This window comes from Rhodococcus koreensis, from assembly GCF_900105905.1.
Taxonomy (GTDB): Bacteria; Actinomycetota; Actinomycetes; order Mycobacteriales; family Mycobacteriaceae; genus Rhodococcus_F; species Rhodococcus_F koreensis.
Genome location: NZ_FNSV01000005.1, coordinates 8064420 through 8178227, shown reverse-complemented (window position 1 = coordinate 8178227; position 113808 = coordinate 8064420). Strand labels below are relative to the sequence as shown.

The following is a 113808-nucleotide window of genomic DNA, read 5'->3' as shown; positions in this document are numbered from 1 at the left end:
AGTCGCGCCACTCGTCCGTGTAGCGCAGCACCGACGATTTGCAGTACTCGTTGAACTTCTCGAGACCCATGACGTCGATCTCGGACTTGTCCTTGATGCCGAGTTGCTTCTCCGCCTCGAGTTCGGCGGGCAGCCCGTGACAGTCCCAGCCGAATCGGCGCTCGACCTTCTTGCCGCGCATGGTCTGGAACCGCGGCACCAGGTCCTTGACGTACCCCGTCAGGAGGTGGCCGTAGTGCGGGAGACCGTTCGCGAACGGCGGGCCGTCGTAGAACACGAACTCGGGGGCGTCCTCGCGCTGGGCGACCGAGGCCCGGAAGGTGTCGTCCTCGTCCCAGCCGGCCAGCACCCGCTGCTCGATCTGGGGGAACCGGACGCCGGCGTCCTGGGAGACGCCGTAGTCGACCTTGGGGTACGACTCGTTGCTGCTGGTCACGTTGCTGGTGTCGGTCACCGCGATCTCCTCGTGCCTGACGTACTCGGCACGGGGACGACGGGGACGCCTCCTGCGTCACCACCGCGGTACCACCCCGCTTGCACCCCGGAGGGCGCCTCTCGGTGCAGGGCTGTGACGGGCCCACCCGTTCGGTTCTACTGAGCCGGCGTGCCGGCCGTTCTTCCGAAGGCTCCCCGGTGATGGCCGGATCGTCGCCACGAATCGGTTACTGAATTGTTCGCTGTATGCAGTCTAGCCGCCACCGCCGGACGGCAACTCAGTCGGGCTCGTCGGATCCGGGTGTCGTGCCCGTATCCGCTGCGGGACCGCGCTCACCGGGAACGCCGCTCGCGGGTTGCCGGGGCACGACCGCGGCCTTCTTACCCGCGAGGGCGCTGACGAGCAGCAGGACCGCTCCGGCGACACATACCACGATGCATCCCCAGGCCCACACGACCGAACCGGTCATGAGAGCCACCACAAGGAGAGCGAACCCCACCGCTGCAAAAGCGAGTGTCACGACCAGCACGGCTCAACCTCTATCCGGGCCGCTGGCTGGGCAACTACCGCGCGCTCAGTCAGCTATTGCCCTTGGCGTAGGACTGGCTGTAATTGGACTGCGATCCACCCTGCGCGAACGAATCCTGACCGCCGTCCACCGGAACCGCGGATCCTCGCTGCTCCAGTTCCTCGAGCTGCGACTCCAGGTACGACTTCAGGCGCACACGGTATTCGCGCTCGAACGTCTTGAGCTGCTCGATTCGACCCTCCAGCACGGAACGCTGCTGGTTGATCGTCGCCATGATCTCGGTGTGCTTCTTCTCCGCGTCCGCCTGCAGCGCGTCGGCCTTCTCCTTGGCCTGGCGCAGCTGGGTCTCGGAACGGGTCTGAGCGTCGGTGATCAGTGCTTCCGACTTCTGGCGGGCGTCCGAGATCATCGTCTCGGAGCGGGTCCGCGCGTCGCCGACCAGCTGCTCCGAGTTGGTGCGCGCGTTGCCGAGCAGCTGCTCGGACTCGGTCTTTGCGTCGCTCGTCAGCCGGTCTGCCATTTCCTGGGCGAGACCCAGGACCTTGGCGGCCTGCATGTGAGCGTCGGCGCCCTGGGCGGGGGCGGCGGCAGCCGCGGCGGCCGGAGCCGGAGCGGGCGCCGGAGCCTTGGGCTGCTCGACGACGCGCGCCGGCTCCGCCTTGGGGGCGGGAGTCGGTGCTGCGGACGTGGAGCGGGGAGCCTTCTTCGCATCGGCGAGCTCCTTGTCGAGCTCCCCTACTCGCTGCCGAAGGTCGGCGTTCTCCTCGATCAGGCGCGACAACTCTTGCTCGACGAGGTCGAGAAACGCATCGACTTCGTCTTCGTTGTAGCCCCGCTTACCGATCGGTGGCTTGCTGAACGCGACATTGTGCACATCAGCGGGAGTCAGCGGCATGGAAGGATCCCTTCACGCGTCATTTGGCGGTCTAGCAAGCATTCAGTTACAGCGCAGTCTACGTAACGGTGAAACAAGACTGGATCAATGGGGTCCATTCTGTCACACCACTCCCGCGGCACGCGCTTGTCCCTGAACGATCGACATCAGGATGAAGACGATGAACAGCAAGACCATGATGGATAGATCCAACCGCACCCCACCGAGATTGATCGGGGGGATCAACCGCCGAAGCAGTTTGACCGGTGGATCGGTGACCGTAAAAATCGCTTCGAGAATGACGACCACGACGCCGGTTGGCCGCCAGTCTCGTGCGAAGGTCCGTACGAACTCGACAATGATTCTGCCGATGAGTAGCAGCCAAAAGACAAACAGTATCAAGTAGATCACCGAGAACAAGGCCACACCTTCACTCTGCCTGAGAATGTCCGGCCGATCAAAACGAGCCGCGTGGCCAGGGCGTTCTGCGCCACAGCCGTCGCGGCTCGCGTCGTGTCGGACGTTCGGATCCCGATGGTCGTTTCCCCCGCTCCCCGGCTTACTTCTGGCTGTAGAAGCCGGTTTCCGCGATGCGGCGGCGCTCCTCGGCGGACACGTCGATGTCTGCAGGTGAGAGCAAGAACACCTTCGTGGCCACCTTGTCGAACGAACCACGCAGTGCGAACGCCAGGCCGGCGGCGAAATCCACGAGGCGCTTGGCGTCGGCGTTGCTCATCTCGACCAGGTCCATGATGACGGGGGTGCCGTCACGGAACCGCTCGCCGATCGTGCGGGCCTCCCCGTAGTCGCGGGGACGGAGCGTGGTGATCTTGGACAGAGGGCCACCTTCGTCGAAGAGGGGTCCGCGACGGCTCTCGACCCGGTCGGAGCGCGTGTCGACGGCGAGCGCGCCGCGGGTGCTGCCGCGCACAGCACCGCTCGCGCTCGGACGGGCCGACCGGACGGCCACGGGTTCGACCCGGGACGAGTGCCGGGGGCTCTCGTACCGGTCGAAGTCGTCGTCGAGGTCGTCCCGGCGACCGGGCGCGTAGGCGGCCTTGCTGAAGGCCGGTTCGGCGAAGTCACGGTCGTCACGGTCGAGGTACGGATCGCGTCCACTGTCGCGCGCCGGTCGAGCGGGCCTGCGCGCAGGTTCCGGCTCGTCCAGGTACTCGTCCTCGTAATCGTCGAGGGGAACCATGCCGAAGTAAGCCTTGAACTTGTGCAGACTGCTCATTGATCGACCTTCCTTGGCGCGGCGGACAGGATCCAACTGCGACCGGTCGCAGCGGTGTGGACGGGTTGGCGATCACCTGAGCGATCTATTTCGAGGTTATAGGCCTCGAACCCAACAGCGCGGTTCCGACACGCACGCAGGTGGACCCGTGTCGGACAGCGTGCTCGAGATCATTCGTCATGCCCGCCGAGAGTTCCGTCGCATCCGGATGGTCGCGCTGCAACCTCGCGTGTATGTTGTGCAGTTCCTCGAACGCCGCGTCCGGGTCGGCGTCGATCGGCGGAACCGCCATCAGTCCGCGGTACTCGAGCCCCGGCGACGACTGCACCTGCGCGGCAAGGCGATCGAGATCGGCGATCGCGGCGCCGCCACGCTGCGGGTCACCGTCCAGGCTGACCTGCAGCAGCACCCGCAGGGGCGCGGGCCGCTCCCCCGCCTCCAATGCGGTGGCCGCCGCGCGGCCGAGGGCGCCGACGAGTCGTTCGCTGTCCACCGAGTGGATCGCATACGCCCAGTGCGCGACCGCCTTCGCCTTGTTGCGCTGGAGATGCCCGATCATGTGCCACCGCACCGATGGGTCCGTCACCGCGGTGCGGAACTCCGCGATCTTGGCGGTGGCCTCCTGCTCTCGCGACTCCCCGAACTCACGGCAGCCGAGGTCGTACAGGATCCGCGCGTCCGATTCGGGGAAGAACTTCGTGACGGGCAGGAGCGAGACCTCCGACGGTTCGCGACCGGCGTCCCGGCATGCCGCGTCGAGCCGTGCGCGCACGGCGCCGAGCGCAGCCTCGATGTCCCCGACCCTGCTCATCGTTTCCACTCCCACACCGAATCTCTCGCCGGCATCGCCGGCAGTCGTCACACGCTGTCCTGCCCAGTATCCATCCAGATCACCGCCGCGAGCCGACCGGTCGGGGCCTGGCGGCGATGACTGAACAGCGTCTGGTCCTCGATGGTGCAGCGCGGATCCTCCGCCACTCCGGCGACACCCGCGTCGAGCAGTTGCTTCCGCAGACCCGCCCGCAGGTCCAGGCCGGGGGTCCCCTTGGCAGTGCGGACGGCGCTGCCGGGAAGGAACTTCTCGACGTCCGCCTGCATCGCCGCGGGAACCTCGTACTGGCGGCCGCTCGCCGCCGGACCCAGGAACGCTCCGATCCGGTCGATCCGCGCCCCCTGCTCCACCATGACGTCGAGCACCCGCGGAACGATGCCGATGCGGGCGCCGATCCGGCCGGCGTGGACGGCGGCGATCACCCCGGCCTCGTCGTCGGACAGCAGCACCGGGACGCAGTCGGCGCTGAGGGTCGCGAGCGCGAGCCCCCGCACCGTCGTCACCAGCGCGTCCGTCGCGGGCACCGGCGTATCGGTGGGCCCGTCGACGACGGTCACGTTGCGGCTGTGGATCTGCTCCATCCACACCAGGTGGTCGAACGGCACGCCGATCTCGCCCGCGAGCCGGCGCCGGTTCGCCTCCACCGCGGCCGGATCGTCGCCGACGTGATCACCGAGGTTGAACGTGTCATACGGTGCGACGGAGTGTCCTCCGGCGCGGGTGGTGACGACCCGGCGAACCCTGAACTCGGGGGCGGTCGGCGAACTCAACGACGCATGAAGGAGGGCACGTCGACTTCGTCTTCACCCTCCTCGTCGGACACCGGCACCGCGCGGGACTGCCCGTTTCCGGGAAGCGGCGGCAGACTGCTCGGGCTCTGGTGCGAGCTGATCGTCTCGCGGGTCACCGACATCGGCTCGCTGTTCTGCTGCTCGACGGACTGTCCGACCTCGCCCGCCCGTCCGGCGCCGATGGCGCTGCGACCGGCGGCACCCGACTCGACCGGCCTGCGGGCGGGGGTGCCGCCGTCGAACCCGGCGGCGATGACGGTGACCCGCACTTCGTCGCCGAGGGAATCGTCGATGACGGTGCCGAAGATGATGTTGGCGTCGATGTGGGCGGCTTCCTGCACCAGCGACGCAGCCTCGTTGATCTCGAACAGACCGAGGTCGCTGCCACCGGCGATCGAGAGCAGCACGCCGCGCGCACCCTCCATCGACGCCTCAAGCAGCGGGGAGTTGATCGCCGATTCCGCGGCCTTGATGGCCCGGCCCTCGCCGCGCGAGGATCCGATGCCCATCAGCGCGCTACCCGCGCCGGACATGACTCCCTTGACGTCGGCGAAGTCGACGTTGATCAGTCCGGGGGTGGTGATGAGGTCGGTGATGCCCTGGACACCGTTGAGCAGGACCTCGTCGGCGCTGCGGAACGCGTCCATGAGGCTGACCGCGGCGTCGCCGAGCTGCAGGAGGCGGTCGTTGGGGATCACGATGAGGGTGTCGCACGATTCGCGCAGCGACTGGATGCCGGTGTCGGCCTGGCCGCCGCGGCGCTTGCCCTCGAAGGAGAAGGGGCGCGTGACGACGCCGACGGTGAGGGCGCCGAGCTTGCGCGCGATACTCGCCACGACCGGTGCGCCACCGGTGCCGGTGCCGCCGCCCTCGCCTGCGGTCACGAACACCATGTCGGCGCCCTTGAGGACTTCCTCGATCTCGTCCTTGTGGTCTTCTGCGGCCTTGCGGCCGACTTCGGGATCCGCGCCGGCGCCGAGCCCGCGGGTGAGTTCCCGGCCGACGTCGAGCTTGACGTCGGCGTCACTCATCAGCAGTGCTTGCGCGTCGGTGTTGACGGCAATGAACTCGACTCCCTTGAGTCCCTGCTCGATCATCCGGTTGACTGCGTTCACGCCGCCGCCGCCGATGCCGACGACCTTTATTACGGCGAGGTAGTTGTGCGGGGGCGTCATCGGCTCTCGCCTTCCATGAGTGTGTATCACGCTTTCGTACAGATCAGCCCAGTCTGAAGCCTCAACCTCAACCATAGGGTTACGGTTATGTCAAGTGCTGCTCGACTAGAGCGAAACGCTATGCACCGTCATACGGATACGCCATTAGGCGCGCCGAGACGCGCCGAGTTATTTGACGAACTCGCCCGCAACTCTTTCGCATCCGGGTCACGGCCCCTCACCGCACCGTCGGCAGGTCGGGACTCGACACGTCGTACGTCTGCCCGGGCTGGGTGAGCAGCGGCAGGGTGACCGCGGCCTTGCGCTCGGACTTCTCCGTGCCGCCCCACACCACGATCCGGCCGTCGAGCAGTGTCACCGCGATATCCGAAATCGACTTCGCCGCAACCTGTCCCACCTGACCGCGCAGCTGGGGCGGCATCGACTCCAGCACCTCGATCGCCGCCTCCGTCGACGGGTCGCCCCACCCCGGCTTCTCCGTCACCAGTCGCGGCACCCCGGGCGGCGGCGGTGCGATCTCGTAATCCACGGCCTCCGCGTCGAGGAGATGGGTGCCGCCGGGGCTGTCGACGAACACGACGGGCACCCGCTCGGTTACCGTGACGCGGATGGTGGACGGGTACACCCGTTGCACGCGGGCGGACGCCACCTTCGGGATCGCGGCGACGCGCAGGGCCGCGCCCTCGGTGTCGACCCGGAGCAGCGGCTGCCCCTGCGGCACCGCCAGCGCCTGGCGAATCTGCTCCTCGGAAATCGACGTCGCCCCCGCGACGTCCGTCTGCCGCACCGACAGCAGCGGCGTGAACCACGCGACGAGACCGAGCGCCACGACCACGACGACGCCGACCACACCCATCACCGCAGGCCGCCGGTACCACGGACGCCGCGGCGTCTCCACCGCCGTGGACTTCCGTGCCGCCGAAGCCGATTCGCGGGTGCGCCGCGTGCCGGGGTCGGTGGCGATCGCGCTGCGCCGACGCGAGGACGTCCGGTCGCCCGCCGCGGCGCGTGCGCCGGACGTGCCCGGTTGCGGACTGCGCGCGGCGTCGCGGCGGACAGGGCGGTCCGGCCGCTCGGACCGGCCGCGGCGCTCCCGCGTCATCGCGACGGGTGGTGGTGCGGAGCCGCACGCAGAGCGTCGAGGATCTGGTTCCCGAGCATCGTCACGTCGCCGGCGCCCATGGTGATCACCACGTCACCGGGGGACGCGAGTCCCGCGACCTGACGCGGCGCCTGCGACAGGTCCGGCTGGTAGTGCACCGGCTTCGACACCGACAGCGCGACCAGGGCGCCGCTGACGCCCGGGAGCGGTTCTTCCCGCGCCCCGTACACGTCGAGGACCACGACCTCGTCGGCGAGGTCCAGTGCGTGCCCGAATTCCTCGGCGAATGTTGCTGTGCGGGAATACAGGTGCGGCTGGAAGACCACGATGACCTTGCCGCTGCGCACCGAGTCCTCGGATTCGCGGCGATCGGCCTCGTGGGGCTGGCGCACCAGATCGGCGGCGGCGCCGAGCACGGCACGCACCTCGGTCGGGTGGTGCGCGTAGTCGTCGAACACACGCACCCCGTGCTCGCGGCCGGTGAACTGGAACCGGCGGTGCACTCCCCCGAAACCGGCGATGCCCTCGAGGATTTCGTCCACGTCGGCGCCCGCCTCCATGGCGGCGAGGAGCGCGGCCAGCGCATTGAGCGCCATGTGCCTGCCGGGCACATTCATCCGGATCGTTCTCGGCGCCTGCTCCCCGGCCAGCTGGAACTGCAGTACCCCGCCGACGTCCCTGGCCTCGAAACTCAGCAGGCGCGCGCCGACCTCGACGCCGTCGATCGGAGCGAAGGCCCCGTCCGCATCCTCGGCGCTGCCGTAGCCGAGCACCCGCACCCCGGGCAGTCCCCGTGCCGCCACCCGCTGCGCGAGCGCCGCGGACCCCGGATCGTCGAGGCAGGCGACGAGCAGCCCGCCGTGCGAGAGCCGGGCCGCGAAATCGTCGAATACCTGGATGTAGGCCTCGGGGCTTCCGAAGTAGTCGAGGTGATCGGCCTCGACGTTGGTGACGACGACGACGTTCGGGTCGTACTGGAGCAGTGAACCGTCGCTCTCGTCGGCCTCGGCGACGAACACGTCGCCGCTGCCGTGGTGGGCGTTGGTTCCGGCCTCGTTGAGTTCGCCGCCGACCGCGAACGACGGATCGTACCCGCAGTGTTGCAGCGCCACCACCAGCATCGACGTGGTCGACGTCTTGCCGTGGGTGCCCGACACCAGCAGGGTGCGGTGCCCCTGCATCAGCGAGGCCAGCACCGCGGGCCGCAGGATCACGGGAATCCCGCGCCGGGCCGCCTCCACGAGTTCCGGGTTGTCCTTGGGGATGGCGGCGTGGGTGGTGACCACGACGGTCGGGCCGCCGGGCAGCAGGTCGAGTGCGGAGGCGTCGTGGCCGATGCGGACCTGCGCGCCGCGGGCACGCAACGCGAGGACGCCGCGGCTCTCCTTGGCGTCCGAACCGGACACCTGTCCACCCCTGGCCAGCAGGATCCTCGCGATTCCGGACATTCCGGCGCCGCCGATCCCGACCATGTGGACACGTTCCAACTGCGCGGGCAGGTCGGTCATCGGGTTCCCCTCGTCTGCGCGGCCACGTCGATCACGATGCGCGCAACCTCGGCGGCTGCGCTGCGGTGACCCGCGCCGGCCGCGCGTCGTCCCATGTCCTCGAGCTGTGCGGGGTCGCGCAGCAGGGGGATCACGGTCTCCGCGACGAATCCGGCGGACAGGTCTCCGTCGGCCACAATCATTCCACCTCCGGCGGCCACGACCGGCCGCGCGTTCAGTTCCTGCTCACCGTTGCCGTGTGGCAGCGGCACGTACACCGCGGGAAGGCCGACCGCCGACACCTCGGCAACCGTCATCGCACCCGACCGGCAGATCACGGCGTCCGCCGCCGAATAGGCGAGGTCCATCCGCGACAGGTAGGGAACGGCCACGTACGGCGGGCCGCCCGGGGTCGCGGGAACGTCGAGGGTGTTCTTCGGTCCGTGCGCGTGGAGGACGGCCACCCCGGCCGCCGCGAGCGACTCGGCCGCACCTGACACGGCCTCGTTCAGCGACCGCGCGCCCTGCGAACCGCCGAACACCAGCAGCACCGGGCCGTCGGCGGGGAGGCCGAAGTGTGCACGCGCCTCCGCGCGCAACGCGGCCCGGTCGAGACCGGTGATCGACGCCCGCACCGGGATACCGAGGATCTCGGCGTCCGAGCGCCCCCGTGCCGACACGCCCGAACCGGCGACCGCGGCCAGGACGCGGGCGGCGCGGCGGGCGCCGATCTTGTTCGCGATCCCGGCGCTGGCGTTCGCCTCGTGCACGACGATCGGGATGCGGCGCCGGCGGCGGAGCAGGCCGGGGCCTGCCGCGAGGTACGCGGGCAGCGCGACGTACCCGCCGAAACCGACGACGACGTCGGCATTGGTCGCGTCGAGCACCTCGCGGGTACGGCGCACCGACGCGCGCACGCGCCCGGGCAGCCGCAGCAGGTCGAGGGTGGGTTTACGGGGCAGCGGCACCGGCGGAACGAGTTCGAGCGGGTAGCCCCGCTCGGGAACCAGCGTGGTTTCGAGGCCACGCGCCGTGCCGAGAGCGGTCACCACCGCGGTGTCGTCGATCGCCTTGATCGCGTCGGCCACGGCCAGGGCCGGTTCGATGTGCCCGGCGGTACCACCGCCGGCCACGATCACCGACAGGGTGGGCTTGTCGCCGTTCACCTACGAAATCCTCGCTCTCCTGCTCGGCCACCCGAGCTTCGCTGTTGACGTGCACCGCGTTCGGGGGTGCGGCCCTTGCCGCGTTCGGGGCGGCCCTTCTCGTATGTGATGCTGCGGGTCCGCGGGGCCATCTCGCGACCGGCCCGGCGACGGGCCTCGGCCCGGCGCACCGCCTCTGCGCGCGCCGCGTCCGCCCGCACCGGTGAATACGCCTCCGGTTTGCGGAGCCGCAGCAGACGACCGAACGGGCCGTCCTGCCCGGAGTGCAGCGCCGCGACCGCCTCCGGTTCGTGCCGCGCCGCGTTGGCGACGAGACCGAACATGAACAGTGTGGTGGCCGTCGACGTTCCGCCCGCCGACACCAGCGGCAACTGCAGCCCGGTGACGGGGAGCAGCCCGATCACGTATCCCACGTTGATGAACGCCTGCCCGGTGATCCACACGGTCGCCGTTCCGGTGAGCAACCGGAGGAACGGGTCGGCGGATCGGGCCGCGATGCGCAGGCCCGTGTACACGAACAGCCCGAACAGGCCGAGGACCGCGGCGCCGCCGAGGTATCCGAGTTCCTCGCCGATGATCGCGAAGATGAAGTCGTTGTGCGCGTTCGGCAGGTAGCTCCACTTCGCGCGGCTCTGCCCGAGCCCGCGGCCGAGGATCCCGCCGTCCGCGAGCGAGTACATCGCCTGCCGCGACTGGTATCCGATGCCCTGCGGGTCGGAGCCGGGGTTGAGGAACTCGCGCACGCGAGCGGACCGGTAGCCGGCGGTGAGCGCGAGGATCACGATTCCGGCGACGCCGGTGCCGACGATGGCGACGAACAGCTTCAGCGGCAGTCCCGCGAACCACAGCAGCGCCATCAGGATGATGGCCAGCGAGACCGTCGTGCCGAGATCGGGCTGCAGGATGATCAGGACGAACGCGATGAGAGCGGCCGGAACCAGCGGCACCAGCATGTCGCGGACGCTGGAGATGTCGCTGCGGCGCGACGCCAGGATGTGCGCACCCCATACCGCCAGCGCGATCTTGGTGAGCTCGGCGGGCTGCAACGAGAATCCGGCGACCACGAACCAGCCACGCGTGCCCTGGGACACGGTGCCGATCCCGGGGATGAGGACCAGGACCAGCAGGATGATCGTGACCGCGAACGCCGGGAACGACAGGGCACGCATCACCCGGACGGGGATCTGCAGCGCCGCGTAGAACAGGCCGAGTCCGAGAGCCGCGAACAGCGCCTGCCGGGTGAAGAGGGTGTAGGCCGAGCCGTCGGAGGCGTAGGCCTCGACACTCGACGACGACAGCACCATCACCAGGCCGAGGACCGTCAGCAGAAACGCGATGGTCACGACGAGGTGGAACGACGCCAGCGGCCGCGACAGCCACGCCCCGATCCGGGTGCGCGGGCTGCGGGGAGGGGCCGCCCGCGTGCGCGGACTCGACGGTGCGCGCTTGGCCACCCCGGGTGCGGCGGCGGTGCGGGCCGGGGACCGCTGTCCTTCGGGGACGCGGCGGGTGCGGGCTCCGGCGGAGGTCATCGCGGTGTCCTGGAGATGTCCGACTCGTCGAGCCTGCCGACGGCGTCCGCGAAGCTGCGCCCCCGGTGACCGTAACTGTCGAACATGTCGAGCGACGCCGCCGCGGGCGCCAGGACGACGGCATCGCCTGCCGTTGCCAGCGCAGCCGCCTCGCGCACGACGACGCCCATCACAGCGTCGCTGTCGGTGTCCGCCGGCAGCACCACCCGGTGCATCGCGGTCTGCGGGACTGCACTCACACCTGCATCGTCTCCCGTTTCCACGGTGACCACGGGAACCTCGGGGGCGTGTCGCGCAAGCGACTCTGCGATCTGCCTCGCATCGCGGCCCAGCAGGACGGCGCCCGCGAGGCGGCCGGCCACCTCCCGGACGAGGTCGTCGACCCGCGCACCCTTCAGCAGACCGCCGGCGATCCACACCACCCGGTCGTGGGCGAGGATCGACGGGCGGGCGGCGTGCGGGTTGGTCGCCTTGGAGTCGTCGACGAACGTCACTCCCCCGACGTCGGCGACGTGCGCCGCCCGGTGCGGGCCCACCACGTGGGCGGCCAGGCCTGCTGCGACGGCGGCAGGCGGAACCCCGATCGCCCGGGCGAGAGCCGCCGCTGCCAGCGCATCCATCAGTCCGGCGGGCCCGGGTGGGGTGATCCCGTCGGCCGGGGCCAGCCGCTCGCCCTCCGCGAACGCGCGATCGACGAGATAGCCGTCCTCGACGCCCAGTTCGCCCGGCGCGGGCACCCCCAGCCGGAAACCCAGGGTGCGCGCTGCGAGGGACGAGGAGAAGAGAGAGGACGCGACTTCGTCGTCGAGACCGAGCACCGCGACCTCACCGGTCAAGGCGCGGGCCTTCGCGTCGATGTACGGCTGCATGCCGCCGTGCCAGTCCAGGTGATCCTCGGCGATGTTGAGGATCGCGCCCGCAGTCGGCCGGACCGACGGCGCCCAGTGCAGCTGGAACGACGACAGTTCGACGGCCAGCACGTCCGCCCGCGGTTCGGTCTGCCGCAGTGCGTTGAGCACCGGGAGCCCGATGTTGCCGCAGGCCAGGCTCGGCAACCCGGCCGCCTCGAGAACGGAGTGCAGCATGGAGGTCGTCGTGGTCTTGCCGTTGGTGCCGGTGACCACCAGCCACCGCCGCGGCGGGCCGTAGAGCCCGGCCCGGTCCACGTGCCACGAGAATTCGATGTCGCCCCAGATCGGCACCCCGTCCCCGGCGGCGACCGAGAGCAGCGGCGCGTCCGGGCGGAAACCCGGACTCGTCACGACCAGCGCGAACTCGGCGACCCGCTCCCGCTCGGCGAGCAGATCGTCGATCGGGACGGTCGCCGCCCCCAGCCGTGCGCATTCGGCGAGGGCGTCGACGTTCGAGTCGGTGACGGTGACGTGGGCCCCGAGGTCACGAAGAGGTTCGATGGTGGCGCGGCCGGACACACCCGCACCGGCGACGAGGACACTGCGGCCCCGCAACCAGTCGAGCCCGCCGTGTTCCTCTGTCACGGCGTCAGCCCCCGATCGCTGCCAGGTACTCGCTGTAGAACAGCGCGAGCCCGATCGCGGAGGCGATGGCGGCCAGCAACCAGAAACGGATGATCACCGTGGTTTCCGCCCACCCGGCGAGTTCGAAGTGGTGGTGGAACGGGGCCATCCGGAACACGCGTCTTCGGCTCGACCGGAACACCGCGACCTGGATCACCACCGACGCCGCCTCGGCGACGAACAGCGCGCCGATCACGACCATCAGCAGTTCGGTGCGCGTCGTGATCGACAGTCCGGCGAGCATGCCGCCGAGTGCCAGCGAACCGGTGTCGCCCATGAAGATCTTGGCGGGCGCGGCGTTCCACCAGAGGAATCCGATGCACGCACCGGCGCCGGCCGCGCAGATCAGGGCAAGGTCGAGCGGGTCGCGGACGTCGTAGCAGCCCTTGCCGGGGCTCGTCTCGCACGCGTTGCGGTACTGCCAGAACGTAATGATCACATATGCGCCGAGCACCAGGCTCATGGAACCGGCGGCGAGCCCGTCGAGGCCGTCGGTGAGGTTGACCGCGTTCGACCACGCGCTCACCAGCAGGTAGCAGAACGCCACGAATACGACGGAGCCCATCGTGACCGTCGCGATGTCGCGCACATAGGACAGGTGCTCGCTGCCGGGGGTGAGGTCGTTCGCACCGCGGAACTGCAGCGCGAGAATGCCGAACGCCACCGCCGCGATGAGCTGTCCGACGAGTTTCGCCGTCTTGTTCAGCCCCAGGTTGCGCTGCTTGCGGATCTTGATGAAGTCGTCGAGGAACCCGACGCCGCCGAGCGCCGTCGTGAGACCGAGCACGAGGAGTCCCGACGCCGACGGTCCGTCCGCGTCGTACCCGATGCCGATCATGTGCGAACCCCAGTAGCCCGCCCACAGTCCGGCGAGGATGGCGACGCCACCCATCGTCGGCGTGCCGCGCTTCGACTGGTGACTCGCCGGACCTTCGACGCGGATCTCCTGGCCGAACCCCTGACGGGAGAAGGCCTTGATGAGAACGGGGGTCAGCAGAATCGAGACAGCGAGCGCGATGCCCGCCGCGAAGAGGATCTGTCTCACCGCGTAGCCTCCGAACCCTTCTGTCCCGTGCTTCCCGCCAACACCGTGTCCGCGACCTCCCACAATCCGATGGACTGCGACGCCTTGACCAGCACCAGATCTCCCGGCGCCAGTTCCTTCTCGAGCAGTGCGACCGCACCGGCGATGTCGGGGACGAGGATCGACTCCTCACCCCACGAACCTTCCATGACCGCACCCTGGTGCATGGCACGGGAGGGCCTTCCGGTTCCGACGACGATCAGCCTGCTGACATCGAGCCGGACCGCGAATCTGCCGATGGCGTCGTGTTCGACCACTGATTCTGGACCCAGCTCGGCCATTTCTCCGAGCACCGCCCAACTCCGGCGCGCCGCTCCCCGGCCCGACCTGGCCATCGACACCAGCGCTTTGAGGGCGGCCCGCATCGAGTCGGGGTTCGCGTTGTACGAATCGTTGACGACGGTCACACCGTCCGGCCGGTCGCGGACGTCCATCCGGCGCCCCGAGACGGCGGCGGCGCCGGAGAGCGCCTGCGCGATCTGGTCGAGGTGCGCACCGCATTCGAGCGCCACCGCGGCTGCTGCGAGTGCGTTTCCGACCTGGTGCTCACCATGCACGGCGAGTTCGACGGGAACGCTGCCCGCCGTCGTCGTGAGAGTGAAACGCGCCCTTGCCCTCTCGTCGAGCACGATGTCGGTGGCCCGCACGTGCGCGGATTCCGAGCGGCCGACGAGCACCACCCGCGCCGACGTGCGCGGGGCCATGGCCACCACCAGCGGATCGTCCGCGTTGAGGATCGCGACTCCACCGTCCTCCGCCGAGGGCAGCGACTCCGGGAGTTCGCCCTTGGCCGCGGCGATCGCGTCCCGCGAACCGAATTCGCCGAGGTGCGCCGTTCCCACGTTGAGGACCACCCCGATTTTCGGGGGCGCGATCGCTGCGAGAGAGGCGATGTGGCCGCGGTCCCGGGCCGACATCTCCAGAACCAGGAATCCCGTTTCGGCGTCCGCGCGCAGCGCGGTCCACGGGTGGCCGAGTTCGTTGTTGAACGATCCGGGCGGCGCGACGACGGGACCGAGGGGCCGCAGGACGGCGGCGAGCAGATCCTTCGTCGACGTCTTGCCTGCCGAGCCGGTGACGCCGACGACGGTGAGCCCCTTCGCGGCGAGGTCGTCGACGGATGCGCGCGCGAGCTTTGCGAGGGCCGCGAGTACGGCGGCGCCCGATCCGTCGGTGTCGTGTTCGAGCGCCATCGCCTTGCTCGGGCCTGCCCCGGGCGTCGGGGTGACCACCACGGCGGGGACCCCGACCGGGCGCGCGGCCAGGACCGCGACCGCACCGGCCTCGATCGCCGCTGCCGCGTGATCGTGTCCGTCGACGCGGGCGCCGGGCAGGGCGAGGAACAATCCGCCGCCGGCGACCTTGCGCGAGTCGAATTCGACCGTTCCCGTCACCTCGGCCGACGGGTCGGCGACATCGTGCAGTTCGCCTCCCACGATCTCGGCGATCCGAGCGAGTGTCATCGGGATCATCGCGTTCCTCCGACCTGTCGCTCGATCGCGTCGCCCAGTACGTCGCGGTCGTCAAATGGGTACTTCACCCCGTGTATCTCCTGACCGATCTCGTGTCCCTTGCCTGCGACCAGAACCACGTCGCCTGCCTGCGCCCAGCCGACGGCGTCGGCGATCGCCTTCGCTCGGTCCGCTACTTCCCACACCTGTCCCCGCTCGGACTCGGGCACCCCGAGGGCGCCCTCGCGGATCGCGGCCCTGATCTTCGCCGGATCCTCGGTACGCGGGTTGTCGTCCGTGATGATCAGCAGGTCGGCTCCCCGCGCGGCCGCGGCGCCCATCAGGGGCCGCTTACCCGCGTCGCGATCGCCCCCGGCACCCACGACGACGGCGACGCGGCCGCGGACCTGCTCGCGCAGCGTCGCGATCACGGCCTCCACCGCGGCGGGCTTGTGCGCGTAGTCGACGACGGCGAGAAAATCCTGCCCCCGGTCGATCCGCTGCACCCGGCCCGGCACGTCGACCCCGGCGATACCGGCGACGGCGTCGCGCGGATCGACGCCCAGCGCGGCGCACAACGCGACGGCGAGCGAAGCGTTCGCGACGTTGTACTGCCCCGGCAGCCGGAGTTCCACGTCGAGCGCCGTGCCCTCGGCGGTGGTGAGCGCGAACGTCTGCGAGCCGGATGCCGACACCGTCGCCGGGCCCGCCGTCCACACCGCGCCGTCGGTCACCGGCGTCGTCGCGACCGTCGTCACGATCGAGTGGGCGCCGCGCGCGACCTCGGCCATCCGCCGGCCCCACACGTCGTCGACGCAGATGACGGCGTACTGCGCGTGCACGGACGAGTCGGCCGCGAAGAGCCGCGCCTTGGCGGCGAAGTAGTCCTCGAAGTCGCGGTGGAAGTCCAGGTGGTCCTGGGAGAGGTTGGTGAACGCGCCCACGTCGAAGCGGACTCCGTCGACGCGGCCGAGGGACAGCGCGTGGCTGGACACCTCCATGACGACGGTGTCGATCCCCTGCTCGAGCATCACGGCGAACAGCGCGTGGAGTTGCGGCGCCTCGGGGGTCGTCAGGGCGCTCGGCACCCGGCGGCCGCTCATCCGGGTCTCGATCGTGCCCACGAGACCCGTCGTCCGGCCTGCCGCGTTGAGGGCGCCTTCGACGAGATACGAGGTGGTGGTCTTCCCCGACGTCCCCGTGATGCCGATGACCTGCATCTTCTCCGAGGGGCGACCGTAGATGGTGGCCGATAGCTCACCGAGCACGCCGCGCGGGTCGTCGTGGACGAGCACCGGAGCATCGGTGCCCAGTGCGGACACCAGCGCGAATCCGGCCTCGTCGGTGAGGATCGCGGTGGCTCCGCGTTCGAGAGCGTCGGCGGCGAACTCCGCGCCGTGCGCGCGGGCCCCTGGAAGGGCTGCGAACAGATCGCCCTCCATGATCCCCTGGGCGCGCAGATCCACCCCGGTGACGATCACGTGCTCGGCGGTTCCGGTGGGTGCCTCGACCCTCGCTCCGGCGAGCGCGGCCAGAGCGCTCACCGTGGTACGGACCGGCTGGGCGGGGCGAAGACCGTCTGTGACCTTCGCCTCCACTGACGCCGACTGCGGGCGGGACGGAACAGGCACCGGGCTCCTCTCGGATGTCGACTCTCACGGACAACGGCGTAGTGCACGGATCGATACAGCGTGCTACCTCGGCAGTTCCCTGCGTTCACGGCAAATGCGCGTGTCCACTGAACGGCCGACGTGTCAGATTACCGCGAGCGCTCCCGGAACCCGATTCGGCCGACCTTCGCTCAATCGGCCTGCAGCACCAGCCTGCGTCCGGGGTCCGGGGACATCGGCACGCTGTCGCGCTGCAACATCCAGGACGCGATGTTGTGGAACAGCGGGGCAGCAGACTGCCCACCGGAGCCGTCCGCACTGCGTGTCGGCGCGTTGAGCATGATTCCGACGACGTACCGCGGATTGTCGGCCGGAGCGATCCCGGCGAACGTGATCCAGTAGTTCGAGTTCGAGTAGCACTTGCACGCGGGATCGACCTGCTGGGCGGTGCCCGTCTTGCCGCTGATCTGGTACCCGTCGACGGCGGCCTGCACCCCGGTGCCGCGCTGGTTGCCCGTGTCGTTCTGGGTGACGGACCGGAACATGTCGCGGACGGTGGCCGCGGTCTGCGGGCTGACGACCGTCACCTCCTCCGGCGCCTCCGTCTCGGTCCGGTTGCCGGACGCGTCGACCGTCGCCTTGACGATGCGCGGCGGGATGCGGACACCGTCGTTGGCGATCGCCTGGTACATGCCGGTCATCTGCAGCAGGGTCATCGACAGGCCCTGTCCGATCGGAAGGTTCGCGAACGTGCCCCCCGACCACTGGTCCCGGCTGGGGACGCTGCCCGCGCTCTCACCGGGAAGCCCGACGTCGGTGCGCTGGCCGAGACCGAACCTGGACAGCATGTCCGCGTAACGGTCCTCCCCCACGCGCTGGGCGAGCATCAGGGTGCCCACGTTCGAGGACTTACCGAACACGCCCGTGGCCGTGTACGGCGCGACCCCGTGGTCCCACGCGTCCTTCACCGACACACCTGACATCTGAATGCTGCCGGGAACCTCGAGAACCTCGTCGGGTGAGGTCAGCCCGTACTCGATCGCGGCCGCCGCGGTGACGATCTTGTTGACGGATCCCGGCTCGAACGGCGTGCTCACCGGCAGGTTGCCCATCTCCACCGTTCGCGGGTTGTTGCCGACCCCGATCGCGGGATTGAACGTGCTGTCGTTCGACATCGCGAGCACCTCACCGGTGTGGGAGTCGAGCACGACCGCCGACGCGTCCTTCGCGCCGGACTTGTCCTTGGCCATCTGAACCTGCTGCTGTACGTAGTACTGCAGGTCGGAGTCGATGGTGAGCTCGACGCTCGATCCGTCCACCGCCGGTTGCTTGTCACGCCAGCTGCCGGGAATCACCGCGCCGTCGGAGCCCCTGTCGTACGTCTGGGAGCCGTCGGTGCCGGCGAGGGTGGAGTCGAGCGAATCCTCGAGGCCGAGCAGTCCGTGACCGTCCCAGCCGGTGGCGCCGACGAGGTTGGCGGCAAGGGACCCGCCCGGGTACTCGCGGATGTCCTGGCGTTCGAGGCCGACCTCCGGGAACTTGTCGCTGATCTGCGCGGCGATGTTCGGGTCGACGCTGCGCGCCAGATAGACGAACGTCTCGTCGCCGTGCAGTTTCTCCTTCAGATCCTTCTCCGGTGCGGCGTCGCCGAGCCGGTCGTGGATCTCATTCGCGATCGCGTCGAGTCGCGAATCGACGTCGGGGGCGGTATCGCTCTTGGCCTTCGCCTCCTCGAGTTCCTTGCGCACCCGCGTGGGCTGAAACGTCAGCGCCTTCGCTTCCATCGTGAAGGCGATGGGATTGGTGTTGCGGTCGGTGATCGACCCGCGCAGCGCCGGATCCACCTCGGTGGTCGTGCGCTGGTTCGCCGCCTCCGCGGACAGTTGCGGTGCGTCGATGACCTGGATCCACAGAAGCTGCACGGCGGCGAGGCCGAGCGCCAAGAACATCAGTCCGCGCCCGATCCGTTGCCTGAACGGAAATGACGCGCTCCCGGCGCCCGCAGGGCGCCGGGGACGATTTCTCGGTGCGCTTCGACTCACCGGCGACCACCGGAGGGTGGAGCAGTCGTCGGTGCGGCGGCCGAAGGGATCACGGGAACCAATTGTTCACCTTGCGCCTGGATCTCCGTGCCATTGCCGGGCTGCGGCGTGGCGCGCGGAGACTGCGTGGTGCTCCCTCGATTCGGGGCGGTAGCCACGGAGTTGCCACGCTGGGTGTTCGGGGCGGCCGCGTCGAGTGGAGGCACGGGCGCACCCGACGCCGGGGCCGGTTTTCCGACGACCTCGACGCTGCCGTCGGGGTGGACGACGAGCCGAGCCGGGTCGTTCGCGGGGACCATGCCGAGCTTGGCCGCTTCCTCCGCCAGTTTCGGGGCGGAGTTGGCGGTCTCGACGTCACGCTGGAGCGCCGCCTTCTCCTCCGCGAGCGACTGGTTGTGCGCGCGGGCGGCGCTCAGCTGGTACGAGTCCTCCGCGGACCGGGTCGTGAGCAGCAGTGTGACGGCCAGGCCCGTCGCGAGCAGAACGAGGATCGTCGCCACGAACGGAATGCGGGCGGTGAGCGTGCCGGTGCGGTTCTTGCCGGAGACGGCGATCGCGGATCCGTTGTGCACGGCCGCGCGCTGGGTGCGCTTCTTGTACGCCCGCTCAGCCGCGCCCGACCGGTTGTCCGCCCGCGCGGGCCGAATCTCGGTGGAACTCACCTGAACCGTCATGCCGCCGACCTCCTGGCAATTCTTTCTGCAGCGCGCAACCGCACCGGGGCTGATCGTGGGTTCTCTTCGATTTCCTGCTCGGACGCGCGCTCCGCCCCTCGTGTGAGGATCCGGAACTCCGGTCCCATCCCCGGTAATTCGACGGGAAGCCCCTCCGGGCTCTTCGACTTGGACCTGGGGGTGATTTCCTGCTTGACGACCCGGTCTTCCAGGGATTGGTACGACATGAACACGACGCGTCCCCCGACGGTCAACGCGTCGAGTGCAGCCGGTACCGCGGCGCGCAGTGAATCGAGCTCGCCGTTGACCTCCACTCGAAGGGCCTGGAACGTCCGCTTCGCCGGATGTCCCCCGGTACGGCGGGTCGCCGCAGGAATGGTGCGGTACAGCAGTTCGACCAGCGGTGCGCTGGTCGTGAACGGCTCCTTCGCGCGTTGCCGGACCACCTCGGACGCGATCTTGCCCGCGAAGCGCTCCTCGCCGTACGTGCTGAGGATGCGAGCGAGATCTCCGTGGCTGTACGTGTTGAGGACCTCGGCCGCGGTGATGCCGGTGGTCGGGTCCATCCGCATGTCCAGGGGCGCGTCGATCGAATACGCGAACCCGCGATCCGATTCGTCGAGCTGCATCGAGGAGACGCCGAGGTCGAAGAGGATGCCGTGCACCGACTCCCGCGCGGAGAGACCCGCCTGGGTGAGCGCATCCTCGATGCCGTCGTAGCGGGTGTGCACGAACGTGATCCGGTCCGCGAACGGGGCGAGCCGGCCGCCGGCGATCTCCAGTGCGTGCGGATCACGGTCGAGGGCGACGAGCCTCAGCTGGGGGTAGGTCCGCAGGAAGTGCTCGGAATGCCCGCCGAGGCCGAGGGTCGCGTCGATCATCACGGCGCCCCCGCCTTGCGGGTCGTTCGCGGTGAGAGCGGGGCCCAGCAGTTCGTCTGCGCGGTGAAGCAGTACCGGGATGTGACCGAAACCATCGGCGGGCGAGGAATCTTCCCCCTCGTGATCCACCATGATCCCTCCGGCTCCTGCTCTGCGGTGCGGGTGAACAAGCCCGGTGCCGGGGTTCACTGCTCGAACTTCTCGTGTCGGCCAGTTGCCGTGGCGAATGCTTCGAGGTCCCTGCCCGAAATGAAAACCTGGCGCTGGGGAAGTGCGTCAGGGTTCCGTCGGACAGAGGCCTCGCGGCATTCGCCGGGACGTGTTCACGCTCAGACGATTTCGCCGAGCGCGACTCCTGTTGCCTGCGAGTAGTTCTCCTCGTTCGCCTCGACATAGGTCTGCCAGGCTTGCGCATCCCAGATTTCGAGGAAATCGACCGAACCGATCACTACGCAGTCCTTGGAGAGACCCGCGTAACGACGGTGATCTGCCGAGAGGGTGATGCGCCCCTGGGCATCTGCGTGCTGCTCGTCGGTACCTGCCGCCAGTCCGCGAACGAAGGCTCGCGCCTCCGGATCGCTTCTCGACGCGGCCGCGGCCTTGCGTGCGAGAGCGGTGAATTCTTCCCGGGGATACACCGCGAGGCTGTGATCCTGACCCTTGGTGACCATCAACCCTCCCGCCAGCGCATCCCGGAACTTTGCGGGCAACGTGAGCCGCCCCTTGTCGTCGAGCTTCGGCGTGTAGGTACCGAGAAACACTCGACACCTCCCACCGCGTTCGAAATCGAACGCCGTATGCCCGGGCGGTTCACCTTCGCTCCCCGCTGCGCACCACAGTACCCCACTTTCCCCCACCCACAAGGCAGATAACGGCGTGTTGTCCCCCTATTTGCCCAATACTTGCTGGTCAACGCAGATTGGAGTGGGTGGGGGAAGATTCCCGACGTGATCATCGCCACGGGCACCATCGATCGCGCCCCGGCACACAGCGGCGCGGAACACCGGAAAAGCCCAGGTGAGAGCTCACCGGACTGGTGCGTTACCCCTGCCCCACGGCTTGTCGCAGACCCGAGGGGGGAAAGTGGGGAAACGGGGTGGGTGAGGGTGGGGATTCGTGGGCTGGAGCATTCACTGGCCCCACCTGCCGGGCACGACCGGGCCGAATGGGCGCCGGGCGACCGGGTGCCGGCCCCGGAGACAGCAGTGGCGGCGTGGCATCACATGCCACGCCGCCACTGAACTGCCGAGCGGGTCGTACTACTCCTGCTCGAATCTCTTCTTGAAGCGGTCTTCCATTCGCGACGAAAATCCGCCACTCTTGCGCCCGCTTCGGGGCTTACCGCGTTCGGCACGGCCGGTCTCACCCTGCGTGGTCGAGCCACCACGCGAGGACTGTCCGGACTTGCTCTTTCCTCCACCCCACAGGAGGAGGACTCCGGCACCGAACATGACGATGAAGCCGATCAGGCTGATGACGGGGAAACCGCCCGGCTTGATCGGAAGGGCGACGCCGGCGATGAGCAGAACAAGGCCCAGAACGAACAGGGCCACCGCCTGCAATCGACGACGACTCGATGCCGCACGCATGCGACCGCCTCGCACAGTGGAGGCGAACTTGGGATCCTCGGCGTAGAGAGCGCTCTCGATCTGGTCGAGCATGCGCTGCTCGTGCTCGGAGAGTGGCACGGTACCTCCCCCGGCACTGGAGTGTTGGCCACCGCCTCACGGTGCGAGACGGTGGGTAACCGACTTTGGCGGCTACCTAGATTTAATAATACGAGCAGTTCGATCCCCGTACCACCTACTCCACGTACGAGTTCCCCACCAACCTTACGGACTCCCGCACCGAACGACGTTCGGGGCACCGCAATGTCGCGGACGCCTCACCGTTTTCCCGCCGTTTCCGGGCGCCCGCCGCTCAGGAGGCCCGCAAATCGAGACCTGCGCCACGTCCGATGTGCTCTTCGACGGCCTGGAGAAAGCGCCCGACCTCGACGAAGAACTCGTCGGCCTCGAGATCGGTGAGGGTTCGCGACATTCCCGCCTCGATGGCGGCGCGGGTGCCCGAGTGTCCGGCGAAGTAGTCGGCCCAATTCCCGAACTCCGGCGCCGCGCGCGCCATGAGCACCCAGGCGTTACGTGTTCGTGTCCTCTTGCTCCCCGCCGCAGGCCCCTCCGCGGCGGCCAGCACCGCGCCCGCGCCGCGCAACGCGGCCAGGTACGCGCTGTGGAATCGATCCGCCGGGCCACCTGCCCCCACCGATTGGGCGAGGAGCGCGTCGGCGCGATCGAGCAGCACCGAACCGCGCCTCGTGGCCGGGTTGCGTACGTCACCCCGCCGGTGCGAGTTCCCAGAGGTCGGTCCCGTGACCGGGTTCGTCATCACTTCGAACACCTCCAAAACCCCGGTGCAACCACCCCGCCGGGCGTAGTCAGGTCGTAAGTCCGGGGGCCGGCGATGCTCGCTTCCCTCGAGCATCGCCGGATCCCCGCCATCGAACATCTGTTCGACCTATTCAATATAGCTGGACCCACCGACACGTCGTCAAGAGAAAGGTGAGACCGGTCGAACCGAACGCTGACCAGACTCCGCGCGTGGTCGAACTCTCGGCCGCCCAGTTCCGCGACCGCCTGCACGAGGCGCTGTCGATCTACGTCGCCGCCATGGGCTATCCCCACGGCACCGAATACCACCGGGCGCCGATGTGGAACGAGCACCTCCAGCGGTCGGGGTGGCGCGGCGTCGGCGCACTCGTCCCGGCCGGTGACGGATCCACCGATGACGCGGCCGCCCGCCTCGTCGCCATCGCCTACGGCTACCGCGGGGCCCCCGAGCAGTGGTGGCACCAGCAGGTCCGTTCCGGTCTGCGCCACACCGGGTGGACCCGCGACCAGATCGACGTGATCCTCGGCAACTACTTCGAACTCACCGAACTCCACGTCCACCCGGACGCCCAGGGACACCGGCTCGGCGAGACCCTGCTCCTGCGCCTCCTCGAACGCAGACCCGAACGCGGAGTGCTGCTCTCCACCCCGGAAGTGGCGGACGAGGACAACCGCGCGTGGCGGCTGTACCGCCGCCTCGGCTTCCGGGATGTCCTGCGCCACTTCCGATTCGCCGGGGACAACCGGCCGTTCGCGGTGCTGGGACGCGGGCTTCCCCTGTGATCGACGCGGTGGTCGTCGGGTCGGGACACAACGCGCTGGTGTCGGCGTGCTACCTCGCGCGGTCCGGGTGGTCGGTCGAGGTGATCGAACGCGACACCGTGCTCGGCGGAGCGGTGTCCACGGTGGAACGCTTCCCCGGATACAAGGTCGACCGTGGGTCGTCCGCGCACATCATGGTCCGGCACACGGGAATCGTCGAGGAACTCGACCTCGGCGCGCACGGCCTGCGGTACCTCGACTGCGATCCGTGGGCGTTCGCCCCCGCCCCCGCGGGGACGGACCGGCCCGGGATCGTGTTCCGCCGCAGCCTCGAGGGGACGTGCCGGTCCATCGAGGAGTCCTGTGGGGCCGCGGACGCCGACGCGTACCGCCGGTTCGTGGACGTGTGGGGTCCGCGCAGCGCCCGCGTCATGCGCGCGTTCTCGAATCCGCCGACCGCGCCCGCGCTGCTCTCGTCGTTCTGGGGGCTCGACACGGGCGGCGGCGGCAGCGACCTCTCCCGGCAGTTCCTCGGTTCCGGCGACGCACTGCTCGACGAGTATTTCGACGACGAACGACTCAAGGCGGCACTCGCATGGTTCGGCGCCCAGTCCGGTCCGCCGATGTCGGAGCCGGGGACGGCGCCGATGGTCGGGTTCGCGGCCTTGATGCACACCGTTCCGCCCGGCCGGGCCGTCGGCGGCAGCGGAGCCCTGACCGCGGCGCTCGCCTCTCGGCTGCGGTCGGACGCCGGGACGGTCACGCTCGGCGAGTCGGTGGTCTCGCTGAGCCGCGACGGCGGCACCTGGACGACCCGGACGTCGTCGGGCCGCGAGATCCGCTCCCGCGCGGTGGTCGCGGGCTGCCACGTGCTGACCACCCTCGGCCTGCTCGAACGCGGCGGGTACGACGCGCAGACGCTCGCCCGGTGGCGTCGCCGGATCCGCGTCGGCCCGGGGATCGGGATGGTGGTGCGGCTGGCGACCGACGCGCTCCCCGCCTATCCGAGTGCGCCCGACGACACCGTCACCCACGGGCTCCAGCTGCTGGTCTCGGATCGCGCCCAGCTGCGGCTCGCGCACGGGGCGGCGCTCGCCGGGGAGCTCCCGCCGCGGCCCGCGGTGCTGGGGATGAGCTTCAGCGGGCTCGATCCCACCATCGCGCCCGAAGGCAGGCACCAGGTGACCCTGTGGTCGCAGTGGCAGCCGTACCGGCTGACCGGCGGCAGGCGGTGGACGGACCTCGCCGCGCCGGAGGCCGATCGGATCGTGGCGGAGATGGACGCGCTGGCACCCGGTTTCGGCGAGTCCGTCCTCGACCGGCACGTGCAGTCTCCGCAGGACCTCGAAGACGAGATGGGTTTGCTCGGCGGCAACGTCATGCACGTGGAGATGTCACTGGACCAGATGATGATGTGGCGTCCCCTTCCCGAGTTGTCGGGGCACCGGGTTCCGGGAGCGGACCGCCTGTACCTGACGGGGGCCTCGACCCATCCGGGTGGCGGGGTGTCCGGCGCGAGCGGCCGCAGCGCCGCCCGGATCGCGCTCCGCGACGACCGAAAGGGTCTGGCCCGCGTGTGGCGCCGGCGATGACCGCCCGCGTTCCCGCCGTTCTCGCGGGGGCGGCGATCGCGGCGCAGATCCTCTACCCGCTGGTGCACGGCGGGGTCCGCGACGTCGTCACCGTGTTCGTCGTCGTCCTGCTCGCCGCCGCCTCGATCACCCATGCGGCCGTGACCCGGGGCGGACGCTGGGCGGTGGGACTCGTGGTCGTGACGGCCGGGCTGGGTCTGGTCTCCGAGGTCGCCGGGACGGCGACCGGCTTTCCCTACGGCTGCTACGACTACAGCGTCGACCGGCTCGGTCCCGCGCTCGCCGGGGTGCCCCTGGTGGTGCCGTTCGCCTGGACCGCCGGCTTCTACCCGGTGTGGTGTGTGGCGTCGGCGCTCGCCCGCGGCCCGCACCGGCGGGCCGTCCGGGTCGCGCTGACGACCGTCGGCGTCGTCGGCTGGGACCTGTATCTGGACCCGCAGATGGTCGCGGACGGCCAGTGGCGCTGGTGCGTTACCGACGCCGGCCTGCCCGGGGTCGAGCACATTCCGCTGACGAACTACGCGGGGTGGTTCGTCGTCGCGACGGTGATGGCGGTCGCGGTCGACCGGATCGACCGCCGCTTCGGCAGGGGAACCCGGCACCGCGACGGCGTCCCGATCGGGTTGTTCCTGTGGACGTGGCTGGGTTCGGCGCTGGCCCACTCCGTCTTCCTGGACGCCCCCGAGTTGCGGTATTCGGCGGTCTACGGGTGGTGCGCGATGGGAATCCTGGGAGTTCCCCTGCTGGTCTCGCTGCTGCGGCCGGGCGTCCGGCGCCCCGGGGCCCGCGACACGCACCCTCACGCCTGACACCGAACCGGTCCCCTGGCACGATACGACTGTGCAGCTGCCTTCGGTTCCGACCTCGACCCGCTCGCGGAGGGCCGCGTCCCTCGCCGTCCTCGGACTTCTCCTCGTACCGTTCCTCGCGGGATGCCTGCGGGTTCAGGTGTCGATGGGCGTGTCCGCCGACGACCGGGTCTCCGGCCAGATCGTGGCCGCCGCCGTGCCGGCGAACGATCAGGACAAGGGCCCCCAGCTCACTCCCCCCGGCTCGCTGTCGGACAAGGTGCGTGTCCAGGAGTACAAGAAGGACGGCTACGTGGGCAGCCAGGCGTTCTTCAGCGACCTCACGTTCGGCGACGTGCAGCAGCTCGGCACCATGTCGGAGCAGGCCACGGGAAGTTTCCAGATCTCGCTCCAGCGGACCGGCGACCTCGTGACCCTCGACGGGAAGGCCGATCTCAGTTCGGTCCCCGCTCAGGGCACCGACGTGCAGTTCACGATCGCGTTCCCGGCCCGCGTCGCCACCACCAACGGCACCCGCGAGGGCGATTCGATCGTGTCGTGGAAGTTGCCCGCCGGCGACACGTCGACGATCCGGGCCGAGGTGCGCTATTCGGATCCCAGCACCCGCAGTTTCGCGGGCTGGGCGGGCATCATGGCCGGTGTGACGCTGGGTGTCGCCGTCATCGTCGGTGCGCTGGCGTGGATGGCCCGCAACAAGGAACCGGTGCTCGGCAGCCGTCGCGGACGGGACCACTCGGAGGTGTGACCGCTGCGCCGATCGAGCGGGTGGTCCGGTTCGGCTCCCTGGTCTCGGTGTTCGGTCTCGCCGTCGCCGCCGCCAACCTGCGCTCCGCACCGCGCCTGCCTACTCCGGCCCGCCCGGTCACCGAACCCGTCACGGTCTGCGTCCCGGCCCGGGACGAGCGCGACCGGTTGCCGGGCCTGATCCGCGACCTGCGGGAACAGCGCGGGGTCGACGATCTCCGGGTGTTCGTCTACGACGACGCCTCCACGGACGGGACGGCCGGGGCCGCGGAAGCGGCGGCCGGCGGCGACCCCCGGTTCTCGGTGGTGCGGGGAACCGCGGAACCGCCGCCGGGGTGGGTGGGTAAACCCGCGGCCTGCCACCGGGTGAGCGAGCACGCCTTCGCGCAGGGCCGGGCAGGCACCGGGATCCTCGTGTTCCTCGACGCCGACGTGCGGTTGCGCCCGGACGCGCTGACCGCCGCCTGCGCCGCCCTGCGCGCGTCCGACACGGCCCTGGTCTGCGCGTGGCCGTTCCAGCAGGCGGGGTCGGCAGGCGAGGCCCTGGTGCAGCCGCTGCTCGGCTGGTCGTGGGCGGCGACGCTGCCCGTCCGACTCGCCAACCGCTCGCGGCGCCCGTCCACCGCCGTCGCCTGCGGGCAGTTCATGGTCTTCGACGCCGCCGCGTACCGCGACGTCGGGGGTCACCGGGCCGTCGCCGACAGCGTGACCGAGGATCTCGACATCGCACGCCTGCTTCGCCGGTGCGGGCGGGCGACCACGCTGGTCGTGGCCGGCCGGTCGGCGTCGTGCCGGATGTACGAGGACGCCGGAGCGCTGCGCCGCGGCTACGACCGCTGGCTGTGGACGGCCTTCGGCTCCCGCCCCGGCGCCGCCGCGGTCCTCGGTGTGGCGACCGTGGCGTACCTGGTGCCGCCGGTGGCTCTCGCGGCAGGACGGGGACGGGTCCGCCAGTGGGGCGCGGTGGGGTATCTCGCGGCCACGACGTCCCGGCTGTGTGCCCGGGCACTCGAACGCGGCGACCGCCTCACCACCGCGGACATGGCCGGCGCGCTCGCACACCCGCTGTCGGTGGCCGCGGTGACGGCGCTGACCGTGTCGTCACACCGCAGTCATCGGCGTGGGCGCACCCGGTGGAAGGGCCGGACGCTCAGCTGACCGGCGCCGGGGTGACCGGGGCCGGATCCGCCACACCCGAACCGACCTTGTCGCCGAGCCGGGCGAGCACCTCGCTGGTGGCGCGCGCGAAGTTGAGGGTGATGAAGTGCAGGCCGGGCGCACCCTCCGCGATGAGACGTTCACTCATCTCGGTGGCGAGGTCGATGCCGATCTCGCGCACAGCGGCGCGGTTCTCCTCCGGACCGTCGCCCGCGGCCGTGGCCAGCCGCTTCTCGAGGTGCGCCGGTAGACGCGACCCCGACAGTTCGAGCATGCGGCGGACCGACCCCAGCGACGTGATCGGCATGATCTCGGGGATGATCGGCTTCGCGCCCTGCTCGGGGTCGTACGCCGTCACCCGGTCGCGCAGACGCAGGTAGTCGTCGACGTCGAAGAACATCTGGGTGATCGAGTACTCGGCGCCGGCCCGCAGCTTCGACACCAGGTACCGGGTGTCGTGCGCGAGATCGGGCGCTCGGTAGTGGCCTTCCGGGAACGACGCCACACCGACGTGGAAGTCACCGAGGTCGCGGACGAGCCGGACGAGTTCCTCGGCGTACTCGACGCCCTGGGGGTGCTTCTCCCATTCGCCCAGCGGGTCACCGGGCGGGTCGCCGCGCAGGACCAGGATGTTGCTGATTCCGCGGTCGGCGTAGGCGCCGACCATCGACCGCAGCTCGTCGACGCTGTGGGACACGGCGGTGAGGTGCGCGACCGGCAGGAGTGTGGTCTCCTCGGCGAGCTGTCCGGTGACGCGGACCGTGCGGTCGCGCGTCGACCCGCCGGCACCGTAGGTCATGGAGACGAAGGCCGGACCCATCCGCTCGAACTCGCGGACGGCGCGCCACAGACGGGCCTCGGCGGCCTCGTCCCGCGGCGGCGAGAACTCGACGGAAAAGGGCACCCGACCGTCGCCGGACGACCGGATCCGGTCGACGATGGACGGGGTGCGGGTCACCCAGCCTTCGCTGGCCCGCCCCCTGACGGAATCGAATGTCACCCGTCCAGCATAGGTAGTGTCCGGCGCAATGCACCCACTGCGTCTCCGCAGGCACCCGGGATCCGGGCAACCGGCCGCCCGGACGAGCGCCCACTATGGTGGTGTCGACGCCTGCCGCCGGTCTCGGCGCGCACGCGAAATTTCGATCCTGGAGGCAACACTGTCCGTTGGAACGCGCCCCTCCGCCCTCGCGGCCGAGGTCGAAAATGCGCTGCGCGACTTCTTCACCAGCCGGCAGGACCTGGTCGACGCCGTGGGCGGCGGCTACCGCGAGGCCGTGACGACGCTCGAGGACTTCGTTCTGCGCGGAGGCAAGCGGGTCCGTCCTGCCTTTGCGTGGACCGGCTGGCTCGGGGCGGGCGGCGACGCCCGGGGCCCCGAGGCCGGGCCCGTGCTCCGCGCCTGCTCCGCGCTGGAACTGGTGCAGGCCTGCGCCCTCGTCCACGACGACATCATCGACGCCTCCACGACGCGCCGCGGGTTCCCCACCGTCCACGTCGAGTTCGCGGAACAGCACCGCGCCGGGGGGTGGAGCGGTGATTCCGCTCACTTCGGCGAGGGCGTCGCGATCCTCCTCGGCGATCTGGCCCTGGCCTGGGCCGACGACATGATCCGCGAATCGGGCATCACCCCGGACGCGTCGGCTCGCATCTCCCCCGTGTGGTCGGCGATGCGCACCGAGGTGCTCGGCGGGCAGTTCCTCGACATCAGCAACGAGGCCCGGGCGGACGAGTCGATCGATGCCGCCATGAAGGTCAACCGGTACAAGACCGCGGCGTACACCATCGAGCGGCCGCTCCACCTCGGCGCGGCACTCGCCGGCGCCGACGACACCCTGGTCTCGGCGTACCGCCGATTCGGCACCGACATCGGTATCGCCTTCCAGCTCCGCGACGACCTGCTGGGCGTGTTCGGGGATCCGGCCGTGACCGGCAAGCCGTCGGGCGACGACCTGCGGGCCGGCAAGCGCACCGTCCTGTTCGCGATGTCGCTGCAGCGCGCCGATGCGGGCGACCCCGCGGCGGCCACCCTGCTCCGCGAGGGCATCGGCACCGATCTGTCCGATTCGGACGTCGACACCCTCCGGAACACGATCACCTCGCTCGGCGCGGTCGCGGACGTGGAGAAGCAGATCGAGGATCTCGTCGCGAACGCGTTGTCCACGCTGGAGACGAGCACCGCCACCGCCGCGGCGAAGCAGCAGCTCACCGAGATGGCCGTCGCCGCGACGCGCCGCGACTACTGAGGCCCGCGGTGGCTCGCGCGCTCCGGACGGTTCCCGGCCGCACCGATCACGTCGTGGTCGTCGGCGCGGGCCTCGCCGGTCTCTCCGCCGCCCTGCACCTCACCGGATCGGGCCGCCGCGTCACCGTCCTCGAACGGGAGTCGTCACCGGGCGGCCGGGTCGGCACCTACCGCGGTCCCGGTTACGACATCGACAACGGCGCGACCGTCCTCACGATGCCCGAACTGGTCGGTGAAGCCCTCGCCGCCGTCGGCGCGAATTTCACGTCGACCCGCCCGCCGCTGGTCCTCGAACGGCTGGCCCCGGCGTATCACGCGCGGTTCGCGGACGGTTCCTCGCTCGACGTCCACTCCGATCCCGACGCGATGGCCGCCGAGGTCGGCCGGGTGTGCGGGCCGGACGAATCGGCCCGGTACCTGCGGCTGCGGCGCTGGCTCGGCCGGATCTTCGACGCCGAGTACCACCGCTTCATGGACGCGAACTTCGACTCGCCGCTGGATCTCGTCTCGTCCCGTGAGGCCGCGAAGGATCTGCTGACGCTCACCGCGCTGGGCGGATTCGGCCGGCTCGGCGCCCGGGTCGACCGGACCGTCACGGATCCGCGACTGCGCCGGATCTTCACGTTCCAGGCGCTCTACGCCGGCGTCGCCCCCGCCGACGCCCTCGCGGTGTACGGCGCGATCGCCCACATGGACACCTCGCTCGGCGTCTACTTCCCCCGGGGCGGGATGCGTTCGATCGCGCTCGCCCTCGCCGACGCCCTCACCACCGCGGGTGGGGAGATCCGGTTCGGCACCGAGGTCGCGGCACTCGAGCGAACCGGTGATCGCGTCGGCGCCGTCGTCACGTCTACGGGTGACCGCATCGACTGCGACGCGCTGGTGCTCACCGCCGACACGGCCGTCGTCGACGCGCTGCTGCGCCCGGTGACCCGCCGGACCCCCCGCCGGGTGCGGGTGTCGCCGTCCGCCGTGGTCCTGCACGGGACCGTCCCCACCGCGGTCGCATCAGGGTGGGCCGCCCAGCGGCACCACACCATCGACTTCGGTCACGCGTGGAAGCGGACGTTCGCGGAGATCACCGCACGCCGGGGACGCGGACGGCTGATGACCGACCCGTCGCTGCTGATCACCCGGCCCGCCGTGTCGGACCCGGGCCTCGCCGTGGACCGCGCGGGCACCGCCTCGGAACCGCTGTCGGTGCTCGCTCCCTGCCCCAACCTGCACAGCGCACCACTGGAGTGGTCCTCGCTGACCGGCCCGTACGTGACCGAACTGCTGCGCGAACTCGAGAAGCGCGGCTACAGCGGGATCGCGGAGCATTTCACCATCGACCACGTCGACACTCCGCTGACCTGGCTCGGGAAGGGCATGGCGGCGGGCAGCCCCTTCGCGGCGGCGCACGTGTTCCGGCAGACGGGCCCGTTCCGGCGCCCCAACCTGGTCGGGGGCCTCGACAACGTCGTCCTCGCCGGTTCCGGGACCGTGCCCGGTGTCGGGGTTCCGACCGTCCTGCTGTCGGGGAAACTCGCGGCCGCACGCATCACCGGGCCCGTCACGGCACGAAGTGCGCAATTGCACTCGAAAGCACGAAGTGCGGGAGGATAGGGCGAGGCGTGGCGAGAACTGGTGCCGGCAGCAATTAAACTGGTTCCTCGACCATGCGATGCGCGCGACGACGAGCGCACCGACCGCAACCGAACTCACCTCGGGGGAGGAATCTGCACTCATGACGTCCTCTGCCCGGCAGGCGACCGTCGCCGCTGCGACGACCACGCCGCAGCGGTCGTGGCCCCAGTCCACGGCCGACTTCCTCCGCAGCCCGGAGGGGCATGCCGCGCTCCTCGGTTTCGTGGGCGCCGTGATGATCACGTTCGGTGGTTTCGGTGCGGGCAGCGTCCGCCGCGAGGACCCGTTGCTCGAGGCGATGCACCTGTCGTGGCTCCGGTTCGGTCACGGTCAGATCCTGTCGACCGTCATCGTCTGGATCGGTGTCGTCGCGATGATCGCGGCGTGGGTGCGGCTGGGCCGCGCCACGCTCGGCGGCGACGTCACGCTCCGGCAGTTACGGATGGTCGTGCCGGTGTGGACGGCGCCGCTGCTGCTGGCCGTGCCGATGTTCAGCCGGGACGCGTACTCCTACCTGGCGCAGGGCGCGCTGCTGCGTGACGGGTTCGACCCCTACGCCGTCGGGCCGGTGGTCAACCCCGGGATCCTCCTCGACAACGTCAGCAACGTGTGGACCACCACCACCGCGCCGTACGGTCCGCTGTTCCTGCTGCTCAGTCAGGGCATCACCGCGATCACCGGCGACAACGTGATCGCCGGGACGATGCTGCTGCGCGTGACGATGCTGCCCGGGCTCGCGCTGATGGTCTGGGGCGTTCCGCACCTCGCGCGGCACCTCGGCGGTAATCCGGCCATCGCGCTGTGGCTCGCCGTGCTCAATCCGCTGGTCCTCGTCCATCTCATCGGCGGTGTCCACAACGAACTGCTGATGGTCGGCCTGATGATCGCCGGCATCGCGCTCGTCCTCGAGCGCCGCCATCTGGCCGGCATCGCGCTCGTCGCGGTGGCGGTCGCGATCAAGGCGACCGCAGGCGCCGCGCTGCCCTTCATGGTGTGGATCTGGATGCTCCACGAGAAGGAGAAGGCCGAGGCGGAAGGACGCACACCCGCGTCGCCGCTCGCGTCGTTCGCGAAGACCGCCGGCGCGGGATTCGCCGTGTTCGCGGTCGTCTTCGCCGCCGCATCGGCCGTCGCCGGTGTCGGGCTCGGCTGGATGACGGCGCTGTCCGGTTCGAACAAGATCATCAACTGGTTGTCGCTGCCGACGATCCTCGCCCACTTCGTGACCGTCGGAACGTCGTGGTTCGCGGACCTGCGGCTGGGCGAGGTCCTGGCCGTCACCCGCCCGATCTGTGCGGTGGCCCTCGTCGCGATCGTGCTCGCCGCCTGGTGGCGGTACCGGAAGACCGAGCGGGATGCGATCCTCGGAATCCTCATCGTCCTGGTCGCGATCGTGATTCTGTCGCCCGCGGCGCTGCCGTGGTACTACTCGTGGCCGATCGCCATCGCGGCCGGCTTCGCGTTGTCGACGCGGACCCTGATGATCCTCGTCGGGTTGTCCACCTGGTTGATGCTGGTCTTCCAGCCTGACGGGTCGATCGGGCTCTACACGTTGGCGCACGTGATGCTCGCGACGTTCGCCGCGGTCGTGGCGGCGGTGTCGCTGCGCACGGTCGACCCGCTGCGGCTGCGCGCACCCCGGCCCGTCGAGGAAGAGCGCACCTCCGACCTCGCAGGTGCTGCGTCGTCGCCCGGCCTCGAATGACCGGTCGATGACCGCGCTGTCCGACAGTTACCGGTACTGCGGCGCGGTGACGGCAGAGCACGGACGCACGTACCACCTGGCCACCCGGTTGCTTCCCGAGCGCCGCCAGGCCGCCGTGCACGCCCTCTACGGGTTCGCCCGCACGGTCGACGACCTCGTGGACGTCGATCCCGGCCGGACCGCCGGGGAGTGCGCCGCCGAACTCGACCGGATCGACGCGGTGCTACGGCGCGGCTTCACCGACAAGAACGCCGTCGGTGACACCGCCTGCTCACCGGAGATGCGGCGGGTCCTTCCCGCGTTCCTCGACACCGTGGCGGACTTCGCCATCCCCCACGACTACTTCTTCGCGTTCCTGAACTCGATGCGGATGGACGTTCCGGGGACTCCGGAGCACCGGGCCGACTACGGCACTCTGACCGAACTCCGCACGTACATGTACGGGTCGGCCGTCGTGATCGGATTGCAGATGCTGCCCGTCCTCGGCACCACCGGGCCCGGCGCCGAACCGCACGCCGCGGCCCTCGGGGAGGCGTTCCAGCTGACCAATTTCCTTCGCGACGTCGGCGAGGACCTGGATCGGGGCCGGGTCTATCTCCCGGCCGAGGAGCTGGCCGCGTTCGGAGTCGACACCGAACTCCTCGCGCAAAGCCGCCGCCGCGGCACGACGGACCAGCGCATCGTGCGGGCGCTCGCCCACCTGATCGCGGTCACCCGGTCGGTGTACCGGGACGCGGAACCGGGCATCGCGATGCTGGATCGACGCGTCCAACCCGGCATCCGTACGGCGTTCGTGCTGTACTCGCGCATCCTCGACGAGATCGAACGTGGCGGGTACCGGGTCCTCGACCGGCGCGCCACCGTTCCGCGGAGAAACCGGTGGGCGACGGCGGTGCCTCAGTTCGCCCGGCTCGCGGTGCCTGCCCGCGGCAGGTTGTGGTGACCGGCGGTCAGAATCCCATCGCCTGAGCGCGGCGGATCACTTCGCGGGCAAGGTCGCCGTGCAGGGCCTGGACGGGCGTGCCGGGGAGGCTGTCGTCCTCACGGAACAGCCACAGCAGGATTTCCTCGTCCTTGAATCCACCGTCGTGCAGCACCGCAATGAGACCGGGCAGCCATTTGAGGGTCTCACCGGTCTCGTCGAAGAAGAGTTCGGGGACGCCGAGGACGCCGTCGCGGCGCACAGCGATCAACTGCTGATCCCGCAGAAGCTGCTGCACGCGGGTGACGGCCACACCGAGGTTCTTCGCGACGTCCACCAGCTGGAGGAGCGAGACGGAAGGGTCCAGGACATCGTCACAGTAAGGGATGGCACTCACTCCCCTAACGTTATCTGGTCGCCTCCGGCGTGGCGCTACCGGTCGGTGTCGCTGGCTACGATTGAGGGGCGTGTGGCCGGGCTGCGCGCACTGACGGGGGAACGGACACTGTGCACGATGGAGGTCAACGTTTGATCGGCGAGCTGCTCGACCGGCGCTATCGGGTGGATGCCACGATCGCGCGTGGCGGCATGTCCACCGTGTACAGGGGGCTCGACACGCGTCTCGACCGTCCGGTGGCCATCAAGGTGATGGATCCGCAGTTCGCGGCCGATCCGGCGTTCGTGACCCGGTTCGAGTTCGAGGCCCGCTCGGTCGCGCGACTCAAGCACCCTTCCCTGGTCGCGGTGTACGACCAGGGACACGACCGCGATCACGCGTTCCTGGTGATGGAACTGGTCGACGGCGGAACGCTGCGCGAACTCCTGCGGGAACGCGGGCCGATGCCGCCGCACGCGGTGGCCGCGGTCGTGGGGCCGGTTCTCGACGCGCTCGCCGTCGCCCACCGGGCGGGTCTCGTGCACCGCGACGTCAAACCCGAGAACATCCTGATCTCCGACGGCGGTGAGGTGAAGATCGCGGATTTCGGTCTGGTGCGGGCGGCTGCGGCGTCGAACACCACGTCGCACAGTGTGATTCTGGGCACGGCGGCGTATCTGTCGCCGGAGCAGGTGACGTCGGGGATCGCCGACACCCGCAGTGACGTCTACTCCACCGGTGTCCTGCTGTTCGAACTCCTCACCGGACGGACCCCGTTCACCGGAGACACGTCGTTGTCCGTGGCGTATCAGCGAATCAACCAGGACGTTCCGCGGCCGGGTTCGTACATCGCGGGTGTGCCGCCCGAGTTCGACGAACTCGTCGCGGAGGCCACGCACCGGGAGCCGTCGCACCGCTTCGCCGACGCCGAGCAGATGGGTTCGGCGTTGCGCGGCATCGCGGCGGCGCTCGACCTGCCCGCGTACCGGGTGCCCGCCCCGCGACGCTCGGCGCAGCACCTGAGCGCCGCGGCCGCCGCGAGCGCTCCTCCCCTGACCGCGCCGCCGGGCCCCGTCGCACCGCCGACGGTGCACCTTCCGCCCGCCGCGCCGCTGTCGCCGCCCAGCCCGCTGCCTGCGCAGCCCGGAATCCAGCACACGAGGGTCGTCACCACCCAGACTCCGCGGCCGCCGATGGACGAACCGCCGTTCGCGGTGGACGACGAAACCGACGACGGCTACCACTACCCCGACTTCGCCGCCGAACGGCAGCGGTCCCGCCGGACCACGATCGTGTGGCTGCTCGTGATCCTGATGCTCGCCCTGGCGGTGGGTTTCGGTGGCTGGTGGATGGGTTCGGGCCGGTTCACCGCGGTCCCGACCACCGACGGTCTGTCGCGGGGTGCCGCGGTGACGGCGATCGAAGCGGCCGGTCTGTCGACGGAGATCCGCGGGCAGTATTCGGACACGGCGGCGCTCGACACGGTGCTGGGTACCGATCCGACGGGTGGGTCGCGGATCTCCCGGGACGGCACGGTGGCCCTGCTCGTCTCGCTGGGCAGGCCGACCGTCCCGCCGCTGCCCGCGGGCGGCGAACGCGCGGGGATCGAGCAGGAACTGCGGAACCGCACGTTCACCCCGGTCGACGGCGGTCAGGCGTTCAGCGCGAAGGTCCCGATCGGTGCGGTGGCCGCACTCGACCCGGCACCGGGCACGGAACTCGCGACCGGTTCCACGGTCAAACTGATCGTCAGCAAAGGTGCACCGCCGGTGGACGTTCCCGACGTGAAGGGCATGTCGGAGGCCGAGGCACGCGCGTCGCTCGAGGCGGTGGGCATCGTCGTGCAGGACACCACGACCGACTTCGACCGGAACGTCGCCGCCGGGGACGCGATCGCCACCAGCCCGAAGGCGGGCACCACTGTCAATGCGGGCACCAGCGTGACGTTGAGTGTGTCGAACGCGGTGCGGTTGCCGTCCATGCTGGGGCGGACCGTCGGATCCGCCCGCGACGAACTGGGCCGTCTCGGTCTCGACGTGAAGGTGCGTCAGGTGACCGACACCGACAGGTCACTGGTCATCGGCCAGAACCCGGGCAGCGGCGATCTGGTGAAACCGGGGAGCACGGTCACCCTGGTCTCACTGCCCTGACCCCGCGGGAGCAGGGCAGTGAGGGTCTCCGATGCGGGCGGTCAGCCGCGCAGCATCTCCGCGACGAGGAACGCCAGTTCCAGCGACTGCTGGGTGTTGAGGCGGGGGTCGCACGCCGTCTCGTAGCGACCGGACAGGTCGAGGTCGGAGATGTCCTGCGCGCCGCCGAGGCATTCGGTGACGTTCTCACCGGTGAGTTCGACGTGGATTCCGCCGGGGTAGGTGCCGAGACCGTTGTGGACCTCGAAGAATCCCTGGACCTCGTCGACGATGCGGTCGAAGTGGCGGGTCTTGTAGCCGGTGGACGCCTCGTGCGTGTTGCCGTGCATCGGGTCGCACTGCCAGATCACCTGGTGACCGGTGGCCTGCACCTTCTCGATGATGGGCGGCAGCAGGTCGCGGACCTTGTTGTTGCCCATGCGCGAGATGAGGGTGAGCCGGCCCGGCTTGTTGGTGGGGTCGAGGCGTTCGACGTATTCGACCGCCATCTCCGGGGTGGTGCTCGGACCGATCTTCAGGCCGATCGGGTTCGACACGAGTTCGGCGAACGCGATGTGCGCTCCGTCGAGCTGACGGGTGCGGTCGCCGATCCACAGGAAGTGGGCGGACAGGTCGTACAGCTTGGCGTGGTCGTCGTCGTTGTCGAGGCGCAGCATCGCGCGCTCGTAGTCGAGGACGAGCGCCTCGTGGCTGGCGAAGATCTGCGCGTGGTGCAGGCTGGGATCGGTGACACCGCAGGCGTTCATGAACTGCAGCCCGCGGTCGATCTCCGCGGCGAGTGCCTCGTAGCGGGCCCCGGCCGGCGACGAGGACACGAATTCGCGGTTCCAGTCGTGCACCTTGTGCAGGTCGGCCATGCCCGCGCCGGTGAGCGCGCGGACCAGGTTCATCGCGGCGCTGGCGTTCGCGTACGCCCGCACGAGCCGCGACGGGTCGTGGGCGCGCACGGCCTCGTCCGCGACGAGGGAGTTGATCATGTCGCCGCGGTACGACTGCAGACCCAGGGCGTCGACGTTCGACGACCGCGGCTTCGCGTACTGACCGGCGATGCGCGCGACCTTGACGACGGGCAGGCTCGCTCCGTACGTCAGGACGACGGCCATCTGCAGCAGGGTGCGGATGTTGCCCTTGATGTGCGGCTCGGTGTTGTCCGCGAACGTCTCGGCGCAGTCACCGCCCTGAAGGAGGAACGCCTCGCCGCGCGCGACCTGGGCCAGCTTCTCCTGCAGGGCCACGACCTCGCTGGCCACCGTGATCGGGGGCACGCTCTCGAGGACGGTCCGCATCGCGGCGGCCTGACCTTCGGGCCATTGCGGCTGCTGGGCAGCGGGCTTGGCCAGCGCTGCGTCGAGGCGCTCACGCATCTCGGTGGGCAGCGGCGGGAGTTCGGGCAAGCGGTCGATCGGCACGTCGACAGTCCAGTTCACCCATACAGGATATTCGCTCGACCGGAGCGATGGCGAGTCAGGTCACCGGAGTGACCGTGCCGCCTGAACTGCCTCGAACTTCGCCAGGTTGTGCCGGGCGTCGGCGAGTGCGTCGTGAGCGTCGCCCGGTGCAGGTGGGAGCGCCGGGCTGCCGTGCTCCTCCCAGTACTGCCGGAGTTCGCGGGTGTACCGGGGCAGCGTCTGGGGCAGCTCCGTCATGTCACCCCACAGCTGGCAGAGCGCGACGTGGTCGTAGGCGGCCACCCACGCCCACAGTTCGGGGACGATGCCGGGCCGGGGAATCAGGAACGCGTAGAGGTCGTCGCGAATGCGGGCGCGGCTCTTCCAGAGGGGCGACGACGGCTGCGGCAGCTTGGGCAGCACGTTCCTGCGCACCCACTTGCCCGCACGGTCGGGATCGAACTCGGTGGACACCGCGTAGAATTCACGTCCGTCCTCTGCGACCACCCCGATCGACACCAGGTCGATCGTGCGACCATCCTCGATGAACTCGCAGTCGTAGAAGTAACGCACGCCCGCAAACTATGCCTCACCCGTCGGCGTCATCCGGATCCACCCCTACCTCGTGAAGGAGGCCTCGGTGAGAGCACGCTCCGACGGTCGACAGTCCGCCGCCCCTGTCGCGGACCCGCTCGACCGGCCGCGGGTGCCCGTGCACCTCCGGGCCGGCGGTCTCGTGATCCGCGTCCTCGTGCTCGCCGGGCTCGCCGTCGGATTCGCCTACAACCTGCTCGGACTGCCCGGTCTGCGGGACTTCGGCTTCTACTACCGGCTCGATCTCGACGTCTACCGCCTGGGCGGTTCGGTGTTCCTGCACGGCCCGACGCTGTACGGGTCGATGCCTGCCACCCAGATGGGCAACTTCCTGCCGTTCACGTACCCGCCGCTGGCCGCGGTCGTGTTCAGTCCGTTGTCGACGGTGTCGCTGGCGACGGCCGGGACCGTGGTGACGGTGTTGTCGCTGATCGCCCTGTTCGGCGTCCTCGTCGTCACACTCGACTCGCTGGGCATCGCACCTCGCCGCACTCTGGTGTGGACGGCGCTCGGCGCGCTCGCGGTGGCGATGGCCCTCGAACCCGTCTCGTCGACCCTGGACTACGGGCAGATCAACATTCTGCTGATGCTGCTGGTCGCGGCGGACTGCCTGCCGAAGAAGACGCCGTGGCCCCGCGGACTGCTGATCGGCCTCGCCGCGGCGGTGAAGCTGACACCGGCCGTGTTCATCCTGTATTTCCTGGTGCGCAAAGACTTTCGCTCCGCGGTCGTCACCGCGGTCAGTTTCCTTGCGTTCAGCGCGGTGGGCGCGATCGCGACGTGGAACGATTCCGTCACCTATTGGACGCAGACGCTCTTCGATTCCGATCGGATCGGCACACCGGCGTATCCCGCGAACCAGAGCATCACCGGCGTGCTGGCCCGGCTCGGTCTGAGCGACGGGATGCGCACCCCGATCTGGCTGCTGCTGAGCGTCGCGGTTCTCGCGCTGGTGATCGTCGCGATGGTGCGGGCGCTGCGGGCCGGTGAGACGGCGCTCGCGCTGGGACTCAACGCCGTCCTCGGGTTGCTCGTCTCCCCCGTGTCCTGGTCGCATCACTGGGTGTGGTCGGTGCCGGTCGTCCTCGTGCTCGGCGTCCTCGCCTACCGACGAAAGAGTGTCGCCCTGGCGGTCACGGCCGTGGTCGGCATCGTCGTCGTCAAGCTCGCCGCGCACTGGAAGCTCGGAGTGGGACGCTGGAGCGGAACCCACTGGAATCTGTGGGATCAGTTCCTGGCGTCGTCGTACGTGTGGTGGGGGCTCGCCGTGGTGCTGGTCGCGAGCGTCGCGTTCCGCACCCGGCCCACGCAGCCCGACGAGGACGATCGGTCGGAGAACTCCGACGATCTGACCGTCCCCGTCGGCTGAGAGGTCGCGGCGGTCAGCTCGCCCGGGTGTCCGGCAGTCGCGTGACGGTGCTCGCATCGTTCGCCGGTGCCACGCCGGCCACCGGAGCCGGTGCGGAACCGTCCGCGGCGGGGGCCTTCTTCTTCAGCGTGGCCGCGTAGATGTCGACGTATTCCTGACCCGACAGCTTCATCAGCTTGTACATGACTTCGTCGGTGACGGCCCGCTCGACGAACCGGTTGCCACCCATCCCCTCGAAACGCGAGAAGTCGATGGGCTCGCCGACGCGGATGGTGACCTTTGCGGGACGCCACACGCGGGAGCCGATCGGGTTGACCTTCTCCGTTCCGATCATCGCGACCGGGATGACCTTCACACCGGACTCGAGCGCCATGCGCGCCAGACCCGTCTTGCCCTTGTACAGCCGGCCGTCGGGCGACCGGGTGCCCTCGGGGTAGATGCCGAGCAGCTTGCCCTGCGAGAGGACGCGCAAGCCGGCGTTCAAAGCGTCCTGCGCGGCGTCGGCGCCCGTCCGGTCGATCGGCACCTGGCCGACCACCGAGAAGAACCAGCGCTGGAACGCGCCCTTGAGTCCCGTCCCGGTGAAATACTCGCTCTTGGCGAGAAAAGTGATCCTCCGCGGCACTCGCAGCGGCAGGAAGAACGAATCCAGCACGGCCTGATGGTTACTCGCCAGAATGGCACCGCCCTCCGCCGGAATGTTCTCCGTACCCTCCACGGTCGGTCTGCCCAACCCCCAGAGAACCGGCCCCAAAAACACGTACTTGAAGAGCCAGTACCACATGGCGTCCCTCCCGTTCACAACCCAAGCTTCGTTCGGCTCGACTCTACTTCGGGTGGGTGAGGGTCGCTACACACGGCCGGGAGGCCCGCACAACATCACACTCTGCGGGTTTACAGCGATCGGCCGGGCGTCAACCCACCCGATCGGGCAGGACCGCCCGCGCGAGTTCCGCCGCCCCGATCATGCCCGCCGCCTCCCCCAGCTGGGTCGGCCGGATCCGGGCCAGCGGCCGGTGCCCGGAGCCCGTCGTCAGCGCCGCATAGTGCTCGCGGGCCTCGTCGATGAACAACGCCGACGAACTCGCGACTCCGCCGGCGATCACGACGAGATCCGGGTCGTACACGTCACCGATGAGAGCCAGGCCGACCCCGAGCCACCGGGCGAAGTCCCGCATCGTCTCCAGCGCGAGCGGATCGCCGTCCTGTGCGGCGCCGGCGATCCTCCTGCCCGTGAGCACCCCGGGATCGACCGCCACCTCCCGCGCGAGGACGGTCGACGTCGCCGGATCCGCGGCAAGAAGTTCGATCGCGGTGTCGACGAGGGCCGTCCCGCTGCAGTACCGCTCCCAGCAGCCGTGTTTGCCGCACGCACACGGGCGACCGCCGGGAACGACCTGGATGTGCCCGAGTTCGGGTGCGACGCCGTGGCTGCCGCGGTACAGCCGGCCATCGGCGAGGAGCGCCGCGCCGATACCCGTGCCGATCGCGAGCATCACCACGTTCCGGCCGCCCGCCGCCGCACCGAACCGGTGCTCGGCCCACGCCGCCGCGTTCACGTCGTGCTCGAGGATCACCGGCAGACCGAGGCGCTGCCCCAGGTCCCGGCCGACGGGCGCCCCGACCCACGGCAGATGCGGCGCGAACCGCACCGTGGTGTGGTCGGGGGTGATGAACCCGGCGACCGCCAGCCCCACCGCGGCGACGTCGTGCCGCGCGGACAGTTCCCGCACCGCCCGGTCCAGGCCGTTCTCCAGGGCCTTCGCCGACGCCGGGGTCGGCGACTGGAGCGAGTCGAGCACCTCGCCGGCCGAGTCGACCACCGACGCACGGATGCTCGTTCCACCCACGTCGATGCCGATGGTCAGCGCCGAGCCGGGGGTGCGATCGCTGCCCGTGCCTGTGCTCATGAAGATGATTGTGCCCATGCCGGATCGCCGACGTGCACGAGTCCGCCGATCCGGCCGGTGGCGGGCACCGTCAGCGCTTGACGGTGACGGTGATCGGTTCGAACGCGGGGCCGCCGTCCGGTTCGGGCGTTCCGCCGCCGTCGCCCGGACCCGGTTCCGGCGCGCCGGGGCCCGAGGGATCGTGATCGGTGTGCTCGTCGAGGATCTGCCGCAGCACGGCGATCAGCACGGACGCCTGACCGGCGAGCAGGGTCACGAGGTCGTGCTGCTCGCCGCGGATCAGGGCCGCGAGCGCGCACACCGGGCACCACGTGCATCCCGACCACTGACCGGTGCCGGCGGCCGTTCCCGCAGCGTCCGCCGCGGCGTGCGGCGCCGCCGCGCGCTGGAGGATCGGCTCGAGACGGTCCAGGGCGGTCTCGGCCAGCGCCCGCAGCTCCGCCAGCAGCTGCGCGTGGTCGTCGTTCATACCGGCCACACCTGTGGGTCGGGCGTGAAGCGCACGACCAGATCGCTTCCGTCGAGTTCTGCGCCCGCGACGACGCACCGGCGCAGGACCGAGGCGAGGCGCACCCGGCGGCGCACCCCTTCCGCTCCCACGACCAAGTCGTCCTCCACTCGACCCAACGTCAGGGTCGACGGGTTCACGAGCGGCAGATACATCCGCATCGTGTACACAGAATCCACACCGGCCCCCGATTCCAGCCCCACCCGCACCGCAGGCGGGTTCTTCCCCAACACCGCAACCGCGTCCGTGTCGTCGGCATACAACTCCCTGGCGATACCGCCGAGATCGGCCCACCCTACCGGCTCCGTCACCGACCGGGTGACCGAGAGGATCACCGTGGTGCCCGCGGAGGCGGTGAGCTCGTCGAGCACCCGCTGCTGCAGGGCACGCCGCCTGATCAACCATGCCACACCGGGATCGTCATGTCCTGCCGGCGAATCGAAGTGCGGCAGAAGATTGTTCACGAGGATCGCGTCGATGCGCAGACCGGACAGCGCGGCCACCGCGACGGTGCGCCGGGTCTCCGTCAGCACCACCCGCTCCGGTGTCGTCACCAGTCGCACAGTGGTTTTCGCGCGGTTCGCGAGCAACTCCCGGACCTCGCCGACCGCGGACACGACCTGTTCGATCAGCGACACCAGCATGACGAGGCGGGGGTCCGAACCCAGCAGCGCGGCGATCCGGCGGTGCTGCGGCCACACCCGTTCGAGGTAGTCCAGAGTCATCGCGGGCGCGGCGAGCGTCCGGAGGCAATCCGCGGTGGGCGGGCAGTCGACCACGACGGCGTCGTAGTCACCCTCGGTGGCGAACCGGACGATCTCGCCCAGCCCGAGCACGTCCTGCACGCCGGGAAGCCCGGTCAGCTCCTCCGGTTCGAGCGCGGACAACTGAGCGCCGTGGTCGTGCGTCCCTGCGGCCGCGAGAACCGCTGCCAGGCTGCGGAATCTGTTCTCGAGCAACGTGAGGGTGTCGAGTTCGAGGACGTCGAGGGTGTCGGTCACGGACACGACGTCGCGGGCGGTGGCGATCCCGACCACGTCGGCGAGGGAATGCGCCTGGTCGAGCGAGACGAGGAGCGTCCGGTTCCCGGACTCGGCCGCCGCCTGTGCCGTCGCGGCCGCGAGCGTCGTCTTACCGACGCCCCCCTTCCCCACGAAGAACTGGACCCGCGCAGGTCCGGCACGGCCCTCGCTGCTCAGCCTTCCACCCGCTTCTTGAGTTCCTTGAGCGCGGTGTCGGTGATCGCCTTCTCCGCCTTGCGCTTGAACAGGCCGATCATCGGAATGGTGAGGTCGACGGTGAGCTCGTACGTGACGGTGGTGCCGCCGTCCGGCTCGTCCTCGAGGACGTACGAACCGAACTGCGACTTCTGGATCTCACCGGACTCGAGTTCCCAGCTGACCGACTTGCCGTCGGGCGCCCAGTCGTAACGGAGGACGTACGTGTCCTTGACCATGCCCGCGTCGAGCACGAACCGCACCCGGTCGGCGCGGCCGTTCTTTCCGGGTTCCATGACCTCGACGGACTTCGCGGCTGCCACCCACGCGGGGTACGCGTCGAAGTCGGCGATCACATCCATCACCCGGGCGGGCGGCGCCTCGATACTGATCGACCTCTTGGTCCTCTCGGGCATGGAGTGAACGCTTCCTTTCGCCTGGCCGACCCGTCGTCGATCCGGGGCCACGCCGTTACCGGTTCCGTATGTCTGTGTGGTGCCCGACTATCACACACGATTCCGGCGCCCGGACACAATGCCGACCCCGCCGCGACAGCCGGAACGGGCTCAGGACGGCGGTTCTCCCGCTGCGCGACCGGCCTCGAGTTCCTTCTTCACCTCGAAAGACATCACCTTGCCCTCGACCCGCCTGCGACGGTTCAGGGCGGCCAGATCCGGGGCGGGCTCGCTGCGCGCCGGTTCGGCGTGGAGGAAGTAGTGCACGATCGCTCCGTCCAGCACCGGCTCGAGCCACACTTCCATCGTCCCGGTGAGAGGTCCGGCCACGGTCCAGCGGATGCCCTTCTCGGCGCGGTCCTCGCGGACGGCGAGGGTGAGGTCGGGCCACCACCGGCGCCAGCGGGCAGGCGGGGCGATCGCCGCCGCGACCTGCTGCGGTGGGGCCGCGATGAACGTCTGGTCTGCGACCTGAATGCTGCTCACGGCGACAAGCTTCACATATTGCCCTCGGCGCGGTTCCGCGGTGCCCCGCGAGCAGGCCTCTGACCACCCGTGTTCGGCCAGGAGGCGGAGCCTGCGGGGGAAGGTCTAAAGTTGGCGAAGACAATCCTACTCGCCAGTATTTTCAGTGTCGGAGGTTTTCGTGCCCGAGTTCAGCGCGCCACAGTCGTTCACGATCGCGGAGGACGCGTCCGCGGTCGACTCGGTGTTCGCCCATGCCGCGGCCGCCCCGACGCTGGTCGTGTACAAGCGCAAGATCGACGGACGGTGGACCGACGTCACGGCCGCCGAGTTCGCCGCGCAGGTCACCGCGGTCGCCAAGGGACTCATCGCCATCGGCGTCCAGCAGGGCGACCGGGTGGCCCTGATGTCGGCCACCCGGTACGAGTGGCCGCTGGTCGACTTCGCGATCTGGGCGGCAGGCGGTGTCACCGTCCCGATCTACGAGACGTCCTCCGCCGAGCAGGTCCGCTGGATTCTCGAGGACTCCGCCGCGATCGACCTCGTCGTCGAGAACGAGGCACACGCCGCCACGGTCAAGGCCGTGGCCGCCGAGGCCACCGCGCTCCGCGGCGTCTACCGGATCGAGGCGTCGGAAAGCGACCGCGGCGTCGTCGAGGAACTGACCGAACGCGGCGCCGACGTTCCCGACTCCGAGGTCCGGGCCCGCGTCGCCGCACTGAAGTCCAGTGATCCGGCCACCCTCATCTACACGTCCGGCACCACGGGCAGGCCCAAGGGCTGCCAGCTCACCCACGCCAACCTCATCGCCGAGTCGAAGGGCATCCTCGATTCCAGCCTCGGCACCCTGCTGAAGACGCCCGGTGTCAGCACCCTCATGTTCCTGCCGATGGCGCACGTCCTGGCGCGCGCGGTCAGCATCGCGTCGTTCGACGCCGGGGCCGCACTCGGGCACACCAGCGACATCCCGAACCTCGTCCCGACGTTCGGCGAGTTCCGTCCCGACTTCATCCTGTCCGTGCCGCGGGTGTTCGAGAAGGTGTACAACAGCGCCCGCGCCAAGGCCCACGGCGAGGGCAAGGGCAAGATCTTCGACGCCGCCGCCGAGACGGCCATCGCGTGGAGCGAGGCCCAGGACAACGGCGGCCCGGGACAGGTCCTCAAGGTCAAGCACACGCTGTTCGACAAGCTGGTGTTCTCGAAGCTGCGGGCCGCGCTCGGCGGCAGGTGCCAGCTGGCGATCTCCGGCGGCGCCCCGCTCGGTGCCCGCCTCGGCCACTTCTTCCGCGGCATCGGCATCACCATCTACGAGGGCTACGGCCTCACCGAGACGTCCGCGGCATTCGCCGTGAACACGATCGGCGAGCAGAAGGTCGGGTCGGTCGGCAAGCCCCTCGCAGGCAATTCCGTTCGCATCGCCGACGACGGCGAGATCCTGCTGTCGGGGCCGGTCGTCTTCGGCGGCTACTGGCGCAACGAGAGCGCAACCGCCGACGCGATCGAGAACGGCTGGTTCCACACCGGCGACCTCGGATCGGTCGACGCGGACGGCTACATCACCATCACCGGACGCAAGAAGGAGATCATCGTCACAGCGGGCGGCAAGAACGTCTCCCCCGCCCAGCTCGAGGATCACCTGCGTGCCCACCCGCTGATCAGCCAGGCCATCATCGTCGGCGACCAGCAGCCGTTCATCGGCGCGCTCATCACCATCGACGCCGATGCACTGCCGGCGTGGAACGAGCGCAACGGCAAGCCCGCGGGCACGACGGTCGCCGATCTGCTCGCCGACGCCGACCTCACGGCCGAGATCGACGAGGCCGTCGCGGAAGCGAACAAGCTCGTGTCGCACGCGGAGGCCATCAAGAAGTTCCGGGTCCTGCCCGTGGACTTCACGGAGGAGACCGGCGAGCTCACGCCGACGATGAAGCTCAAGCGCAACGTGGTGCACGACAGCTTCGCCGACGACATCGCCGCCCTCTACGCCAAATAGTGCCTGCGGCCCGTGAGTACTTGTTAACCGCCCGCGGTTAACAAGTACTCACGGGGCGGTCACGCCAGAAGGGACTGCAGCTTCGCGGCGAGCACGTCCCATCGCCACTGCGCCTTGACCCAGCCCCGGCCGGCGGCGCCCATCGCCGCCGCCCGGTCGCGATCCGACAGCACCGCGATCACCGATCGCGCCACCTCGGCCACCGACGTGCCGTCCACGACCATCCCGGTTTCGTTCTGCCGCACCGTTTCCGGGGCGCCGCCGGACTGTCCGGCGATGACCGGGACACCGGAGGCCGACGCCTCCAGGAACACGATACCGAGGCCCTCGACGTCGAGTCCCGCACCCCGCGTGCGGCAGGGCATCGCGAACACGTCGGCGATCGTGTGGTGCGCCGCCAACTCCGCGGACGGCACCGTTCCCGTGAACACGACGTGGTCCTCGACGCCCGCCGAGCGGGCGAGGGAGCGCAGGCGGTCCTCGTAGGGTCCGCCGCCGACGATCACGAGGACGGCGCCGTCGATGTGTTCGCGGACGGTCGGGAGCGCCCTGATGAGGATGTCCTGGCCCTTGCGCGGCACGAGCCGGGACAGGCACAGGATCGTCGGCCGGTCGCCCAGCCCGTATCGGGCCCGCAGTTCGGACCGCGCCCCGCTGTCCGGGGTGAACAGGTCGGTGTCGACTCCGGGCGGCAGGTGCTCGAGTGCCGCACCGGCGCCGAATGCGGACGCGAATCGGCCACGGGTATAGCGGCTGACGTACGTGACGACGTCGGTGCCGTCGCCGATCCGGCCGAGGGCCTGGCGGGCGGCGGGGAGCATCGACCAGCCGACCTCGTGTCCGTGGGTACTCGCGACCACCCGTTCCGCTCCGGCGCGGCGCAGCGTCGAACTCAGCAGTGCGAGCGGGGCCGCTGCGCCGAACCAGACGCCGGTGCAGTCGTGTTCGGCGAGCAACCTGGTGGCGCGGCGCGCGACGAACGGTGTCGGCACCATCAGGGTGGTGGGGTGACGGACGACCTGAAACGGTTGCCGCGCATCGAACTTGATGTGCGAGTCACCGCGCCAGCGCGGGGCGTAGACGACAAGGTCGTCGGCGGGCAGGTGCTTGGCGAAGGTGTGCAGGTACGACTGAATTCCACCGGGTCGCGGCGGAAAATCGTTCGTCACCAACAGGGTTCGGCGCATGTGATCACCGTAGGCGGTCGACCGCGCGGACACCGACGCAGGGTCACCCCAGGTGAGCGCCCACCCAGTCGGTCCAGCGGTCCCGGAACTGCTCGGCGTCGACGCCGAGGACGTCGGACAGTCGTGCGTCGACCGTGTCCGGATCGGCCTCCCCCACGGCCAGTGTCCGGTACAGCTCCGTCAGCTTCGTTTCGCCGTATTGCTCCGCGACGAAGGCGTTGATCGACCACGCGGTCTCGTAGGCGACCGAGCCGCGTTCGCCGGATTCGGAGAAGTCGGTGTTCTCGGGGAATCCGGTCGGCGGGCCCTCGGCGCCCACCTGCGCGGTCAGGGCCGGCGCGATCTGCCGTGCGGCCTCACCGGTGCCCCGGTAGGCGGCGTACTCGGCGTAGCCCTCCAGCACCCACATCGGTGAGCGGTCCACCGTCTCGGCGCGCGCCGCCACGTGGGTGAGTTCGTGTCGCAGGATCGCCCGCCGGGTGACCTCGGTGAGCCGTTCCGCCGACGAGGGGCTGAACACGATCCGCTGCCCGGTGACCGCGTCGGCGTCGGAGTCGACGGCGTCCGAGATGGCGACCGCGGCGATGCCACGGCCGTCGTGATCGGAACCGACGAGGGCGGTGAACTCGTCCTGCGATCCGGCGACCCACACGAGTGCGCGGCCCGCCCAGTCCGAACCCCACAGCTGGGTGGCGTTGACGACGGCGGCGGGGAGTTCCTCCGCCAGCCGGTCCACCATCGCGGCGTTCTCGGGATGTCCGAGCACCACCGACGTCCGGCCGTCGCCGGTGTCGACGCGGCGCGATACGACCGTTCCGAAGTCCCACGGGCCGCGCCACGTCCGCCGCTCGCCGTTCACGGTGGCACTGTCGCTCACGAGGGCCCAGCTGTCACCACGCCGGGCCACGACGAGCGCGATCGGTTTGCGGGTGGGGCTCTCGTCCGCCCCCGCGATCGCGTAGCGGAGTTGCACGGCCGGCGCCCACACCTCGTCGGCCCCGAGCGCGTCGACGAGACTCGACGGCACCGCCGCCTCGGGACTCTCGGTGATCTCGTAACCCCAGTCCGAGAATTCCACCCCGGCAACGTTGCTCGCGCGGCGCGTCTCGGCGGCCAGGAAGCCCGGCGACGCCGCCCGATCCATCAGACCCGACAGCCGGGCCGTGTCGTTCGTCCGCACGGCCGACGCCCACGTGTCGAGGAGCAACTGGACGGCCGCTGCCCGCGACTCCGTGTCGGCCTGCGCGGTGCCGACCGCCCCGTCGGCGCCCCGCTCGTCGTGAGAGAACCCGGTCAGCGCGAGTACGACGACGACGGCGAGGACCAGTCCGGCCAGCGCGGCGAGCTCCCACGGGCGCGCCTGACGGCGTGAGGTCGGATCCGTTGCGGAAGACGGGTCTGATGCGGGCACGCCGGTGAGTGTATGAGCACGCCTGCGCGCCGTCGCCGGACGGTCGCCGTCAGTAGCGGCGCGCCCCGTAGAAGGGGAACTTCGCCATCGACTCGATCTTCACCGGCACACCGAACGTCGAGGCGTGGAGAATGTTGCCGTTTCCTGCGTACAGGCCGACGTGGGACGCGTCGTTGTAGAAGAGGACGACGTCGCCGGGCTGGAGTTCGTCGCGGGACACCGGGGTGCCACCGCTGGCCTGAGCCTGACTGGACCGCGGGAGCGTCTTGCCGATCTGCTTGTACGCCCAGACGACGAGCCCGGAGCAGTCGAACTGGTCGGGCCCGGTGGCGCCCCACACGTACGGGTCGCCGATGCGGGTCATGCCTGCCTGCAGTGCGCTCGTGCCCGAGCCGGGGGTGAGGTGCGCGAGGATCGTGTCGGGGTCGAAGCCGGGCGGGAAGGGCGTCCCCGCCAGCTGGTCGCGTTCGGCGCCGGTGAGATCTCCGAACGCCTTGATCACGTCGGCGATCTGCGCCTGCAGGTCGCTCTGCTTGCGCTGCAGGTCGTCGCTGACCACCTTGGCCTGCTCGGTGGCCGCCCGCGCGGAATCCGCGGACTGCTTCGACGCCTCGGCCGCCTTGGTGGCGTCCGACGTGGCCGATTGGAATTGCGCGACCTGATTGCGGGTGTCGTTGGAGATGGCGTCCAGAGCGGACATCTGGTCGAGGAGTTGCTGCGGTGAGTCGCTCACCATCACGGCGAACAGGCGATTGGTCCGGGCGCCCTGGTAGTTGGCAGTGGCGAGTTTGTTCACCACGGGCTGGAAGACGGCGACGCGGGCGTTGGCCTCGTCGAGCACACCTTGGTCGGCCGCGAGCCGGGCGTCCGCATCGCGTTGGGCCGACTGCTTGGCCTCGAGATCGATCTGCGCGTTGTGGAGGGCCTCCGACGTCTGCTCGGACTGCCGGGACAGGTCACCGAGCTTCGTCAGCGTCTCGGTCGGGTTGGTGGTGACCGGGTCCGCACCCGCCGGGATCGAGGGCAGCGACACGAGTGCCACCGACAGCGCTCCGGCTGCCAGCACGCTGCCCAGGGAGCGCTTCATCTTGTGTGAGGCCACGGAAATGCGGTTCTCCGATCGTCGATCTCCACCCGCCGGGTCGGTTGTCCGATGCGCGGCTCAGGAATTTCCCCGGCCGATGCGACCGCGGAATGCCGAAGAGGTGGTGACCCCGCGTTGCCGCCCGGTTGGCGCGGCAAGACTTCGCAAGGTCTCGGTTAGGTTACGGAATGACATACGTGTGTGTCCACCCATGTCACGACGGGGGTGGCGGGGACCACCGGGCGGGTGAACGACACGCTGTCTGCCTGGGGCGCAACGACATCGAGGGTGGGTTCGAATCGTGATTCGAACCCACCCTCGGTGGTCGTGCGAGATCCTACGAAGCTACCCCGTGCATCCCCGCCCTCGACTCGGTGGATGCCTCGCCTCGCGCGTGGATCAGTAGCGGCGTGCCCCGTCGAAAGGCATGGACGCGATGGGCGCCAACTTGACGGGCTGCCCCTCGGTGGAGGCGTGGATCACGTTGCCGTTGCCGGCGTAGATGCCCGAGTGCGAGCCGCCGTAGAAGGAGATCACGTCGCCGGGGCGGAGATCGGACTGCGACACCGGGGTACCGGCGGCCGCCTGCGCGTAGCTGGTGCGCGGCAGGTTCAGTCCGGCCTGCCTGAACGCCCACTGCACCAGGCCGGAGCAGTCGAACGAGTTGGGACCTGCGGCGCCGTAGACGTACGGCGAGCCGAGCTTCGTCTGAGCGGCCTGAACGGCCTTGTCACCTGCGGTGCTGCCCGGCGCGGGGGGCGCGGGCAGGTTCGGGACACCGGGGATCTGCGGGATGACGACACCCGGGATCTCGAAGGTTCCGACACCGGGAATGGTGATGGGGTCTGCGGCCGCGGGGGCCGCGGTAGCGGTGAGCGCTCCGACTGCGAGCGCGCCGGCGACGACTGCCCGTCGCACATTCCGCTTGGAAACTTGTGACGCCACGAAAGGGGTACTCCGTTTCTTCCATTCATCCGCCGACCGAGTTAGCTGACGGGTTCGGGCTGGGAAGATCAGCCCTACCCACCGGTGCGTGAGGACGTCCCGGCGGGATTCACCCCAGTAGAAACTTGGGTTCCCGGTACGACCGCTCTCGCGAGTGGCCGATTAGGCGGTGACTAGCGATGCTGCCCCGGTGTTGAGGCTGCGAGACTCCGCTAGGTCTCAGGAAGGTTACGAAATGGAATACCCCGGTGTCGACCGGAACACGCGGAAAGTGTCCGTTTGCACCGTTTCGAGGCATGCGGGCGCGCGATACCCACATTCGGTAACGACTCGATAACAAGCGGTATGTTTCCGTTCGCTTTTCGACAGCGGGAGTGGACATTTCACGTAGCCCCTCGACCCTCCGGGCGTGTCGGGCTCCGCGTTCCCGCTGTTCAACGGGGGTGGCGCGGACGCTGCCCGACAACCGCACCGGACCCGCCGCCCTCGGCCCCCGCACCCCCGGAACCCCCGTTCTGGGTCGCGCGCCCGACCGTCGCTCCACCCGCCGCCGCAGCCCGCACACGGGCAGTGTGATCCTCGTCTCTCCAGGCCTCCCGGGCGGGTCTGTCGGTGCCCGTCCATACGCTCTCAGCCGTGAGTGTCCCCGGCGTACCCGAACAGTTGAGATTCGACGAGCTCGACACCCCGCTGCGGGACACCACGTTCGTGGTGGTCGACCTCGAGACCACCGGAGCGCGGCCGGGCGAGGACGCCATCACCGAGATCGGCGCCGTGAAGATCCGCGGCGGCGAGGTGATCGCCGAGATGGCCACCCTCGTCGACCCGGGACGGTCCATCCCGCCGCACATCGTCGAGATCACGGGCATCACGACCGCGATGGTGATCGACGCACCCCGCATCGAGCGCGTGCTGCCCGCGTTCCTCGAGTTCGCACGCGGAGCGGTGCTCGTCGCCCACAACGCCCCCTTCGACACCGGGTTCCTCAAGGCCGCCGCCGCGGCCACCGACACCCCCTGGCCCAAGTTCACCGTGCTCTGCACGGTCAAACTGGCCCGGCGGGTCCTCACCCGCGACGAGGCGCCGTCCGTGAAGCTGTCGTCGCTGGCCCGGCTGTTCGACGTCGGGACCACCCCGACCCACCGGGCCCTCGACGACGCCCGCGCCACCGTCGACGTCCTGCACGCCCTCATCGCCCGGGTCGGCAACCAGGGAGTGCACAGTCTCACCGAGCTCGTCGACTACCTTCCCGACGTCTCTTCGCACCAGCGGGCCAAACGCACGCTCGCCAGTCATCTCCCCCGTTCGCCCGGCGTCTACCTGTTCCGGGGGCCGTCCGACGAGGTCCTCTACGTCGGCACGGCGACGGATCTGCGCCGCCGGGTGCGCAATTACTTCACCGGCTCGGAGACGCGCGGCCGGATGAAGGAGATGGTCGCGCTGACCACCCGGATCGACCACGTCGAATGCGCGCACGCTCTCGAGGCGGGTGTGCGCGAGCTCCGGCTGCTCGCCGCCCACACGCCGCCGTACAACCGGCGATCCAAGTACCCGAAACGCGGCTGGTGGATCACGCTCACCGCGGAGGCCTTCCCCCGGCTGTCGGTCGTGCGGACCCCGGCAGCCGATTCGCTAGGTCCGTTCCGGTCCCGCTCGACCGCCGCCGACGTCGCCGACGTCCTCGCCGAGTACTGCATTCTCCGCACCTGCACGAGCCGGATCCCGAAGGGACGGGCGCACGGTGCGCAGTGCCCGCCCCGCGAACTCGGGCGCTGCCCCGCGTCCGTCCACGACCGCGACACGGAGGACGCCTACCGTCCCGGTCCGGAGCTCTTCCGGCTCTTCCTGCGCGGCGCCGACGACACGCCGCTGCACCGGATGCGCGCACGGGTGGAGGAACTGGCCGCGGGCGAGTTGTTCGAGAACGCCGCACGGCTGCGGGATCGCACCGCGGAGGTCGTCCTCGCGCTGCGCCGAATGCAGCGCCTGGCGTCGCTCACCGCCCTCGATCAGCTCGTGGCCGCTCGCCCCGCCGCGACCGGCGGCTGGGAGTTCGCGGTGATCCGTTCCGGGCGCCTCGCGTCCGCGGGCTGCGCCCGGCGGGGAATCCACCCGATGCCGGTGGTCGACGCGCTCGTCCTCACCGCAGAAACCGTCGTTCCCGACACGACTCCGCTTCGCGGCGCGTCCCCCGAGGAGGCCGGACTGCTCGCGCGCTGGCTCGACCAGGACGACACCCGCATCGTCAGCGCGTCCTCGGGGTGGTGTGAGCCCGCACGGGGCGCCGGATCCTGGTCCGACTGGTGCGCGCTCGCCCGCGCCGGCAGCGCGTCGACACGGGACGCCGAGACCCGACCACCCGCACCGGGTTCCGCCGGCCACCGCTTAGGCTGGCGATCATGATCAACGCCATCGTCCTGATCCACGCCGAAGCCCACCGCATCCCGGAGACCGCTCAGGCCGTCGCCGACATCGAGGGCGTCGACAAGGTCTACTCCTGCGCGGGCGACGTCGACCTCATCGCGATCGTGCGGGTCCGGGACCACGCGAAGATCGCGGAGGTCGTCACCGAGGGAATCAACAAGGTGGACGGCGTCTCGCGGACGGCGACGCACATCGCGTTCCAGTCCTACTCCAGCGCAGACGTGGAAGCGGGCTTCTCGATCGGCGAATAGGTCCGCCGGCTATTTGCTGGTGGCCAGGCCCGACGTGAGATCGGCCCACCGCCCGAGCAGCGTCGCGGCCGCTCCACTGTCGATGGACTGCGCCGCCGTCGAGAGCCCGTCCGACAGTCCCTCCTCGAGGGTGCGGCCGCCGAGACCCCGGAACGCCGCGATCGCCGCCGCGGCGTTGAGCAGAACTGCGTCGCGGACGGGTCCGGTCTCACCCGCGAGGAGTCGCCGCGCCACCGCGGCGTTCACGTCGGCGTCGCCGCCGCGCAGTTCGTCGAGCGACACCCGTGCGATGCCGATGTCGCGGGGGTCGAACTGACGGGTGGTCACCGACCCGTCGGCGACGATGTGCACGGCCGACGTCGTCGACGTCGTCAATTCGTCCAGACCGTCGTCGCCGCGCACCACCAGCGCCGAATTGCCGCGCTGCGCGAGCACACCGGCCACCACCGAGATCAGGCCCGGGAAGGCGCAGCCGATGAGGCCGGCCCGTGGACGGGCCGGGTTGGTGAGCGGTCCGAGCACGTTGAAGACGGTCGGGATGCCGATCTCCTTGCGGGGCGCGCCCGCGAACCGCAGCGCGGGGTGGAACACCGGCGCGAAGCAGAAGCCGATGCCGACCTCCCGCACGCAGCGGGCCACCTCGTCGGGACCGAGATTGATCTTGACGCCGAGCGCCTCGAGAACGTCCGCCCCGCCACTCTTGGAGGACGCCGCCCGGTTTCCGTGCTTGACGACGCGGATGCCGGACGCCGCGACCACCAGTGACGCCATCGTGGAGATGTTCACGGTGTTGGATCGGTCACCACCGGTTCCGACGATGTCGACGACGTCGTCGTCGACGGGAACCTTACGTGCGTGCCCGAGCATCGAGTCGGCCAGGCCGCGCAACTCCTCCGGCGTCTCGCCCTTCATCTTCAGGGCGACGCCGAATGCCGCGATCTGCGCGGACGTGGCGTTGTCGGACATGATCTCGTCCATCGCCCATTTCGCGTCGTCCACCGCGAGGTCACGTCCGTCGGTGAGCGCACCGAGGACCGACGGCCAGGTGCGTGCAGGCAGCACACCGTCGTTGGTCCCCTGAGCAGTCGGGCTCTGCATCGTCGTGTCCCCTTGTACTAGTGGCGGATCCGATCCCTGGCAGCCTAGTCACCGGGCAGATCGGACTCGCGCGCCGGTTGCGTCGCGTCCCATCCGTCGACCGAGCCCCCGAGCCGCTGGGCCAGCCCGGCCATCCTCGACCGTTCCTGGGAACAGTGCAGCGCATCGAGGACCTGGACCCGCTGCAGCACGAGTTCGACCGTCGCGCCGTCCTCGGCCGGGGACGCCTGCCTGTCCGGATCCAGCGGCCGGTAGCCGTCCTGGGCGGCGATCGACACGGCGTCGGCCACCGACGCCGCAGGCAACCGCAAGTGGTGCCGCAGTACCGCTTCCGCGTCGGCGTCCCACCGCGGATCCTCGGCGGCGGCACGGCCCAGCGCGGTCGAGCACGCTTCCACGTCGTCGAAGCTCGAGGCGACGACCACGAGGTCGGGCCGATCCTGATCGAGAGGGGCCTGCTTCCGACTTCCGAACAGTCGCCGCAGCCACCCCGTACTGTTGTCTCCAGAGCGCATGACTCCACCCTTTCACGGTCCGCGACCAGGCTGTCAGCAGGGAGAATCGGACAAGCGGGGCGCCTCGGCGCGCCGAGGGTGGACCCGGGTAGTCGTCTCTTACGACGAAGCGTCATACTTCTGTCTGTGACGAGCGCAGTAGGGACTTCAGGATCAGCAATCACCCAACGCGTGCACTCGCTGAACCGACCTAACATGGTCAGCGTTGGCACCATCGTGTGGTTGTCAAGTGAGCTCATGTTCTTCGCAGGGCTCTTCGCCATGTACTTCGTGGCGCGAGCACAGGCGAATGGGAACTGGCCGCCGGAGCCGACCGAGCTGAATCTGTTCCTCGCCGTGCCGGTGACGCTTGTGCTGATCGCCTCGTCGTTCACCTGCCAGATGGGTGTGTTCGCAGCCGAGCGCGGCGACGTCTTCGGCCTCCGCCGGTGGTACCTCCTGACGTTGGCGATGGGCACCTTCTTCGTCCTCGGACAGGGATACGAGTACATCCACCTCATCGAAGAGGGCACTTCCATCTCCAGCAGCGTGTACGGCTCGGTGTTCTACATGACCACCGGCTTCCACGGTATGCACGTGATCGGCGGCCTCATCGCGTTCGTGTTCCTGATCGCCCGCACCAAGGTCAGCAAGTTCACGCCCGCCCAGGCCACCGCCGCCATCGTCGTCTCGTACTACTGGCACTTCGTCGACATCGTGTGGATCGCCCTGTTTGCCACGATCTATTTCATCCGTTGATCAGCTGAACGCCCCAGGCAGCCCCCTGACGTCCAGTCCGTCCCGACATACCAAAGGGATACAGATGAGTTCATCCCCCCCTCCCGCATCCGACACCACGGCGTCTGCCGCCAAGGCACGCCGCCAGCGGAAGCTCCGCAGGCGCGCCACGGGCGCCCTGGTCCTGATGATGGGACTGGTCAGCGCCGGTTTCCTCGCGTCCGCGTTGACGCCAACCCCGCAGGTGGCCACCGCCACCGATGATCAGGCAGCACTGATCCGCGAGGGCAAGCAGCTGTACGACACCTCGTGCATCACGTGCCACGGCGCCAACCTGCAGGGTGTGCAGGACCGCGGCCCCAGCCTGATCGGTGTCGGCGAGGCCGCCGTGTACTTCCAGGTGTCGTCGGGACGTATGCCCGCTTCGCGCAACGAGGCCCAGGTCGAGCGCAAGCCCGTCAAGTTCGACGCCGAGCAGACGGACGCCATCGGCGCGTACGTCCAGGCCAACGGCGGCGGCCCCACGGTCATTCGTGACGAGAACGGCGAAGTCGCCCAGTCTTCGCTGCGCGGCGGCGACATCGGACGCGGCAGCGAGCTGTTCCGCCTCAACTGCGCGTCCTGCCACAACTTCACCGGGCGCGGCGGCGCGCTGTCGTCCGGCAAGTACGCGCCGGTCCTCGACCCGGCCAACGAGCAGCAGATCTACACCGCGATGGTCACCGGCCCGCAGAACATGCCCAAGTTCTCGGACCGTCAGCTGACCCTCGAGGAGAAGAAAGACATCATCGCCTACATCAAGTCGTCGGGCGAGACGAAGCAGCCCGGTGGCTACGGACTCGGCGGCATCGGTCCCGCCTCCGAGGGCTTGGCCATGTGGGTGGTCGGAATCATCGCTGTCGTCGGTGCAGCACTGTGGATCGGAGCAAGGTCATGAGCGACGCTGGCCAGCCGGGCGGCGCCACGCCAAAGAAGTACACGGATGCAGAACTCGAGAACCTGAGCCGCGACGAACTGGTCGAGCTCGGCACCAACCTCGACCACGTCGATGTCGCGTTCCGCCGCAACCGCTGGGCGGTTCCGGGAACGAAGGCCGAGAAGCGCGCCGAGCGGTCGGTCGCGTTCTGGTTCGCTCTCTCCGGCGTCTCCGCGATCGCATTCATCGCGATCTACCTCTTCTGGCCCTGGGAGTACGCGGGCTCCGGCGAGGAGCACTACTCGGCTTACAGCCTGTACACGCCGCTGATCGGCTTCACCATGGGTCTGGCCATCCTCGGCCTCGGTGTCGGCGCGGTGCAGTTCACCAAGAAGTTCATCCCCGAAGAGGTGTCCATCCAGGACCGCCACGACGGTGGATCGTCCGAGGTCGATCGCAAGACGATCGTCGCGGAACTCGGCGACTCGTTCGACACGTCGACGCTGGGACGCCGCAAGCTGCTCAAGCGGACCCTGATCTTCGGCGGCGGCGCCCTCGGCATCATGTCCGTCATGCCCCTCGGTGGTCTGATCAAGAACCCGTGGGCCAAGCGCGACGACTCCCCGCTGTGGGTGTCGGGATGGACCCCCCGCTACGAGGGCGAGACCATCTACCTGCGCCGCGACACCGGTCGTCCCGAGGACGTCGTCCTGGTTCGCCCCGAAGACCTGGACGCCGGCGCCATGGAAACGGTGTTCCCCTTCCGCGAGTCCGATCGCGGCGACCACGACGCGCTGCTCGAGGCGCTGCGCGGCATCCGCAACGCGACCATGCTCATCCGCCTCCGCACGGAGGACGCGGCAAACGTCACCAAGCGCAAGGGCCAGGAGAGCTTCAACTACGGCGACTACTTCGCCTTCTCGAAGATCTGCACCCACCTCGGCTGCCCCACCTCCCTGTACGAGCAGCAGACCAACCGAATCCTCTGCCCGTGCCACCAGTCGCAGTTCGATGCGCTGACCTACGGAAAGCCGATTTTCGGTCCGGCCGCTCGTGCACTTCCGCAGTTGCCTATTACAGTGAACGAAGAGGGTTTCCTAGTCACAACGGGTGACTACATCGAAGCTCTCGGCCCGGCATTTTGGGAGCGTCGACCGTGACCGACAACAAACCGTCCAAACTGAGCGCGATGGCCACAGGCCAGGCGGAAGCGATGGACTCGCGCTACCACCTCGCAGCGGGAATGCGGCGGCAGATCAACAAGGTCTTCCCCACCCACTGGTCGTTCCTGCTCGGCGAGATCGCGCTGTACAGCTTCATCATTCTGCTGATCTCCGGTGTCTACCTGACCCTGTTCTTCGATCCGTCGATGGCGCACGTCGTCTACAACGGTGCGTACGAGCCACTGCGCGGCGTCACGATGTCCCGCGCGTACGAGACCACGCTGAACATTTCGTTCGAGGTCCGCGGCGGCCTGTTCGTCCGTCAGATCCACCACTGGGCTGCGCTGATGTTCGCGGCGTCGATCGTCGTGCACCTGCTGCGCATCTTCTTCACCGGCGCCTTCCGTCGTCCGCGTGAGGCCAACTGGGTCATCGGCTGCCTGCTGCTGATCCTGGCGATGTTCGAGGGATTCTTCGGATACACGATCCCCGACGACCTGCTGTCCGGCACGGGCCTGCGCGCCGCGTTCTCCGGCATCACGCTGAGCATCCCGATCGCAGGCACCTGGATGCACTGGCTGATCTTCGGCGGCGACTTCCCCGGCGACCTGATCATCCCCCGCCTGTACGTCGCGCACGTCCTGCTGTTCCCGGGCATCATCCTCGCCCTGATCGCCGGTCACCTCGCGCTCGTCTGGTATCAGAAGCACACGCAGTTCCCCGGCCCCGGCCGCACGGAAACCAACGTCGTCGGTGTGCGCATCCTCCCGGTGTTCGCCGTCAAGTCGGGTGCGTTCTTCGCGATCACGTTCGGTGTTCTCGCCGTCATGGGTGGCGTGCTGCAGATCAACCCGGTCTGGACCATCGGCCCCTACAACCCGTCGCAGGTGTCGGCAGGTTCGCAGCCCGACATCTACATGATGTGGACGGACGGCCTGGCCCGTCTGTGGCCGGCATGGGACATCTACCTGTTCAACCGCTACACCATCCCGTCGGTGTTCGCCGTCGCGTTGATCATGGGTCTGGTGTTCACGGTCCTGATCGCCTACCCGTGGATCGAGAAGCGTCTGACCAAGGACGATGCTCACCACAACCTGCTGCAGCGTCCGCGCGACGTTCCGGTGCGTACCGCGATCGGTGCGATGGCGATCGCGTTCTACGCCGTCCTGACGATCTCCTGCATCAACGACATCATCGCGTACCACCTGAGCATCTCCCTGAACGCGATGACGTGGATCGGCCGTATCGGCATGGTGCTGCTGCCTCCGATCGCCTTCTTCGTCGCCTACCGGTTCTGCCTGGGTCTCCAGCGCAGCGACCGTGAGGTCCTCGAGCACGGCATCGAGACCGGCATCATCAAGCGGATGCCGAACGGTCAGTACATCGAGATCCACCAGCCGCTCGGCCCGGTCGACGACCACGGTCACCCGATCCCGCTCGAGTACCAGGGTGCGACCGTGCCGAAGAAGATGAACAAGCTCGGTTCCGCCGGCAAGCCGGGTTCCGGCAGCCTCGTCACGGCCGACCCGGTCGAGGAGAGCCTGGCGCTCGAGCACGCCCTGCACCACGGCGAGCACGAGCAGCTCACGATGCTGCGGGAGTACCAGGACCGTGCTCACGGCAACGGTTCGCCGACCTCCGGCAACGGATCGTCCGGCAACGGCGAGGCGCACTAGCCTCACCTCCGCAACCGACCAGAGCCCCGAACCACTTCCGGTTCGGGGCTCTGGTCGTCTATCTGGACCGTGCGCGCTCCCCTCCCCCGCGGCTGCGCACGGAACACGAGTACGACCGCCCCGAGGCCGACGAGAAGTCCGAGCGCGGTGAGGCCCCCGAACGGCTCGCCGAACATCACGGCTCCCCAGATCGCCGTCACCGGCGCCATCAGGAACATCAGGGCATTGACCCGCGTGATCCCGCTCCGGCGCAGCACGAGCCAGTACAGGCCGTAGCCGCCGACGGTGGACAGGACGATCAGCCACGCCACCGACCACCAGAACGGTGCCGTCGCCGGCGGCGACAGCTTTCCGTCGAACGCCGCGAGAGCGGTGAACAGCACGGCGCTGGTCGCGCAGTGCACCGTGAGGGCCACTACAGGGTCGGTGTCGTCGGGTGACCGGCTCTCCACGAATGTCGCGGCCACCAGCGACAGCATTCCGGCGAACGGCACGAGGTATGCCCACCACGGCACGCCGGAGGCCGCGGTGGCGTCGCCGGCGGTGACGATCACGACACCCGTCAGTCCGAGCAGCAGCCCCCACCACTGCCTCGCCGCGACGTTCTGACCGAGCAGTGGGCCTGCCAGCACGGCGACGACCAGGGGCTGGGTGCCGTCGATCAGTGCGGTGGTGCCGGTCGAGACGCCGAGTCCGATCGCCTGGTAGACGGTCAGCAGATACCCGGTCTGCGACAGCGCGCCCACCACCACCCCACGGCGGAGCGCACGGAATCCGATTCCCCGCCACCGAAGGCGTCGGAACAGCGCCGCGCCCAGTACGAGCGCGGCGGCCAGTGGGAGGAACCGCCAGGTCAGCACCGTGAGCGGATCTGCGTCCCCGGCGCCGAGTTTGGCCCCGATGAAACCGGAACTCCAGCACACGACGAACATCACGGCGAACAACACGTTCACGACGAACCACCACCCAGTAAACAGATCGGTTTACTTCCTGAAAGTACACCGATCTGTATACTTTTGCCATGGAGTCTGTGCAGCAACCGCAGCGCGTGACGCTGACGCCGGGCGCGCGACGAGCGTTGGCCGCGGCGGACCGACTGTTCTACGAGCGGGGAATCCACGCGGTCGGCGTCGATCTCATCGCCGCAGAAGCCGGCGTCACGAAGAAGACGCTCTACGACCGTTTCGGCTCGAAGGAACAGATCGTGGTCGAGTACCTCGCCGACCGGGACCAGCGGTGGCGGGCGTTTCTCGCCGGCCATCTCGACACCGTCGGCGACTCACCCGAACTGCGGCTGACGGCGATCTTCGACGCGTCCCGCGAATGGACCGCGGAGAACAGCGCGAAGGGATGCAGCATGGTCAACGCACACGCGGAGATCAGTGACCCGTCACATCCGGCCTACGCGATCATCATCGGCCAGAAGCGGTGGATGCTCGACCTGTTCACCGATGTGTGCCGGGACGCGTCGGTGCGCGATCCGGAGACACTCGCGCGCACCGTCATGCTGCTCCACGAGGGCGCCCTGGTCGCACACGGGTTGCAGGTGTTCCCCGATGCGGTGCGACTCGCGTCCGAACAGGCCGCAGCCCTCCTCGCCGCGGCGGCCGCCCGGAACCGCGAAGCCTGACGACGAAAAGCGAAGGCGCCGAACCCCAGAGGGATTCGGCGCCTTCGCCGTCACAAAAGTGTGTGGACTAGTGCTTCTCGGGCCCGACGTAGTACTCGAAGACGAGACCCGCAGCGGCGGCCAGCACGGCAACCACGGCGACCACCAGCATCCACGGCTGGAAGAACGCCATCGAGACGGCGACGAACGCGGCCGCGGCGGCGAGCAGGATCGGCCAGTAGCTACCGGGGCTGAAGAAGCCCAGGTCGCCTGCGCCGTCGGCGATCTCCGCGTCCTCGTAGTCCTCGGGACGGGTGTCGAGGCGACGGGCGACGAACCGGAAATACGTTCCGATGATCAGCGTCAGTCCCGCCGACAGGCAGATGCCCGTCAGACCCGCCCACTCGATACCGGTTCGTGAAACGGCGGTGAAGACGCCGTAGACGATCGCGACGAGAATGAAGAATACCGTCAGGATCTCGAAGAGCTTGGCTTCGATCTTCATATCAGCACTTGTCCTTGGTCAGTGAGGTATCAGCAGCAGGTTCAGTTACCTTCGACACCGCTCGCCTGCTTGTAGCCGCGGTCGGTGGTGAAGGGAGACGTCGACGTCGCGACGGGGGACTCGCCGATGGCCTGCAGAGCCTCCGCCGTGGTCAGATCCCGGCCGCCCTCGCTCGCCGGCTTGCGCAACTCGATGTACTGCGCGAACTTGTCCGGGCTCACGGCACGAACCTCGAAGTTCATCATCGCGTGGAACGTGCCGCACATCTCGGCGCAGCGCCCGACGAAGGCACCTTCCTTCTCGATCTCACTGATCTGGAAGACGTTGTCGGAGTGGTTCTCCTTGGGGTTCGGGTTCACGTCACGCTTGAACAGGAACTCCGGCACCCAGAAGGCGTGGATGACGTCAGCCGAGGCCAGTTCGAACTGGATCCTCTTGCCGGTCGGCAGGACGAGGATCGGAATCTCGTTGCTCGAACCGACCGTCTCGATCTTGTCGTAGTGCAGGTACGACAGGTCCTGGGGCGTCTTGCCGTGGATCGGCCCGGGCAGGGCGTGCTCACCCTCGCCCTCCGCCTCGGGCGCCGATGCGGACTCGACGGCGGCCTGCGCCTCCTGGTCGACACCGTCGTACAGGCCGCCACCTTCACCGAGATCGATGGAGCGGTAGCCGAACTTCCAGTTCCACTGGTACGCAGTGACATCCACCACCACGTTCGGGTTGTCCTCCTTCTCGAGGACATGGTTCTGCACGACCACCGTGAAGTAGAACAGCACGGCGATGATGACGAACGGAACCGCGGTGTACGCCAGCTCCAGCGGCACGTTGTATGCCGTCTGACGCGGGAACTCGGGTGAGTCCTTCTTCTTGCGGTGGAAGATCACCGCCCAGAAGGTGAGTCCCCACACCAGCACACCCATGACGAGGGCGGCGATAACCGACCAGGTCCACAGTTCACGCATGCGGTGCGCCTGCGGGGTTACGCCCGAAGGCCACCCGAAACGAAGCACCTCGTTGTCGATTGAACAACCCGACAGCAGCAAGGCAGCAATGCCCAAAGATACTGCCAACCCTGCCCGCCGAAGGATCCGACCTTGCGCCACGTTCACGCCTTCCTGATCGCCGCAAATTCCACTAGGGCACACCCGATGGGAAGGCCCAATTACTACGCAGCGTAGACCAAAGGTGGCGGCTCTCCATCCTCGGGTCGGGCGATGTGTCGCTGTCGTTGCCGCGGCGGTGCCGGTGTTCGGGCCGCGGCGGTGCCGGCGACGGCCCGAACCGGACGCGTCGGCAATCTGCGGCATACTTTCCGGCAGAGATCCCTGACCCCTCCACCTCGTGGAGCCTTCCAAGATTCTGAATTGAGGTACCGGACGCTGTGTGCGGACTGCTCGGGCTACTGACCTCTGGAGAAACCAGCGACAACGCCGTCTCACAGGTCGACCAGGCGATGCACTGCCTGCGGCACCGTGGGCCGGACGAGCACGGGACCTGGCACGACGACCACCTGGTCTTCGGGTTCAATCGGCTGTCGATCATCGACATCGAACACTCCCACCAGCCACTGCGGTGGGGTCCGGCGGAGAATCCGGAACGCTACGCGCTGACGTTCAACGGCGAGATCTACAACTACCTCGAAGTGCGGGCCGAACTCGCGGAGCAGTTCGGTGCGCAGTTCGTCACCGAGGGCGACAGCGAGGCCATCGTCGCCGCGTTCCACTACTGGGGTGAAGACGCCGTCCGTCGCCTGCGCGGCATGTTCGCGTTCGCGATCTGGGACACCGAGACGCGGGAGTTGTTCATCGCCCGCGATCCGTTCGGCATCAAACCGCTGTTCCTGGCGACGGGCACCGGCGGCACCGCATTCGGTAGCGAGAAGAAGAGCCTGCTGGAACTGGCGAGCCTGATCGGCATCGGCACCGAACTCGATCCGCGTGCGGTCGAGCACTACACCGTCCTCCAGTACGTGCCGGAGCCGGAAACCCTCCACAAGCAGATCCGCCGGCTCGAGTCCGGGTGCTTCGCGCGGGTGCGGCCGGGCGAAGTACCCGTGATCACCCGCTATTTCGCACCCACGTTCCCGGTGCGTCCGTTCGCCGCCGGCACCGAGCAGGCCCGGTACCGCGAGATCGCGGAGGCGCTCGAGGACTCGGTCGCCAAGCACATGCGCGCCGACGTGACCGTCGGCTCGTTCCTGTCGGGCGGCATCGATTCGACGGCCATCGCGGCGCTCGCGATGCGCCACAACCCGAACCTGATCACGTTCACCACCGGTTTCGAGCGTGAGGGCTACTCCGAGGTCGACGTCGCGGCCGAATCCGCCGAGGCGATCGGCGCACGGCACGTGGTGAAGGTGGTCAGCCCCGCCGAGTTCGCCGCCGCCATCCCCGAGATCGTGTGGTACCTCGACGACCCGGTCGCCGACCCCGCTCTGGTTCCGCTGTGGTTCGTGGCGAAGGAGGCACGTAAGCACGTCAAGGTCGTGCTGTCCGGTGAGGGCGCCGACGAACTGTTCGGCGGCTACACCATCTACCGCGAGCCGATTTCGCTGAAGCCGTTCGAGTACCTGCCCAAGGGCCTGCGCAGGGCCGCCGGGAAGCTGTCCGAACGCATCCCCGACGGCACCCGCGGCAAGAGCCTGCTCAATCGCGGTTCGCTGACCCTGGAGGAGCGGTACTACGGCAACGCGCGCAGCTTCAACGACGCGCAGTTGCGCGCCGTCCTGCGCGACTTCCGGCCCGAGTGGACGCACCGTGACGTCACCGACCCGATCTACGCGCAGTCTCAGGGGTGGGATCCGGTGGCCCGGATGCAGCACCTGGACCTGTTCACGTGGTTGCGCGGCGACATCCTGGTCAAGGCCGACAAGATGACGATGGCCAATTCGCTCGAACTGCGGGTGCCGTTCCTCGATCCGGAGGTCTTCGACGTGGCGTCGCGGGTGCCGCTGGATCAGAAGATCGCCAAGAGCACCACCAAGTACGCGCTGCGTCAGGCGCTGGAGGGGATCGTCCCCGGCCACGTGCTGCATCGGGCGAAGCTGGGCTTCCCGGTGCCGTTGCGGCACTGGCTGCGCGGCACCGAACTGTTCGACTGGGCGCACGAGCAGATCGCGGCTTCGGGCACCGATCACCTGCTCGACAAGGTCGCGATCACGAAGATGCTGAACGACCACCGGGACGGCGTGTCCGATCACAGCCGTCGACTGTGGACCGTGCTGATCTTCATGGTCTGGCACGGCATTTTCGTGGAGAACCGCATCGTCCCGGAGATCGCCGAGCCGGCGTACCCGGTCTCGATCTAGGCGCTTCGCGCCCGTGAGTGGTTGACGAGTCCAGGGACTCGTCAACCACTCACGGGCGGCGGAGCCGCCTTACGGCAGAATCGCGGCGATCTCGTCCGCGGCGGTGGAGCCGTAGGCATCCGCGAGGCGCTTGACAGCCTCGTCGCGGTCGAACGTCCATTCCTGGGTTCCGGTGGTCTCCAGTACCAGCACGGCCACCAGCGACCCCAGTTGCGCGGAACGCTCGAAGCTCAGGCCTGCGCTGTGCGCGAGGAGGAATCCGGCCCGGAATCCGTCACCGACACCGGTCGGGTCGACCTTGGCCTTCTCGGGGACGACAGCGACCCGGGTGCAGTTACCTTCGGCGTCGACGATCTCGACGCCCTTGGACCCGAGCGTCGTGACGCGGACACCGACCTGTGCGCGGATCTCCTCCTCGGACAGTCCGGTCTTCTGCTGCAGCAATCCCCACTCGTACTCGTTCGTGAACAGGTATTTCGCGCCACGAATCAGCGCCGCCGCCTCCTCGCCATTCAGGCGCGCGAGTTGCTGCGACGGGTCGGCGGCGAACGGGATGTCCAGTCGGCGGCATTCCTCGGTGTGGCGGATCATCGCCTCGGGGTCGTTGGCGCCGATCAGGACCAGCTCGAGCGTGTCGGCGTCCGGTGCGATGCCGGACAGTTGGATCTCGCGGGCCTCGCTCATCGCCCCGGGATAGAACGAGGCGATCTGCGCCATGTCCTCATCCGTGGTGCACACGAAACGCGCGGTGTGCGCGGTGGTCGAGATCCGGACGGCGGTGCAGTCGACACCGTTGTCCTCGAGCCACTGGCGGTAGTCCGCGAAGTCGGCTCCGACAGCCCCCACCAGCAGCGGGGAACCACCGAGGACGCCCATGGCGTAGGCGATGTTGCCGCCCACTCCCCCGCGCCGGACTACGAGGTCGTCGACCAGGAAGCTCAACGAGATGTGGCTGAGCTGATCGGCGAGCAGTTGCTCGGCGAACCGGCCCGGAAACCGCATCAGGTGGTCGGTGGCGATGGAACCGGTTACCGCAATTGTCACGGGCGGATGCCTTTCGATGAGTTCGGTCGGGATTTCTCACCGTACCCCGGCGTACCACCATGTTCGGTCGGCAGCACGACGACTCGGGACGGCGTGGTCGGGCACGAAAAAAGTCTGACGCGGCAGCCGGTCGGCGCCGCGTCAGACTTGTCGATTCAGTTGTGCTTCGTCCCGGGACTCAGTTGAAGGAGTCGCCGCAGGCGCACGAACCGGTCGCGTTGGGGTTGTCGATGGTGAAACCCTGCTTCTCGATGGTGTCGACGAAGTCGATCGAGGCACCCTCGACGTACGGCGCGCTCATCCGGTCCACCGCGAGGGCGACGCCACCGAAGTCCACGATCAGGTCGCCGTCCAGGTTGCGGTCGTCGAAGAAAAGCTGGTAACGCAGTCCTGCGCAGCCGCCGGGTTGCACGGCGATACGCAGTGCGAGGTCGTCACGACCTTCCTGATCGAGCAGCGCCTTCGCCTTGGCGGACGCGGCTTCGGTCATCTTGACGCCGTGGACGGCGGTCTCGTTCTGCACAGTCATGGGCTCTCCCTGTAGTTCGTAACAAACCCGTGAACGCTTCAACGGTACTCCGCGCCCGACTTATTCCCGGGTTCCCTTCACTGCGGCAGCGTCCGCAGATCGATCCATGTCCATGGTATCCGACGTCGGGGTTTCGGGTTACTGCCGTGCGGCTGTGCCGTCCCATCCACGGGCTGCGGCGGCGGCGAGGTCTCTCAGCTGCGCGTATGCGTCCGACATCGCGAGTTCGACCGACCCGGCGTGGTCCGCCAGGGACAGCGCGTCGTCGATGCCCGCGCGGTCCAGATCGGCGGTGTCGAGGAGCACCTGCCCCGCCAGGACGAGCGTCGCGATGGCCCGCCTGCGGGCTGCGGCGGCGAGCGCGATCACGAGTTTGCCGCGCAGCGACTGCTGGTCGAGGCGACCTTCGCCGGTGATCACGAGCTGCGCGGAGGCGAGTTGCCGGTCCTGCCGGGTGCGCTGGGCGACCACGTGGGCGCCGGATTCGCGGGTCCCACCGAGCGCGAGCAGCGCGGCGCCGATACCACCCGCGGCTCCGGCTCCGGCCTCGGCCGCGACGTCCCGGGCGGTCGCCCGGTGCAGTTGCCCGGCCCACGCGGTGTTCCGGTCCTCGAGGAAGGCGACGGTGCCGGGGTCGGCACCCTTCTGCGGCCCGAACACGCGGGCGGCGCCGTGCTCGCCGAGCAGCGGGTGTTCGACGTCGGTCGCGGCCACCAGTTCCACCGCGCGCAGCCGGGCGACAGCGGCGTCCGCGCTGCCGAATCCCTCCGCGAGGGATTCGACGAGGCCGCGGCCGCCGTCGGTGCAGCTGCTGCCGCCGAGACCGACGACGATTCTGCGGGCTCCGGCGTCGAGGGCCGCCACCACGAGTTGCCCGACGCCTCGACTGTGCGCGTCTCGGGCGGTGCGGGGCGTCGGCGGTCCGCCGAGCAAGCCGAGCCCACAGGCCTGGGCGGATTCGAGGTAGGCGTCGGTGCCGTCGAGGAGCCAGCGGGCGGGGACGTCGACGCCGAGTGGACCTTCCACCACCGTGGTCCGGACGGTGCCGCCCGCTGCGGCGACCACGTCCACGAAGCCGGGGCCGCCGTCGGACTGCGGGGCCTCGATCAGCTGGTCGTCCGGGCGCACGGCCGACCATCCGGCCGCGATGGCGGCGGCCGCCTCGACGGCGGTCAGCGTCTCACCGAAGGAGTCCGGTGCGATCAACACTCGCATCGGCGAAGTGTATGGCGACGGGCGCGACCCGGCATTTCGATGAGACGGCGGTTTTCCACTCGGTGGCGTCTTCCCATAGTCTGGAAGGGTGAAATTGCTACGCCGCGGTGATTCGGACGATTCAGACAAGCGGGACGTCGAGGTCGCCGAGTCGTCGACGGCCCAGGAGGCGGAGTCCGTCGAGCAGGCGGGCAAGGGCCGCCCGACCCCCAAGCGGCGTGACGCAGAGTCGAAGCGTCGCGGACCGGTTGCGCCCGCACCCCTGACCGCGAAAGAGGCCCGGGCCCGTAAGAAGGCGACCCGCGGCAGCAAGGAAGAGCGCAAGGTTGCCGCGGCGGAGCGACGCGCCACCGCCGCCGAGCGGCGCACCCGCATGCTCGCCGGCGAGGACAAGTACCTTCTCCCCCGCGACAAGGGCCCCGTGCGCGCGTACGTCAGGGACATCGTCGATGCCCGGCGCAACCTGGTCGGCCTGTTCATGCCGCTGGCGCTGGTTCTCATCATGGCGATGTTCGTCAGCCCGGCCCTGCAGGCGATCGTGACGCTCGCCATGCTCATCATGATGATGTTCATGGCCATCGAGGGTGTCTGGCTGGGCCGCAAGATCAACAATCAGGTGCGGGAACGCTTCCCGGACACCCCCGACGGCGGTTTCAAGCTCGGCTGGTACGCGTTCGTGCGGGCGTCGCAGATCCGCAAGCTGCGGGCCCCCAAGCCGCGGGTGCGGCCCGGCGACGCCATCTGACGGTCAGTTGTGGGGCGCGCGGTGCGTCGCGGCGAGCAGCCGCCCCAGTTCGGCGTCGCGGTCGTGCGACAGGTCCGCCAGGGGATCGGCAGGCCGGAAGAAGTTGTCGCGGTAGCTGTTCCGCAGCCGCGGATGGAGTGGACCCAGGTGCCGACCGGCGTATGTCACGGCCGCTTGCAGCACGAGGAGAAGTGCAACGAGGACGAGGAATTCGGTCATGGCTGAAATTCTCCGCTCGTCCACTTCCCGCCAACAGTGGCGGAATTGACGTTCTTCGTCAAAATACTGCCACGTCGGCGGGTTGGTAGCGTTTCCCTCCGTGCCCACCGCCGATCCCCGGGACCACCCGGGTCACCCGTACCAGCCCTCGCGAACGCTGGTACTCGGTGGTGCACGGTCCGGTAAATCCGCGCATGCCGAGGAACTGACCCAGGCCCTGGCCGGGGCGGGCCGGGTGCGCTACGTCGCCACCAGCCACCGCGACCCCGACGACCAGGACTGGGAGCACCGGGTCGCCGAGCACCGCGATCGGCGCCCCGACAGCTGGGTCACCGTGGAAACCGCGCACCGTCGCGACCTCGCCGATCAACTTCGTGCCCGCACCGACGCTACGGCGACCCTCGTCGACGATCTCGGCACCTGGCTCACCGTCGAACTCGACGGCGCCGCCGCCTGGGATTCGCCGCGGGGCACCATCGGGCCCCGCACGGACGACCTGGTCGCGAGCGTCCGCGACTACCGCGGGGCACTCGTGCTGGTGACCCCCGAGGTGGGGCTCGGCGTCGTCCCGGAGACCCGGTCCGGTCGCCTGTTCCGCGACGAGATCGGCGCCCTCAACTCGCGGCTCGCGCAGGTCTGCGATCGCGTGGTCCTCGTCGTGGCCGGGCTGACCATGACCCTGAAAGACGATCCCCCACGTGCGTCGTGCGGGGCAGATTCCACTCGAGCGAGAGGCCAAGCGTGACCAGCGAGTCCGTGAGCACCGACCCCGGTCGGTTCGAACCCGTCACCCCACCCGACGAAGGGATTCGCGCGCAGGCCGAGGCCCGTCAGCTTCAGCTCACCAAACCGGCCGGATCGCTCGGACGTCTGGAGACGCTGGCGTGCTGGGCCGCGGCCTGCCAGGGCGTCTGCCCACCCGCCCCGTTCGCACGGGCACGGGTGGTGGTGTTTGCCGGCGACCACGGCGTGGCACGGACCGGCGTCTCGGCGTATCCGCCCGAGGTGACAGCGCAGATGGTCGCCAACTTCGTCGGCGGCGGGGCGGCCGTCAACGCTCTCGCGAACCGGGCGGGCGCCGGCGTGCGCGTCGTCGACCTGTCGGTCGACGGCGACACGGATCCGTCGGTGTCCGCGTTCAAGATTCGGCGCTCGTCGGGGGCGATCGACCGCGAGGACGCGCTCACACACGAAGAGACCCTGAAGGCCATCGAGGCCGGACGATCGATCGCCGACTCCGAAATCGATTCCGGCGCAGACCTGTTGATCGCCGGCGACATGGGAATCGGCAACACCACACCGGCCACCGTTCTCATCGCCGCGCTGACGGACACCGAACCGGTCGCGGCGGTCGGCCGGGGCACCGGTGTCGACGACGCCGGCTGGATCCGGAAGACGGCGGCGATCCGCGACGCGCTGCGCCGCGCCCGGCCGGTGGTCCGGGACACGGTGGCGCTCCTGCGCACGGTGTCGGGCGCCGACCTCGCCGCGATGGCCGGGTTCCTCGCGCAGGCCTCCGCCCGCAGGACGCCGGTGATCCTCGACGGCGTCGTCGTGACCGCGGCCGCGATGGTTGCGGAGGAACTGGCGCCCGGCGCCCGCGCGTGGTGGCTGGCCGGCCACCGTTCCACCGAACCGGCCCACACGATCGCGCTGAAGCATTTGCAACTCGACCCCCTCCTCGAACTCGACATGCGACTCGGCGAGGGGTCCGGTGCCGTCACCGCACTGCCGATCCTTCAGGCCGCCGTCGCGACACTCGCGGAGATGGCGACGTTCGCAGAAGCCGGGGTCAGCACCCGCGACGCCGAAGACGGCTCCGAAACCCGGACCGACTCCGGCACCGGGACCGACTCCGCCGCCGACACCGCGGGCTGACCGTGACGGGCGTGCTGCTCGCCTTCTCCTGGCTGACCGTCCTCCCCCTGCGCGGACCGGACACCGTCGACCGCGCGGCGGGAGGCCGCGCGATCCGCGCGGCGCCGGTGACGGGGATCGCGCTGGGCGCCCTGGCCGCGGGGCTGCTGTGGGTGCTCGTGTCCGCCGGTCTCGACCCCGCCCTCGCCGGCCTGGTGACGGTCGGGGCGCACGCCCTCGCCACCCGCGGCATGCACGTCGACGGACTGTCCGACACCGTCGACGGGCTCGGCTGCTACGGGCCGCCGGAGCGGGCGCGGGCCGTGATGCACAGCGGTGGTGCGGGACCGTTCGGGGTGTGCGCCCTGGTGATCTGCCTGGGCGCGCAGGGGCTGGCGTTCGGATCTCTCGCCGCCGCAGGACAGTTCGCGGGTGTGGCCGTCGCCGTGGCGGCCGGGCGGGTGGCGGCCGTGTTCGCCTGCCGCCGCGGAATCCCCGCGTCCTCCACGGAAGGGTTCGGCGCGCTGGTCGCCGAAACCCAGTCGCCGTGGACCGGACTCGCCTGGACCGTTCCGCTCCTCGCGGCGGGCGCGTGGTGCATCTCGCCGTGGTGGCAGGGACCGGTCGTCGTGGCGGTGGCGCTGACACTCACCGCACTGCTGGTGGGCCACTGCGTCCGGCGATTCGCCGGCCTGAACGGTGACGTGCTCGGAGCCGCGCTCGAGATCACCGTCACCGTCTCGGCGATCGGTCTCGCTTTCTGACCGACCGCCGCAACGGCTCAGCGCAGTCGACCGCCGAAACGGCTCAGCGCAGTTTGGTCATCCAGCCGTGGGTGTCGGCGAACGTTCCCCGCTGAATTCCGGTCAGCGTGTCGCGCAGGGCCATGGTGACCTCGCCGGGCTCGCCGTCGGCGATCGTGAATTCACCTTCGGCGGACTTGACCCGGCCGACGGGCGTGATGACCGCCGCCGTTCCGCACGCGAACACCTCGGTGATCTCGCCGGACTTCGTCTTGGTGCGCCATTCGTCGGTGCTGATCCGCCGCTCCTCCACCGCGAAACCGGCGTCGATCGCGAGGGTCAGCAGCGAATTGCGGGTGATCCCCGGCAGCAGCGAACCGGACAGGGACGGCGTCACGAGGCGGGCGTCGGATCCGGAGCCGAACACGAAGAAGAGGTTCATACCGCCCATCTCCTCCACGTACGACCGCTCGATCGCGTCGAGCCACACCACCTGGTCGCAACCCTCGTCGGCGGCCTGCGCCTGCGCGAGGAGCGACGCCGCGTAGTTGCCGGCGAACTTGGCGGCACCGGTGCCGCCGGGTGCGGCCCGGACGTACTCCGTCGACAGCCACACGCTGACCGGCTTCACCCCCCGCGGGAAGTACGCGCCCGCGGGCGAGGCGATCAGCAGGTAGCGATACTCGTCGGCCGGACGCACACCGAGACCGGCCTCGGTGGAGAACATGAACGGGCGCAGGTACAGCGCGTCCTCACCGCCGGCCGCGGGCACCCACTCGTGGTCCAGCTCGAGCAGTTCGGTGATCGACTTGACGAACAACTCCTCCGGCAGCTCGGGCATCGCGAGACGGCGAGCCGACGTCGCGAGCCGCTCGGCGTTCGCCTCGATGCGGAACGTCGAGATGCCGCCGTCCGGCTGCCGGTACGCCTTCAGACCCTCGAAGATGGCCTGTCCGTAGTGCAGGACCATCGCGGCGGGGTCGAGCTGGAGCGGCCCGTACGGCTCCACCTTCGCGTCGTGCCAGCCGAGCTCCGTGGAGTAGGTGATCGACGCCATGTGGTCGGTGAAGTACCGGCCGAATCCGGGCGCCGCCAGTATCTCTCGCCGTACCTCGTCGGAGGTGGGGGCGGGATGCGGGACGCGAACGAACTCGGTGACACCTGTCATGCTCGTGATCTTATCGAACGCCTTCCTCCGCCCCACCGCCGACAGGTCGTCCGCGACAGGTGCTTACTTGGTGTTGATCTCCACGAACGGCGGGGACACCACCTCGGCGCGCAGCGAGCGCCCCCGGACGTCCACGGAGATCTCGTCTCCGGCCGACACCCCGGACCCGGAATCGAGCAGCGCCAGCGCGATCCCGACCTTGAGCGTGGGCGAGAACGTGCCCGACGTGGTCTCGCCGATCGACTCGCCGTCGCGGAGCACGGTCTGACCGGCGCGCAGGACCCCGCGGTCCAGCGCCTTGATGCCCCACAGCCTGCGGGCCGGGCCGGACGCTTTCTCGTCGGCGAGAGTCTCCCTGCCCCAGAACTTCGGCTTCTTCCAGCCGATCGCCCAGCCGCAGCGCGCCTCGAGCGGCGAGATCTCGAGCGACAACTCGTGCCCGTGCAGCGGGTACCCCATCTCGGTGCGCAGCGTGTCCCGGGCGCCGAGGCCGGCGACCTGGCCGCCGTGAGCGCGAACCTGCTCGACCGCCGCCCGGAACAACTTCTCGCTGTCTTCCCAGCGTGGCAGCAGCTCGAAGCCGATCTCGCCGGTGTACCCGCTGCGGCAGACACGGACGGGAACGCCGTCCCAGGTGGCGTCCGTGAAGGCCATGTAGTCGATGTCGGTCGGCAGGCCGAGCGCGGTGAGCACCTCTACCGACTTCGGCCCCTGCACGGCGATCACGCCGAAGTCCCGGTGCTGGTCCTCCACAGTGACCCCGTCGGGGGCGGCGGCGGCCAGTGCCGCGACCACGTCCGCGGTGTTGGCCGCGTTGGGGACGAGGAACACCTCGTCGGGGCCCACGTAGTAGGCGATCAGATCGTCGATCACTCCACCCGACGGCGTGCAGCACAGCGTGTACTGCGCTTTGCCGGGCCCGATCTTGTCGAGGTCGTTGGTCAGCGCCGAGTTCACGAACGCGGCGGCGCCGCTGCCCCGCACGAGGGCCTTGCCGAGGTGGCTGACGTCGAACACTCCCACCGATTCACGGACCGCGGTGTGCTCGGCGACGGTGCCGGCATACGACACGGGCATCTCCCAGCCACCGAACGGAGCGAACGTGGCCCCGAGTTCGACGTGGACGGCGTGGACGGGCCCCTGCGACAACTGCTCCTCGGTCATGCGCCTCAACCTATCGGACCTCCGGGTAGACGCGCACCGGGTAGCCGACGACGGCGGAGCACTACCATCGGGACGGACGTCGGCCACCCGGCACCACTCATCCCCCACCGCTGCAGGAGAGACACCGTGAGCACTCGCACAGCCCGACCCCTCGGACCACAACTCGCACTGGCCGGCACCGTCGGCAAGCGCGTGGACGTGTTGGTGATCGGACTGACGTCGAGCCCGGACGGCCCCGAAATCGCGCTCGGAGACGGCATCGTCGACGAATCGGTGCTGACCGACCTGCTCGACACGCTCGTCGCGGTGGGCGCCTCCGGCAAGGCCGAGGAGACCACCCGCATCCCGGCACCCGGCACGCTGCCGGTCGACAGCGTGCTCGCCGTCGGACTCGGTTCGGCCGAGAAACTCGACGCCGAGCAGATCCGCAAGTCCGCGGGCGCCGCGGCGCGTTCGCTCAGCGGTGTCGGCACTGTCGCGACCACCCTGTCCGTGCTCGATCTCGGTGCGGCAGCCGAAGGTTTCGCCCTCGGCGCGTACCGGTTCACCGAATTCAAGTCCGCGAAGTCCGCTCCCGGCCCGGACGCACAGCCCGTCTCCCGGGTGGAGCTGCTGGTGTCGTCCCCGCGGGCGAAGGAGGCGAAGTACACCCTCGCACGCTCGTCGGCGATCGCCGAAGCCGTCGCCACCGCACGCGAATTCGTCAACACACCCCCGAGCCACCTATTCCCAGCCGAATTCGCCGACCGCGCAAAGACACTCGGCACCGACGCGGGACTGAAGGTCGAGGTCCTGGACGAGAAGGCGCTCGAAAAGAACGGGTACGGCGGCATCCTCGGAGTAGGCAAGGGCTCGTCCCGCCTGCCGCGACTGGTCCGCCTCAGCTACTCCGCCAAGAAGCGGAACGCCCCCAAGGTCGCGCTCGTCGGCAAGGGCATCACGTTCGACACCGGCGGCATCTCCATCAAGCCCGCCGCAGGCATGGAGAACATGACGTCCGACATGGGCGGCGCCGCAGCCGTTGTCGCGACCGTGGTCCTCGCCGCCAAACTCGGACTGCCCGTCGACGTCACCGCCACCGTCCCGATGGCCGAGAACATGCCGTCGTCCACCGCGCAGCGCCCCGGCGACGTCCTCACCCAGTACGGCGGAACCACGGTGGAGGTCATCAACACCGACGCGGAGGGACGCCTCGTCCTCGCCGACGCCATCGTCCGCGCCTGCGAGGACGAACCCGACTACCTGATCGACACGGCGACGCTTACCGGCGCGCAGATGGTGGCACTGGGCAACCGGACCCCCGGCGTCATGGGCACCGACGAGTTCCGCGACCGCGTCGCCGCCATCTCCCAGACGATCGGTGAGAACGCGTGGGCCATGCCGATGCCCGCCGAACTGCGCTCGGACCTCGACTCGAAGATCGCCGACCTCGCCAACGTCACGAATCACCGCTGGGGCGGCATGCTCGCGGCGGCCCTGTACCTGAAGGAGTTCGTCGCCGACGGCGTCCAGTGGGCGCACATCGACGTCGCCGGACCGGCCTACAACTCGTCGGGACCGTGGGGTTACACCGGCCGCGGCGGCACCGGCGTGCCGGTGCGCACCATGATCTCGGTGATCGAGGACATCGCCGCCAACGGTTAGGCCCTCCGGGCTCGTGCGCCTTTTCGGTTGTTCCAGCAACCACAAAGGCGCACGGGCGGCGGAGCCGCCTACAGGTCGCGTTCGCGCTCCCGCTTCCGCTCGATGCGGCGCCGCGCGTCGTGGTCGCGCATCCGCTGCGGGTAGCCGGTCTTGCGGACGTCGTACACCGGGATGCGGAGATCCTCCCCGAGTTTGCGGGCGCCGCGTTCGCCGCCCACCCGGCGCCGGGTCCACTCGCCGTCCGCCGCGACGAGCACGACGGTGACTTCGGTCACTGTCGTCCGGGGTTCCACGTACGCCTCTACACCGAGGTGCGTGCGAGTCCAGTTCGCGAGATGGGCGGCATCCTCCGGGGACGCCTGAGATCGGCCGGACCGAGGCCGCGAGAAACGGTCGAACAACCCCACGTCGAGCCTCCTCGAGTGCGTACGCGGGACGGCGCCCGCGATGTCCTCCAAGTTTGCCAGCGAACGTCCGGTTTCCGCCGCGCACGAAAACTACCGGCCAGTAGGGATTACGTGGCGACACACCGGAGTCGTCGGGGGGTCCCCCTCGGCGGACGCGCCCGTCGGATCAATGGAAAGATGTGGAGCGCCGACACAGCGAGTGGGTGACGACGAATCGGAATTACCTGCAAGTAGACGCAAGACACGTGCATCTCGAGCACAATGGTTCACGACCACAAGTCGACAAAATTCAACAACCCGAACACAACTGTCGAGGAGTCAAAAGACATGGCCTTCTCCGTCCAGATGCCAGCGCTTGGTGAGAGTGTCACCGAGGGAACTGTCACGCGGTGGCTCAAGCAGGAAGGAGACACGGTCGAAGTTGACGAACCCTTGCTCGAAGTCTCCACGGACAAGGTGGACACGGAAATCCCGTCTCCCGTGGCCGGCGTTCTCAGCAAGATCGTTGCTCAGGAAGACGACACCGTCGAAATCGGTGGCGAACTTGCCGTGATCGGCGACGCCGGTGAGGCTCCCGCCTCCGACTCCGCTCCCGCACCCGCCGCCGCAGAGCCGGCTCCCGCCGTGGAGGCACCGGCCGCAGAGCCCGCGCCCGCAGCGTCCGGCGGCGGTTCCGCCGACGGCACCGCGGTGAACATGCCCGAACTGGGTGAGTCCGTCACCGAGGGCACCGTCACCCGCTGGCTCAAGGCCGTCGGCGACGAGGTCGCCGTGGACGAGCCGCTCGTCGAGGTGTCCACCGACAAGGTCGACACGGAGATCCCGTCGCCCGTCGCAGGCACGCTTCTCGAGATCAGCGCCGAGGAAGACGACACCGTCTCCGTCGGCGGTCAGCTCGCCGTGATCGGTTCGGGTGCGCCCGCCGCCAAGCCGGCCGCGGCACCGAAGCCCGAGCCCACCCCCGAGCCCGCGAAGCCCGCTCCGGCCCCGGAACCGGCGAAGCCCGCACCCGCCCAGAGCGCTCCGGCTCCGGCCGCCGCACCGGCAGCATCCGCGCCTGCTCCCGCCGCCGCTGCACCCGCTCCCGCGGCGACGTCCGGGGACAGCACCCCGTACGTCACCCCGCTGGTACGTAAGCTCGCCGCGGACAACGGCGTCGATCTGTCCTCGGTCACGGGCACCGGAGTCGGTGGCCGCATCCGTAAGCAGGACGTTCTCGCTGCCGCCGAAGCCAAGAAGGCACCGGCCGCCGCTGCCGCGCCTGCCGCCGCACGGCCTGCCGCCGCTGCTCCGGCAGCCGCCTCCGCCGGGGTCCGCCCCGAGCTGGCCCACCTGCGCGGAACCACGCAGAAGGCCAACCGGATTCGCCAGATCACCGCCACGAAGACCCGGGAGTCGCTGCAGAGCACGGCGCAGCTCACCCAGACCTTCGAGGTCGACGTCACCAAGATCGCGGCCCTGCGCTCGCAGGCCAAGAACACCTTCGTCGAGCGCGAGGGCGTCAAACTCACGTTCCTCCCGTTCTTCGCGAAGGCCGTCGTCGAGGCGCTGAAGTCGCACCCGAACGTCAACGCCAGCTACGACGAGGCGAACAAGCAGATCACCTACTACGACGCCGAGCACCTGGGCATCGCGGTCGACACCGACCAGGGCCTGCTGTCCCCCGTGATCCACAACGCCGGCGACCTGTCGCTGGCCGGACTGGCCCGCGCCATCGCGGACATCGCCAAGCGCGCCCGCTCCGGTGGGCTCAAGCCGGACGAGCTGTCCGGTGGCACGTTCACGATCACGAACATCGGCAGCCAGGGCGCCCTGTTCGACACCCCGATCCTCGTGCCCCCGCAGGCCGCGATGCTCGGAACCGGTGCGATCGTCAAGCGTCCCGTGGTCGTGACCGACGAGTCCGGCAGCGAGAGCATCGGCGTCCGCTCGATGTGCTACCTGCCGCTGACCTACGATCACCGTCTCGTCGACGGTGCCGACGCCGGCCGCTTCCTGACCACGATCAAGCAGCGTCTGGAGCAGGGCGCGTTCGAGGCCGATCTCGGCCTCTGATCCGTCACCGGACTTCGAGCCGAACGTAGTTTCGCAGGGGCACCATTTCCAGCAGGGATGGTGCCCCTGCGCTGTGAAGGAGGCTGTTGCACATGCGCGTGGTCATCGCCGGATCCTCCGGGCTGATTGGCACCGCTCTCGTCTCGTCCCTCCGCGGCGACGGTCACGACGTCGTCCGTCTGGTCCGCCGGTCGTCGGCGGGTCCCGACGAGTCCCGCTGGGATCCGCAGAAGGACCGGCTCGACACCGGGATCCTCGCGGACGCCGACGCGGTCGTGAATCTGTGCGGCGTCGGGATCGGCGACAAACGCTGGACCGGTGCATACAAGCAACTGATCCGGGACAGCCGGATCGCCGCCACCGACGTCCTGGCCGAGGCTGTCGCCGAGGCCGGGGTTCCCGTGTTCGTGAATGCGAGCGCCGTCGGCTACTACGGCGACACCGGCGACCGCATCGTCGACGAGACCTCGCCGTCCGGGACGGGTTTCCTCGCGGACACCTGCCGCGACTGGGAGGCCGCGACGGCCCCCGCCGACGACTCGAAGATCCGGACGGTGCGGCTGCGCAGCGGCATCGTCCTGTCCCCCCACGGCGGCCTGCTCGGCCGGCTGAAGACCCTGTACTCGTTCGGGCTCGGCGGCCGGCTCGGCAACGGCCGCCAGTACCTGTCGTGGATCTCGTTGGAGGACGAGGTCGATGCGATCAAGTTCGTGCTCTCCCGCGACGACGTGGCCGGTCCCGTGAACGTCACCGGCCCGGCACCCGTCACCAACGCGCAGTTCAACGGCGCGGTCTCGCGGACGATGCACCGCCCCGCCCCGTGGATCGTGCCCGGGTTCGCGCTCAGCGCGCTGGTGGGCGAGTTCGCGCAGGAAGGCATTCTGGCCGGGCAGCGCGCGATCCCGACGGTGCTCGAGAACGCGGGATTCCGGTTCCGGCACAACACCATCGGGGAAGCGCTCGACGCCGCCCTCGTGCGGTGAACCCGGCTCGTGGCGGTACGGCCACCGGCCCGGCGTAACCTCTAGCGCATGAGCAGCGCGACACAATCCGCCCGTTTCAGCCCCTCTCCGATCTCCGTCGAACACCTCGGCACGATCGGGTACGTCGACGCCTGGGACCGACAGCGCGAGCTGGCGGCGCAGCGCGCCGAGAACGTGGGCACCGACACGCTGCTCCTGCTCGAACACCCCGCCGTCTACACCGCGGGACGCCGCACCGAACCGGAGGATCGTCCCACCGACGGCACTCCCGTCATCGACGTCGACCGCGGCGGGAAGATCACCTGGCACGGCCCGGGACAGCTGGTGGGCTACCCGATCGTCAAGCTCGCCGAACCGGTCGATGTCGTGCGCTACGTCCGCAGGCTCGAGCAGGCGCTGATCTCCGTGTGCACCGACCTCGGCATCGTCTGCGGCCGAGTGGACGGCCGCTCCGGCGTGTGGCTGCCCGCGTCCCTCGACAACGGGCAGTGGCTGCCCGAGCGGAAGGTCGCAGCGATCGGGGTGCGGGTGCAGCGCGGTGTCGCTCTGCACGGCTTCTCGCTCAACTGCAACTCCGTTCTGACGGGCTTCGACGCGATCATCCCGTGCGGCATCCGCGACGCCGGGGTGACGTCGCTGTCGCGGGAACTGGGCCGCGACGTCACGGTCGAGGAGGTCACACCCGCGGTGACGGCGGCCGTCGTCGCCGCACTCGACGGCGAACTTCCGGTGACCGACCACGACATCGAGCGGGTGACGTTCGACTCCGCCGCCGCGGAGACGACGTCCTCCGCACCCACCTTCACTACTGTTCAGTACGGTTGACCTCCGCTCCCCGGCCCGCCGGGTGCGACGGGCCGGGCGTACCATCGTCTCCGTGACTGTGGCCCCAGAAGGACGCAAACTGCTCCGCCTCGAGATCCGAAATGCGGAGACTCCGATCGAACGCAAACCCAACTGGATCAAGACGAGAGCGAAGATGGGCCCGGAATACTCCGAGCTCAAAAGCCTCGTCAAACGCGAGGGTCTGCACACCGTCTGCGAAGAAGCCGGCTGCCCCAACATCTACGAATGCTGGGAAGACCGCGAGGCGACGTTCCTCATCGGCGGTGAACAGTGCACCCGCCGCTGCGACTTCTGCCAGATCGACACCGGCAAACCCGACGACCTCGACCGCGACGAACCCCGCCGCGTCGCCGAATCCGTCCAGGCGATGGGACTGCGCTACTCCACCATCACCGGCGTCGCCCGCGACGACCTCCCCGACGGCGGCGCCTGGCTCTACGCCGAAACCGTCCGCCTGATCCACCAGCTCAACCCCGGCACCGGCGTCGAACTGCTCATCCCCGATTTCAACGCCAAACCCGACCAGCTCGCCGAGGTGTTCTCCACCCGCCCCGAGGTGCTCGCCCACAACGTCGAAACCGTCCCCCGCATCTTCAAGCGGATCCGGCCCGCGTTCCGCTACCAGCGCAGCCTCGACGTGATCACCGCCGCCCGCGAAGACAACCTGGTCACCAAGTCCAACCTCATCCTCGGCATGGGCGAGACCCCCGACGAGGTCACCCAGGCGCTGCACGACCTGCACGACGCGGGCTGCGACATCATCACCATCACCCAGTACCTGCGCCCCTCCCCCCGCCACCACCCCGTCGAGCGGTGGGTCAAGCCCGAAGAGTTCGTCGAGCACTCCCAGGCCGCCGAGGAGATCGGGTTCGCCGGCGTCATGGCCGGACCGCTCGTCCGCTCGTCGTACCGCGCCGGCCGCCTCTACGCGCAGGCGATGGCCCACCACGGGCGCGAATTGCCTGCTGGACAGGCGCATCTCACCGAAAGCGGTGACGCCTCGCAGGAGGCCAGTTCCCTCATGGCGCGCCTCGCCCGCTGACCACGGCGGGTGCGCGGTGATCGACACCGGACGGGTCATCACCGCGCACGGCCAGGGACGTATCCTGAAGAGCATGGCGAACGGCAGTAAAACCGGTAAAGCGGGCAAACCCAGTAAAGAAGCAAAGGCAGCCGCCAAGGCAGCCCGCAGGCAGGCGTCGAAGGAACGCAGAACCCAGCTCTGGCAGGCGTTCCAGATGCAGCGCAAGGAAGACAAGCTGCTGTTGCCGCTCATGCTCGGCACACTCGTCGGACTCGCGGTGGTGTTCTTCCTCGTCGGTCTGATCTGGGGCCTGCAGTGGTTCCTCCTCCCGATCGGCCTCCTCCTCGGCGTCCTCGGTGCGTTCATCATCTTCGGCCGGCGCGTGCAGAAGACGGTGTACGGCAAGGCCGAGGGCCAGGCCGGTGCGGCCGCGTGGGCGCTCGACAACATGCAGGGCTCCTGGCGCGTGACCAGCGCGGTCGCAGGCACCACCCAACTCGACGCCGTGCACCGCGTGATCGGACGCCCCGGCGTCATCCTGGTCGCCGAGGGATCACCGCAGCGCGTGAAGTCGCTCCTCGCCCAGGAGAAGAAGAAGACGGCGCGCCTCGTCGGCGACACCCCGATCTACGACATCGTCATCGGCAACGACGAGGGCCAGGTCCCGCTGTCGCAGCTGCAGAAGCACCTGAACAAGCTTCCCAAGAACATCGACACCAAGCGGATGGACGCCATCGAGTCGCGGCTCGCCGCGCTCAGCAGCCGCGGTGGCGGCGCGGCACTGCCCAAGGGTCCGATGCCCGGCGGCGCGAAGATGCGCGGCGTGCAGCGCACCATCCGTCGCCGCTAGAAGCCGGTCGCCTTCCACCTGGTCCGCGTCACACCTACTCCGCCCGATGTCGAATCCGACATCGGGCGGAAGACGTTCGGGGGTCAGCGCGTGCGGATCAGCGCGGTGCCGGTGGCGCGGTCCTGCATGCCGCGACCGTCGACGTCCGTGATGGTGCCGGGCACGACGAACACGAGCAGCGCCTGACGCACCAGGGCCCGCACGAAGCCGACGCGGGCGGGTCCGTCCACGCGCGCCACCTGCATGCCGAGGAACAACTGCCCCGGGGTGAAGGAGAACAGCGTCACCGTGGTGACACCGACGACGAACCAGACGAGCAGTGTGATCGTGGAGAACGGGCCGTCGAAGAAGTTGTCGCCGATGATCAGAGCCGCGACGCCGGCCGACGACACCCAGTCGATCATCAGCGCGGCGAGACGGCGTCCCGTGCTCGCGAGTGAACCGGGTCCCTCCGCCTGCAACCCGAGGCGCTCGCCCCGGAAGGACTGCGTCGTCTCGTCGGCGCCGTCCGGCAGTGCAGCCGAAGGTCCGGAGAGCCAAGAACCGGTGATACGTGCCATGCTGTCCAGGATAGGCGTCGTCTCTCCGAGGACCTCACACCGGAGCTTGGGGCTGTGTGCGCAGTCACAGCGGGTGTAAAAGCCCAGGAAGATTCGACGTGTAACACGGGCGAAACAAAAGGTTGACCGGCGGGCAACACCAAGTCCATACCGTCTGGCTCGACGAATTTCGCCAATATCCACTTGGCTGAAGCGACTTAAGGAGCACAAGCGTGGCGTTCACCACGGCCGAAGAGGTCATCAAGTTCATCAAGGACGAGAACGTCGAGTACGTCGACATCCGGTTCAGCGACCTGCCGGGTGTGCAGCAGCACTTCTCGATCCCCGCGTCCGCGTTCAACCAGGACGTGTTCGAGGACGGCCTCGCGTTCGACGGTTCGTCCGTCCGCGGCTTCCAGTCGATCCACGAGTCCGACATGATGCTCCTCCCCGACGTCGCCACCGCCCAGATCGACCCCTTCCGCGCCGCCAAGACGCTGAACATCAACTTCTTCGTGCACGACCCGTTCACGCGCGAGTCCTACAGCCGCGACCCTCGTAACGTCGCGCGCAAGGCCGAGGAATACCTGAAGTCGACCGGCATCGCCGACACCGCCTTCTTCGGCGCCGAGGCCGAGTTCTACATCTTCGACTCGGTCCGCTACGACTCCGGCATCAACGGCGCGTTCTACGAACTCGACTCCATCTCGGGTTCCTGGAACACCGGCAACGACGTGAACGCCGACGGCAGCCCCAACCTGGGCTACAAGGTCCGCCCCAAGGGCGGTTACTTCCCCGTCGCTCCGTACGACCACTACGTCGACCTGCGCGACGAGATCTCCACCAACCTGCAGAACGCGGGCTTCGAGCTCGAGCGCGGCCACCACGAGGTGGGCACCGGCGGCCAGCAGGAGATCAACTACAAGTTCAACACGCTGCTCGCAGCCGCTGACGACCTGCAGCTGTTCAAGTACATCGTGAAAAACACTGCCTGGCAGCACGGCAAGTCGGCCACCTTCATGCCGAAGCCGCTGTTCGGCGACAACGGTTCGGGCATGCACGTCCACCAGTCGCTGTGGAAGGACGGCAAGCCGCTGTTCCACGACGAGGCCGGCTACGCGGGCCTGTCCGACATGGCGCGTCACTACATCGGCGGCATCCTGCACCACGCTCCGTCGCTGCTGGCCTTCACCAACCCGACGATCAACTCGTACCACCGCCTGGTGCCGGGCTACGAAGCCCCCATCAACCTGGTGTACAGCCAGCGCAACCGCTCGGCGGCCGTGCGTATCCCGATCACCGGCAACAACCCGAAGGCCAAGCGCCTCGAGTTCCGCGCCCCCGACTCCTCGGGTAACCCCTACCTGAACTTCGCGGCGCAGATGATGGCCGGCCTGGACGGCATCAAGAACAAGATCGAGCCGCAGGCTCCCGTCGACAAGGACCTCTACGAGCTCCCGCCGGAGGAGGCCCGCAACATCCCGCAGGCCCCCACCAGCCTGTCGGCTGTCATCGACCGCCTCGAGGCCGACCACGACTACCTCACCGAGGGCGGCGTGTTCACCTCCGACCTGATCGAGACGTGGATCTCGCTCAAGCGTGAGCAGGAGATCGCTCCGGTCAACCTGCGTCCGCACCCCTACGAGTTCCAGCTGTACTACGACGTGTAAGTCGTGATGCCCGCCGACATGCGGGCCGGCACTTCCTGACGAGCCCATCCGTGGCGCCGGCTGATTCCAGCCGGTGACATGGGTGGGCTCGTTGTGCGTCGCGGGCTCCCCCGCTGCGGGCGCACCCGGAACCGGCACGGCGCGGTAGTGCGCAGTCGTATGATCCAGGGAACCGACCGCACGGACCGTTGCGGCATGTTCACGTGAAGACTTTCGGGAAACTTGCTCCGTTCTCCATCCCCCATGGGTCGAGAAGCAGGTGGTGCGGGATGTCAGTGCCCACGACGCCGACCGGCGTCCCGGTGCCGCGCCGTGTCGTGGTCATCCTGCTGCTGGTGATTCCGCTCAGCCAGATCCCGCTGGACATCTACACCCCGGCGCTGCCGCAGATGGTGCTCGATCTGGACTCGTCCGCGGCCGTCGTGCAGAACACGGTGACGGCGTACATGCTGGGTATGAGTCTGGCGTTCATCCCGGTCGGACTGATCGCGGATGCGGTGGGCCGCAAACGAACTCTGCTGACCTGCCTGACGATCCTCGTCGTCACCAGTGTGGGATGCGCACTCGTGCAGAACATCACGGTCCTGCTCGGGCTGAGATTCGTGCAGGGTATCGGCGGGTGTGCGTGCCTCGTCCTCGCGTATGCGATCGCCGCCGACTGCTACCGCGGCGCCCGGCTCACATCCGTGTCCGGTCTCCTCGGGGCCGCGTGGGGGCTGGCCCCCGTTCTCGCGCCCGCCGTGGGCGGTGTGCTCGTGCAGTTCATGTCGTGGCGCCTGGTGTTCGGGCTGATCGCGCTTCTGGCTGCGCTCGCCGTTCCCCTCGTCTTCGCGGGACTGCCGGAGACGCTTCCGAAGGAATCGCGATCACCGGTCGATGCGACGGCGGCGGCGCGGGTGCTGCGGGCCGCGCTGCGCCACCGCCTCTTCGTGGGCTTCGTGCTCGTGTTCGGACTGATGGCGTCCGCCCAGATGGTGTTCGGCGTCGTCGCGCCCTTCCTGTACCAGGAGATCCTCGGCTTCTCCCCCGCCGCGTACGGCGCGGTGGCGCTCGTCGTGGGCGGCGCCAACCTTCTCGGCGAACTCGCCTGCAGCGCACTCGCCGTCCGGGTCGGCACCCGCCGCCTCGCTTTCGGCGCCTGGTGGGTGTTCGTGCTCGGCGCGCTGGTACTGGCCGTCACGGCCGGGATGTCCGTCGTCACCGCGCCGGCCATCACGATCGGCGCCTGCCTCGCACTCGCCGGATGCGGCGTGCTCTGCCCGCAGATGTACGGGCTGGCTCTCGGGCTGTTCACCCGCAATCTCGGGCTGATCGGCGGTGTCGTCACCGCCGCCTGCTATCTCGTCGTCAGCGCGGCGATGGCCGTCGCGGGCGTGCTGCCGGAGAACAGCCAGGCACCGCTCGGCTGGCTCTACCTCGCTCTCGGCGCCGGCGCCGGAATTCTGCTCCTGCTCACCACATCCGCCCGGCAGTCCGACAGTTCCCCCACCGAGGCGCCCGCACCACGAACCGACCGGAGGTGATCTCACGTGCCGCACCCGAGCCAGCACGGCCCAGCCGCATCCCCGGTGTCGGTGATCTTTCAACGCCGGATCGACGACGCCCGCTACGCCGAATATTCGCAGTGGCAGAAACGCGCGGCGGACGCCCTCGCGACGGTTCCCGGTTTCATCGATCAGGACATCGTGCCGCCGTCGCCGCCCGTGCAGGACGACTGGGTGGACGTGCTGCGGTTCACCACCCTCGACGACGCCCGGGCGTGGCTCGACAGCGACCTGCGGACGGAACTGGTGGCGGAGATCAAGCACGCCTTCATCGGCAACGAGGACGTCCACCTGCTCACCGGTGAGCAGACCCGGGAGCAGTCGGCGACGTCGGTGGTCATCTCCTGTCACGTCGACCCCGCGGACGAGTCGGCGTTCATGGACTGGCAGCGGAAGATCTCCGCCGCCGAGGCAGGGTTCCGCGGCTTCCGGGGGCACAAGGTCGAGAGGCCGGTGCAGGGAATCACCGAGGACTGGACGATCGTGCTCAGCTTCGACACCGAGGACAACCTGGGGTCGTGGATGGATTCACCGGAGCGGGCCGCCCTCCTCGAGGAGGGTGAGAAGTTCAACAGGAATCTCCGGATCCGCAAAGCGAGCTACGGTTTCGACTTCTGGTTCCGCGGCACGGGCGGCGACGAACCGCCCCCGGTGCCCGTCGCCCGCAGCAACCTGCTGGCGCTGCTGGTGCTGTACCCGCTGGTCGTGATCTGGGGTCATTTCTTCAGCGCGCCGTTCATTGAGGCGCACGGTGTGCCGATCGCGGTCGCCCTGTTCATCGGGAACCTGGTCACCACCCAGATCCTCGGGTGGTGGGCGGTTCCCGCGGCGTTCAAGGCGTTCGGGTGGTGGATGGACCCGGCGATCCCTGCCCGGCGGCGGAACCTGGGCTACACCGTCATGGTCGTGCTGTTCGCGATCTCGATCGGCGTGTGCACCCTGCTGTTCATGATCCCCACGACCTGACGGGAGTTTCCCGATTCACCTGCGCGATGTCCGGGTACATAGCACTGTGAAGGACCGAGGTCTGTTTTCACATCTGGAGAAAGGTGTGCGCGGTTGGACATGCAGCAACTGTGGGACTTCGTCTCCGCCAGGAAACAGCAACTCCTCACAGACTCGCTCCTGCACGTCAGTGCCGTCGTGCAGTCGGTGGTCATCGCCACGATCGTCGCGGTGGCGATCGGGATCCTGGTGTACCGGAGCCCCGCCGGCTCCGCGATCGCGACCGCCCTGGCCGGCACGATCCTCACCATCCCGTCGTTCGCCCTGCTCGGCCTGCTCATCCCGATCCTCGGGCTCGGTGTGGCCCCCACCGTGACCGCCCTGGTGTTGTACGCGCTGCTGCCGATCATCCGGAACACCATCCTCGGACTCGCGTCCGTCGACCCCGCCGTCACCGACGCCGCCCGCGGTGTGGGGATGAGCCGCACGACCGTGCTGAGCAGGATCGAACTCCCCCTCGCGTGGCCGTCGATCCTGACGGGCATGCGGGTGAGCACGCAGATGCTGATGGGCATCCTCGCGATCGCCGCCTACGCCAAGGGCCCCGGGCTCGGCAACCTGATCTTCTCGGGACTGTCCCGCGTCGGCAGCCCGACAGCGATACCGCAGGCCCTCACGGGGACCGTGCTCATCGTGATCCTCGCCCTCGTACTCGACGGCGTCCTCGCCGTCGTCGGCCGACTCACCACCTCCAGGGGGATCCGTGACTGATCTCGATACACCTCACACCAACGGCAGCACGGTCTCGGGCGTGGACATCGTCCTCGAAGACGTCGTCAAGAGCTATCCCGGCCAGGAGAAGGCGGCGGTCGACAACGTGTCGATGCGCATCCCGGCCGGGGAGATCGTGGTCCTCGTCGGCCCGTCCGGCTGCGGGAAGACCACCACGATGCGGATGATCAACCGGCTCATCGAACCGACGTCGGGGAAGATCACGATCGGCGGCAAGGACGCCCTGTCCATCGACCCCGACAAGCTGCGGCGCGGCATCGGCTACTCGATTCAGCAGGCCGGGCTGTTCCCGCACCTGACCATCGCCAAGAACGTCGGCACCGTCCCCGGGCTGATCGGCTGGGACAAGAAGAAGATCGCCGACCGCACCGACGAGATGCTCGACCTCGTCGGACTGGAACCCGGCCTCTACCGCGAGCGCTACCCCCGCCAGTTGTCGGGCGGTCAGCAGCAGCGGGTGGGGGTGGCGCGGGCACTGGCCGCCGATCCCCCGGTGCTGCTGATGGACGAGCCGTTCGGCGCGGTCGACCCGATCACCCGCGCACTACTGCAGGACGAGTTGATGAGACTGCAGTCCGATCTCGGCAAGACGATCGTGTTCGTGACGCACGATTTCAACGAGGCGGTCAAGCTGGGCGATCGCATCGCGGTGCTGGGCAACCAGTCGCACATCATGCAGTACGACACGCCGGAGGCCATCCTCGCGCATCCCGCCAACGACATGGTCGCCGGGTTCATCGGCGCCGACGCATCGCTGAAGCAGCTGACGCTCACCCGGGTGGCGGAGGTCGAACTCCTCGATTGCCCGACCGCGTACGAGGACGGCTCGGTGGACGATCTGCGGGCGGCGATCTCCCCCCGCAAGATCAAGTGGGGCATCGTCCTGGACGCGCGGGACCGGCCGATCCGCTGGGTGTCGCTGCACCATCTGGCCACCGCCACCTCGCTGCACGACCTCGGCGACCCGATCGACGAGGTGATGTCCACCCAGTCGACACTGCAGGACGCCCTCGAGGCACTGCTGGCGGAGAGCAGCGCGTCGACGATCGTCACCGGCCTGCATGGCGAGTACCGCGGCCTGATCACGATCGACACGCTGGTGGCACACCTGTCCGCGATGCGTGAAGAACACGCGCACGACGACGAGGACGCCGAGCCGCAGCAGGACGGGGCGAGTGAGCGCGGGACACCGTCATGACGGCCGCCGTCACCACGAAGCCCACCGCTCCGGCCGCCCGGCGTTCGGAGCGGGCCCGCCTGCTGGTCCAGCCGATCCTCGTCCTGTTCCTGGTGGTGGGTGTCCTCGGCTGGGCGTTCAGCCGAGACCTGACCGCCACGCAGAAGGGCAGTCTCAACGCCGCGAACATCGCGACCCTGACGTGGCAGCACGTGCTGATCACCGTGGTCGTGGTGGTGATCGTCGTCATCGTCGCCGTCCCGCTCGGGATCCTGCTCACCCGGCCCGGGTTCACCAAGCTGGCACCGGTCTTCATCGGCATCGCCAACATCGGGCAGGCCGCGCCTGCCATCGGACTGCTCGTGCTGCTGTTCCTCGCGACGGGGACCACCGGATTCTGGATCGGGGTGCTCCCCATCGCGTTCTACTCCCTCCTGCCCGTGCTGCGGAACACGATCCTCGGTCTGCAGGAGGTCAATCCCGCGGTCATCGACGCCGGGCGGGGACAGGGCATGACGGCCGGTCTCGTGCTGCGCAAGGTCGAGTTCCCGCTCGCCGTCCCGTACATCCTCGCCGGACTGCGCACGTCGCTGGTCCTCGCGGTGGGCACCGCGACGCTCAGTTTCCTCGTCAGCGCCGGCGGTCTCGGAATCCTCATCGACACCGGATACAAGCTGCGCGACAACGTGACTCTGGTCGTGGGAGCCGTGCTCGCGGTCGCGCTGGCGCTGCTCGTCGACTGGTGCGGCGCCCTGGCCGAGGAGTTCCTCGGCCCGAAGGGGCTGCGCTGATGAACCTCCTGCGGAAGGCGATCGCCGCGACGGCCGTGACGTTCTGCGGGGTCCTCGCAGTGTCCTGCGGTCTCGAATCCGGAGGCGCCCTGCCGCTGTCGGTGGAGCCGGGCAGCATCCAGCCCGTGCCCGAACTCGAGGGCGTCCCGATCACCGTCGGGTCCAAGGACTTCACCGAGCAGGTCACCCTCGGGTACATCATCGAATTCGCGCTCAGCGCCGCAGGCGCCGACGTGCGCGACCTCACCAACATCCAGGGGTCCAACAGCACGCGGGACGCCCAGCTGGACGGTCAGATCGACGTCACCTACGAGTACACCGGCACCGGGTGGATCAACTACCTCGGCAACGAGATTCCGATTCCCGACCCGACCGCGCAGTTCGAGGCCGTCCGCGACGAGGACCTCGAACGCAACGGCATGGTGTGGGTGGATCCCGCCCCGATGAACAACACGTACGCGCTCGCGATGAGCAGGCAGACCGCCGAGGAGACCGGGATCACCACGCTGTCGGAGTACGCGGACCTGGTCAACCGCGACCCCGCCGCGGCGACGACGTGCGTGGAGACCGAGTTCAACGTCCGCCAGGACGGATTCCCGGGCATGGCCGCCAAGTACGGCTTCGATCCGGCTCGCGCGAACCGCCAGATCCTGCAGACCGGCATCATCTATCAGGCCACCGCGGACGGAACCCAGTGCAAGTTCGGTGAGGTGTTCACGACGGACGGCCGCATCATCGCGCTCGATCTGGTGCTGCTGGAAGACGATCGCCAGTTCTTCCCGAAGTACAACCCGGCGATCACGATGCGCAAGGATTTCGCCGAGGAGCACCCGCAGGTGGCGGAGGTGATGGCCCCGATCTCTGCGGCCCTGACCAACGAGGAGATCACCGAACTGAACCGGCGGGTCGACGTGGAGGGCGAGGAACCGGCCGACGTGGCCCGGGACTGGCTGGTGCAGAAGGGATTCGTCACGCTCCCGTGACGGTCAGCCGCCGAGGGTGATCCTGGCGACGAGGCCCCGGTGATCCGAGCCCGTCAGCACCACCGATTCCACGGACTGCGCCTGCGCCCCGCTCGTGACGATGTGATCGATCGCGATCATCGGCGGAAACGGCTGCCGGTCGGCGGGATACGTGTTCTGAATTCCGGCACCGACCTGGTCGGCGGCATCACGGTAGCGTCCGGTCACCAGGTTGCGGTACTTCACGTGGTCGCGGGTGGAGTTGAAGTCGCCACTGACGATCACGGGTCCCGAGTCGGCGGGGACGGCGTCGAGAATGGCTTTGATGCGGTCCATTTCGCGTGACCACAGCGACGGATCCGACGGCCACGGCGGGACCGGGTGGAACGCGTACAGTGCCGTGCTCGCGCCGTCCGGGAGTTCCACCCTGGCCGACAGCGCGGACAGCACGAACTCCGAGTGGTGGACCTTGTCGGTCAGTGGGTACCGGCTCCAGATCCCGGTTCCCTCACCGCCGCCGCCGGGCATGAGGAACGAGTACGGCAGGGTCGATTCGAGGCCCGCGGTCCCCAGCCGGTCGACGGCCTCCGGCGTGAGTTCGTCGACGGTGAGCACGTCGACGTCGCGGTCCCGGATCTGCCGGACGAGGGAGTCGGCGTCCGCGTTGCCGAGCCAGATGTTGGCCTGCATCACGGTCAGTTCCGGCCCGGACGCCGGCGCCGAATTCGCCACGTACAGCGGGCCCTGCGACAGGGTGGCCACCGCGGCCACGGTCAGCGCGACCCCGAACCCGATCCAGTGCCGGGTGATTCCCAGCAGCAGAACCCCGACCGCGGCGGCCGCCATCAGGTAGGGCGCCGCGGACGCCAGCACGAGCAGACGCTGATTCTGGACGTCGAGGAATCGCAGCACCACACCGAACACGCCGACGAGCACCGCGAGCCACCCGAGGGCGATCAGTGCTCGCACCCCCCAGGTGGCGATCACTCCCCGAAGACTCTCTCCACCACGGCCTTGGCCCGCCGGGTCACCCGCAGGTAGTTGTCGAGGAACTCGCCGGCGTCGCCGCCGCCCCAGCCGGCGATCTGCGCGACCGCGGACAGGACGCGTCCCGACCCGGGCAGCTGATCGGTGGCCTTGCCGCGGACGAGGACGAGGCAGTTGCGTGCCTTCGTCGCCGTGATCCACGCGTCGCGCAGCAGTTCGACGTCAGACTCGCTGAGCAACTCGGCGGCACCGATCGCGTCGAGTGTCTCGAGGGTCGACGTGTTGTGCAGCGACTCGATCTCGTGGGCGTGCCGCAGCTGGATCAGCTGCACGGTCCACTCGATGTCGGCGAGCCCGCCGCGCCCGAGCTTGGTGTGGGTCGCGGGGTCGGCGCCGCGCGGCAGCCGCTCGGAGTCGACGCGCGCCTTGATGCGCCGGATCTCGCGGACCGCCTGCTCCGACACCCCGCCCTCGGGGTAGCGGGTCTTGTCGATCATGTGCAGGAAGCGCAGACCCAGGTCGGCGTCGCCGGCCACGTGATGGGCGCGCAGCAGCGCCTGGATCTCCCACGCCTGTGCCCACTGCGCGTAGTAGGCCTCGTAGGACGCCAGCGTGCGCACCATCGGGCCGCTGCGCCCCTCCGGCCGCAGGCCCGTGTCCACCTCGAGCGGCGGATCGGTGCTCGGCGCGCCGAGCAGGGTCCGCACCTTGTCGCCGATGCTGTTGGCCCACTTGACGGCGACGGTCTCGTCGATCCCCTCGCGCGGCTCGCACACGAACAGGACGTCCGCGTCCGAACCGTAGCCGAGTTCACCGCCGCCGAGCCGGCCCATACCGATCACGGTGAACGTCGCGGGAGCGGGCGTGCCGAGCTCCTTCTCGCTCGCCTTGATGACGGCGGCGAGGGCGGCGTTGAGCACGGCCGCCCACACGGACGACAACGCCTGGCACACGCCCGGCACGTCGAGCATGCCGAGGATGTCCGCGGAGGCGATGCGGGCCAGTTCGTAGCGGCGCAGGGAGCGCGCCGCCGCGATCGCGCGGGCCGGATCGTCGTGTCGTGCCGACGCCGTCAGGATGCCGCGGGCGACGTCCTCCGGCTTCGACTCCAGCAGCCGTGGGCCGGCCGGTGAATCGGCGAACAGCCGCACCACGTCCGGTGCTTTGATCAGCAGGTCGGGAACGTAGGCCGAGGATCCCAGCACCGTCATCAGCCGCTCGGCAACCGAGGCCTCGTCGCGCAGCAACCGGAGGAACCAGGTCTGATCGGTCATCGCGTCCGACAGCCGCCGGTACGCGAGCAGGCCCGCATCGGGATCCGGTGTGTCGGCGAGCGATTCGAGCAGAGTCGGCAGCAGCAGCGCCTGGATGCGGCCCTTGCGGGACGCACCGCTGGTAAGTGCGGTGAGGTGGCCGAGCGCGTTCTCCGGGGCCGTGTAACCCAGCGCCGCCAGCTGGCGGATGGCCGCGTCCGGGCTCAGCCGCAGCGCTTCCTTGTCGATGCGCGCCACCGATTCGAGCAGCGGCCGGTAGAACAGTTTGGCGTGCAGGCGCCGCACCCGGTGCGCGTTGCGTTTGATCTCCGCGTTGAGGACGCCGAGCGCGTCCTTGCTGCCGTCGGGTCGCATGTGCGCGGCCCGGGCCAGCCAGCGCAGCGCTTCCTCGTCCTCGGCGGGCGGCAGGGTGTGCGTGCGGCGCAGCTTCTGCAACTGCAGCCGGTGCTCGAGCAACCGCAGGAACTCGTAGGACGCCGCCAGGTTCGCGGCGTCGTCGCGGCCCACATAGCCGCGGGCGGCGAGTGCGGTGAGCGCGTCGATGGTGCTCTGGACGTGCAACGCCTCGTCGGCGCGCCCGTGTACGAGCTGCAGGAGCTGGACCGCGAACTCGACGTCGCGCAGGCTGCCGCGACCCAGTTTCAGTTCCCGCTCGCGCAGTTCCGGGGGAACCATCTCCTCCACCCGGCGGCGCATCGCCTGCACCTCGGGAACGAAGTCCTCGCGCTCCGACGCGGTCCACACCATCGGGTTGAGGGCGTCGAAATACTGCTGCCCGAGCGCGACGTCACCGATCATCGGGCGGGCCTTGAGCAGGGCCTGGAACTCCCAGGTCTTGGCCCAGCGCTTGTAGTACGCGACGTGGGATTCGAGGGTGCGGACGAGTTCCCCGCGCTTGCCCTCCGGCCGCAGCGCCGCGTCCACGTCGAAGAACGCCGAGGACCCGATGCGCATCATCTCGCCCGCGATGCGGCTGGCGATCGAGTCGGCGGGTTCGGCGACGAAGACCACGTCGACGTCGCTGACGTAATTGAGTTCGCGGGCACCGCACTTGCCCATGGCGATGACGGCCAGCCGCACGGGGCACGGGGCGTCCGGGCACACGGCTGCGACGGCCACCGCGAGGGCGGCGTCGAGCGCCGCATCGGCCAGATCGGACAGCTGATGCCCGACGGTCTGGTACGGCAGTACCGGTTCGTTCTCGACGGTCGCCGCGAGGTCGACGGCGGCGAGCAGCATCAGTTCGTCGCGGTACGTCTTGCGCAGTGCCGCGATGGCATCGGGTCCGGTGACCTTCGCCCGGTACAGGCGGGCGTCCGGGTGGGCGCCCTCCTCGGGTTCGGCGCCGACCGCGGCCATCATCGTGGCGGTCGCCTCGTCCTTCGACGGCAGGCGGACGTCGCCGGCGAGGATCTTCCAGGACGCGGGATCCGCGACCAAGTGGTCACCGAACGCGCTGGACGCACCGAACAACCCGAACAATCGGCCGCGCAGGCCCTTGTCGGTACGCAGTGCCGTATCGAGTTCGGCCCAGCTCTCACCGAGCCCGTCCCTCAGGCGCACCAGGGTGCGGAGGGCGAGGTCGGCGTTCGCGGCCCGCGACAGCGACCACAGCAGTTCGATGCTGTCCTCACCGACCCAGCCCAGCTCGCGGAGTTCGGACGGAGCGGTCGGCTCGACGAGACCCAGACGACCCGGACCGGGAACGGCAGAACGCGCTGCCGGAGGCTTCACCATGCTCTTGCTCACAACCCCAGATACGTCTTGAGTTCGAACGGCGTCACGTGGCTCCGGTACTCCTCCCACTCACGCCGCTTGTTGCGCAGGAAGAAGTCGAACACGTGCTCGCCGAGGGCTTCGGCCACCAGCTCCGACTTCTCCATCTCGCGCAGTGCGCCGTCGAGGTTGCCGGGCAGCTCCCGGTAGCCCATGGCGCGGCGCTCGGCCGACGTCAGCGCCCACACGTCGTCCTCGGCCTCGGGGGGCAGTTCGTAGCCCTTCTCGATTCCGCGCAGACCCGCGGCGAGGAGTACCGCGAACGTCAGGTACGGGTTGCAGGCCGAATCTGGGCTGCGGATCTCGACACGACGCGACGACGCCTTGTTCGGCGTGTACATCGGGACGCGGACCAGCGCCGACCGGTTGGACGGACCCCAGGACGCCGCGGTCGGGGCCTCGCCGCCGTGGATCAGGCGCTTGTAGGAGTTCACCCACTGGTTGGTGACGGCGCTGATCTCGTTGGCGTGCTCGAGGATGCCGGCGATGAACGCCTTACCGGTCTCCGACAGCTGCATCGGGTCGTCCGGGTTGTGGAAGGCGTTGGTGTCGCCCTCGAACAGGCTCATGTGGGTGTGCATCGCCGAGCCGGCCTGATCGCTGAACGGCTTGGGCATGAAGGTGGCGCGCACGCCCTCGGCGATCGCGACCTCCTTGACGACGTACCGGAACGTCATCACGTTGTCGGCCATCGACAGGGCGTCCGCGTACCGCAGGTCGATCTCCTGCTGGCCGGGAGCCGCCTCGTGGTGGCTGAACTCGACGGAGATGCCCATCGACTCGAGCGCGTCGATGGCGTGGCGGCGGAAGTTGGGCGCGGAGTCGTGCACGGCCTGGTCGAAGTAGCCGCCGGAGTCGGCGGGCTTCGGCGGGGTGCCGTCGATCGGCCCGTTCTCGAGGAGGAAGAACTCGATCTCGGGGTGCACGTAGCAGCTGAAGCCCAGATCGCTGGCCTTGTTCAGCTGGCGGCGCAGCACGTGCCGCGAATCCGCCCAGGACGGCGAACCGTCCGGCATGGCGATGTCGCAGAACATGCGGGCGGAATGCTGATGCCCCTTGCTCGAACTCCACGGCAGCACCTGGAAGGTGGAGGCGTCCGGCTTCGCGACCGTGTCCGCCTCGGACACCCGGGAGAAGCCCTCGATCGCGGATCCGTCGAAGCCGATGCCTTCCTCGAAGGCACCTTCCAGTTCCGCGGGGGCGATCGCCACCGATTTCAGGTATCCGAGAACGTCCGTGAACCACAATCGGACGAACCGAATGTCGCGCTCTTCGAGGGTGCGAAGCACGAATTCCTTTTGGCGATCCATGTCCGCGAGAGTAAGCAAAGTTCGTTAAATCTGTGTTACTTCGTTGATTCGGCTGTTCCGGATTCCGCATCGGGCCAGCGTGCGGGCACCTCGGGCGATCCCGTCACAGGCACCGGTCAGCACATCAGTTCGGCGGGCGGCGCTGCGAGGTCGACGAGATAGTCCGTGACGGCGTCGTCGACGCACGCCTCGCCGTCGAGGACGACGGTGTGCTGGGTGCCCCGGTACGAGACGAGCGAGCCGTTCATCTGCTTCGCCAGATCCACACCCGCCTGGTACGGCGTCGCCGGATCCTCGGTCGTCGACACGACGACGACCGGCGGGATCCCCGGCGCGGACACGGTGTGCGGCGCGCCCGTGTTCGGCGCAGGCCAGAACGCGCACACGTCCAGTGGAGCGTTGCCGGTGCCGCGACCGTCGTCGAGGAACGGCGCCGCCTGGCGGTACCGCACGTCCGCCTCCCCGACAACCGCGCGGTCGGTGACGGGCGGATCGTCCATGCAGCGGATGGAATTGAATGCGTCGTTGAGGTTGGAATACGTGCCGTCGTCGGCGCGCCCCTCGTACAGGTCCGCCAGCATCAGCAGCGAATCACCCGTCCCCGACTGCAGGCTCTCCAGCCCGCCGCGGAGCGGGCCCCAGAGGTTCGGCGAATACAGCGCCTGCTGGACGCCGGTGATCGCGTCGGTGTAGCTGAGTCCGCGCGGGTCGGTGGTCGCGGCGGGCTTGCCGATCAGCGGGTCGACGAGCGCCCGGAACCTCGCATTCGCCTGCGCCGGGTCGGTGCCGAGCGGACAGTCCTTCTGCTGCATGCACTCCGCGGCGAACGCGTCGAACGCGGACTGGAATCCGGCGGCCTGCAGGATCACCTCCTGCGTCGGGTCCTGCTCCGGGTCGAGGGCGCCGTCGAGGACCATCGCGCGCACGTTGCCGGGGAACGTCTCCGCGTACGTGGAGCCGAGCCGGGTTCCGTACGAATAGCCGAGGTAGTTCAGCTTCTCGTCGCCGAGCACCGCCCGGATGACGTCCATGTCGCGCACCACGTCGTTCGTGCCGACATGGGCGAGGACGTCGACACCGGTCCGCTGCGCGCACTTGTCCGCGTAGTCGCGGTTCTCGGCCTCGGTTCGTGCGATTCCGGCAGGGCTCATGTCGACGTCGTCGTCCTTGCGCCTCGCGTCCACTTCCGCCGGGGTCATGCAGGTCACCTGCGGTGTGGACGCGCCGACGCCGCGCGGATCGAAACCGATGACGTCGAACCGCTCGGCGATGGCGGTGCCGTCGGCCACGGATGCCAGCCCGATACCCGACGCCCCGGGGCCGCCCGGGTTCACGAGCAGCGATCCGATCTTGTCGCCGGTCGCCTTCGAGCGGGAGACGGCGATCTGCGCGGTGGCCCCGCCGGGATTCGCGTAGTCGTTGGGCACCGTCACCTCGGCGCACTCGAGCGTGTCCCCGAGCGGGGACCCGTCCGTGCTGAACCCGTCGCACGAGCCCCACTGCACCTGCTGCGTGTAGAACTCCTCGAGCCCGGCGGGGATCGGTCCGGCCGGAGCGGCCTCGGCCGCCGACGGTTCGGCGACGGCCTCACCGGTGCCCTGTCCGCCCCCCGCGCAGCCTGCGACGACAAGGACGACGGCGATGCACCCCGCGAACGCGGCCGGTACCCGAGCACTCTTCGACATAGGACGATCGTGCCAGGGGTTCCGCGGCGAAGGGCCTTCCCGCAGGTCAGAGACCGGACCGCAGGTGTGACCCATTGCACCCGCGCGACCCCTTCGCTCCCCCGCCGGCCGGTGGCAGACTGTAGGCGTCATCACCCGCACCCGGGGACCCGTCAAGGGCCTCGAGGCCAGAAAGGGACAACGATGTCCGATAGCAAGTCGTCCGCGAGCACGTCAGAAGATCGGCTCTACGGATCAGCACCATCGCACGACGTTCCCAAGCGCAAGACCCGGATCCACCACCTGCAGGCCATGAAGGCCGAGGGCGAACGCTGGTCGATGCTCACCGCCTACGACTACTCCAGCGCCCGCATCTTCGAAGAGGCCGGAATCCCGGTCCTCCTCGTCGGCGACTCGGCCGCCAACGTCGTCTACGGATACGAGACCACCGTCCCGGTCACGATCGACGAACTCCTGCCCCTCGTTCGCGGCGTCGTCCGCGGAGCGCCGCACGCCCTCGTGGTCGCGGACCTGCCGTTCGGCAGCTACGAAAGCTCGCCGGAGCAGGCCCTCGCGTCCGCGACCCGGTTCATGAAGGAGGGGCTGGCCCACGCGGTCAAGCTCGAGGGCGGCGAGCGCGTCGCTCCGCAGATCGCCGCGATCACCGCCGCGGGCATCCCCGTCATGGCCCACGTCGGGTTCACCCCGCAGAGCGTCAACTCGCTCGGCGGATTCCGCGTGCAGGGCCGCGGCGACGCCTCCGAGCAGTTGGTCGCCGACGCGATCGCCGTGCAGGAGGCCGGCGCGTTCTCCGTCGTCATGGAGATGGTGCCCGCCGAGATCGCAGGCCAGGTCACCCGCAAGCTCACCATCCCCACCGTGGGCATCGGAGCGGGCGCCGAATGCGACGCCCAGGTCCTCGTGTGGCAGGACATGGCCGGCTACACCAGTGGCAAGACGGCGAAGTTCGTCAAGCGCTTCGGTAACGTCGGTGACGAGTTGCGCAACGCGGCCGTCGCCTACGCGGCCGAAGTGCGCACCGGAACGTTTCCGGCGGAAGAGCACAGCTTCTAGGTCGTCCTCGACTCACCGGGCCGGCACACACTCGAGGGGGATGTTCATGGGACAGCGACGCGTGCACGGCTTCGGACGTCGTCACCGCCTGGCCGCAGCCGCGGCCGGGACGGTGGCGGCCGCGGCGCTGGTCACAGGGTGCGCCGGACAGGGCCCCGCCCCCGCACCCGGCACCACCGCGCCCCCGCCGCCGGCCACCACCGCGGTTCCCGGCACCGCCCTGGTGCCGGGTGGCGTCACCGAGGCGCAGGCCGCCCAGCTGTGCACCGACCTCGAGGGTCAGTTGCAGAGCTGGCGCACCTACACCCCGACGATCGGGAAGACCGGATTGAACGGCCTGGTCGGCACGTGGATCGCGAAGAACAACCTCAATGCGCTCGACTTCCTGCAGGACCGGGCCCGGATCGACGTCATCACGACGGCGGCCTGCCCCGACATCCGGCAGCAGGCGATCACCGCGCTGGAGATCCCCGATCTGGCGTCCGGCCTGATCGGGTTCTGAGGCCGACGTGAGCCAGTTGCGCACCCTGTACCCGCCGCTCGAGCCGTATCAGTTCGGGCACCTCGACGTCGGCGACGGCCAGCAGATGTACTGGGAGCAGAGCGGAAACCCCGACGGGAAGCCGGTCGTGTTCCTCCACGGCGGGCCCGGCGGCGGCACCGACCCCGCGCAACGCCAGTTCTTCGACCCGCGGGTGTACCGGATCGTGCTGCTCGACCAGCGCGGGTGCGGGCGTTCCACACCCCACGTCGCCGACGGGGCCGATCTGTCGGTCAACACCACCGGCCGCCTCCTCGGCGACATCGAACTGCTGCGTGAGCATCTCGGCATCGACCGGTGGCAGGTCTTCGGCGGGTCGTGGGGCTCCACGCTGGCACTCGCCTATGCCCAGCAGCACCCCCACCGGGTCACCGAACTGGTGCTGCGCGGCATCTTCCTGCTCCGCCGCAGCGAGATCGACTGGTACTACAACGGCGGTGCCGGACACCTGTTCCCCGAACTGTGGGACGAGTTCCTGGCGCCGGTGCCGGAGCCGGAGCGGGGCGGGGATCTCGTCGAGGCCTATCACCGGCTCCTGCACTCCGACGACGCCGACGTCGCGACGAGGGCCGCGGTCGCGTGGTCCACGTGGGAGGGCGCGACGAGTTCGCTGCTCCCCAAACCGGAACGGGTGGTGGAGACGTCCCAGCCGAGGTTCGCGCTGGCCTTCGCCCGCATCGAGAACCACTACTTCCACCATCGCGGATTCCTGGACGAGGGCCAGCTGCTGCGGGACGCCGTCGCGCTGGATGGCATTCCGGGCGTGATCGTGCAGGGCCGCTACGACGTGGTCTGCCCGGCGGCCAGCGCGTGGGCGCTGCACCGGGCGTGGCCGGGTTCCCGGCTCGAGATCGTCGACGACGCTGGGCACTCCGCGATGGAACCAGGCATCGTCCACCACCTGGTCGAGGCGACGGACCGGTTCCGCACCTGACCCGCTATGCGGGATAACCGAATTCGACGGTCCGCTTCGCGACGTCGGCGGAGACGAGTCTGATCTTCACCTGCTCGCCCTCGGCGGGGTCGCCGACACATTTGGCCATCACGGACACCGACGGGACGAACACGTCCGCGGTGCGTTTGCCGTTCCGTGACCGCAGCACGGTCGCGTCGAACGTCTCCCCCACCCGGTCGGCGAGCACGGTCGCCTCGGTGAGGTCGATGCAGGCCCGGTCGATCTTGCTCGCGAGGGAATCCGAGCCGCCCATGATCTCGGGCATCGATCCGAGGGCGTCCCGCGCCCAGGACGGCACCGGCGTTCCGGCGGACACGGCCAGGCACACCTCCGTGGAGTACCGGTCCGAGAGCCGGCGCAGCGGCGCGGTCACGTGCGCGTAGGGGGCGCCGATGGCGGCGTGCGCCGTCAGTTCCGGCAGGGTGCCGTCGAACGCCGCGTAGTCGGCGCCCCGCAGCAGTGACGGCGCCTCGGTCATCAGCACCAGCGTCGACGCCGAATTCGGGTCCAACCGCGCCAGGAGTTCACCGACACCGACGCTCTCGGGCCAGTCGACCCCGAGTGCCGCCGCTGTGCGCCGCAGCGCCCCGACCGCGTCCGGCCCGGCAGGCGGCAGAGTGCGGAGCAATCCGATCTTCGCGTCGAGCATCATGGCGGCCGCACACATTCCGGTCAGCAGTGAGACCTCGGCGTTCCAGTCGTCGGCCTCGGTGCGGGGCGCGAGGTCGACGCGCCAGCTGTCGCCGTCCGGCACCACCTCCTGCTCGGGGAGCCGGAGTTCGATGGCTCCGCGCGCCACCGCCGCCGCCGTGCGGAGCCGGCCGAACTCGGGCAGCGACGCAATGGACGGATGCAGTCGCCCCGCCTCCGCATCGGCCTGCACACCGGAGTATTCGAGTCGGGCCACGGACCGCACAGTGGCACGGGACACGGTGCACGACAGCGGCTCGGCCGACTCGTCGAGTTCGATCCGCCACACCACCGCCGGGCGGTCCTCACCCGGCAGAAGGCTCGCCGATCCCTCCGAGAGTTCCTGGGGATGCAGCGGCACCTTGCCGTCGGGGAGGTAGAACGTCTGCCCGCGTTTGCGGGTCTCCACGTCGAGCACCCCACCGGGCTCCACGACGGCGCCGACGTCCGCGATCGCGTAGTGCAGGACGAACCCGTCGGCTGTCCGCTCGAGGTGCAACGCCTGATCGAGATCCATCGAATCGGGCGGATCGATGGTGACGAACGCCAGATCGGTGCGGTCCTGCCGTCCGGACGCGAACCGGTCGGACGCCGTCCGCGCCTGCGCGACCGCGGCGGGCGGATACCCGTCCGGCAGGTGGAATTCGGTGCGCACGGTGCCGAAATCGATTCCGCGCGCAACGAAACGACTCATCGGCACCTCGCGCACACCCTTTCCGTAACGCTAGTTGTTCCACTCCTCGTCGGCCCGGTCCGCCGCCTTGTTCCGCTCCGCAGCGATCTGCAGCGCCTTCTCCGCCGACGCGCGGTCGGGATACGGGCCCATCCGCGTCATCGACGACGCCGCCTTCCCCTGCGTGACGGTGCCGTCCTCGACGTTGTAGTACCAGAGGTGATCTTCGTCAGTCATGTCCTCAGTGTGGCACCGGTGGGACGTGTGGGGTTGTGGATCACGCTCAGACTGTTACCCTCGGAGTCCTGTCCGGTGATACGGTCTCCGGCGCCGGTCAGTGCGGTGCCGATGGCTCGTTCTTCCCGTGCGCAGTGCCCGAACAGAGAATGGAGCGAGCATGTCGACGATCATTTTTGATCATCTACTTCCCTACCTCGGTGCCGAAGGCGCCACCTACTGGGCCCAACTGCTGATGGTCGATCCCGTCTGACGGTTGTCGATCAGTCGATACCCCGAAACCCTCGCCGGACGCATCCGGCGGGGGTTTCGTTGCATCAGGGCACGCACGCCCGCAACACATTCGTGACGCTTCGCCCTGCCCACCGGACCTCACGTCTCTAGGCTGACGTGATGGGAGTGAATCCGGAGATCGAGGGTCGTGTCTACCCACCGACCGAGCCCTACCTCGTGGGCCGCGAGAAGATCAGGGAATTCGCCCGCGCCGTCTTCGCCACCAACCCGACGTCGTTCGACGTCGACAGTGCCCGCGCCGCCGGTCACGCCGATCTCGTTGCCCCGCCCACGTTTCCCGTCATCGTGCAGGAACGCGCACTCGCGCAACTGGTCGCCGATCCGACGTCGGGGATCGAGCCGGTCAATATGGTGCACAGCACCGAGCACGCCACGTCCCACCGCCCCGTCGTCGCGGGCGACGAACTCTCCGCCGTGCTCACCGTGACGCACGTGACCTCGCGCGGCCCGCACACCCTGCTCGTCGCCGACATCGAGATCCGTGACGCCACAGGCGATCACGTGAGCACGATGACGTCGACACTGTTCGTCAGGGGGGAGGAATGACCTCCCCGCGACGAATCCTGCTCGGCGACACCGTCGCCAAGGCCCGGTATCACGTGACCCGGGAATCCCTGGTCCGCTACGCCGGAGCCTCCGGTGACTTCAACTCCATTCACTACCGGGACGACATCGCGGACGCAGTGGGCCTGCCCGGTGTGCTGGCCCACGGCATGCTCACACTGGGACTGGCGACGCAGTGCGTCGTCGACTGGCTCGGCGATCCGGCACTGGTCACCGGGTACCGCGCGCGCTTCACCAAGCCGGTGATCGTCGGCCCGGACCGGGGCGCGGTGGTCGAGGTCGTCGCGAAGGCCGCGGAGGTCGACGAATCCGCGGGCACCGCGAGGATCGACCTGACAGTCACGTTCGACGGGCACACCGTGCTCGGCAAGTCGCAGGTGTGGATTTCACTGCGCTGACCACACCCCACATACTGGGCTGATGATCGGTGTGGTGGTGACAGCGTTCGCGGTCCTCGGGCTTCTGACCGTGATTCCCGGTCCGGACATGGCGGTGGTGACCCGCGCCGGACTGTCCGGCGGGCGCAGCGCCGCGCTGCGGGCCACGTTCGGCGTGGTCGCCGGATTGATGGTGTGGGGCGCGCTGACCGTCGTCGGGCTCGGTGCCGTGCTCGCCGCCTCCGCGGAGGCGTACACCGTCGTGAAGATCGTCGGCGGGATGTACCTGGTGTATCTGGGGGTCTCCACCCTCTGGCGCAGCCGGACGCGCCCCCACGCCGCCCCGTCCGCGCCGGCGCCGGCGCCGTCTTCGGGGTCGAGTTGGCGCGCCGGATTCCTGACCAACCTCCTGAACCCCAAGATCGCGGTGTTCTACACCGGCCTGCTCCCCCAGCTCGTCCCGCCCGGCTGGCCGACCGCCCCGAGCCTGGCCCTGCTGGTGCTGGTGCACGGGCTGCTCGGGATCGTCTGGCTCGGCGCGTACAGCATCCTGCTGACCCGCGCACGCACCACGCTGGAGAAGCCGTCGGTGCGAAAAGTTCTCGACCGGATCACCGGAAGCGTTCTCTTCGGATTCGGCGCCGTCGTCGTGGCCGAGGCGCGGTAGCGCCGATTTGTCACCGAGGCGCGGTAGCGCCGATTTGTCACCGAGGCGCGGTAGCGCCGATTTGTCACCGAGGCGCGGTAGCGCGGTCAGTTCGGGGAGTCGCTGGAACTCGCGGCGCTGCCGCCGAGCAGGATCGTGCTGATCAGGTCCGGGTCGTCGGTCATCGGGACGTGCCCGATGCCGGGCAGGATCAGAATCCGCGCCTGCGGGAACACTCTGCGCACCCGTCGCGCTTGGTAGACGGGCAGGATCAGGTCCCGCCGCCCCCACGCCACGGTGACCGGTACCGTCGCGTCGACGACCGGCGGGAGGTCGAACGAGGCCGTCAACCCCTTGTCGACCAGAGCGTTCGTGGCCAGCGACTGCGCGTCGATCACGGCGTCCTCGTAGCGCACCCGACTGGGCCGCGCGAAGAAGGCGGCGAGTGTGGGATAGCGGACGGCTTTGTATCGCAACGCCTTCGGAGTGTTCGGGCCCAGCGCCCGGGTGACTCCGCGCAGAGCGCGGAACGTGTAGATGGTGCGGGCCTGATCGGCGTGATTGACGAAGAAGCCTGCCGGTGAGAGTGCCGTGGCCGAGGCGACCTCGCCGCGAGCGGCGAGGGCGAGCGAGAGCCAGCCGCCGAGCGAATTTCCTGCAACGTGCGGCCGTTCCCCGGCAGGCGTCACCGAGCGGACGAACCCGCTCAATTCCTCGACCAGTTGGTCCATCGTGTCCGCGCCGTCTTCGAGTGCCGCCGATTCGCCGTGCCCGGGAAGGTCGACGGTGACCACCCGGCGATAGGGGGTCAGTTGGTCGAGCAGGACGTTCCAGGCCTGCCTGCGATGCACCACCCCGTGCACGAGGACCAGGGTGGGGCCGGAACCGGCGATGTCGTGAGGCAAGTCCATGAGCAGATGTTACCGCTATTATGAGTAACATCTACTGTTCCGGCACCGTCGGCGAGGGGCCCCATCGCCCACGGACGTGGACGACGGGCCCCGGCATCGACCCCGATTCGGGTCAGTCGGGCCGCTGCGGGAAAAACACTAACCGGTCTGTTTGTTACTCGCCAGTCAGGGCCGTGACCTGGTCTCCAGCCGCACGCGGCGGATCCCGCAGACGCAAGATTGAGGCGGACGAGTTGGCGTGTAAGCCGGATCCTGTCCCCGGCGCCGAAGCTCCGGGTGGCGACCATCCATCTGGGCACACCGTCGCCGGGTACCTCGAGCGGTTCACCCGCAGGCTCGGGCGAGCAGCCCTCGAACACCTGCGCAGCCGCACCGGGTCCCGGAGGATCCGATGCGGCCTTCAACCTTGCTCCGGGCGGGGTTTACCTAGCCACCCCGGTCACCCGGGGTGCTGGTGCGCTCTTACCGCACCGTTTCACCCTGACCGACACCGCACCCCGGAGGATGTGGCGTCGGCGGTCTGTTTTCTGTGGCACTGTCCCGCGAGTCACCTCGGGTTGCCGTTAACAACCGCCCTGCTCTGTGGAGTCCGGACTTTCCTCGACTCGGGGCCTGCGCACTGATGTGCTGGTTCCCCGTGCCGCGGTCGCCCGGCCAACTCGTCCGCCCGATCAGCCTACAGTTCGCGCGAACGTGTCATGCCGCCGCACTATGGTCTGAGCATGACCCGATACGCCGCCCTCCTGCGCGGTATCAACGTGGGCGGCATCAACATCAAGATGGCCGACCTTCGCAGCACCTTCGCCGAGCTGGGATTCGAGAACGTGAAGACCGTCCTCGCGTCGGGCAACGTGCTGTTCGATTCCGACCGCGACGACGTCCCCGCGCTGAAGAGCGAGATCGAATCCGCGCTGCGCGCCGACTTCCACTACGAAGCCTGGGTTTTCGTCCTCGACCTCGACACGATCCGGAAGATCGTCGACGACTACCCGTTCGACCCCGAGCGAGAAGGCTGGCACCCGTACGTGCTGGTGACTCCCGACCCCGAGGTCCTGGACACCCTGCTGGGGATCCGGGACGACCTGGACCCGGAGGTCGAACGCGTGCAGGCCGGAGACGGTGTCCTGTACTGGGAGGTGGAACGGGGCATGACGCTGAAGAGCAAGTTCGGCAAGAGCACCGGCACTCCCAAACTCAAGGCCTTCACCACCACGCGGAACCTGCGCACCCTCCTCAAGCTCCTGAAGTGACCCGCCGGTGACTGTTCTGGCAGTGGCGCTCGTCGCCGCGGTCCTCGTCTTCGCGGTCGTCCGGCCTCGCCGGTTACCCGAGATCGTCGCGGCCGCACCGGCCGCCGTCATCGTCCTGGCCACCGGTCTGGTGACGCCGGCGCAGGCCCGGGACGAAGTGACCGAGATGGCCCCGACCGTCGGGTTCCTCGCGGCGATCCTCGTCCTCGCGCACCTCGCGGACGCGATGGGTGTGTTCACCTGGATCGCGGCCCGGCTGCGGCGCGGGGCCCGCGGAGATCCGAAGCGGTTGCTGACGCTCGTGTTCGGGGCCGCGGCACTCACCACGGCAGTGCTGAGTCTCGACGCGACGGTGGTGCTGCTGACGCCGGCGGTGATCGCGACGGCCCGCTCGCTGCGGATGGATCCGCGCCCCCATTCGTATGCCACGGCTCACCTGTCGAACACGGCGTCGACGCTGCTGCCCGTCTCCAACCTGACGAACCTGATCGCCTTTTCCGCGACGGGGTTGACCTTTCTCCATTTCACCGCCGTCATGGCGCTGCCCTGGGCGGTGGCGATCGTCGTCGAACTGATCCTGTTCCGGATGTTCTTCCGCCGCGACCTGGTTCGGCCCGACGCCGAACCGGAACCGGCCCGCGATCCAGCCGCACCGACCGTCGCACTGTCGATCATCGCCGCGACGCTCGTCGGTTTCGCGGTGTCCGGCTTCGTGGGAATCGCGCCGGCATGGGTGGCGGCGGCGGGGGCGATCGTGCTCGGCGTCGTCGCGCTGCGCGACGGCCGCACCGACTTCGGCCGCATCCTGTATTCGGTCGACGTGTGGTTCTGCGCGTTCGTCCTGGTCCTCGGCGTCGTCGTCGCCGGCGTCGCGAACGGCCCGATCGGGGACTGGATCGGCTCGCGGCTGCCGACCGACACGTCGTTCGCGGCCCTGCTCACGATGGCCGTCGTCGCGGCGGTCGCCGCGAATCTGGTGAACAACCTCCCCGCCACACTGCTCCTGCTGGCGGCGCTCGGACCCCACCCGCCGACCGCCCTCGTCCTGGCGATGCTGCTCGGGGTGAACCTCGGCCCCAACCTCACCTACGTGGGGTCGCTGGCGATCATGCTGTGGCGGCGGGTCTCAGCGCGAGCCGGATCGCCCGCGGATCTGCGGACCTTCACGATTCTCGCGCTGGTGACCACGCCGCTGACCCTGCTCGCGGCCGTTGTTGCCCTCTGGGCCTGTGAGTACTTATTAACCGCCGGCGGTTAATAAGTACTCACAGGTGGGAGGTGTCGTTGACCAGGCGGACGGACGAGCCGCCGTCGGGGTAGAACTCGGCGATGCTCAGCGACGCCAGATCCAGGTGCAGCCGGTACAGCAGCGACGGTCCCGCGTCGAGCGCCAGTTGCAGCAGGGTCTTGATCGGGGTCACATGCGTGACGACGAGAATCGTGGAGCCGCCGTAGGTGGCGGTGAGGTCGTCTCGGACCTTCACTATCCGCTCCCGGACCTCGTCGAAGCTCTCCCCCGCCGGCGGTCGCACCGACGTGTCCGACAACCATTTGCGGTGCAGTTCGGGGTCGCGGTCGGCGGCCTCTCTGAACGTGAGGCCCTCCCACTCGCCGAAGTCGGTTTCGGTGAGGCCCTCGTGCACGGTGACCGGGAGCCCGAGCACCTTCGCCGCCGCCGCCGCGGTCTGCTGCGCGCGCCCCAGCGGGGACGACACCACGGCCGCGATGCCGTCGTTGCCCGCGAAGCGCGAAGCCGCGCCGTTCGCCTGGGCCAGCCCGATCTCGGTGAGCGCCGGGTTCCCGCGACCCGAGTACCGCCGGTCGACGGACAGGACGGTCTGCCCGTGCCGGAGCAGCAGCATCCGGGTCGGGGCGCCGGTCGTGTCCATCCAGCCCGGCGCCGCCGGGGTGGGCTTGTCCGACGCCGCGGCGGCGGGTTCCGGTTCGGCGCCGTAACCGGCGGCACCGTCCATGGCCTCGTTGGCGAGGCGGTCGGCGTGCGCGTTCTCGGCCCGCGGAATCCACGTGTATGTCACGGAATCGAACTGCCGGGCGAGTTCCGACGCCCGGCGCTGCAGCGGAATCATGTCCGGGTGTTTGACCTTCCAGCGCCCGGACATCTGCTCGACCACCAGTTTGGAGTCCATCCGCACGTCCACCCCGGACGCGCCGAGTTCGGCGGCGGCCTCGAGCCCGGCGATCAGCCCCCGGTATTCGGCGACGTTGTTCGTGACGGTGCCGAGGCTTTCCTTGCGTTCGGCGAGGACGGCGCCGTCGGCGGCGGCGAACACCACGGTGCCGTAGCCCGCGGGTCCGGGATTACCGCGCGATCCACCGTCGGCCTCGACGACGACGCGACCGACACTCACAGACCCGACTCCTTGGTGCGCACCAGGATCGCGCCGCACTCGGAGCAGCGCACCACGACGTCGGGTGCGGTGCCGGTGATGCGGGAGATCTCGCCGCGGTCGAGTTCGATGCGGCACGCTCCGCAGCGCCGCGCCTGCAGCAGCGCCGCGCCGACGCCGTTCTGGCTGCGCTGCTTCTCGTAGACGGTGATCAGGTCGGCGGGGAACTGGTCGGCGAGTGCCGCCCGGTCCCGGGTGCAGCGCTGCTCCGCGGCGTCCAGGTCGGCGACGGCGTCGTCGCGGCGGCGGGACGCGTCGATGAGGTCTTCCTCGATCTGCGACAGCTGCGCACCGGCGTGGTCGTGGTCGGACTGCGACGCCTCGCGCCGTTCCATCACCTCGAGCAGTTCGTCCTCGAGCAGTCCCTGACGGCGGACGAGGCTGCCGAGTTCGTGTTCGAGTTCGGTGAGCTGCTTCGATCCGACCGTTCCGCTCTCGAGGAGCTTGCGATCGCGGTCCTCACGCTGACGGACGGCGTCGACTTCGCCTTCGAGTTTGCGGATGTCGCGGTCGAGGTCGTCGAGGATGATCTCCACGGCCACGGCCGCGTCCTTACGGGTGACGCGCTCCGCCTCGAGCCGCTCGACTTCCTGACGCTCCGGGAGCGCGGTGCGTCGGTGGGCGATCCTCGACAGCTCCGCATCGACGCCGGCGAGGTCGAGAAGCTTGGACTGCACCTGTGGTTCGACGTTCACGCGTGGTAACTCCTGCTGTCTTCTGTGAAGGGTTCTTCTGCGGCAGATTGCTGGGTGTCAACCGTACCCCGGCGCATCACGGGTTTCGGCCGGACGGCGCTACGACGGCGGCGCGCTGATCGACCACGGATCGGTGCGGACCGCGGACACCTGCACCTGCCACCCCGATGTGTGCGCGAACGCGGTGTCGAGCACGCCCTTCGCCTGTTCGCACCACGGTTGCTCGCTCGCCCAGTGCGCGACGTCGATCAGGGCCGGACCTCCGGCGCGCAGGTGCTCGTCGGCCGGGTGGTGTCGCAGATCGGCGGTCACGTAGGCGTCCACGCCGAGACGTGCGACGTCGTCGAGGAACGAGTCGCCCGAGCCACCGCACACGGCGACGGTGCGGATCGTGGCTTCGGGGTCGCCCGCGGCCCGCACACCCCACGTGGTTGCGGGCAGCGCGTCCGCCACCCGGTCGGTGAAGTCGCGCAGCGTCAGCGGTTCGGGTAGCTCGCCGACGCGTCCGAGTCCGCGGGGGCCGGGGAACGTCGCCGTCTCGAACACGTCGAACGCGACCTCCTCGTACGGGTGGGCGGCGCGCATGGCGGCGAGCACCTTCGGCCGGAGGGCTCGCGGCGCGATCACCTCCACCCGGCTCTCCTCGACCCGTTCGAGTGCGCCGACCTCGCCGAGTGCCGGATTCGCGCCGTCGGTCGGGAGGAACTGACCGTGACCGGTGACGGACCAGCTGCAGTCGCGGTAGTTGCCGATGTGTCCGGCGCCGGCGTCGAACAGTGCGCGGCGGACCGTGTCGGCGTCATCGGCGGGGACGAGGATCACCCATTTGTCGAGGTTCTCGGTGGGCTGCGGCTCGATCGGCCCGGTGACGGTGAGCCCGAGCGCCGCCGCGAGGGCGTCGGAGACGCCGGGGTCCGCGGAGTCGGCGTTGGTGTGCGCTGTGAACAGGGCGCAGCCGGCCTTGATCAGCTTGTGGACGAGCGCACCCTTCGGGGTGTGGGCGCCAACGGTGTCGACTCCGCGGAGCAGCAGCGGGTGGTGGACGAGGAGCAGGTCGGCACCGGCGGCGATCGCCTCGTCGACCACCGCGGCGGTCGGATCGACCGCGACCGTCACCGTCGCCACCGTGTCGTCGGGGTCGCCGCACACGAGGCCGACGGAGTCCCACGACTCGGCGAGGGCGGGCGGGTAGGCCGCGTCCAGGGTCGCGATCACGTCGGCGAGACGCACCGGGTTCACAGGATCTCCTTCATCGCGTCGACGAGCACGGCGGTCTGCTCCGCGGGGCGCACCGCGACGCGGAGGAGGTCCGGTCCGAGTCCGGGGAACGTGTCGCAGCGGCGTACAGCAATGCCCCGTTCGCGCAGGTGCTTGCGCATCAGTTCGCCGTCCGGCAGGCGGAGCAGCAGGAACGGCGCGGCGGCGGGCCGGTGCACGGCGACGCCGATCCCGGTCAGCCGCCGGACCATGTCTTCGCGCCACTCGCCCAGCACGACGGCGTGGTCGCGGGCGGCGGCGACGGCCTGCGGTTCGCTGCACGCGGCGATCGCCTCCACCTGCAGACTGCCCACCGGCCAGTGCGCCCGTCCCACCTGCAGTCGTTCGAGGATCTCGGGGGCCCCGAGCGCGTACCCGCAGCGCAGTCCCGCCAGCGCCCACGTCTTGGTGAGACTGCGGAGCACCAGCACGTCGGGCAGTGCGCGACCGGCCAGCGACTCGCCCTCGTCCGGGACCGCGTCCATGAACGCCTCGTCGACGACGACGATCCGGCCCGGTCGGCGCAACCGCAGGATCGCCTCGGCGGGGTGCAGTACCGACGTCGGGTTGGTCGGGTTGCCGATCACGACCAGGTCGGCCGATTCCGGGACCGTCGCCGAGTCGAGGACGTACGGGTCGCCGAGCAGCACCTGTGTGACCGGCACCTGCGCCTCCCGCAGCGCCCACTCCGGTTCGGTGAACGACGGGTGGATCAGCGCCGCCTCCCGGACTCCGAGCCGCGGCAGCAGGGAGAACCCCTCGGCCCCCCCGGCGAGCAGCAGCACCTCCTCGGGTGTCCGGCCGTGCCGGGACGCCACCGCGGTCCGGGCCGCGAGATCGGCCGCGACCGTCGGGTAGGTGCCCAGGTGCGCCAGCGCGTCGGCGAGGCGGAGGCGCAGCCAGTCCGGTGGCCCGTCACCTTGCACGTTGACTGCGAAATCGAGGAGTCCGGGCCCCGCATCCACGTCTCCGTGGTGACGCAGGCTCTCCCGGCTCCCGGCACGAATGTCCACGATTGTCGAGCCTAAGGGACAATGGTCCGGTGACATCTCTCTCCACCTCCGCGTCCACCGCCCCGTCTGCCTCTTCTGCCCTATCGGCACCGATCGTGCTGTTCGACCTCGACGGCACGCTCACCGATTCCGCGCCCGGCATTCACGCCGGCTTCCGCCATGCGCTCGCGACGATCGGTCAGCCGGAACCGACCGACGAGATGATCGACGCCGTCATCGGCCCGCCGATGATCGACACGTTCCGGTCGATGGGACTGGGCGAAGACCTCGTGCAGCAGGCGATCGCCGCCTACTTCGAACGCTACGACCGCGTGGGGTGGGCCGAGAACGCCGTCTTCGACGGCATCGAGAAGGTGCTCGTCGCCGCCCACGACAGCGGCAGGAGGCTCGCCGTCGCCACGTCGAAGTCCGAGCGGTTCGCGATCCGCATCCTCGAACACTTCGAACTCGCGCACTACTTCGAGTTCATCGGTGGCGCCAGCGACGACGGCAGTCGCCGCGCCAAGTCCGACGTGATCGCGCATTCGCTGCGGAACCTGGGAGTCACCGCCACCGAGGGCGCCACCGCCGACGTCCTGATGATCGGCGACCGCGACCACGACGTCCTCGGCGCCGCGCACTGGGGCATCCCCGCGGTGTTCGTCGAGTGGGGTTACGGGTTCCCCACCGAGGCCGAGCGCGCGCACACGACGGCGCAGACCGTCGCCGACCTCGGGAAGTTGCTCGATGACGCGGCCTGACACCCCGCTGCACGTGACGTTCGTGTGCACCGGCAACATCTGCCGCTCCCCCATGGCCGAGAAGATCTTCGCCGAGCACCTCCGGCGGGAAGCCCTCGACGAGCGGGTGATGGTGAGCAGCGCCGGGACCCACGGCTGGCACGTCGGCCGTGAGGCCGACATCCGCACCAACGAGACCCTGAAGCTGAACGGCTATCCGACGGGCCACACGGCCGCGGAGGTCGGCCCGTTCCACCTCGGCGCCGATCTGGTGGTCGCTCTCGCGGCCAACCACGACCGTGAGCTTGCCCACATGGGCGTGCCCGACGAGCGCCGCCGGTTGCTGCGCAGTTTCGACCCGGACGCGGACACGTCGTCCGTACCCGACCCGTTCTACGGGGACCTCGAGGACTTCGAACGGGTCCGCCTCCAGATCGAGGCCGCGGTGCCCGGGCTGCTCGACTGGGTGCGCAGCCGGTAACCCACGATCAGGGGCCCGACCTGCGAGCGGCTACCGTGGAGGCGTGCGAAGGCTGAGATTTCTGTTGCGACCCGGCTGGTTGGTGTTGGCCTTGGTGGTCGCCGGATTCGCCTTCATGTGTTTCTACGTGCTCGCGCCGTGGCAGCTCGGCAAGAACACGTCCACGGAGCACCGGAACCAGCTGATCGCCGACTCGGTCGACGCCGAGCCCGTCCCGCTGGAGACCCTGCTGTCCGGCGGTGCGGCGAATCCGGACGACGAGTGGCGCCGCGTCACCGCGACCGGGTCGTACGTGCAGAACAGTGATCTGCTGGTCCGGTTGCGGTCCATCGAGTCGCAGCCCGCGTACGAGGTCCTGACCCCGTTGCAGCTGACCGACGGCCGCGCCATCCTGGTCAACCGCGGCTACGTGCGCCCGATCCAGGGCACCGAGGCGCCGCCGGTGGATCCGCCGCCGGCCGGGCCGGTGACGCTCGACGGTCGCGTCCGCAAGTCCGAGGGCACCATCGCGGGCAAGGAGCCGATCGACGAGAACGGGCTCCGGCAGGTGTACTACATCGACGCGGGCCAGATCGGCGGTTACATCGGCACCGACCTCGTCGACGCGTACGTGCAACTCGAACCCGATCAGCCGGGTGGCCTCGGCACTATTCCGCTCCCGCAACTCGACGCGGGCCCGTACCTGTCGTACGGCCTGCAGTGGCTGGCGTTCGGCATCATGGCCCCGCTCGGCCTGGCCTACTTCATCCGCGCGGAGTGGCGCGAACGCCGCAGGGAAAAGTCCGCGAAGGCCGCCGACGACGCCGCTCCCGCGCCCGTGGCCCGGAAGAAGCCGTTCACCCGGAGCAAACCGGTGGAATCAGCGCCGAGGACGGCGGCGGAAGCGAAACTGGCCGACCGCTACGGCAAGGGCCGCTGACGCCAGCGCCGCACCACCCTGCACCGCGGTCGACAGCCGCACCGCCCGGTCGAGGTCGACGGGCCGGGGCGATGGCCCGGATCCGAGCACAGGTCGCATCTCGACGCCGTGCGCGTATTCGGTGCGCCCGCCCAGCGAGATCCCGAGAGCGCCCGCCGCGCTGGCCTCCGCGACACCGGCGTTGGGGCTGGGGTGCTGGGACGCGTCGCGCCGCCACGCCTCCCACGCCTCCTTCGGCGACCCGCCGACCGCCGGCGCGGCGACGACCGACAGCGCACCCGTCAGGCGGGCGGGCAGCAGGTTGAGGAGGTCGTCCCACCGCGCCGCGGCCCAGCCGAAGTTGCCGTACTTCGGCGAGCGGTAGCCGACCATCGCGTCCAGGGTGTTGGAGGCCCGGTAGACGAACAGTCCGGGGATGCCGGCCACCGCGCCCCACACGAACGCCCCGACCGCGGAATCGGACGTGTTCTCGGCCACCGACTCCAGCGTCGCCCGGGTGAGCCCGTCGACGCCGAGCACACTGGGGTCGCGACCGCACAGCGACGGCAAGAGGGCG

Annotated in this window: 109 protein-coding genes, 1 other RNA gene and 1 riboswitch (2 of these 111 running past the window's edge); of the genes, 48 read left to right on the top strand and 62 right to left on the bottom strand. The window is 69.3% G+C overall.

The annotated features are described in order from the left end of the window. The 22 genes from ileS to BLV94_RS41770 all read right to left on the bottom strand — a co-directional run. Positions 1–454: the 5' portion of an isoleucine--tRNA ligase gene (gene ileS, locus BLV94_RS41875; protein WP_072945341.1), read on the bottom strand. Its footprint begins 2711 nt before the window's first position; the window shows 454 of its 3165 coding nt (coding positions 1–454); it begins with the start codon at positions 452–454; its stop codon lies beyond the left edge, outside the window. A gap of 259 nt (positions 455–713) precedes the next feature. Further along, on the bottom strand, positions 714–965 hold the full coding sequence (locus BLV94_RS41870; protein ID WP_072945343.1) for a hypothetical protein: 252 nt from the start codon (positions 963–965) through the stop codon (positions 714–716). 49 nt (positions 966–1014) lie between these two features. After that, the gene (gene wag31 / locus BLV94_RS41865; protein WP_072945346.1) at positions 1015–1860 is read right to left on the bottom strand and encodes a DivIVA-like cell division protein Wag31; all 846 of its coding nucleotides are present in this window, start codon (positions 1858–1860) and stop codon (positions 1015–1017) included. 102 nt (positions 1861–1962) lie between these two features. Next, the gene (locus BLV94_RS41860; protein WP_072945348.1) at positions 1963–2265 is read right to left on the bottom strand and encodes a YggT family protein; all 303 of its coding nucleotides are present in this window, start codon (positions 2263–2265) and stop codon (positions 1963–1965) included. Between the two features lie 133 nt (positions 2266–2398). Beyond that, positions 2399–3076, bottom strand: a complete 678-nt coding sequence (locus tag BLV94_RS41855; protein ID WP_072945350.1) for a cell division protein SepF — start codon at positions 3074–3076, stop codon at positions 2399–2401. Between the two features lie 85 nt (positions 3077–3161). Beyond that, positions 3162–3887, bottom strand: coding sequence for a YggS family pyridoxal phosphate-dependent enzyme (locus BLV94_RS41850; RefSeq protein WP_072945411.1), 726 nt, complete (start codon positions 3885–3887; stop codon positions 3162–3164). A 47-nt stretch (positions 3888–3934) separates the two neighbouring features. Beyond that, entirely contained in the window at positions 3935–4678 is a 744-nt protein-coding gene (pgeF, locus tag BLV94_RS41845) for a peptidoglycan editing factor PgeF (RefSeq protein ID WP_072945353.1), read from the bottom strand. Then, the gene (ftsZ, locus tag BLV94_RS41840; RefSeq protein ID WP_072945355.1) at positions 4675–5874 is read right to left on the bottom strand and encodes a cell division protein FtsZ; all 1200 of its coding nucleotides are present in this window, start codon (positions 5872–5874) and stop codon (positions 4675–4677) included. The genes pgeF and ftsZ overlap by 4 nt, the downstream gene beginning before the upstream one ends. Before the next feature lie 217 nt (positions 5875–6091). After that, positions 6092–6976, bottom strand: coding sequence for a cell division protein FtsQ/DivIB (locus BLV94_RS41835; RefSeq protein WP_244163771.1), 885 nt, complete (start codon positions 6974–6976; stop codon positions 6092–6094). Next, positions 6973–8484 carry a UDP-N-acetylmuramate--L-alanine ligase gene (murC, locus tag BLV94_RS41830; protein ID WP_072945358.1) on the bottom strand — a complete coding sequence of 504 codons (1512 nt, stop codon included), beginning with the start codon at positions 8482–8484 and terminating at the stop codon, positions 6973–6975. Before murC ends, BLV94_RS41835 begins: the two co-directional genes overlap by 4 nt. After that, entirely contained in the window at positions 8481–9629 is a 1149-nt protein-coding gene (gene murG, locus BLV94_RS41825) for an undecaprenyldiphospho-muramoylpentapeptide beta-N-acetylglucosaminyltransferase (RefSeq protein ID WP_072945360.1), read from the bottom strand. The genes murC and murG overlap by 4 nt, the downstream gene beginning before the upstream one ends. Further along, complete coding sequence (ftsW, locus tag BLV94_RS41820) at positions 9626–11161, bottom strand: putative lipid II flippase FtsW (protein ID WP_072945361.1); 1536 nt, start codon at positions 11159–11161, stop codon at positions 9626–9628. The genes murG and ftsW overlap by 4 nt, the downstream gene beginning before the upstream one ends. Then, the gene (gene murD / locus BLV94_RS41815) at positions 11158–12657 is read right to left on the bottom strand and encodes a UDP-N-acetylmuramoyl-L-alanine--D-glutamate ligase (protein WP_072945363.1); all 1500 of its coding nucleotides are present in this window, start codon (positions 12655–12657) and stop codon (positions 11158–11160) included. Before murD ends, ftsW begins: the two co-directional genes overlap by 4 nt. 4 nt (positions 12658–12661) lie before the next feature. Then, a complete protein-coding gene (mraY, locus tag BLV94_RS41810; protein WP_072945365.1) occupies positions 12662–13741 on the bottom strand; it encodes a phospho-N-acetylmuramoyl-pentapeptide-transferase in 1080 nt (359 codons plus the stop codon). Then, positions 13738–15252, bottom strand: coding sequence for a UDP-N-acetylmuramoyl-tripeptide--D-alanyl-D-alanine ligase (locus BLV94_RS41805; protein ID WP_072945367.1), 1515 nt, complete (start codon positions 15250–15252; stop codon positions 13738–13740). The genes mraY and BLV94_RS41805 overlap by 4 nt, the downstream gene beginning before the upstream one ends. Then, positions 15249–16862, bottom strand: a complete 1614-nt coding sequence (locus BLV94_RS41800; protein WP_072945369.1) for a UDP-N-acetylmuramoyl-L-alanyl-D-glutamate--2,6-diaminopimelate ligase — start codon at positions 16860–16862, stop codon at positions 15249–15251. The genes BLV94_RS41805 and BLV94_RS41800 overlap by 4 nt, the downstream gene beginning before the upstream one ends. A gap of 170 nt (positions 16863–17032) precedes the next feature. Further along, positions 17033–18883, bottom strand: a complete 1851-nt coding sequence (locus tag BLV94_RS41795) for a peptidoglycan D,D-transpeptidase FtsI family protein (protein WP_072945371.1) — start codon at positions 18881–18883, stop codon at positions 17033–17035. Then, positions 18880–19557: a cell division protein FtsL gene (ftsL, locus tag BLV94_RS41790; protein WP_072945373.1), complete on the bottom strand. Its 678-nt coding sequence runs from the start codon at positions 19555–19557 to the stop codon at positions 18880–18882. Before ftsL ends, BLV94_RS41795 begins: the two co-directional genes overlap by 4 nt. Continuing rightward, a complete protein-coding gene (gene rsmH, locus BLV94_RS41785; protein WP_072945375.1) occupies positions 19554–20570 on the bottom strand; it encodes a 16S rRNA (cytosine(1402)-N(4))-methyltransferase RsmH in 1017 nt (338 codons plus the stop codon). Before rsmH ends, ftsL begins: the two co-directional genes overlap by 4 nt. Positions 20571–20767: 197 nt before the next feature. Then, positions 20768–21199, bottom strand: coding sequence for a division/cell wall cluster transcriptional repressor MraZ (mraZ, locus tag BLV94_RS41780; protein WP_005247637.1), 432 nt, complete (start codon positions 21197–21199; stop codon positions 20768–20770). A 498-nt stretch (positions 21200–21697) separates the two neighbouring features. Further along, positions 21698–22126: a DUF3040 domain-containing protein gene (locus tag BLV94_RS41775; protein WP_012688068.1), complete on the bottom strand. Its 429-nt coding sequence runs from the start codon at positions 22124–22126 to the stop codon at positions 21698–21700. Positions 22127–22358: 232 nt separating this feature from the next. Continuing rightward, complete coding sequence (locus BLV94_RS41770) at positions 22359–22823, bottom strand: SAV_6107 family HEPN domain-containing protein (protein WP_241031272.1); 465 nt, start codon at positions 22821–22823, stop codon at positions 22359–22361. A 173-nt stretch (positions 22824–22996) separates the two neighbouring features. Here BLV94_RS41770 and BLV94_RS41765 point away from each other — a divergent pair, with 173 nt between their 5' ends. From BLV94_RS41765 to BLV94_RS41745, 5 genes are read left to right on the top strand one after another with little or no spacing between them, the layout of a single operon-like run. Continuing rightward, entirely contained in the window at positions 22997–23608 is a 612-nt protein-coding gene (locus tag BLV94_RS41765) for a GNAT family N-acetyltransferase (RefSeq protein ID WP_072945379.1), read from the top strand. Next, positions 23605–25179, top strand: coding sequence for a phytoene desaturase family protein (locus BLV94_RS41760; RefSeq protein WP_072945381.1), 1575 nt, complete (start codon positions 23605–23607; stop codon positions 25177–25179). The genes BLV94_RS41765 and BLV94_RS41760 overlap by 4 nt, the downstream gene beginning before the upstream one ends. Further along, the gene (locus BLV94_RS41755) at positions 25176–25988 is read left to right on the top strand and encodes a carotenoid biosynthesis protein (RefSeq protein ID WP_072945413.1); all 813 of its coding nucleotides are present in this window, start codon (positions 25176–25178) and stop codon (positions 25986–25988) included. Before BLV94_RS41760 ends, BLV94_RS41755 begins: the two co-directional genes overlap by 4 nt. Before the next feature lie 31 nt (positions 25989–26019). Beyond that, positions 26020–26733, top strand: a complete 714-nt coding sequence (locus tag BLV94_RS41750; protein ID WP_072945383.1) for an LppM family (lipo)protein — start codon at positions 26020–26022, stop codon at positions 26731–26733. After that, positions 26730–27890, top strand: coding sequence for a glycosyltransferase family 2 protein (locus BLV94_RS41745; protein ID WP_072945385.1), 1161 nt, complete (start codon positions 26730–26732; stop codon positions 27888–27890). Before BLV94_RS41750 ends, BLV94_RS41745 begins: the two co-directional genes overlap by 4 nt. On the opposite strand, the gene metF is transcribed toward BLV94_RS41745, so the two are convergent. After that, positions 27883–28848 (bottom strand): methylenetetrahydrofolate reductase [NAD(P)H], encoded by a 966-nt coding sequence (metF, locus tag BLV94_RS41740; RefSeq protein WP_206015927.1) that lies wholly within the window; start codon positions 28846–28848, stop codon positions 27883–27885. The genes BLV94_RS41745 and metF overlap by 8 nt on opposite strands. Positions 28849–28918: 70 nt before the next feature. Here metF and BLV94_RS41735 point away from each other — a divergent pair, with 70 nt between their 5' ends. The 4 genes from BLV94_RS41735 (at position 28919) to BLV94_RS41720 (ending at position 34412) form a co-directional block, all read left to right on the top strand. After that, a complete protein-coding gene (locus BLV94_RS41735) occupies positions 28919–30136 on the top strand; it encodes a polyprenyl synthetase family protein (RefSeq protein WP_179377862.1) in 1218 nt (405 codons plus the stop codon). An 8-nt stretch (positions 30137–30144) separates the two neighbouring features. Further along, positions 30145–31743: a phytoene desaturase family protein gene (gene crtI / locus BLV94_RS41730; protein ID WP_072945390.1), complete on the top strand. Its 1599-nt coding sequence runs from the start codon at positions 30145–30147 to the stop codon at positions 31741–31743. Between the two features lie 121 nt (positions 31744–31864). Continuing rightward, a complete protein-coding gene (locus tag BLV94_RS41725; protein ID WP_072945556.1) occupies positions 31865–33469 on the top strand; it encodes an alpha-(1->6)-mannopyranosyltransferase A in 1605 nt (534 codons plus the stop codon). A gap of 7 nt (positions 33470–33476) precedes the next feature. Further along, a complete protein-coding gene (locus BLV94_RS41720; RefSeq protein ID WP_072945415.1) occupies positions 33477–34412 on the top strand; it encodes a phytoene/squalene synthase family protein in 936 nt (311 codons plus the stop codon). A gap of 7 nt (positions 34413–34419) precedes the next feature. Here BLV94_RS41720 and BLV94_RS41715 read toward each other — a convergent pair whose 3' ends face one another. Continuing rightward, positions 34420–34788 (bottom strand): Rv2175c family DNA-binding protein, encoded by a 369-nt coding sequence (locus BLV94_RS41715; RefSeq protein WP_072945416.1) that lies wholly within the window; start codon positions 34786–34788, stop codon positions 34420–34422. A gap of 110 nt (positions 34789–34898) precedes the next feature. Between BLV94_RS41715 and pknB the strand changes: the two genes are divergently transcribed. Next, positions 34899–36917 (top strand): Stk1 family PASTA domain-containing Ser/Thr kinase, encoded by a 2019-nt coding sequence (pknB, locus tag BLV94_RS41710; protein ID WP_244163770.1) that lies wholly within the window; start codon positions 34899–34901, stop codon positions 36915–36917. A gap of 41 nt (positions 36918–36958) precedes the next feature. Here pknB and BLV94_RS41705 read toward each other — a convergent pair whose 3' ends face one another. Together BLV94_RS41705 and BLV94_RS41700 are read right to left on the bottom strand one after the other, a co-directional pair. Beyond that, on the bottom strand, positions 36959–38344 hold the full coding sequence (locus BLV94_RS41705; protein WP_012688082.1) for a class II 3-deoxy-7-phosphoheptulonate synthase: 1386 nt from the start codon (positions 38342–38344) through the stop codon (positions 36959–36961). Between the two features lie 42 nt (positions 38345–38386). Then, positions 38387–38878 carry a polyadenylate-specific 3'-exoribonuclease AS gene (locus tag BLV94_RS41700; RefSeq protein ID WP_012688083.1) on the bottom strand — a complete coding sequence of 164 codons (492 nt, stop codon included), beginning with the start codon at positions 38876–38878 and terminating at the stop codon, positions 38387–38389. Between the two features lie 67 nt (positions 38879–38945). Here BLV94_RS41700 and BLV94_RS41695 point away from each other — a divergent pair, with 67 nt between their 5' ends. Further along, positions 38946–40268, top strand: coding sequence for a glycosyltransferase 87 family protein (locus BLV94_RS41695; protein WP_072945557.1), 1323 nt, complete (start codon positions 38946–38948; stop codon positions 40266–40268). Positions 40269–40281: 13 nt separating this feature from the next. Here BLV94_RS41695 and BLV94_RS41690 read toward each other — a convergent pair whose 3' ends face one another. From BLV94_RS41690 to BLV94_RS41665, 6 genes are all read right to left on the bottom strand, one after another. After that, complete coding sequence (locus BLV94_RS41690) at positions 40282–41052, bottom strand: lysophospholipid acyltransferase family protein (protein WP_072945418.1); 771 nt, start codon at positions 41050–41052, stop codon at positions 40282–40284. A 130-nt stretch (positions 41053–41182) separates the two neighbouring features. After that, a complete protein-coding gene (locus BLV94_RS41685) occupies positions 41183–42196 on the bottom strand; it encodes an ROK family protein (RefSeq protein ID WP_072945420.1) in 1014 nt (337 codons plus the stop codon). A 52-nt stretch (positions 42197–42248) separates the two neighbouring features. Continuing rightward, on the bottom strand, positions 42249–42647 hold the full coding sequence (locus BLV94_RS41680) for a hypothetical protein (RefSeq protein WP_072945423.1): 399 nt from the start codon (positions 42645–42647) through the stop codon (positions 42249–42251). Beyond that, a complete protein-coding gene (locus BLV94_RS41675) occupies positions 42644–43885 on the bottom strand; it encodes an ArsA family ATPase (protein ID WP_072945425.1) in 1242 nt (413 codons plus the stop codon). The genes BLV94_RS41680 and BLV94_RS41675 overlap by 4 nt, the downstream gene beginning before the upstream one ends. After that, complete coding sequence (locus BLV94_RS41670; protein ID WP_072945427.1) at positions 43882–44319, bottom strand: SRPBCC family protein; 438 nt, start codon at positions 44317–44319, stop codon at positions 43882–43884. The genes BLV94_RS41675 and BLV94_RS41670 overlap by 4 nt, the downstream gene beginning before the upstream one ends. 150 nt (positions 44320–44469) lie before the next feature. After that, positions 44470–44844, bottom strand: a complete 375-nt coding sequence (locus BLV94_RS41665; protein WP_072945558.1) for a polyketide cyclase / dehydrase and lipid transport — start codon at positions 44842–44844, stop codon at positions 44470–44472. A gap of 160 nt (positions 44845–45004) precedes the next feature. Here BLV94_RS41665 and BLV94_RS41660 point away from each other — a divergent pair, with 160 nt between their 5' ends. Continuing rightward, positions 45005–46816: an AMP-dependent synthetase/ligase gene (locus BLV94_RS41660; RefSeq protein ID WP_072945559.1), complete on the top strand. Its 1812-nt coding sequence runs from the start codon at positions 45005–45007 to the stop codon at positions 46814–46816. Between the two features lie 59 nt (positions 46817–46875). Here the strand turns inward: BLV94_RS41660 and BLV94_RS41655 are convergent, their stop codons facing one another. The 4 genes from BLV94_RS41655 to BLV94_RS41640 form a co-directional block, all read right to left on the bottom strand. Beyond that, the gene (locus BLV94_RS41655) at positions 46876–48003 is read right to left on the bottom strand and encodes a glycosyltransferase family 4 protein (RefSeq protein ID WP_072945560.1); all 1128 of its coding nucleotides are present in this window, start codon (positions 48001–48003) and stop codon (positions 46876–46878) included. Positions 48004–48046: 43 nt separating this feature from the next. Continuing rightward, positions 48047–49414 carry a peptidase MA family metallohydrolase gene (locus BLV94_RS41650; RefSeq protein WP_072945429.1) on the bottom strand — a complete coding sequence of 456 codons (1368 nt, stop codon included), beginning with the start codon at positions 49412–49414 and terminating at the stop codon, positions 48047–48049. Positions 49415–49463: 49 nt separating this feature from the next. After that, positions 49464–50516 (bottom strand): C40 family peptidase, encoded by a 1053-nt coding sequence (locus BLV94_RS41645; RefSeq protein ID WP_083395830.1) that lies wholly within the window; start codon positions 50514–50516, stop codon positions 49464–49466. Between the two features lie 381 nt (positions 50517–50897). Then, positions 50898–51443: an NlpC/P60 family protein gene (locus BLV94_RS41640; RefSeq protein ID WP_072945434.1), complete on the bottom strand. Its 546-nt coding sequence runs from the start codon at positions 51441–51443 to the stop codon at positions 50898–50900. A gap of 14 nt (positions 51444–51457) precedes the next feature. Then, positions 51458–51622, bottom strand: a riboswitch (cyclic di-AMP (ydaO/yuaA leader). 457 nt (positions 51623–52079) lie between these two features. Here BLV94_RS41640 and BLV94_RS41635 point away from each other — a divergent pair. Further along, positions 52080–53846 carry a DEDD exonuclease domain-containing protein gene (locus BLV94_RS41635; protein WP_072945436.1) on the top strand — a complete coding sequence of 589 codons (1767 nt, stop codon included), beginning with the start codon at positions 52080–52082 and terminating at the stop codon, positions 53844–53846. Continuing rightward, positions 53843–54118, top strand: coding sequence for an Lrp/AsnC family transcriptional regulator (locus tag BLV94_RS41630; RefSeq protein WP_005247708.1), 276 nt, complete (start codon positions 53843–53845; stop codon positions 54116–54118). Before BLV94_RS41635 ends, BLV94_RS41630 begins: the two co-directional genes overlap by 4 nt. A gap of 9 nt (positions 54119–54127) precedes the next feature. On the opposite strand, the gene trpD is transcribed toward BLV94_RS41630, so the two are convergent. Both trpD and BLV94_RS41620 read right to left on the bottom strand, forming a co-directional pair. Beyond that, positions 54128–55216, bottom strand: a complete 1089-nt coding sequence (gene trpD, locus BLV94_RS41625; RefSeq protein WP_072945438.1) for an anthranilate phosphoribosyltransferase — start codon at positions 55214–55216, stop codon at positions 54128–54130. A gap of 44 nt (positions 55217–55260) precedes the next feature. Beyond that, positions 55261–55731: a ribonuclease E inhibitor RraB gene (locus BLV94_RS41620; RefSeq protein ID WP_072945440.1), complete on the bottom strand. Its 471-nt coding sequence runs from the start codon at positions 55729–55731 to the stop codon at positions 55261–55263. 126 nt (positions 55732–55857) lie between these two features. Here BLV94_RS41620 and ctaE point away from each other — a divergent pair, with 126 nt between their 5' ends. The 4 genes from ctaE (at position 55858) to qcrB (ending at position 60203) form a co-directional block, all read left to right on the top strand. After that, positions 55858–56469, top strand: coding sequence for an aa3-type cytochrome oxidase subunit III (ctaE, locus tag BLV94_RS41615; protein ID WP_072945442.1), 612 nt, complete (start codon positions 55858–55860; stop codon positions 56467–56469). Between the two features lie 64 nt (positions 56470–56533). Continuing rightward, positions 56534–57385, top strand: coding sequence for a cytochrome bc1 complex diheme cytochrome c subunit (gene qcrC / locus BLV94_RS41610; RefSeq protein WP_083395828.1), 852 nt, complete (start codon positions 56534–56536; stop codon positions 57383–57385). Continuing rightward, positions 57382–58524, top strand: a complete 1143-nt coding sequence (gene qcrA / locus BLV94_RS41605) for a cytochrome bc1 complex Rieske iron-sulfur subunit (RefSeq protein WP_072945446.1) — start codon at positions 57382–57384, stop codon at positions 58522–58524. The genes qcrC and qcrA overlap by 4 nt, the downstream gene beginning before the upstream one ends. 29 nt (positions 58525–58553) lie before the next feature. Then, positions 58554–60203, top strand: a complete 1650-nt coding sequence (gene qcrB / locus BLV94_RS41600) for a cytochrome bc1 complex cytochrome b subunit (protein ID WP_072945562.1) — start codon at positions 58554–58556, stop codon at positions 60201–60203. Positions 60204–60205: 2 nt separating this feature from the next. Here qcrB and BLV94_RS41595 read toward each other — a convergent pair whose 3' ends face one another. Beyond that, a complete protein-coding gene (locus tag BLV94_RS41595) occupies positions 60206–61156 on the bottom strand; it encodes a DMT family transporter (RefSeq protein ID WP_072945448.1) in 951 nt (316 codons plus the stop codon). A gap of 68 nt (positions 61157–61224) precedes the next feature. Between BLV94_RS41595 and BLV94_RS41590 the strand changes: the two genes are divergently transcribed. Beyond that, entirely contained in the window at positions 61225–61833 is a 609-nt protein-coding gene (locus BLV94_RS41590; protein WP_072945451.1) for a TetR/AcrR family transcriptional regulator, read from the top strand. Between the two features lie 67 nt (positions 61834–61900). Here BLV94_RS41590 and BLV94_RS41585 read toward each other — a convergent pair whose 3' ends face one another. Together BLV94_RS41585 and ctaC are read right to left on the bottom strand one after the other, a co-directional pair. Next, positions 61901–62317: a cytochrome c oxidase subunit 4 gene (locus BLV94_RS41585; RefSeq protein ID WP_072945453.1), complete on the bottom strand. Its 417-nt coding sequence runs from the start codon at positions 62315–62317 to the stop codon at positions 61901–61903. Positions 62318–62358: 41 nt separating this feature from the next. Continuing rightward, positions 62359–63426, bottom strand: a complete 1068-nt coding sequence (gene ctaC / locus BLV94_RS41580) for an aa3-type cytochrome oxidase subunit II (protein ID WP_072945455.1) — start codon at positions 63424–63426, stop codon at positions 62359–62361. A gap of 272 nt (positions 63427–63698) precedes the next feature. On the opposite strand from ctaC, the gene asnB reads away from it, so the two are divergent. Beyond that, the gene (gene asnB / locus BLV94_RS41575; protein WP_072945457.1) at positions 63699–65624 is read left to right on the top strand and encodes an asparagine synthase (glutamine-hydrolyzing); all 1926 of its coding nucleotides are present in this window, start codon (positions 63699–63701) and stop codon (positions 65622–65624) included. Positions 65625–65693: 69 nt separating this feature from the next. Here the strand turns inward: asnB and BLV94_RS41570 are convergent, their stop codons facing one another. The 3 genes from BLV94_RS41570 to BLV94_RS41560 form a co-directional block, all read right to left on the bottom strand. Further along, complete coding sequence (locus BLV94_RS41570; RefSeq protein ID WP_072945459.1) at positions 65694–66668, bottom strand: carbohydrate kinase family protein; 975 nt, start codon at positions 66666–66668, stop codon at positions 65694–65696. Positions 66669–66846: 178 nt separating this feature from the next. Beyond that, on the bottom strand, positions 66847–67197 hold the full coding sequence (locus BLV94_RS41565; RefSeq protein WP_005247725.1) for an iron-sulfur cluster assembly accessory protein: 351 nt from the start codon (positions 67195–67197) through the stop codon (positions 66847–66849). Between the two features lie 138 nt (positions 67198–67335). Continuing rightward, positions 67336–68412: a glycerate kinase family protein gene (locus tag BLV94_RS41560; RefSeq protein ID WP_072945462.1), complete on the bottom strand. Its 1077-nt coding sequence runs from the start codon at positions 68410–68412 to the stop codon at positions 67336–67338. Between the two features lie 88 nt (positions 68413–68500). Here BLV94_RS41560 and BLV94_RS41555 point away from each other — a divergent pair, with 88 nt between their 5' ends. Beyond that, complete coding sequence (locus tag BLV94_RS41555) at positions 68501–69157, top strand: DUF3043 domain-containing protein (RefSeq protein WP_072945464.1); 657 nt, start codon at positions 68501–68503, stop codon at positions 69155–69157. A 3-nt stretch (positions 69158–69160) separates the two neighbouring features. On the opposite strand, the gene BLV94_RS41550 is transcribed toward BLV94_RS41555, so the two are convergent. Continuing rightward, positions 69161–69376 (bottom strand): hypothetical protein, encoded by a 216-nt coding sequence (locus tag BLV94_RS41550; RefSeq protein WP_072945467.1) that lies wholly within the window; start codon positions 69374–69376, stop codon positions 69161–69163. A 100-nt stretch (positions 69377–69476) separates the two neighbouring features. Here BLV94_RS41550 and cobU point away from each other — a divergent pair, with 100 nt between their 5' ends. From cobU to BLV94_RS41535, 3 genes are read left to right on the top strand one after another with little or no spacing between them, the layout of a single operon-like run. Continuing rightward, complete coding sequence (gene cobU, locus BLV94_RS41545) at positions 69477–70121, top strand: bifunctional adenosylcobinamide kinase/adenosylcobinamide-phosphate guanylyltransferase (RefSeq protein ID WP_072945469.1); 645 nt, start codon at positions 69477–69479, stop codon at positions 70119–70121. Continuing rightward, positions 70118–71254, top strand: a complete 1137-nt coding sequence (gene cobT, locus BLV94_RS41540) for a nicotinate-nucleotide--dimethylbenzimidazole phosphoribosyltransferase (protein WP_072945471.1) — start codon at positions 70118–70120, stop codon at positions 71252–71254. Before cobU ends, cobT begins: the two co-directional genes overlap by 4 nt. A 2-nt stretch (positions 71255–71256) precedes the next feature. Beyond that, positions 71257–71997, top strand: a complete 741-nt coding sequence (locus BLV94_RS41535) for an adenosylcobinamide-GDP ribazoletransferase (protein WP_072945473.1) — start codon at positions 71257–71259, stop codon at positions 71995–71997. 43 nt (positions 71998–72040) lie between these two features. Here BLV94_RS41535 and BLV94_RS41530 read toward each other — a convergent pair whose 3' ends face one another. Together BLV94_RS41530 and gcvT are read right to left on the bottom strand one after the other, a co-directional pair. Then, on the bottom strand, positions 72041–73144 hold the full coding sequence (locus BLV94_RS41530; protein ID WP_072945475.1) for a branched-chain amino acid aminotransferase: 1104 nt from the start codon (positions 73142–73144) through the stop codon (positions 72041–72043). Between the two features lie 63 nt (positions 73145–73207). Then, positions 73208–74308 carry a glycine cleavage system aminomethyltransferase GcvT gene (gene gcvT / locus BLV94_RS41525; RefSeq protein WP_072945477.1) on the bottom strand — a complete coding sequence of 367 codons (1101 nt, stop codon included), beginning with the start codon at positions 74306–74308 and terminating at the stop codon, positions 73208–73210. A gap of 126 nt (positions 74309–74434) precedes the next feature. Between gcvT and BLV94_RS41520 the strand changes: the two genes are divergently transcribed. Then, positions 74435–75952: a leucyl aminopeptidase gene (locus BLV94_RS41520; protein ID WP_072945478.1), complete on the top strand. Its 1518-nt coding sequence runs from the start codon at positions 74435–74437 to the stop codon at positions 75950–75952. Between the two features lie 68 nt (positions 75953–76020). Here the strand turns inward: BLV94_RS41520 and BLV94_RS41515 are convergent, their stop codons facing one another. Next, entirely contained in the window at positions 76021–76359 is a 339-nt protein-coding gene (locus BLV94_RS41515) for an oxidoreductase (protein WP_072945480.1), read from the bottom strand. Between the two features lie 327 nt (positions 76360–76686). Between BLV94_RS41515 and sucB the strand changes: the two genes are divergently transcribed. The 5 genes from sucB to BLV94_RS41490 all read left to right on the top strand — a co-directional run bounded on the left by sucB (position 76687) and on the right by BLV94_RS41490 (position 82117). Further along, positions 76687–78414: a 2-oxoglutarate dehydrogenase, E2 component, dihydrolipoamide succinyltransferase gene (gene sucB / locus BLV94_RS41510; RefSeq protein ID WP_072945482.1), complete on the top strand. Its 1728-nt coding sequence runs from the start codon at positions 76687–76689 to the stop codon at positions 78412–78414. Positions 78415–78506: 92 nt separating this feature from the next. After that, complete coding sequence (locus tag BLV94_RS41505; protein WP_072945484.1) at positions 78507–79397, top strand: TIGR01777 family oxidoreductase; 891 nt, start codon at positions 78507–78509, stop codon at positions 79395–79397. A 48-nt stretch (positions 79398–79445) separates the two neighbouring features. Continuing rightward, positions 79446–80222: a lipoyl(octanoyl) transferase LipB gene (gene lipB / locus BLV94_RS41500; RefSeq protein WP_072945486.1), complete on the top strand. Its 777-nt coding sequence runs from the start codon at positions 79446–79448 to the stop codon at positions 80220–80222. 52 nt (positions 80223–80274) lie between these two features. Then, the gene (lipA, locus tag BLV94_RS41495; RefSeq protein WP_174705527.1) at positions 80275–81285 is read left to right on the top strand and encodes a lipoyl synthase; all 1011 of its coding nucleotides are present in this window, start codon (positions 80275–80277) and stop codon (positions 81283–81285) included. A 73-nt stretch (positions 81286–81358) separates the two neighbouring features. Continuing rightward, positions 81359–82117, top strand: coding sequence for a DUF4191 domain-containing protein (locus tag BLV94_RS41490; RefSeq protein ID WP_072945564.1), 759 nt, complete (start codon positions 81359–81361; stop codon positions 82115–82117). A gap of 83 nt (positions 82118–82200) precedes the next feature. Here BLV94_RS41490 and BLV94_RS41485 read toward each other — a convergent pair whose 3' ends face one another. After that, positions 82201–82677: an RDD family protein gene (locus tag BLV94_RS41485; protein ID WP_072945490.1), complete on the bottom strand. Its 477-nt coding sequence runs from the start codon at positions 82675–82677 to the stop codon at positions 82201–82203. Positions 82678–82889: 212 nt separating this feature from the next. Between BLV94_RS41485 and glnA (BLV94_RS41480) the strand changes: the two genes are divergently transcribed. The 7 genes from glnA (BLV94_RS41480) to BLV94_RS41450 all read left to right on the top strand — a co-directional run bounded on the left by glnA (BLV94_RS41480) (position 82890) and on the right by BLV94_RS41450 (position 90558). After that, positions 82890–84326: a type I glutamate--ammonia ligase gene (gene glnA / locus BLV94_RS41480; RefSeq protein ID WP_005247755.1), complete on the top strand. Its 1437-nt coding sequence runs from the start codon at positions 82890–82892 to the stop codon at positions 84324–84326. A gap of 269 nt (positions 84327–84595) precedes the next feature. Further along, the gene (locus tag BLV94_RS41475; protein WP_072945493.1) at positions 84596–85849 is read left to right on the top strand and encodes a multidrug effflux MFS transporter; all 1254 of its coding nucleotides are present in this window, start codon (positions 84596–84598) and stop codon (positions 85847–85849) included. Between the two features lie 6 nt (positions 85850–85855). Next, positions 85856–86836 carry a putative antibiotic biosynthesis monooxygenase gene (locus tag BLV94_RS41470; protein WP_072945495.1) on the top strand — a complete coding sequence of 327 codons (981 nt, stop codon included), beginning with the start codon at positions 85856–85858 and terminating at the stop codon, positions 86834–86836. A gap of 99 nt (positions 86837–86935) precedes the next feature. Further along, complete coding sequence (locus BLV94_RS41465) at positions 86936–87586, top strand: ABC transporter permease (protein WP_072945497.1); 651 nt, start codon at positions 86936–86938, stop codon at positions 87584–87586. Next, entirely contained in the window at positions 87579–88805 is a 1227-nt protein-coding gene (locus BLV94_RS41460) for an ABC transporter ATP-binding protein (RefSeq protein WP_072945499.1), read from the top strand. The genes BLV94_RS41465 and BLV94_RS41460 overlap by 8 nt, the downstream gene beginning before the upstream one ends. After that, positions 88802–89575: an ABC transporter permease gene (locus tag BLV94_RS41455; protein WP_072945501.1), complete on the top strand. Its 774-nt coding sequence runs from the start codon at positions 88802–88804 to the stop codon at positions 89573–89575. Before BLV94_RS41460 ends, BLV94_RS41455 begins: the two co-directional genes overlap by 4 nt. Next, positions 89575–90558 carry a glycine betaine ABC transporter substrate-binding protein gene (locus BLV94_RS41450; RefSeq protein WP_072945503.1) on the top strand — a complete coding sequence of 328 codons (984 nt, stop codon included), beginning with the start codon at positions 89575–89577 and terminating at the stop codon, positions 90556–90558. Before BLV94_RS41455 ends, BLV94_RS41450 begins: the two co-directional genes overlap by 1 nt. 3 nt (positions 90559–90561) lie before the next feature. Here the strand turns inward: BLV94_RS41450 and BLV94_RS41445 are convergent, their stop codons facing one another. The 4 genes from BLV94_RS41445 to BLV94_RS41430 form a co-directional block, all read right to left on the bottom strand. Beyond that, the gene (locus BLV94_RS41445) at positions 90562–91524 is read right to left on the bottom strand and encodes an endonuclease/exonuclease/phosphatase family protein (protein ID WP_072945505.1); all 963 of its coding nucleotides are present in this window, start codon (positions 91522–91524) and stop codon (positions 90562–90564) included. Beyond that, entirely contained in the window at positions 91521–94535 is a 3015-nt protein-coding gene (locus tag BLV94_RS41440) for a bifunctional [glutamine synthetase] adenylyltransferase/[glutamine synthetase]-adenylyl-L-tyrosine phosphorylase (protein ID WP_072945566.1), read from the bottom strand. Before BLV94_RS41440 ends, BLV94_RS41445 begins: the two co-directional genes overlap by 4 nt. An 8-nt stretch (positions 94536–94543) precedes the next feature. Continuing rightward, the gene (glnA, locus tag BLV94_RS41435; RefSeq protein ID WP_005247775.1) at positions 94544–95884 is read right to left on the bottom strand and encodes a type I glutamate--ammonia ligase; all 1341 of its coding nucleotides are present in this window, start codon (positions 95882–95884) and stop codon (positions 94544–94546) included. A gap of 116 nt (positions 95885–96000) precedes the next feature. Further along, complete coding sequence (locus BLV94_RS41430; protein ID WP_072945507.1) at positions 96001–97569, bottom strand: alpha/beta hydrolase; 1569 nt, start codon at positions 97567–97569, stop codon at positions 96001–96003. Between the two features lie 183 nt (positions 97570–97752). Between BLV94_RS41430 and panB the strand changes: the two genes are divergently transcribed. Genes panB through pip form a run of 3 tightly spaced genes read left to right on the top strand, consistent with a single transcriptional unit; the run spans position 97753 to position 100097 of the window. After that, positions 97753–98622 (top strand): 3-methyl-2-oxobutanoate hydroxymethyltransferase, encoded by an 870-nt coding sequence (panB, locus tag BLV94_RS41425; protein WP_072945509.1) that lies wholly within the window; start codon positions 97753–97755, stop codon positions 98620–98622. Between the two features lie 40 nt (positions 98623–98662). Beyond that, positions 98663–99124: a hypothetical protein gene (locus BLV94_RS41420; RefSeq protein WP_072945510.1), complete on the top strand. Its 462-nt coding sequence runs from the start codon at positions 98663–98665 to the stop codon at positions 99122–99124. 7 nt (positions 99125–99131) lie between these two features. After that, complete coding sequence (pip, locus tag BLV94_RS41415) at positions 99132–100097, top strand: prolyl aminopeptidase (protein ID WP_072945512.1); 966 nt, start codon at positions 99132–99134, stop codon at positions 100095–100097. A gap of 4 nt (positions 100098–100101) precedes the next feature. Here the strand turns inward: pip and BLV94_RS41410 are convergent, their stop codons facing one another. Together BLV94_RS41410 and BLV94_RS41405 are read right to left on the bottom strand one after the other, a co-directional pair. Then, a complete protein-coding gene (locus BLV94_RS41410; RefSeq protein WP_072945568.1) occupies positions 100102–101502 on the bottom strand; it encodes an RNB domain-containing ribonuclease in 1401 nt (466 codons plus the stop codon). A 30-nt stretch (positions 101503–101532) separates the two neighbouring features. Further along, positions 101533–101718, bottom strand: coding sequence for a hypothetical protein (locus BLV94_RS41405; RefSeq protein ID WP_072945514.1), 186 nt, complete (start codon positions 101716–101718; stop codon positions 101533–101535). A gap of 393 nt (positions 101719–102111) precedes the next feature. Between BLV94_RS41405 and BLV94_RS41400 the strand changes: the two genes are divergently transcribed. The 3 genes from BLV94_RS41400 to BLV94_RS41390 are packed head-to-tail and all read left to right on the top strand — an operon-like array spanning position 102112 to position 103620. Beyond that, on the top strand, positions 102112–102558 hold the full coding sequence (locus BLV94_RS41400) for an FAS1-like dehydratase domain-containing protein (RefSeq protein ID WP_072945516.1): 447 nt from the start codon (positions 102112–102114) through the stop codon (positions 102556–102558). Next, a complete protein-coding gene (locus BLV94_RS41395; protein WP_072945518.1) occupies positions 102555–102974 on the top strand; it encodes a MaoC/PaaZ C-terminal domain-containing protein in 420 nt (139 codons plus the stop codon). Before BLV94_RS41400 ends, BLV94_RS41395 begins: the two co-directional genes overlap by 4 nt. Before the next feature lie 22 nt (positions 102975–102996). After that, entirely contained in the window at positions 102997–103620 is a 624-nt protein-coding gene (locus BLV94_RS41390) for a LysE family translocator (protein WP_072945520.1), read from the top strand. Between the two features lie 86 nt (positions 103621–103706). On the opposite strand, the gene BLV94_RS41385 is transcribed toward BLV94_RS41390, so the two are convergent. Next, a complete protein-coding gene (locus tag BLV94_RS41385; protein ID WP_072945522.1) occupies positions 103707–104510 on the bottom strand; it encodes an alpha/beta fold hydrolase in 804 nt (267 codons plus the stop codon). A gap of 225 nt (positions 104511–104735) precedes the next feature. Further along, positions 104736–105172, bottom strand: an RNA gene (gene rnpB / locus BLV94_RS41380) — RNase P RNA component class A. A 36-nt stretch (positions 105173–105208) separates the two neighbouring features. Here rnpB and BLV94_RS41375 point away from each other — a divergent pair. Both BLV94_RS41375 and BLV94_RS41370 read left to right on the top strand, forming a co-directional pair. After that, positions 105209–105760, top strand: a complete 552-nt coding sequence (locus BLV94_RS41375; RefSeq protein ID WP_072945573.1) for a DUF1697 domain-containing protein — start codon at positions 105209–105211, stop codon at positions 105758–105760. 7 nt (positions 105761–105767) lie between these two features. After that, positions 105768–107018 carry an SLC13 family permease gene (locus BLV94_RS41370; RefSeq protein WP_072945525.1) on the top strand — a complete coding sequence of 417 codons (1251 nt, stop codon included), beginning with the start codon at positions 105768–105770 and terminating at the stop codon, positions 107016–107018. Positions 107019–107025: 7 nt separating this feature from the next. Here the strand turns inward: BLV94_RS41370 and BLV94_RS41365 are convergent, their stop codons facing one another. The 4 genes from BLV94_RS41365 to cobC form a co-directional block, all read right to left on the bottom strand. Next, entirely contained in the window at positions 107026–108129 is a 1104-nt protein-coding gene (locus BLV94_RS41365; RefSeq protein WP_072945527.1) for a bifunctional RNase H/acid phosphatase, read from the bottom strand. Continuing rightward, complete coding sequence (locus BLV94_RS41360; RefSeq protein WP_072945530.1) at positions 108126–108863, bottom strand: zinc ribbon domain-containing protein; 738 nt, start codon at positions 108861–108863, stop codon at positions 108126–108128. Before BLV94_RS41360 ends, BLV94_RS41365 begins: the two co-directional genes overlap by 4 nt. A 99-nt stretch (positions 108864–108962) precedes the next feature. Then, a complete protein-coding gene (locus tag BLV94_RS41355; protein WP_072945532.1) occupies positions 108963–110102 on the bottom strand; it encodes a Nif3-like dinuclear metal center hexameric protein in 1140 nt (379 codons plus the stop codon). Further along, positions 110099–111169, bottom strand: a complete 1071-nt coding sequence (gene cobC, locus BLV94_RS41350; protein ID WP_072945534.1) for an Rv2231c family histidinol phosphate aminotransferase CobC — start codon at positions 111167–111169, stop codon at positions 110099–110101. The genes BLV94_RS41355 and cobC overlap by 4 nt, the downstream gene beginning before the upstream one ends. On the opposite strand from cobC, the gene BLV94_RS41345 reads away from it, so the two are divergent. The 3 genes from BLV94_RS41345 to BLV94_RS41335 are packed head-to-tail and all read left to right on the top strand — an operon-like array spanning position 111163 to position 113252. Continuing rightward, positions 111163–111873, top strand: a complete 711-nt coding sequence (locus BLV94_RS41345) for an HAD hydrolase-like protein (protein ID WP_072945537.1) — start codon at positions 111163–111165, stop codon at positions 111871–111873. The genes cobC and BLV94_RS41345 overlap by 7 nt on opposite strands. Further along, positions 111860–112333 (top strand): low molecular weight protein-tyrosine-phosphatase, encoded by a 474-nt coding sequence (locus BLV94_RS41340; protein WP_072945539.1) that lies wholly within the window; start codon positions 111860–111862, stop codon positions 112331–112333. The genes BLV94_RS41345 and BLV94_RS41340 overlap by 14 nt, the downstream gene beginning before the upstream one ends. A 43-nt stretch (positions 112334–112376) precedes the next feature. Beyond that, a complete protein-coding gene (locus BLV94_RS41335; RefSeq protein ID WP_072945541.1) occupies positions 112377–113252 on the top strand; it encodes an SURF1 family cytochrome oxidase biogenesis protein in 876 nt (291 codons plus the stop codon). Here BLV94_RS41335 and BLV94_RS41330 read toward each other — a convergent pair. Beyond that, on the bottom strand, positions 113193–113808 hold the 3' portion of the coding sequence (locus tag BLV94_RS41330) for a cobalamin biosynthesis protein (protein ID WP_083395826.1). It continues 368 nt past the right edge of the window; only the last 616 of its 984 coding nucleotides appear in the window; its start codon lies off the right edge, out of view; it ends in the stop codon at positions 113193–113195. The genes BLV94_RS41335 and BLV94_RS41330 overlap by 60 nt on opposite strands.

What these genes read in the sequence shown, in the direction of transcription:
- wag31 (WP_072945346.1), bottom strand. Translation starts at nt 1,860, where the DNA reads ATGCCGCTGACTCCCGCTGATGTGCACAATGTCGCGTTCAGCAAGCCA.
- BLV94_RS41855 (WP_072945350.1), bottom strand. Translation starts at nt 3,076, where the DNA reads ATGAGCAGTCTGCACAAGTTCAAGGCTTACTTCGGCATGGTTCCCCTC.
- BLV94_RS41850 (WP_072945411.1), bottom strand. Translation starts at nt 3,887, where the DNA reads ATGAGCAGGGTCGGGGACATCGAGGCTGCGCTCGGCGCCGTGCGCGCA.
- ftsZ (WP_072945355.1), bottom strand. Translation starts at nt 5,874, where the DNA reads ATGACGCCCCCGCACAACTACCTCGCCGTAATAAAGGTCGTCGGCATC.
- BLV94_RS41835 (WP_244163771.1), bottom strand. Translation starts at nt 6,976, where the DNA reads ATGACGCGGGAGCGCCGCGGCCGGTCCGAGCGGCCGGACCGCCCTGTC.
- murC (WP_072945358.1), bottom strand. Translation starts at nt 8,484, where the DNA reads ATGACCGACCTGCCCGCGCAGTTGGAACGTGTCCACATGGTCGGGATC.
- ftsW (WP_072945361.1), bottom strand. Translation starts at nt 11,161, where the DNA reads ATGACCTCCGCCGGAGCCCGCACCCGCCGCGTCCCCGAAGGACAGCGG.
- BLV94_RS41805 (WP_072945367.1), bottom strand. Translation starts at nt 15,252, where the DNA reads ATGATCCCGATGACACTCGCTCGGATCGCCGAGATCGTGGGAGGCGAA.
- ftsL (WP_072945373.1), bottom strand. Translation starts at nt 19,557, where the DNA reads ATGACGGTTCAGGTGAGTTCCACCGAGATTCGGCCCGCGCGGGCGGAC.
- rsmH (WP_072945375.1), bottom strand. Translation starts at nt 20,570, where the DNA reads ATGGTGGATCACGAGGGGGAAGATTCCTCGCCCGCCGATGGTTTCGGT.
- BLV94_RS41770 (WP_241031272.1), bottom strand. Translation starts at nt 22,823, where the DNA reads ATGACGAACCCGGTCACGGGACCGACCTCTGGGAACTCGCACCGGCGG.
- BLV94_RS41755 (WP_072945413.1), top strand. Translation starts at nt 25,176, where the DNA reads ATGACCGCCCGCGTTCCCGCCGTTCTCGCGGGGGCGGCGATCGCGGCG.
- BLV94_RS41735 (WP_179377862.1), top strand. Translation starts at nt 28,919, where the DNA reads ATGCACCCACTGCGTCTCCGCAGGCACCCGGGATCCGGGCAACCGGCC.
- BLV94_RS41725 (WP_072945556.1), top strand. Translation starts at nt 31,865, where the DNA reads ATGACGTCCTCTGCCCGGCAGGCGACCGTCGCCGCTGCGACGACCACG.
- BLV94_RS41720 (WP_072945415.1), top strand. Translation starts at nt 33,477, where the DNA reads ATGACCGCGCTGTCCGACAGTTACCGGTACTGCGGCGCGGTGACGGCA.
- BLV94_RS41690 (WP_072945418.1), bottom strand. Translation starts at nt 41,052, where the DNA reads ATGTGGTACTGGCTCTTCAAGTACGTGTTTTTGGGGCCGGTTCTCTGG.
- BLV94_RS41685 (WP_072945420.1), bottom strand. Translation starts at nt 42,196, where the DNA reads ATGGGCACAATCATCTTCATGAGCACAGGCACGGGCAGCGATCGCACC.
- BLV94_RS41680 (WP_072945423.1), bottom strand. Translation starts at nt 42,647, where the DNA reads ATGAACGACGACCACGCGCAGCTGCTGGCGGAGCTGCGGGCGCTGGCC.
- BLV94_RS41670 (WP_072945427.1), bottom strand. Translation starts at nt 44,319, where the DNA reads ATGCCCGAGAGGACCAAGAGGTCGATCAGTATCGAGGCGCCGCCCGCC.
- BLV94_RS41655 (WP_072945560.1), bottom strand. Translation starts at nt 48,003, where the DNA reads ATGCGCCGAACCCTGTTGGTGACGAACGATTTTCCGCCGCGACCCGGT.
- BLV94_RS41630 (WP_005247708.1), top strand. Translation starts at nt 53,843, where the DNA reads ATGATCAACGCCATCGTCCTGATCCACGCCGAAGCCCACCGCATCCCG.
- trpD (WP_072945438.1), bottom strand. Translation starts at nt 55,216, where the DNA reads ATGCAGAGCCCGACTGCTCAGGGGACCAACGACGGTGTGCTGCCTGCA.
- BLV94_RS41620 (WP_072945440.1), bottom strand. Translation starts at nt 55,731, where the DNA reads ATGCGCTCTGGAGACAACAGTACGGGGTGGCTGCGGCGACTGTTCGGA.
- qcrC (WP_083395828.1), top strand. Translation starts at nt 56,534, where the DNA reads ATGAGTTCATCCCCCCCTCCCGCATCCGACACCACGGCGTCTGCCGCC.
- qcrA (WP_072945446.1), top strand. Translation starts at nt 57,382, where the DNA reads ATGAGCGACGCTGGCCAGCCGGGCGGCGCCACGCCAAAGAAGTACACG.
- qcrB (WP_072945562.1), top strand. Translation starts at nt 58,554, where the DNA reads ATGGCCACAGGCCAGGCGGAAGCGATGGACTCGCGCTACCACCTCGCA.
- BLV94_RS41590 (WP_072945451.1), top strand. Translation starts at nt 61,225, where the DNA reads ATGGAGTCTGTGCAGCAACCGCAGCGCGTGACGCTGACGCCGGGCGCG.
- BLV94_RS41585 (WP_072945453.1), bottom strand. Translation starts at nt 62,317, where the DNA reads ATGAAGATCGAAGCCAAGCTCTTCGAGATCCTGACGGTATTCTTCATT.
- BLV94_RS41565 (WP_005247725.1), bottom strand. Translation starts at nt 67,197, where the DNA reads ATGACTGTGCAGAACGAGACCGCCGTCCACGGCGTCAAGATGACCGAA.
- BLV94_RS41560 (WP_072945462.1), bottom strand. Translation starts at nt 68,412, where the DNA reads ATGCGAGTGTTGATCGCACCGGACTCCTTCGGTGAGACGCTGACCGCC.
- BLV94_RS41550 (WP_072945467.1), bottom strand. Translation starts at nt 69,376, where the DNA reads ATGACCGAATTCCTCGTCCTCGTTGCACTTCTCCTCGTGCTGCAAGCG.
- BLV94_RS41530 (WP_072945475.1), bottom strand. Translation starts at nt 73,144, where the DNA reads ATGACAGGTGTCACCGAGTTCGTTCGCGTCCCGCATCCCGCCCCCACC.
- gcvT (WP_072945477.1), bottom strand. Translation starts at nt 74,308, where the DNA reads ATGACCGAGGAGCAGTTGTCGCAGGGGCCCGTCCACGCCGTCCACGTC.
- sucB (WP_072945482.1), top strand. Translation starts at nt 76,687, where the DNA reads ATGGCCTTCTCCGTCCAGATGCCAGCGCTTGGTGAGAGTGTCACCGAG.
- BLV94_RS41505 (WP_072945484.1), top strand. Translation starts at nt 78,507, where the DNA reads ATGCGCGTGGTCATCGCCGGATCCTCCGGGCTGATTGGCACCGCTCTC.
- lipB (WP_072945486.1), top strand. Translation starts at nt 79,446, where the DNA reads ATGAGCAGCGCGACACAATCCGCCCGTTTCAGCCCCTCTCCGATCTCC.
- BLV94_RS41490 (WP_072945564.1), top strand. Translation starts at nt 81,359, where the DNA reads ATGGCGAACGGCAGTAAAACCGGTAAAGCGGGCAAACCCAGTAAAGAA.
- BLV94_RS41485 (WP_072945490.1), bottom strand. Translation starts at nt 82,677, where the DNA reads ATGGCACGTATCACCGGTTCTTGGCTCTCCGGACCTTCGGCTGCACTG.
- BLV94_RS41475 (WP_072945493.1), top strand. Translation starts at nt 84,596, where the DNA reads ATGTCAGTGCCCACGACGCCGACCGGCGTCCCGGTGCCGCGCCGTGTC.
- BLV94_RS41465 (WP_072945497.1), top strand. Translation starts at nt 86,936, where the DNA reads ATGCAGCAACTGTGGGACTTCGTCTCCGCCAGGAAACAGCAACTCCTC.
- BLV94_RS41455 (WP_072945501.1), top strand. Translation starts at nt 88,802, where the DNA reads ATGACGGCCGCCGTCACCACGAAGCCCACCGCTCCGGCCGCCCGGCGT.
- BLV94_RS41450 (WP_072945503.1), top strand. Translation starts at nt 89,575, where the DNA reads ATGAACCTCCTGCGGAAGGCGATCGCCGCGACGGCCGTGACGTTCTGC.
- BLV94_RS41440 (WP_072945566.1), bottom strand. Translation starts at nt 94,535, where the DNA reads ATGGTGAAGCCTCCGGCAGCGCGTTCTGCCGTTCCCGGTCCGGGTCGT.
- glnA (WP_005247775.1), bottom strand. Translation starts at nt 95,884, where the DNA reads ATGGATCGCCAAAAGGAATTCGTGCTTCGCACCCTCGAAGAGCGCGAC.
- BLV94_RS41430 (WP_072945507.1), bottom strand. Translation starts at nt 97,569, where the DNA reads ATGTCGAAGAGTGCTCGGGTACCGGCCGCGTTCGCGGGGTGCATCGCC.
- panB (WP_072945509.1), top strand. Translation starts at nt 97,753, where the DNA reads ATGTCCGATAGCAAGTCGTCCGCGAGCACGTCAGAAGATCGGCTCTAC.
- BLV94_RS41420 (WP_072945510.1), top strand. Translation starts at nt 98,663, where the DNA reads ATGTTCATGGGACAGCGACGCGTGCACGGCTTCGGACGTCGTCACCGC.
- BLV94_RS41410 (WP_072945568.1), bottom strand. Translation starts at nt 101,502, where the DNA reads ATGAGTCGTTTCGTTGCGCGCGGAATCGATTTCGGCACCGTGCGCACC.
- BLV94_RS41405 (WP_072945514.1), bottom strand. Translation starts at nt 101,718, where the DNA reads ATGACTGACGAAGATCACCTCTGGTACTACAACGTCGAGGACGGCACC.
- BLV94_RS41400 (WP_072945516.1), top strand. Translation starts at nt 102,112, where the DNA reads ATGGGAGTGAATCCGGAGATCGAGGGTCGTGTCTACCCACCGACCGAG.
- BLV94_RS41395 (WP_072945518.1), top strand. Translation starts at nt 102,555, where the DNA reads ATGACCTCCCCGCGACGAATCCTGCTCGGCGACACCGTCGCCAAGGCC.
- BLV94_RS41390 (WP_072945520.1), top strand. Translation starts at nt 102,997, where the DNA reads ATGATCGGTGTGGTGGTGACAGCGTTCGCGGTCCTCGGGCTTCTGACC.
- BLV94_RS41385 (WP_072945522.1), bottom strand. Translation starts at nt 104,510, where the DNA reads ATGGACTTGCCTCACGACATCGCCGGTTCCGGCCCCACCCTGGTCCTC.
- BLV94_RS41375 (WP_072945573.1), top strand. Translation starts at nt 105,209, where the DNA reads ATGCCGCCGCACTATGGTCTGAGCATGACCCGATACGCCGCCCTCCTG.
- cobC (WP_072945534.1), bottom strand. Translation starts at nt 111,169, where the DNA reads ATGTCACCGGACCATTGTCCCTTAGGCTCGACAATCGTGGACATTCGT.
- BLV94_RS41340 (WP_072945539.1), top strand. Translation starts at nt 111,860, where the DNA reads ATGACGCGGCCTGACACCCCGCTGCACGTGACGTTCGTGTGCACCGGC.